The following is an 82,393-nucleotide window of genomic DNA, read 5'->3' as shown; positions in this document are numbered from 1 at the left end:
GTGTTAGTACTTTTTGAGCGGTGCAACCTAAACCATTAAGAATTATGAATATATTATAAGTTAAAAAGTTATAATCCTCCTCCTTAATAAACATCATTCTTTTCTTTACCTGTAAATTTTTTTCATCCATCAGTCAAAAGCTAAATAACAACTATCAATAAACTCGACAAATAACTCTAAAATTATAGTATTTCTTTTAATTCCATAGTCAAAATCTTTTTTCAATTCTTTAAACTGTTCAACACATTCTTTATCTATAGCAGAAATAATTATGTTTATTTCTGCTTCAGTAAAAGTAGATTTTCCATCAATCATATCAAGTAATGCATTTGCACAATAATCATATACCCTATATTTTAAAGCTAAATATTTGGGTGAGTTTCTAAGCTTATTTTCCTCAATTTTTGCTATTGATGCTTTCCTTTCCAAATTTTTAAGCTTCTTAGAATTATAACTCGGACATACAGCAAGTATTTTCTCGCCTAAATTTCTAAAATCATCTGGCTTTTCAATAGTTGTCCATAGTAGATATACATCATCTTGAGTTAAATTTTGGTTTTCTAACTCAGAATAACTGAATTGAAGTTTAATATCTGATTTATTAACAAGTCTAAAAACATAATCCTCCTTTATAGATTTTTGTTCTATTACTTCAAGTAACTTTGCCTTAATATCTTCTTCTTTTCCATGATGAAATTTGCTATAGTACCTACAGTTTTTAATTTTTTCAATCAAACTTTTATTAATTTCTTCGACAGATTTATATCCAAATATCCATTTTATTTGACTTAAAAACCCATTCCAAGAATCAAGATCCATTGAATCTAAAACATTTAAAGTAGACGTTTCGTCTATAAAATTCTTTTGATAGTAATCAGTAACAATAGATTTGACAAAACAAGACACTTCCTTAATCTTCTCATCATTACCTGTAGCCAATACTTCCAGTATCTTTTCTGATGGAAAATTTATCTTTAAATTACGAGATCTTTCCGTTTGCCTTTCTTTAGCAATAGAATTAGTACTTAAAAAACAAAACGAAATATTTGTAGAGAGTTGATTATAAACCCATACATCCAAGAAGCTACAAAATGATTTAAGTATTTCTTCGCTATTAAGAGAAAATTTTGAAGATGGATCATAATTTTTATTTTGTTCAAACATTTCACTTTTTTCCTTTCGAACATATACATCCTCCAAAATTTCAATGGCAACAGCAATATCACTTTCTCCTTTATCTTCTAGGTGATCTAACAAATATTCTAGGGCTCTTAACTTTTGAAGCCTAATTGCTTCAATTAAATCTTTTGCTTCTCTATTTATCATAGATTTTGTTCATATTATCAAAGTATATTTAAATCAAAAAATACTTGATTATAAATATTTTAAAAAAATGGGTGGGGTAACAATATGACAATGTAGGCTTACAATTAACAAGAATATTCTTAATAAAAAAAATTTAATTTCATTTATGCGCCTATACTATTAATTACTAATTAATTAGTCAAAAATTAATAAATACAAATCAACTAGTTTTTACCAATTCTTTCTCTACTCTATAGAATGTCGCTTTACTCAATGTTGCTTTTTTACAGGCTTGATCTATTGGTATATTTAAATTATCATAAAGATGTTTCGCATATTGATATTTTTCAACAGTTTCTTTTTTTGGACCTTTCGGTCTACCTAAAAGTTTCTTTCGCTTTCTAGCATTGTTTAAACCTATTTTAGTTCTTTCACTAATAAGGTTTCGTTCAAATTCTGCAACTGCCGCAAAAATTTGTAAAAGAAACTTTCCATTTGCAGAAGTTGTATCGAACTCTGGTTCACTAAGGCTTTTAAAATGAACACCCTTTTCATTGAAGGTATCTATAAGGTCAATCATATTTTTTAATGATCTAAAGATCCTATCATTTTTATAAGTGTAAACTATATCACCCTTTCTGAGATATTCTATCATCTCATTCAGTCCAGACCGATCTTCTCTAACTCCACTGGCAATGTCAGTATAAATTTTTTCACACCCAGCTTCCTCAAGTAAATCTATTTGTGATTCTATTTTTTGATCAGGTGTTGATACTCTTGCATATCCAACAATCATAATTGTCTCATAAAAGGTTATTTAACAAAACTACTAAAAAAGACCGAAAATGTTACTAATTATAATATTTCTGTCAGGGTGTCAGAGATGTCTCATAAAACGACCGTTTTATAGTACTACTTATCTGTAGGAATTAATTTTAATCTTACTATTATTTAATAACTTTGATGTATGAGTAAAATATTTTTTACATCGGATCATCATTTTGGTCATGCAAATATTATCAAATTTTCCAATCGCCCTTTTACACACGTGGAAGAGATGAATGAAGTCTTAATCGAAAAGTGGAATAAAAAAGTTGGAAAAAAAGATCAAGTATATCATTTAGGTGATATTGGTTTAACTAACCCTAAAAATCTTGAAAAAATATTAGAAAAATTGAATGGTAGAATATATCTAATTAAGGGTAATCATGAAAAATCAGGAGAAGCTTGTAAGGAAAGGTTTGAATGGATAAAGGATTACTATGAATTAACGGTTCAAGACACTGATTTTGAGAGAGGAAAACAATTACTAGTGCTTTTTCATTACGGATTGAGAGTATGGAATGCTTCTCACCACGGCACTTATCATTTATATGGACATTCTCACGGAACGCTTCCGGATAACCCAAATTCATTATCACTTGATATAGGAGTAGACTGCCATAATTTCTGCCCTCTGTCTTATGATGAAGTAAAAGTTATTATGAAAACTAAAAAATGGAAACCTCCATTTAAAACCAGAAAAAATAATGTTATCTGAACTTTCTAAACAAGAACTTATCGATAAAGTCATTTCATTATCGAATATACGTAAAAGTCAGGCTTCTAAATTAAAAGAACTTGAAGATGCTCTAATAATCCGTAATATAAAAGTACAATCACAAGAATCGATTATAAATTCATTACAAAACGAAAAAAAGAATAATGTCCTAGATCATTATGAAAATTTATTACGGGACTATCGATTAGAAATAAGTGATCTAAGGGAAGAAATTGAATCTTGGAAACTACGATATATCAATAAGAATATTAAAAAAAAATGATTACAAGTTAATTAGTAAAATTTTGCCCAAGTTTGGTATGAATCTATCTAAACCTTTATAAATGAAGCAGATTAATTTCCTTAAAGATTCGGAAATCCAAAAATTTGATTTACCTCCAGAACTAACGGATGAAGAAAGACAATTAGTTTTTACCACAAGAGATATTTTGGATCATAACCTATCTTTCAGAAAAACTATAACAAAAATTGGTTTCATTCTTCAAATGGGCTATTTCACTTTAAAAAGGAAATTTTTCTTGCCTTATCAATTTCATAAAGACGACATCAATTTTGTAATAAGATTATTGGATATAAAACATTCTATTTCTATTTCAGAGTATAAAAAAGTAGCCTATAATTTGCATCGTAAATTAATTTTAGAACTTAATGGATATAGGAAATTTAGTGAATTCAAAAAGAGTTTCATACAAGAAGCAGAGTCTTTGGTTAAAACTTCTTTAAAACCAAAAGATATATTTTATTCTCTTCTAGATTATCTAGAAGAAAGAAAAGTTGAAATACCCAAGTACTATGTCTTTTCTAATGTTGTAAGTGAAGCCCTTAATTCTTTTGAATCTATTCTTGTTAAGCAAATCGATAAGGCCTTGACAAAATCTCAAAAAGAGACATTAGATAGTCTAATGATTTTACCATCTAATCCTGATAAACTTTCTTCCAATAACCCATATTTAATAACTAGTTTAAAAAAACCAGAACAGGGTATTACACCAAAAAAAATAAGAGAAAGCCTTGAAGATTTTTATATTATTCAAGATTTACATTTCACTTTCTTACCGGCTATCACTACTACTGATATTTCTAAAGAATTATTAAACTATTATGCTGTTTGGTTAATTAAAGCTGAGCACATTCAGTTTGAAAGTATTAGTAACATAGAAATTAAAAGGCTATATCTAATTGCTTTCATTGTATATCAATTTAGGCTTAGACAAGATTTATTTACTGAAATTGTTTTACAATGTGTTCCAAAATATTTTAATGACACTGAAAAAATTGTAGCAACTCAGTTTTTAAATCAAACTATTGATCAAAATTCACAAAAGAAAAGTAGATTTTCAAATATTCGAAATATTATTCTTTCGTCTAAACAACAAATGACAAAAGTTAAAGAAATAATTATATCCAATAATTATCAGGATACTGAAAAAGTAGAAAAAATAACTCAACTTCTTTTTAAAAAAGAAAACTCATTTCAGGATAAGTTGTTAGAAGAATTATCCAAAATTGATCCATTCAATATAAAAGGGATTAAAGATCAACTGTTTTTCACTCAACTGTCTAAGGGTTTTAGAAAAATCCAAAATAGGGTTGGTAATATTATCCAAATTCTTGAATTTAATCCTAACACATCAAATTTGGAAATAATTTCAGCGATTAATTATTATAAGGATAAAAAGGGAAAAATAACAAATTATGCACCAACCGAATTTGTATCTGAAAAAGACAATAAGTGGCTATTTGATGAGAAAGGTGAACTAGATAAGAGTCTCTATAAAGTTATTTTGTATAGGGAAATCTCTAATCATATCAAAGCAGGATCCCTTAACTTAAAATATTCTGATAAATATAAATCTATTGATGAATATCTAATTAGTTCCGAAAAATGGAATTCCAGTAAATCCGAACTAATTGAGAGAGCTAATTTAAAAGAATTTAAATGTGTCAAAGGCTTTCTAACCAATTTTAAGAATATTTTGTCCGATCAGTATTTAAAGACTAATCAAGGAATTGGGGATAATACCAATTTAAAAATTGGTAAAGATGGAAAACCTAGAATTACCACCCCAAAACTGAATGATGTGGATACAAATAATGGTTGTATTGAAGTTTTAGGTTCAGACCAATATTTACCACTAATTAATATTTTATCTGAGATAAGGCATACGACCAAAATAGGAGATGTCTTTGTACACTATAGTAGAAAAACTTTTAAGAACAACTTGTCAGATGATGTCTTGTATGCCGCTATTATTGGATTAGGGTGTAATATAGGAATAAGAAAAATGGGTAAGATTTCGAAGGGAATAGGAGCGGATAAATTGGAATATGCGGTTAGATGGTATTTCAGTAAAGAAAATTTAGATGAAGCTAATAGAAGGATACTAGCGCTAATAAATAACCTTTCACTACCCAAAATATTTTCAAAAGATAAATTACATACCTCTAGTGATGGCCAAAAATTTAATGTGAGTATTCCATCACTACACGCTAGATATTCTTATAAGTATTTCGGATTTGGTAAAGGGGTTTCTGCATATAGTTTCATCGATGATCAAAGTAAATTGTTTTACAATACCATTATTAGTACATCAGAACGTGAAGCAGGATATGTTTTGGATGGATTAATGCATAATGATGAAATCGAAAGTAATATTCATTCAACTGATACACATGGATACAGTGAAATAGTTTTTGGAATATGTAATTCACTAGGTATTTTTTTTGCTCCTAGGATAAAAAACCATAAAAATCAACTTTTATATACTTTCAAAAGCCACCCAAGAAAGAATTATCAACAGAAAGGTTATCAAATTCTACCAGCAAAAGGAATGCAAATTGATGAAACTATTTTAGATACACAGTGGGATAATGTAATAAGGCTTTTATGTACGATAAAATTGAAAGAGGTAAGGGCATCAGAAATACTAAGTAGATTAAGTTCTTATTCTAAACAACATCCATTATATAAAGCTCTAAAAGAATTAGGCAGAATTTATAAAACAATTTTTCTCTTAAGATATTATTCTGAAACGCCATTAAGACAAGCGATAGAGAAGCAGTTGAATAAAGTTGAGTTATCTCATTTATTTGCTAAAGCGGTCTTTTTTGGTAATAATCAAGAATTCAAAGTAAGTACAAAAGAAGAACAAGAAATAGCTCTTTCTTGTAGACATTTAATACAAAACTCCATAATTCTATGGAATTATTTATTTATCTCTGAAAAGCTTTCAAAAATTGAAAGTAAACAAGAGTATGATAGGATAATCGATATATTAAAACAAAGTTCAGTTATGACCTGGCAGCATATAAACATGCACGGTGAATATGATTTTGAAATTTCTAATAAAGAATCAAAATTTGATTTAAAAAGTATTTTAGAATTTCAGATATAAAAATAAGTTATTGACTATTAGTGTTTTATGTGTTTTAGCACACATTTTTCATATTTTTGGTATAAAGCCTAAACTGATCATATCGGCTTTTTTATGTCAATTTGTTGTAGGTTTTACCGTTATTAATGAGCTATTTTTATTGAATAATTTCTGTACATTCTTTATTGTTTCAGCACATATTTTGGGAATCTATATATTCATGAAGTTTTTGGTAGAACAAGATCCTACCACAATACAAGATTCTATTAAAAAACACTTATTATAATCTATTGTGTAGTGACTGTAGCTGTACTTTTTTCTGATAGTTTAGATACGTTTCCTCTATAGTTAATGGTAGTTCGATAATTACTATTAACACTAATGTCACTCTTTAAATTAGCGTATAACCGTATAATAATTCTATAGGATTCCTGAATATCGTTAACATTAAATTTGATCAAATACAGTTGTTTTTTCTCGTCATATTCTACCATATAATTATCATATGCTCCTTTTAACTTTATACCAGCATCTGTGCTGTATCTAGCCGATAGTCTACGCTCCCCAAAATATGGTAAATATACATCAACACTATCTCCATCCATTCTAAAATGATTACCGTTGCCTATCAAACTGATATTGTTTACCGTGCTTCCCGGAGGAAGTAATCCACTATTGGCTACGGCATTAACACTTGTCGTAGTAAGCGGTGAAGCCCAATCAGAGATAATCTCATACTTCTTTTGAGTTACTATTTCATCTAATGCTTTACGCTGTGCTTCAGTAACCTCAATATTTTGAGAACTTCCACAACTCACTAATAAGCCACCAATAAGTATTAAAAAAAGAGTTTTCATTTTATCTGGATTTATATGCTACATCTATCAATTTTCGTACCAAATATACGGTTTTTAAGCGTGACTTGTGACTCTAAAACACAGTAAACCAAGGATTAACTCTTAATTAAAACTTAAACTTACCTTTTACCGAAAACATATTGGGATTACTAAATGGCGCCAAAGTTGTAGTATTAAAATTTAAATCTTGTTTTACTTCTAAAGAAAAATTAGCATTTACATCATACCCAACCCCGTTAATCATTTTAAAAATCGGTGGAATTGGTTCTGCACCATAATTAAAGGATCTGGTAAACTCTACTTCTCCTCCTGTAAAAAGATACAGCCTATCAGACACGTATTGTTTGGTACTAATAGGAACAATAAAAGAAACAATAAAAACATCCATTAAATCATAGAGATAGTAATGACCTTCTATCTCGGCATGAAAGTTAGTACTAAACTCATAGTTAACAGTAAAACTAGATTGTTTTCCCGGACTAAAATGAGTAATCAGACTCGGTCGACCAACATAAGAAACTCCGTCGATGGTTAGTCTACTTTTTCTTCTGGCAGGTACAGAAGTATAGCTTTCATTTTGTGCCATTATAGTATCTCCAAAAAAAACAGCAGCACATACCATTGCAGTAGTTATAATGTAATTTTTATTTTTTCTAGATATGAATGATAATACTAAAAAGAAGTTGTTTTTCATCATGTTGGTTAATACAGTTTTATAAAATAACTATAAAAAAATATACACGTTACAAATCCTAAATAATTATAACATTACTTTATCATTTAACAATAGTAAAACGGCTACTTTTGCGGGATGTTAAAAAAGAAGCTCGCTCAGTTCGAATTTGTAACACTCATGGCATCCTTAATGTCAATTGTTGCTTTGGCCATAGATGCTCTTCTACCTGCATTAGATATTATCGGAGTTACTATTGGTGTCACACAAATCGCAGATAATCAATTATTAATTACCATGATCTTTTTGGGACTTGGTATTGGCCCACTCTTTTTTGGGCCTATATCTGATAGTTTTGGTAGAAAACCTGTAGTCTATATGGGATTTTTACTCTTTATCATTGCAAGTTTTATATGCATTTTTGCTACAAGTATAGAAATGATGGTGGTAGGAAGGATTTTACAAGGAATCGGACTTTCTGCACCCAGAACGATCGCAATAGCAATGATTAGAGATATCTATAGTGGTGATTATATGGCACGTATTATGTCATTTGTTACCGTAGTATTTCTTCTCGTACCTATTATTGCTCCTGCTTTGGGTAAATTTGTATTAGACCACTATAATTGGCAAGCTATTTTCTACATACAATTGATTTTTGGTCTGTTGGTCTCTTTTTGGTTCTGGAAACGACAAGCAGAAACCCTCGACGTTTCAAAACGTATAAAATTTACTTCTAATATTTTCTTGGACGGGCTAAAAGAACTACTAAAATATAAAACAACAATGGGATATACGCTCATCTCTGGTTTTATAGTAGGTTCGTTTATGGTATATTTAAGTACTTCGCAACAGATTTTTGAGCAACAGTATAACCTAAAAGAAGAATTTCCATATATATTTGGCCTTTTGGCTATAGCTATTGGATCTGCTATTTTCCTTAATGGGACACTGGTATTAAAGTACGGAATGGAAAAATTGGTAACCACTTCCCTATTTGCTTTTTTTGTTATTTCTCTTCTATATATCGTTTTGTTTTATAATTCACCAAACCCTAATGTTGTTATTCTATTGATTTTCTTCGGAATACAATTTTTTGCGATTGGATTTTTATTTGGAAACTTAAGAGCTCTTGCTATGGAACCTATCGGTCATATTGCAGGAATAGGTGCCGCTATAACAGGATTTATATCTACTATAATGGCGGTTCCTATTAGCACCTATATCGGAAGGTTTGTTATAACCTCTACTCTACCTCTATTTATAGGCTTTTTAGTCTGTTCGATATTATCTATTGTAATCCTTATGTATTTAAAAGTATCTGCAAAAAAAAATGATAAACGCATAATCTAGTTTAACCATTTTGGTAGAAAACGTCCTGTACGCTTCTTGTATGAGGTATACTGTAAAAACATCTTTACTAAACGTTCTTCTTCATATACAGATTTAAAATAAAAAAGAACATAGAGTACAATAGTCACTAATATCTTAAAAAGAGATCCTATATATATCCCATAGCCAAAAGTGATCAATAGAATTGCGGTATAAATTGGATGCCTTATATAACGATAAACCCCATTTTGTATCAAGTTAGCGCCTGATTTTGGGCTAGGAAACGGAGATAGGTTTGTATTGAGTTGTATTGTAGCAATGAGTATAAGGAATCCACCCAAAATGGCTATAGATATACCTATAATTCGTATAAAATGTAATACATCAAAATTTAAAAAATCGCTATCAAACAGATAGATGATAAATAAACAAAACTGTATAACTACAAAACCAATGTCTTTAGTTTTTAATTTCATATCCTTAACGTATGAAAATAAATATATCGGTTACTAAAATATTAAAGCTGTCAAAAAAGTATACTCCTCTATCCAATTGAATTCTGAAATCCAGAAAAACAAAACATTTTGACAAATGTGTTTTGATAAAATTCAATCTGACAATGTCGAAGTTTGAGCCTTTTATGACAGCTTCCCAAATTACTTAGTTTCTTTTTTAGCAATTAAATTCCCTAAGAACTATAAGTACAAATATATTCTGAAAAAAAATAAAATACTGTGACAAATGTTACATGTATTTACTCAAAAACCATAACAACAACAATATCAATTACATACACAACCCCACATGAATAATTCTATTGTAATTTATTTTCCAAGCGATCCAATCGTTCTTCAATTTTTATTAATTTTTGAAGGATCAGAATATGAGTTTTTTTAGCATCAATCCCTACAGGACTAGTATCACTATGAATTTCTTTGGCAATACTCTCATATTGTTCTTTGTCTATCATTTTTTTAAGTTTTATAGTATTCTTAATAGTTATTGATTGCTCCATGCCTTATATCCTCCTTTAAAATCAAAGATTTTTTTAAACCCCATTGCAGCCAGCTTCTTACTAGCACGATTGCTTCTACCACCAGAGTAACAATATATATAGATTGGCTTTTCTTTATCTAATTTTTGAAACGCTATAGAAAATTGTTGAGCATCATAACTATTAATATTGATAGCATCATCTATAAAACCAGCCTTATATTCTCTTGGAGTACGAATATCAATGAGTTGTACATCTTTGCCTATAACTGCACTTTTGAAGGTTTCAATATCTATAATTTTAATTATATCTTCTTTTTGATAGCTAAAAGAACCATATGAAAATATGGTCCATAGAATAATTAATATTTTCATGTATTTGACACGTATAATGGCAGCTTACAATATAAAAGAAGTAACGATTTATTATCACTACGCAGGTGATTAGCAGTTAGAGCAACTAGAGGTTAAAAATATTTATGACTCTATCCCATAACATTATACTATTGTTCCTTCTCTATCAAATAGCTTTTCATATAATTTTAGACAAAGGTACAATACCTTATTTTTTTATGAAGTAACAAAAGTCACAAACGAAGTATTTATCACACCAAAAAAAGGTGTGTTCATGATCTCAAGATGTTATATTAGGAATTCTGAGATTTATTATTTTGTTCATCATCCTCTGGAGCAAATAACTCCCCATTTCCTGCGATGGCAAACTGATCTCTTTTTGATCCATATCCAAAATTTGAAGATCTACGATATTTTGTCTGGAAATCTGCAAAGCGTCTTTTTTTTCTAGATTTTTCTTTACTCATAATTCAACTTTTTAGGTTCATGAATTGGCTAACGATCAATGGTCTTTCTAATTTATTACTTTTTTTACTTTTAATCTATTCATTTGTATCACTTTATATTTATTTTAAGAGCTCTTGTAATCCAAAATCCTACAAACTCATATGTTTCTATGGTTAGCCCGTAATTTTTAACATAATTCTTTGTAATACCCTTTTATCAAAACTATGTTGTTCAATCCCAAGATGAAAGAGGCAAAACACCTAATATCAACTAGTGAATTTCCCCCGACAAGCAATATCTAAATTTGATAAGCCTTGGAATGATTCTTGATTCTTGTTATCTTTAAAAATAATTATCATACTCCCATGAAAGCTTTAATAAGTATTTTACTCACTGTTCTTATCTCACAAGGATTTGCTCAAACTGATTTTCCAAATGAAATCAATATATCTAATAATACCAGCGAATATGCTTTGATTAATGATTATCGAGGATTGACCATTGACAAGGAAAAATCAAGGATTTCTTTTGATTTTGTTTCGGAAGAAACATCCGGGACTATTTCTGGCCTAGATTTTAAAATAGATTTTAATCCTTCTGATCCCGACAATGCATCTTTTAGCGGTACTGCGTTAATTAAAACATTAGATACCGATAATTTTTTAAGAGACGGACATCTCATGTGGGAAAAATTCTTTTACAAGAAAAAATATCCTAAAATCAAATTTGAAAGCACACAAGTTGTTCCTTTTGATACGAACACCTATAAAGTTATTGGTATGCTTACCATTAAAGAAACCAAGAAAGAAGTGATCATCACCTTTTCTCTTGATGATAAAAAATTATTAGGTAAAACCACAATTTACACCAGCGATTTTGGAGTTAACATACACGATGAGCGAGAAAAAAACAAGCTAGATGTTCGCTTTTACTTTCCTGTTATTCAATAAATAATTCAGGCTCTTTTATAAAATTTCTACCAGTTATGAAAATAACTCCTTTTATCATTTTGCTTACATTAAGCTCTATATTCACCACATCGTATGGTCAAAATCCAACGCGATATACTTCTTTTAAAGATGCTCTAACTACAACTAACGAGGTAGTATGGTTAGACTTGAATAAAGAAAATCTGGTTGATTTTGAGAAGCAGATCATTAAACTGCCAAAAATAAAGGTATTATTCTTAACCAATTGTGAGCTAACCGCTCTTCCTAATGGCATAGAGAAATTGAATACATTAGAACTATTAAAACTCTCTAAAAATGCATTGACATCACTCCCTATGAATCTTAAAAATTTAGATCATATCGATGTTATTAATCTAAGAGAGAACCAATTTAAAAAACTACCCGAAGTTATACTGCAATGGCCTAAACTAAGAGAAATTGATCTAGGATATAATTTAGAGTTACAGCTCCCAAAAGTAATCACTACTTTAACTAAAGTTAAAAAACTAGACAAACTCGTATTAGATGGGAATAAAATACAAAGACTTCCTGAAAACATAAAAAACCTTAATACTTTGCAAGAGTTTAGTCTCGCTAATAACCCTAACTTAGATTTGCCGTATACATTTAAGATTATTGCTCAAATGAAATCTCTAAGTATATTAGATTTGAAGCATAATAACCTGCAATCTGTCCCTGCAGAAATTGCTTTAGCGAAAAATTTGAAAGGTTTGGTATTAGATAAAAATCCAGAACTACACATGGCAGAAGTTGTAAAGAATATTGATCAATCAGAAAGTCTAAAAGTCCTCTTATTAAGAAACAACGAGTTTACATCACTGCCAAAAGACCTAAAAGGGTTTTCAAAATTAGAAGTATTAGAATTAAGCAATAATCATTTCTCTGAGGAAGAACAAGCCAGAATCAAAACAGCTTTACCCAATACAAAAGTGATTTTCTAAATCCTGATTTATATATTCTTTATTCTAGCCCTATAACAAACGCTGAATATTGGCCATGGTGTGTTATGGAAATTGGAATGTCTTCTGCTTTTTGATCTATACGTGCCATAGGGATTCCATTACCATTTTTCTTAATTGTAACTATAGACGAATCTATCTTATAGTTTTCAGCAATCTTTTGTAATAACAAGGGATGCATTCTTAGTGTTTCATCAAAAATCTGAGTATCATACTCGATATTAGATACTTTTGCTATGGTATAAATGTATCTTTCTGTAATCATTGTAGAGGTTTTATAGACACACTTGTCAATCGTTACCTCCCCTCCTAACGTACAATTAAAATCTTTTGGATTATACTTTGGCAGATGTCCAAATCGCCTTTGATGGGCTTTATAAACGGCCTCTTTCATGCTCCAAAACTTCCAAACTTGTATTTCAGGATGATCAGCTTCAAAAATATAGTGTTGTTCTATCGCAGTAAATATCTTTTGCACCCATCCTTTTCTTTTCCAATTGCTTTCTGTTCTGGAAAGTGCAAGATCTACAATATCATTACCAATCACTTTACAGCAAGTTTATGTTCTATTACTTCTATTGAAGCCTTCACCGTTAACATTTTTTCCATCGCTTCATTATCAATTTCAATATCAAACTCATCTTCTACATCCAGCACTACATCAACCAAATTTGCAGAATTAATCTCCAGATCTTTTATAAAGTCAGTGTTCTCAGTAAGGTTTTTAAGCCCTTCCTGATTTTGAACGTACGGAGTTATGATAATCTTCAATTTAGATAATAATTCTTCTTTAGTCATAAATCATTTTTGTTATTAGTACTATTATGTCAATTCTTATGTAAAACGAAATTCAACATAATTATTAATATTTTTTAAAGATAACACAGGCATTTACATCTCCAAATCCAAAACTGGCTTTTGCTATTATATTTGCTGAAAAATCAAGTGTTTTTGTAGGTATCTTATCTCTATCTACCAAAGACTCGATGTCTGGATGCAAATCTTCACAATTAATATTTCCGAAAATAAACTTTTCTTTTAATTGTAATACTGTAGCTACACTTTCGATACTTCCAGAAGCCGCGAGGCAATGTCCAACAAGGCTTTTTAATGAATTAATATAAGGAAAATCAGCTCCTTTTCTGCCTAATGCTTCACACCAATTTTGTATTTCTGCACTATCCTTTGTAGTCGCGGTAAGGTGTCCATTAATTGCATCAACTTCATCCGCTGTTATCCCTGATTTCTCTACCGCTCTCTTTATACATTGCTGTACTGCTTCACTATTGGGTGCGGTCATACTTCCTCCGCTACGTTGCCCACCACTATTTACATGTCCGCCTAAAATTTCTGCATAAATGGTCGCTCCTCTTTTTTGAGCACTATCCAGGCTCTCGATGACAAGAGCCCCTGCTCCACTACCTGGCACAAAACCACTAGCACTTGCACTCATAGGTCGAGAGGCTTCTGCAGGGGTATCATTATATTTATATGGGAGAATACGCATAGCATCAAACCCTCCCCATATATATGGCCCGCTATCACTAGTGCTTCCTGCAAGTATGATTTCTGCTGAACCCCTTGTTATTCGATCATAGGCCATTAAAATTGCTTCTGTACCCGTACTACACGCAGAGGAATTTGTAGTGACAACATTACCACACCCTAACATACCTCCCAAAAATGCGCTAATACCACTAGCCATAGTTTGGATAACGGTTGTACTACCAAGACGTCTTACATTTCCTTCATCAACCTTATAAATTGCTTCTCTAAATTTATCAACTCCTAATATTCCTGTACCAAAAATAACTCCGGCATCCCATAACGGAGTATCAGTATCATTAATCGATAATCCAGCATCTTTCCAAGCATCTATACCCGAAATCACACCGTATTCCATCCCTGAAGCTTGTAATCCTCTAAGCTGAATTGAATTAAAGTAATTATTTAGGTAATCTTTTTTATAATTCGGCAAACCAGCTATTTGGCATGAAAATTTAAGTTCTTTTAATATTTCAATCAAACGTATACCACTTGTACCATTTTGAATAGCTTTACTAAAAACTGAAACGTTCGTTCCATTAGGAGCTACTACACCCAAACCTGTAATCACTACACGCCGTTTACTTATCATTTATAACCGAATTAATAATGGTTATTATTTTTTGCAATCCAACTTTTGCTTCGGGCATTATTGGCAAAATAGGCCAAACATGAGGCATTCCTTTTCCCACAATAACATCGATCTCTCCCTTGTTTTGTTTCACTTTTTCGACAAATAACTCCTGATCAGGTGTAAGTATATCATCTGTAGCCATAAAAAGATGTATTGGGGGCAGATTACTACACTCTCCGTATAAAGGCGAAATCAAAGGATCTTTTAACGACAGAGATCCAGCGCACATAGTATTTGCAGACCTTACTCCTTTAAGACTAAGAATAATATCTTTTACATCAACTTCTGGTATTTTGGCATTTGTTACACTTGCATCTACCAGTGGTGAAATAGGAATCAAACAGTTAGGAGTATTTTTTTGCTCTCTTTGTAATCGCTGAGCTAATGTAAGTATCAGGCTTCCACCTGCAGAATCCCCTAATAAAATAATCTTTGAGGCATTATATACTTTAGTTGCCTCTATATATGCCTGGTATACATTATCTGTAATTACATCTATAGTGTGCTCTGGTGCTTTAGGATAATCTATCATACATGCTCTAGCCCCTGTCTCTTTAGCTATTTTTGCTAATGCTTTCCAATTTTCTTGTGTTGGTCCATAGACAAAAGCTCCTCCGTGACAATACATTAACAGGATATCTGTTTTGATATTTTTAGGAGTGATATATGTTATTTTACTTTGAAGATGTTCTTTGGTCTCATATGAACTACCCAAAAACAGTCTTCTATTTGGCACATGAACATCTTGCCTTCTTTTTTTGATATAGTCAATCGGATCCTGAGACCATGTTTTTTTCTCCCCTTTTAACTTAAGTACTAATTTTACTAAAGAATATCCTAAACTCATGTGATTATTTTACTTTTTAAATGCTATACCCGCTACAACACCTTTTGCCACCAAAATATCATCTGCATTGTACATAGCTACATTGCATTTTAGTTTATTAAACCTAAAATACACCTTATCTGCAATCACTATTACTTTTTCTCCTGGAAAAACGGGTTTGTTAAAATTCATTTCACTACTAGTCATTGCTACACTCCATTCTCCCTCATCCCATTTACCTTTTAAAAGGTAAATTCCAAAACAGGCCATTCCTATTTGGGCCATACACTCTGTAAGGATAACCCCCGGAGTAATAGGATTATCTTTAAAATGACCTTCATAAAAATATTCGTCATTCAGAAATGTATATCCCCCTTTGATATGATCATCGTCAATCTCAATAATCTCATCTACAAACAAAAAAGGTTTGCTATAGGGTAGTTTTTGTATGATATCCTCTTTCTTCAATGTATATTCATTTTAAAATGCACAGCCATCAGGAAGTGGTTGTGCTGTTTCTAATTCGGCTGCAAAAGTTTTATCCAAAGTACCTTCTGCAAATCCTTGACTCACATTGCCTTTAAAGACTTTTGTCCCATATCCACTAGTATTCATATGTGCTCGGACATACACTATCTGATCTTTTGAAATAGCAACAGAACCTCCAGATCTAACAAAAGGCTGCTCATTGACATGACTATGAGCCAAAATTCTACGATACAACAATTTACCATCTTCAGAAATAACTTCCCACCAATCTGCATATTGATTACATCCTGTATCAGGGCTTTTGATTCCTACATTAAAAGAATAGCTGTTTTCATCTCCAGAGACTACTACACTTACAATCTCTGCGGAAGCATTTGCATCAATATCTGGCGTCATATCAGAAGCTCTATCATCATCATTTTTACATGACATTGTTGTATTTGCCAATAACGGTAAACATAACAGAATAAATATATATTTCATTGTGTCTTTACTTGATTTATTAATACTATATTTTAATATAAATATTTAACAAAGTGATTATTTATATAGTGTTATATCATATTATTACGAAAGATGCTCTCCTCCATTTACAGGAATAACACATCCATTAATCCAAAAGGCTTCATCTTTACACAACAAATACACTGCATTAGCTACATCATCAGGTTCTGTAAGCCTATTATAAGGATTACGCAACAGACTGTGTTTAATGATTTGTTCATGACCAGGTATCATCCTCAAAGATTGTGTATCAACCGCACCTGGCTGTAAACAATTAGCTTTGATCCCATAAGGAGCAAATTCTAGAGCAATACTTCTTGTAATTGCCTCAAGAGCTACTTTTGCAGCAGAAACTGCTGCATAATTCTTCCATGCTTTTGTATTTCCTTCACTGGTAAAAGAAATCACCCTTGTATCTTTTCCAAATAATTGTGCTTTAAAAATAGCAGTTACCCAATCATAAAGACTAATAGCCATTGCCTCTATGGTAAGATGAAAATCATCATTCTTCAGTAATTGATCAGTATTTACCATTGGTTTCAAATTTCCTTTGGCAACACTATGTATTAATGCTTTTATACTCCCTTGACCTATATGATTCTTAATTTCGGTTATTACTAGATTTCGTTTTTCAGGATGTAACAAATCGACATTAAAAGAAAGTAAATCCACTCCTAGGTTCCTAATACCTTCAAAACTTTCCTCAATCTGACTGATTTCACTTTTACGATTTCGATGTATTATAATAACATTCATACCATGAGATGCCAGTTTTTGAGCTGATGCAAGTCCAAGACCTGTACTTCCTCCTAATATGAGTACCCATTCATTTTTATTTGTAAACTCCTTATTCATAGTAAAGATTTCCTTAGGTGGAAATAAAAATAATGTATTATTACCATTCTAATAGTATTCTTTGTGCTGAAAACCCGGGACCAAAACTTAACATAAGCCCTATCTCTCCTGGTGATGGCTTTTTCTCTATAAATCGTTCTAAAACGTATAAAACAGTAGCACTGCTCATATTACCGTATTCTAATAGAACCGCCTTAGTATCTTCTATATTTTTACCAAGATGTCCAAAAAGTTCTTCTACGGTCTGCACTATTTTCTTTCCTCCAGGATGAAAAACAAGATGATCAACATCCTCAATTGTCTTATTATATTTTTTTAAAAAAGGATGAATCACATTAGGAAAATGCTCAGCAATAGTTTCAGGAACTTTAGGATCTAATATCATTTGTAACCCACCATTCGTTAATTTAAAACCCATCATGGTTGTTGCATCGTAAAAATGATACATTTCATCCCCCAGGATTTTAGGCCCTATAGCGTCCTCTTCTGAGGATAATAGTGTACATGCTGCTCCATCACCAAAAATTGCAGCACTCACCATATTTGTCATACTATAATCATCTAACTGAAATGTTGCTGTTGGCGATTCTATCGCAATTACTGCCGCACGCTTACCAGGATTTGCCTGAAGAAAATTACGAGCATAAATAATTCCTGAAACTCCGGCCGCGCATCCCATTTCTGTAACAGGTAAACGTACAATATCTTGTTTGAGATTAAGATCATTAATAATATAAGCATCTATAGACGGAATCATAATACCTGTACAACTTACAGTAATAATATAATCCAAAGTTTTAGGATCCCAATCTACTTTATCCAATGCTTTCTTTAATACAGACACGCCAAGTTTTTTGACTTCTCTAACATAGATGTCATTTTTGTCTTCAAAAGTAGTAGCACTAAAAACTTCCTCAATACTCATAATACCATAACGTCGATCTACCGCAGAATTCTCAAAGATTTTGATTACTTTTCGTTTGAAACGATCATTCTGTGTAGACAGCCACTCAGAAACAAAAGGTAAAATCTCTTTGGTTTCCTGCATGTATTGTGGTAATTGTTTTGCAACAGTAGCAATTTTTACATTCAATTTTTCTTACTTTTTTAGTGTTAACTTTCCTTTGTCATAATTACCCATCGGTATCTAAATGCCCATTTCCAATGGATATTATAGTGTTGCAGATTCATCGATATAGCATACTGCAGCAATTCTTTTTTTCTAAATCCTCTTTTTATAGATATCAGTCCATCATTTTTTGCAATATGTCCTTTAATAAAAAAGAAACTAAATATCTTAAACAAATAATATGCTATACCACTACGGTGAAGATCATTTATTACCACACCCACCTTGGCTAGTTCTATCATTTTTTTCATCACATCTCTTATTTCATTGCACTTTAAATGATGTAATGTCAATGTACACAGAATGATATCATAAGAAAACTTTGAGGCTTCTAGGTTTAATATATTTTGTTTTTGATATGATATCTCTGGATAAGATACACTTAGTTTTCTAGCATAAGTCAAACATTTTTCGCTTAAATCGATTCCTATCAATTTTACATTCCTTTTTTTCTTTCTCAATGATTTTGCGATAGACCGTAACATTTCACCATCACCGCATCCTAAATCAAGAATAGTAAGCAGTTGCGAAGAATCTGTATCTTCAATCAACTTATGAACTGCTCTAATTGTAATACTATTGCCTCCTAATAATTTATTTACCCTCGAAATATCAGATAAAGCCGTTTCTAGGGCTTTATCTTCGACTTCTGGGTCATCCATAAGTTCTAACTCATTACTTCTATGTTGTAAATTGATTAGCATATCAAAGGTTCCCCATGGGTTTGTTTTATAATTTTTGGAACTATTGAAGGTATTACATTGGCTACTGCATACGATATCTGTTGTAAGTTACCATTTAGCAATATTTTTTGTAAAATTCTGCCTGCATATAATCTTTTGGAAAAAGTGTTATTCCATTTTTCAATATATAATCTCTCTATTTCTTTTCTTGACCCTGCAACTTCAGCATTATGGTTTTTAATTAATAATTCACACAACAACTGTGCACTTTGGATAGCCATAGCCATACCATTACCGCATAATGGATGAATAAGTCCAGCTGCATCACCGGTCATAAAAATATGATCTTCTACAGGGTTTTTCTTTTCAAAATTAATCTGACTTATAGTTATTGGTTTATCAAACAAAAGCTCTGAACTACTAAAAAAAGTATTCAGATAAGGATTTTGCCTCATGACTTCATCCTGAAAAACATTAATGTTTTTATGCTTTTTAAAACTATTATAGTTCACCAAATAGCATACATTTACTTTTTGATCCTCAACCATAGAAAGTCCACAATATCCGCCTTTAAAATTGTGTAATGAAACTGTATTGCTATCAAAATTTGCTTTATAATGAGCTTTTACCGCTAACCAGGGAGATTTTTTAAAGCTAAAATCTCGTTTCAAAGCTTTATCTAGTGTGGTCCTCTTGCCGTATGCTCCAATAACGTAATCACAAGTTTGAACTATGTTACTATTTGTCTTTACTGAAAAGGTATCGTTTTGATATTGTATATCTATAACTTGATCATTAATCAACCTGACTCCTACTTCTTTTGCTTTTTCCCATAGATAATAATCTAATGTATATCTGCTAATCCCAAAACCACCAAGGGGTAATGTACTTTGAATACGATCTCCTTTTTGAGTTGTTATAACAAAGTTTGAAATAGTAACAGGTTGTACTTTTTCAAGATTTATATCTAAAAATTCAAAGTAAGGAAGCACCTCATTCGATATGTATTCGCCACATACTTTGTGCTTTGGATACGTATCTTTTTCTATGAGCGTAACTAGCACACCGGCCTTTGCTAAATGAATAGCACTGGTTAATCCAGCTAGTCCTCCACCGATGATTAGTACATGTGAATTCTCATTCATTTATTGAAGATACATAAATTTTGAGCATAAAAAAATCCCGACTTAAATAGTCGAGATTTTTAACGATTTCTTACAAAATGAATTATTGTTTTACTTCGTTTTGCGCATCTCTCTTCATTTTTTCGTTAGCAACAATTCCAAGTTCAACTCTTCTATTCTTAGCTCTTCCTTCTGCAGTACCATTATCATATTTTGGAAGTGTTTCACCATGAGCATATGTTGTCAAACGGCTTTTACTTATTCCTTGAGATACCAAATAGTTTGTAACGGCATTCGCTCGTTTTTGAGATAATGACATATTATAACTATCATCTCCTGTACTATCAGTATGTCCTTCTACAATAATATTAGTATCAGGATATTCTTTAAAAATACCAGCTAGTTTATTAAGGTTTGTTTTAGATTTAGCATTAATAGTTGACTGATTCGTAGCAAAATAAACTCCACTATTCTCATCAAATACTACATCAATACCTTCTCCAACACGTGTAACTTCTGCTCCTGGTATTTCTGATTCGATTTTTTGAGCTTGTTTATCCATTTTTTTACCGATAACACCACCAGCAACACCACCAACTACGCCACCAATAACAGCACCAAGTGCAGAATTTTTCTTTTTCACATTGTTTCCGATAATACCTCCAAGAACAGCTCCGGCTGCAGTACCTATTACTGCACCTCTTTGTGTATTGTTTGAGTTTTTAACAGCTTCACAACTTGTCAAAAGTGCAACCGCTATTAAGGCAACTCCTATTTTTTTTAGATTTGTCTTCATTATGTAAAGATTTGATTTATTGTATTTTATTAAAATTCATTGTAATCACAAAAGGTTTCCCTTCTAGGCTTACCGTCATTGTCCAAGTCATTGTAGCATTATCAAGATGCTGTAAAAGCATTCTATAACCAGCATTATTGTTGGTGCTTTTTTTCTTTTCATTTATTGGTTTAAATAAAAAGCTATAATCTCCATTTCCTTCTGGCTTAGGGATTGTAAATCTAAAATTTCTTGCCCCCGTAGAAACACAACTACCTTGATTTACTTCATACTTTCCAGTATTATTATTAGGAATAAATTTCCAAATACTTCCTGTAAAGCATTCAGCCGAAGCATCATTATAAAGATTAACATCAAACACCCCCGAACGATCGTAAGAAATTTTATCTAAAGACCACTCTCCTTTAAGTGTTTTTTTTGCTGCAATAACAGTCTGTTGAGTGGTATTACAAGAGGCTAGTAGCACTACTACCAGCATAAACATAAGTTTTTTCATTATTGTGGGTTTTATTATATAAAAGTAGCTAATAACGTTAACGTATCCAATATTATTATATTTCAAAATTAATATAATAATATACAAATTAATAAGTCACTGAAACTAGATGAAATACATAAAAAAAGGATAAAAATATTCTTACCAACTAATTACTGAAATCATTAAATCTATCCAAGTAACCTCATAAACAGCATTACGAATTTTTTCTGGGTACTCTAAATAATAAGACAAGACCAACTACAAAAAATAAGATCAGGAATAGTATCGAATAACGAACACTCCCGGTTACTTGAGCTATAATTCCGTACGAGAACATCCCGATTACAATACCGATCTTCTCAGACACATCATAAAAACTAAAGTAAGAAGCTGTATCTATCGCATCTTCTGGTAAAAATTTTGAATATGTTGATCTCGATAAGGCCTGAATTCCTCCCATAACCAAACCAACAATTGAAGCAGTAATATAAAATTGCATTGGTGTAGTAATTGTATATGCAAATACACAAATCCCAATCCATATAAAATTAATCACGATCAAGGTATTTATATTTCCAAATTTAGAGGATGCCTTAGAAGTAAGATATGCTCCAAGTACGGCAACCAATTGAATCAATAAAATACTAATAATCAATCCTGTTGTAGCATTCTGTTCTCCCCAATCTAACTCTTCAATACCAAAATAAGTTGCGATAAGCATAATAGTCTGCACGGCCATACTATATACAAAAAATGCACTTAGATATCGACGAAGTTTTATGTCATTCTTAAGTGCTTTCCATATCATTTTTAGCTCCTTAAAACCATTAAAAACTACAGCTTTGGTTAACACATCTTTTTTATTTCCTTTTGGAAGATAATAATAGGTGTATTGACTAAACCCAATCCACCATACTCCGACCATAATAAAGGATAACCTAGTCGGTACTCCTTCATCTTCAAAACCAAACCAATCGTATTTTAAAATCATTACAAGATTGATAATCAATAGAATTACACTTCCTATGTAGCCTAGAGAATACCCTTTTGCACTAATAGCGTCTTGTTGTTCGGGAAAAGCAATATCTGGCAAATAAGAATTATAAAACACCAAACTTGCCCAAAAACCAATCAGTGCTAAGAAGTAACAAAGCAACCCGAACCATAAGTGTTCTAAGCTAAACCAATACAAACCTATACATGATATTGCACCTAAATAACAGAAGAATTTTAAAAAGTTTTTCTTATTTCCTACATAATCTGCAATACCAGAAAGTAATGGACTTATAAAAGAAACTACTAAAAAAGCTAATGCGGTTACATAACTTATAAGGGAATCGTTATTAAAATCAAAACCCAAAAACCGAACCGTATCATTTGTAATAACACCATTAACTTTTGTTATAGTTAATGCTCCCCAGAAAATTGGAAAAACCGCAGAAGAAATGGTTAAGTTATATACAGAATTGGCCCAGTCATAAAAAGCCCAGGCGTTCAACAGTTTCTTATGTCCTTTAGGTAATACTTTACTCATGTAGTGTGAAATTAAAAATAAATCCCTCCTGATACCGAAAAAAAACTTGTACAAAGCGAGATCGATGAAACTAAAAAAGCTGTTCTGATTTTTCTCAGAACAGCTTCTAAAATAAGTATAATCTTTTTAAGAATATAAACTTTACAATTATTTAAAGGTTGTAACCCCAAATTTCTTTGCTTCAGCTTTTGCTCCCGGAGCCCATGCTGTGAGATTTGCTATACGCGTATCACTTGATGGATGGGTGCTCATAAACTCTGGTGGTGCTTGTCCGCCACTATTTGCTTTCATACGTTTCCATAATTCGGCAGCTTCATCAGGATTATATCCAGCAATTGCCATTAACAATATTCCGATTTCGTCTGCTTCTGTTTCATGGCTTCTACTAAAAGGTAGCATTACACCAAATTGAGAACCAAGTCCAAACGCTGTTCCTACAATCTGTTGTGTTTGTTGATCTTTACCACTTATAGCTACTGCAGTAGCCGCTCCTGCTACTTGTTGTATTTTACCTGCACTCATTCTTTGCTGACCGTGATTAGCTAGTGCATGTGCAACTTCATGCCCCATAATAGCTGCAATTCCTGTCTCAGTTTTTGCTATTGGTAAAATTCCTGTATAAAAAACAATTTTTCCCCCTGGCATACACCATGCATTAACGGTCTCATCCTGTACAAGGTTATATTCCCATCTATAATCTTTAAGATAACCAGCATACCCTCTTGCATTTAAGTATCTTTCTGAAGCTTTTGCTATTTTCTGTCCTACTCGTTTAATCATTTCTGCATCAGAAGTTCCTTTTACAACCTTATTCTCTCCTAAGAATTGATTATACTGCTGAAAAGCCATGGGTAATATTTGCGAATTTGGCACTAACGACAACGTTTTTTTACCAGTAAATGGATTTGTTGCCCCACAAGACATAAGCAATAAGATGGATAATGAAGCTAAAATTTTTCTAATTTTCATGATAGATATACTATAATAATTATTGGTAAGTTAAAAATAGTCAAAAATCTCGGTTTATATAATTCATTTGACCTTTTTGTATTGGCTTTTTTTCGATGAAAGTATAATTTTTTCGATGATAGGCTCATTAAACCGAATCACTGTATCATAAAAGGGGTTTTTACCTTTTTATATTTGGGTGTTATTCCTTTTCAAAAAACAATAAATATCCTTATATTTATAATAGTGAAAAAGGGCACAACTATCTGATTATCAATATTTATAAAAAATCATTTTAACTACCCCATCCCCTATTTGCCAAATACCTTCTGTCATATTCACTACTAATGGTTTTTCTTAACTGCAATCGTTTTTGTTTAGCAATTAAAATAATATACGATTATGAACCTGTATGCATTACTTATTGGAATCAATGAATATCATATAAGCCCTTTGCGGCAATGTGTAAACGATGTGAACAAATTCGAAATCTATCTCAAAAATCTTGAAGCTGAAAAAATCTACGATACTATTTCAATTCAAAAACTTACAGATAAAACTGCCACCAAATCTAATATCGTTAAGAATATAAATACAGTTCTCAACAAAGCCAAGAATAAAGACACAGTCTTTCTTTATTATAGTGGTCATGGAGCGTTAGAAGAAAGTTCGGGTCGATTTAGTGACGCTCATTCTGGGACAATAGAATGTCTGGTTTGTTATGATAACGAAGGTGAAAACGAAAATAATTTTTTGTTAGCAGATAAAGAATTGCGGTATTTATTTTCAAAATTTAAAAATGACCCGCATATAATTACAGTTTTTGATTGTTGCCACTCTGGAGATATGGTTAGAGCATTTAACCCTCAAAAAGATAATGGTTCCAGACAAAGAAGACTAAATGGTATATTTCCTTCAAGAAAATATAGTGATTTTATCTTTTCACAAGAGATCGATGAAGATCAAATCAAATCACAAAAGCTTGCTTCATTAATTCCGTATAAAAACTCAGTAAACATTTCTGCTTGCCTTGCATCTGAATCTTCATGGGAAGATGCTAAAGGTGGTGTTTTTACCAGATATTTATTACAACTTCTTAAAACAAAAAATAACAAAATAAACTATCTTGATATTACAAAATGGGCAAAAATAAGTCTTAAGGGAATAACTAATAAAAAACAAACACCAACTATTAGTGTACAGGGTCAAGGAAAAAACAATCACTATTCCGCGTGGTTGAACCTATATCCCAAACAAACTCAAATTGATCAAGGCGAGATATTCTTTAATAATAAAAATGGTTGGTATTATAACAAAGGATTTCTTTTTGGAATAAAAGAAGGATCTGAAATTACGGTTAACGTAAATAAACACACAACATTTACTGCAAAAATCAAAAAGGTTACTCTTGAGGATTCTCTAATTCAAGACCCTATGGAACATGGGGTTTTACTAGATTACAAAAAATCATATCCTGTCTCTTCAGAAACAATTTATGAATCTCTTGGTATTTTTATTTCAAATCTTGATCATGATAAATATGCAGAAAATGATATAAAACTAATTGTAGAAGACATACCAAATATTAACCTCTGTAGCGCTGATCAGGCTTCTTTTTTTGTTACAATATTCAACCAAACTGTTTATATCAACTTACCAAATGAGCAATACAGACCTCTAGCGGTACAAATAGATCTATTAGATACTCAATTAGATCAAGTAAAAAAAATGCTTTCTCATCAATTGAATACTTTAATTAAATGGAATTATTATCGTACCCTTGAAAATCCAGATGGAGGTTTTTCAAAAATCCCACTTAAAGTTGAAATTCGATTAGAAAAGGATCAACAATGGTTAGACATAACCAATACCGAATCTAATTTAACTACGCTTACGGACCAATTAACACGTAATGATGAATTTTATCAAAAATATCAGATAAAAGTTTCCAATACTTCAAAGGAAACTATTTTTGTTACCACATTACTATTGGGATCTGATTTGGCAATTTCTTCTGATCCTTTTGATCATAAAACCAAAAGGCTTAGACCCAAAGAATCTATTATGTTTTATGAGCATACTAGTTCTGCCTATGCTGGTTGGTCATTTGATACTTATAAAGAAATTTATAATTGGAAACATGATTGGCTACATTATAAGTTTATCGTTAATAACAAAGAAGATATTACTTCGTCAATACCCAATATGACTCAGATAGGAATTCAACCTCCAATAACTCACCTTGGTAATTTAATGGGGCATGGCGCAATTTCTGACTTTTTACCAGAAAAAACGAAATGGGGAGTATACACATCCACATTAAACCTTATTAATCCCTCATATAATATTGTTAGTAAAAAATTAATTGATCATTGGGATTGGTATTGTAATCATGAAATTTTGGCTCCGTTTATTAATTCTCTATACACAGAAAAAAAACAAAATGGATTTGCAATAGAAACAAAAATGAATACAGCTAATGTTCTGGGAGATAAAGATATCAACAGTAAAAATTTATCTGGTTTTACGATAGACATAGCTAACTATCTAGATGATAAGCGCAGATATCGAAAATTTAAGAAATCAAAACGATTATTACCAGAATTACCTGTGATTGTTGCAGAAGGAGACTCCTGGTTTTTGTTCCCTTTTTTGGTAAAAGATACTCTGGATTATGTTATGGAAAAATATCCTTTACGCAGTATAGCTGCTGCCGGTGATGAATTACAAAATTATAGAACAAGTAGACAACTTCTTAAAGAAATAGAAAAAGAACGCCCCAAATATGTACTAATAAGTGGTGGTGGAAACGATATCATAGGCCCGGAAATTGTAACTATTCTCAAAAAAGGAATGCCATCTGGTTTAACGCCATCTGCATATCTAAATGATTTTTATGATACAAAAACCAAAGATATAGAAGCAACCTACAACTATTTTTTTAATCGAATTCATGACTTTGATTTTGTCGAACAAGTATTCGTACATGGATACGATTATGTTCGTGCAGATCATAATGTCAAAACCATTAAAAAAGGTTGGGTAAATAAATATTTAATCCAAAAAGGAATTACACTACAAGAAGATAGAACCAATGTGATTAAGTATTTAATTGACAAGTTTAATGACTTGCTAAAAGAAGTAACCCATAAACATAAAAATGCCACATATATTGATATGAGACATTTGGTAAAAAAAGATGAATGGTATGATGAAATTCATCCTAATGATGTTGGATTTGCCAAAGTCGGTAGAAAATTTATAGAAGCTATTAACCAATTAGAATATGTATATCATGAGAATATGTAAAAACAATATTACTGATCAAATAAGAGATCTTTTTGATGCAAACCCACTTAGAGTTCCAGAAGCTAGAATACAGCCATTATGCATGTTAGAAGTACATAATAAAAAACAAAAATATTTAGGTGAATTCAAATTTTTGGTAAAAGATGGGTTTAAACATTCGATTCACATAAAAACTGCACCTGTATCAGAAGTCTCAAATGTAAAAACCAAAAAAATTGATTTCAAAATAGGGTTTGATATTCTAGGCAATTTTATTAAAGCTTTTGGTCTAGATCCGGCTGCGATAGGAGCTTCTGTAAAAGGTTCGGGGAAAATGGCATTTTCTTTCGGAAATGTGATTAGAAAATATATAGACACATTAGAATTAGGGCATATTTTGGTATCTAACGAAATCAAAGGTGACTCTGATAATATTTTTATCGCAGACATTACAAGTAAAAAAGATGTACAATTAGCTTTAATTACAGATGTCTTGATCAGTACTGATTTCTCTTTATCAACATATAAGAGCAATGAAACTCATGCCGAAATAAATATTCCTTTAATACAAGAATATTTATCAAATATTGATACTAAACTTACCATTGAAAAAGTATCAGAAAATGAAGTTAAATTTAAAGGAGACACTCCCCTAACCTATGCTTTTACCTGCGTAGAGATTAATATTGATCCTGAAACCGGAAAATTTTCGAGAGGTCAATGGCTAGATAATATACGATCCTTTAATGGTACTTCTGTATCGGGTACAGAGCAAATCAAAATACCAAAATTCATGCTTGATGATAACCAGGCAAATCCATTATTAATTGACTTTTAGGTCTAAAAAATACACAAACAATGAATGAATATTTTGTTGGAGTATTTGAAAATGATGATCAAGCTCCATTACACAGTTTAGATGATGAGCGTAAAGCTATTGATGTTCTTTTACTAAAACATAAAAATATCTTTAGTAAAGAAATTATCCCTAATGAAGGTATCGATGGATTTATTAGTAAACTTCAATTACTTACTAATGATATGACCATATTTCATTTTAGCGGTCATCATGATGATGGTGATAAAGCGATCAAGTTAAGTGATGAAATATTCAATGATAAAGGATTAATAGAGATTTTAAATAATGCTCCTAAATTAAAAATGGTATTCATAAATGGCTGCTCTACTCATAAAATAGTAGAAGCTTTACATAATATACCCGTAGTCATAGGTACCAATACTCCTGTATATGATCACTTTGCTTATACCTTATCTACCAAATTTTATGAACTATTATTAAATCATAAAGATAACATCAATGAAAGTGAAAAAATAGATGACGTTTTTAAGCAAGCAAAGGGATTTTTACAAGGTCATTATAAAGCTCCTAATGACACAGAAAGAGGTTCGGGAGCAGCAGAAACTATTGAGCAAAAAGTAAATAACTATTACTTCAAAATCAATAAAGAGATCGAACAATGGCATACTGATCCAGATACTTTTCCTGTAAAAAAGAACTTTCAAGAGTTAATAGATGAGATCAGACAGGAAGAAAACCTAGAAGAAGAGTTATATAAATATTACCCTTATTTTTTGTGTATACATCTAGAAATATTATCAGATTTTAATGATATCAACAACAGTGTTTATCAGGAATTAACCAAAGAGCGTTATTGGGTTATTAGAAGTATGTTTAAAGAATTTCTCAATTTTCTTAAATTTTCTGCATACTCCATAATCTGGTCAATATCAAAAGATAAACCAAAATTTAGAACCAAATTAAGCTCACAATTAAAAGAAACGCTCAGAGACAATTTAGAACTTGGATGGGAATCAAATGTTCAATACAAGATTTCTGAAGACCTTGTTTACATTTATAACAATATTCCGGACGAATATTTGGATAAAAATCCGCTTTGGAAAGAATTAAAGACTTGTGTCCTGGAGAATCAACAGGTATTCAAAGAAGTATCAGATTTTTTCTCTACTCATCTGGAGCATAATAAAAATAGTAAACAAGATTATATAAGAACAGAACAATATCTGGAAAAGTTTATTCGAAATTTTAAATTCCTTAGAAACCTTGGTATTGAATCTATTTATGATGTTTTTTATAATCAATTTAAATATGATAATCAACGTTCTTATGTGATTAATAGATCTTATTACCCTGTTAGTAATAGACCAACAGCCTTAGACAATAAGAAAAGTGTGGTATTTGAGGTAACTGATGAGGAATCAACTCTAGATATAGATGTACATTCTGTCTATATATGCACTACAAAAAACGGTACAGGAAAACCAAAAAGAGAACTCAATTTATCTCCTTTCTATTTGGATGTAAATTCTACATCTGTTGCCAAAGATAAAATAAAACTATACTACCTTGATCGGTACTCAGAAGCTACTGATAAATTAATATATAAAGAGGTCATTAATGCAAGAGTAGATAGAGATAACACTTCAAAAAAGAAAAAACTTGGAGAAGAAATTGAAGTTCCATTAAATCAAGACATGATTCTTGGTTTATATAAAGATGGTAAAAAAGATATTATTGAGATAGAAGAGAAGAAAAAAATACGAGATCACTTTGAATACATAAAGAATCTAATCTCTAATTCCTAGCTATGCCACACAGAAAAGTAATATCTCCCTTTAAATTTCTCGATTCTTATAAAAAAGATGATTTTCAAAGTTATTTTGGCAGAGATAAAGAAAGTATGGATTTTTTTGAATTGTATAAAGATTCATCCATTATGATCTTACATGGGCCTTCTGGGTCTGGCAAAACCAGTCTCATCTATTGTGGATTACTTAATAGAATTAAAAGAGAGAAAAAAGTACTGAGTATTCGAAGAGATGAGGATCTTATTGAAGCCATCAAGAAAAAACTTTTTATACATCAAGGTTTTGAAAGTAAGATCGTAAATAATCAATCAAAATTAATTGATGACTTTTTTTTAGCACAATCAGATTTAAACAAAGTATTAGTATCTATTAAGCATATTGAAGGAATGATGCTAAGTGTGGAAGAAAAAATCATTAAGCTAAAACGAAAAGATAAGATCGTACCTACTTCGACTCAACCATCTGATAATACTTCTGTAGATGATTCATTGAGCACCCAGGAATTGATTGCAAAATACAAAGAGCGATTACAAAAATTCATTACCGAAAGAAAAGGTTTATTAGAACAATTAAGAGAAGATAACAAACAAGTAACCACTATATCTAATGAAATCTATGATTACTTCATGGGTAATAGAGCAAAGAACTCGCAAACACCTTTTACACCACTAATTATATTTGACCAATTTGAAGAGCTTTTTGTTTATGGAACCGAAGAGGAAATTAATAAGTTTGGATTATTCTTAAAACTTATTTTTGAGTATAAAATCCCATTTAATATTATCATATCCTTACGAGAAGAATATTTTGGGCATCTGGATCAATTACAGTCTTATGTTCCGCATATATTTTATAAAAAAATACGATTAGCGCATCCGAATAAGGACGTTATTAAAAATATTATAAAAAAATCCTTTCAAGAATTTAATATCAATCAATACAAAGATCACACAAAAGAAACGTTATCTGATACAGAGAAAGATAGTAGAATAGAATTAATTCTTAATCAAATTAAAATTAAGGATAATGAATCCACTAGTTACCACCTCCCCTTTTTGCAGGTATATCTGGATAGTTTATATAAGGTGGATTATTATAGGACTTATGGAGATAAATCATCACAAAACAACAAAGAACATTTACCCCTAGAATTTAAAGAAGAAGAGATTAAAGAATTTGGATCTATCGAGCAGGTTTTAGAAAACTACATAAGAGAGGTTAATAATAAAATTATAAAAAACACTAGTAACAAACTAAATGATAGAGTTGAACACAAAGATAGTGTGATAAAGTTTTTAAGACATTTTAAAACTAAAGACGATCTTAAAAAAAGAATACCTATACAAGTCGAAAAAGACAATTATTATGTCATAAGCAATCGGAAAATATTAGATAAAATTCAAAAAGATATTTGGGGTGAAACTAATGATCTTGAATACAATGGAACCATATCTGAAATCATTAATAAGTTAAAAGAGAAAGGTATTTTAAAAGTAAGTACAGACCAAAATCTTGGGGCAGATTATACAGAGTTAAGCCATGATATTATTGCTAAAGTAATTAGTAAAATAAGAACGGAAGATGACTTTATGTTGTTGATTAAAAAAGATTTTATCTCTTCTTTTGATATATATCAGGACACTAAGGACAAAGGAGATTTACTATCTACTAAACAGATAGAACGAATGAATCAATGTATGGAGTATATCATGACCGATGACAATGCAGATCGTCTCCTACTTAAAAAACAATTCCTTAAAGAAAGTATTGAAGAAACTCAAAAAGAAGAATTAGAGCAAAAAAGACTAGAAAAAAGATTAAAAAGGTTTGTGTATTATCCATTTATTATGACCTGCTTGCTTTTTATTTTGGCAGCTTTAGCGTACTCTTTAATACGATTGGAGGAAGAAAATACAATTAACAAATTATCGATGAAAATCCATGAAAAGATGGGGTATGCTCTGCGAGATTATAATATAGATAGAACAAGTTCATTTAATCATATTTTAGAGTCAGAAAAAATTCTTAAAAAGGAAGGTGAAAATAAGAAATGGTGGCATTTGATTACTAATTTTATGGATAATGAATCAACTTCAAATTTTTCAGAAAATGATTCAATATTTAATATTGTAAAAGATTTCAAAAATGATTTTTACAAAGAATACAACAAAATCCCTTTCTATCATAATAGTGTCGCTTTGGGAGGTGATACCTTATTAGCTACAAAAACCCGAGTACAAGACGATAAGTTGTATATATTTACTTTAACGTCTGATTCATTAATCCTAAAATCTATATCATTTAAAGAAAAGAACGCTCAAAACAATACAATTTTTGAAAAAACGGAAAAGCTACTTGGTTTTGAACCATTTAAACCTTTTGGCAGTAGTGAATTAATGACATTGATTGCCAAAAACGCAGCTAATGAAGATGACAAAATAATAGTACAACTCCTTAACCAAAAAGGAGAAGAACAGGTTCTAGATAAAAATAAAAATGTTGAAATTGTTATCTGGGATGCAAAAAAACTAAATGATATTGAGCATCAAAAAGGATATTCTTTTTTAATAGGAATCGATAATAAGCTTATACAACTAGAATTAGATTTACCAAATAACACTTATAAAATAAGTGTCGTTAAAGAATTTAATGGAGAAGTAAGAAAAATAAAGACCTTTAAAAACAATCCAGAACATTATTTAGTCTTGTATGGGATTAACAAATTATATTTTAGTAATTGGAGTCGACTAAAAAACAATATTGTAAAAAGTAACCTCAAATTAGAAGAAAATGATCGCATCCATACCTTCAAAATAAGTAACAAAGATACCGCAACTACTGTATTATTAGGATTGAAAGGACGAATTAAAACGCTTAATTTAAAAACGTTAAAAGCAAAAAACAACTATGTACATGATGAGCAAATCAATACCATTGATGTTAATCAAAAAGGTGAAATGCTTTTGGGTAGTCGAGATAATGGAGCTAATTTATTAAGTACAAACAACATGTTACTGAAACAATTTATGGGGCATTCGAAACCAATTCAAAATGTCTCTTTTGTGAAAGAGAACCCAAACTATATAACTACAAGTAGTGACGACAAAACTCTTAAAATATGGAACATTACCCCTATTGCTGATACTATAAATGCACTTCCCGAACGAGATCATTTAAAACCAACTAATAATGATGTATCATCGCTTAACGAAAAGAAAGCTCACTTGCTAAATTCTTTAAGTAAAGAAACACAGAGCACTCTACAAAAACACATTGATTATCTATATGATATAGATTACTCAAAAGATAAAAAGTATGCCATTTCAGGAAGCGCAGATAATACTGCAATTATTTGGATGAAGACAACATCAAAATATACAGTGTTACAAAATCTAAGATCTCATACAGGTGACATTGTAGATGTAGATTTTTATAATAACGATTTAGTACTTACAGCAAGTAGCGATAATACGGTTCAAATTTATCAAAAACTAGACGATAAAAATCAGTTCATTCAAATCCCTAGCTTAATTCGACACGAATACAGTATAACATCTGCAGCTTTTTTTGATAATACAAGCATTATATCAAAGGATAAAAAAGGACATATCAAAGAATGGAATTTTCCTTCTTTTGATTCACTTGTTAAATCAAGAGCTTATCAAAACCCTAACGAATCTTTAAAAACTAAGCTACTATATGAAGCTCAGTAAAATCTTTAGGTACTACTAATACATTATTTTTTACATTAAAATCTATACTGTCAAAAGAAACCACCACATTATCTATTTCAATTTCTTTAATCTCAAAAGGCAAACCAATTAATTCAATTTGCATAGTTTCATATTCAGTAACATACGTTCCGTCTTTATGTTGTTGAATAATAATTTCATTTTCTTTACCAGTAAATGAGAAACTTCTTAAACTAAATCTTCCTTTGGCGTAATCATAACCATCTTGAGCATCCTCATACACCTTAGAAACTTCTTTATTTCCTAATTTATAGTAGACTTCAAGTTTCAACTCTTCGATCTTCTTTTCACCCACATATTGCTGAATCGGATACTTTGGGATAATAGCGCCTTCTTTTACGAATAATGGTATGACATCTAAATCGGCATCTACCCACTGCTCCATTCCGCCTTTTACATATTCTCTAGTCCAGTAATTATACCAATTTCCTCTAGGGATATACATTCTTCTTCCTTTTGCATTAGGTTCTAATACCGGGCACACCAAAATCTGGTTTCCAAAAATAAATTCATCTGTTCGATAGTGTGTTTGTAAATCATCCTGATCATAAAGGACCAAAGATTTTAACATCGGAATCCCTGCTTCTGCATATTCCCAAAACATAGAATATAAATAAGGTAATAATTGATATCGTAACTCTACATATTTCCTGGTTACATCTACAACTTCTTCTCCAAAAGTCCATGGTTCCTGATTACCATGATCTCCAGAAGAATGGGTACGGCAAAACGGATGAAAAACTCCTAATTGGATCCATCTGGCATAGAGTTCACCTGTTGGATGCTCTGCGAAACCACCAATATCACTACCTGTAAAAGACATCCCGCTCATACTCATACGCTGCGCCTGAATGTTAGCAATCCATAAATGTTCCCAGGTTGCAATATTATCCCCTGTCCAGGAAGATGTATAACGTTGTGCTCCAGAATATGCGGATCTGGTAATGATGAAAGGGCGTTTTGGATAAGCAAATCGCTTTACTCCTTCATACGTTGCCCTGGCCATCTGAGTACCATATATATTGTGTGCTTTTCTATGACTACAGTAGTTACCATCATAACTATGACGTACATCATCAGGGAATGTTTTACCAGGAACCTCCATAACAGCAGGCTCATTCATATCATTCCAGACTCCTTTTACCCCGATCTCGTCTATAATCTCTTTAAACAATCCTGCCCACCATTCTCTTACTTCTGGTTTGGTAAAATCTGGGAAATAACATTCTCCAGGCCATACTTTTCCTCTCATATAGGGTCCGTCTGCTCGCTTACAGAAATAATCATTATCCATAGCCTCTTGATAAACACTATACTTATCATCGATTTTGATTCCCGGATCAATAATGACAACAGTTTTAAATCCATCCTCTGCCAGTTCAGCAACCATACGTTTTGGATCAGGAAAATACTCTTTATTCCAGGTGAAGCATCTAAACCCATCCATATAATCAATATCCAAATAAATAGCGTCACATGGAATTTGAAGTTCTCTAAACTTACTGGTAACTTCTTTTACTTTACTTTCTGGATAATAACTCCATTTACATTGATGATATCCTAAAGCCCATAAAGGGGGTAATTCTGGTTTACCGGTAAGGTCTGTATATCGAGTAACCACCTCTTGCATATCAGGACCATAAAAGAAATAATAGTTCATTTCTCCTCCTTGTGCCCAGAAACTGGTTACATTTCGTCGTTCATGACAAAAATCAAAAAAAGTTCTAAAGGTATTATCGAAAAAGATTCCGTATGCTCTTTCTTCATACAAACCAATATAAAAGGGAACACTTTTATATAAAGGGTCTTGATCCTTACCAAAAGCATATTGGTCAGTCGCCCAATTCTCGACACGTTTTCCTTTTAGATTAAGGTGCATTGGTTTATCTCCTAAACCATAATAGCATTCACCTTGAGGTGCAGATTTACTCATTTTGACGATGTTACCACCGTATTCATAACTCTGTTCCCAATGAAACCCCCAATCGTCTTTACAAATCACATTTCCGTCTTTATCAAAGATAGTGACATGAATATTTGCCTTAGCAATTCTGATTTCAATTTTTGAAGTTATTATAGTATATGCTTCATCATTTTCTTCAACTTCTAATATACTATATCCTCTAGCTCCGGTTTCACTTATTGCATATGAGAAATCATTTTCAAAATTGTTATCGGTAGCATACCTAAATCGGATTACACTTCCTCTTAGAATAGTAATCTGTAGAATTACACCATTTTCTGTAGTAAAGTTTAATTTATCTACATTTTGTGAAAAAGAAATAATCTTTCCTGGAAACAAATTTCCTTTTTGCTCAAGTTCTGTGCTAACAATCATATGGATCTATTTTTCGTTAGATGTTGGGATAGTAAAAGAACAATTTCTAAGTCATATTTGGAATCATTTTTACTACTATTTATTAAGAAAAAATCACGAAAACGTTTGAAATAACTCTTAATTAACAATTGTTTAATTATTACTCTTTTTAAGGATTGTTTATATGACCTAATCCCATTTAAAAAGTATAAAAACTAAGTTATTAGATACAGTATTCTTTTATCTTTTTTCCAATTGATTTTATAATTTCTGAATGATCCTGTATTACTTTTTCTTTGTCCAAAGTTCCTCCTAAAATTATCATTTCTTTCTTATTAAATCTTTTTCCAAGCCTATCATTAATCATCACATTTTTCATACTTTCAGCAATTCCAATTTCTTCTAAAAATTGATTTGGGTGTCCAGCAGTACAAATAACTAATCCATATTTTATAGTTTTCATTTTAGCCTCAGGTTTTGATTCCTCATTCCCATAAGCATAACCAACAGAATAAACCCGATCAAACCAACCTTTTAATTTTGCAGGGCAATCACTCCACCAAACTGGATAAACAAAAATTATGCAATCTGCCTTGTTTATCTTTTGATGCTCTTCTTTTACGTCATTCGGAATGGGTAATTCAATTTTTGCAAACCCTTCTCTTTCATATTCATCTTCATTCATATCAGTTATAAAATTCATCTCATACAAATCTGAAATTTCGAATTCTAAATGTTCTTTTTCAAGACTAGACTTCAATTGTTCTAAAATTTCATAGGTATAAGATTTTTCACTTGGATGACAATATATGATTTGAATTTTCATTCCTATACAGCTTTATCTAATCGTCTTTTTATTATTCTATACTAAAAACAACAGCACCTAATGGTGGAATAGTAATCTCTACAGAATATGATCTATAATGCCAATCTTTTTGTTCAATTACAAGTTCTTTTTCTGTACTCATACCACTACCTCCATATTTTGAATCATCACTACTAAACAATTCAACTAATTTTCCTTGCCTAGGTAATCCTATACGATAATTGGTTCTGGGAACCGGTGTAAAATTACAAGCTACAATCAATGGGTTTTCGTCTTTGTTTCCTTTTCGTATATAAGCAATGACAGAATTATCATGATCATCATAACTAATCCATTCAAAACCAGAATTACTAAATTGTTGCTCGTATAATGCAGGATTATTTTTATATAAAATATTGAGATCGGTAATTATTTCTTTAATTCCTTTATGATAATCATATTGAAGTAAATGCCAATCCAGGCTTTTTTGAAAATCCCATTCATCATGCTGTCCGAATTCTGCCCCCATAAAAAGAAGGTTAGTCCCAGGATGAGTGAACATATAACTATATAACAATCTTAGGTTAGCAAACCGCTGCCATTCGTCTCCTGGCATCCGACCAATGATACTACGTTTACCATACACTACTTCATCATGTGATAGGGGTAGCATAAAATTTTCGGTAAAAGCATAAGTCATACTAAATGTAAGATCATTTTGGTGATGTCTTCTATAGATGGGTTCTTTAGCAAAATATTGTAATGTATCATGCATCCATCCCATCATCCATTTCATTCCAAATCCTAATCCACCAGAATATGTAGGTTTAGAAACCATAGGAAAAGATGTAGATTCTTCTGCAATAGTCTGTACATCTGGAAAACTGCTATACACTTCAATATTCAGTTCTTTCATAAATGCAATAGCTGCAAGATTTTCTCTACCCCCATATATATTAGGTTCCCATTCTCCTTCATCTCTAGAATAATCAAGAAAAAGCATAGAGGCTACAGCATCTACACGTAATCCATCTGCATGATATTGATCTAACCAAAAAATAGCATTACTAATCAGAAAACTTTTTACTTCATTACGTTCATAGTTAAAGATCAGGCTCTTCCAATCGGGATGATATCCTTTTCTTTTATCAGGATGCTCATATAAACAGGTACCATCAAAAAAACCAAGTCCATGCGCATCTTCAGGAAAATGTGATGGCACCCAATCCAAAATAATCCCAATATCATTTTGATGTAGTTTATCTACGAGTAATTTAAACTCTTCTGGATAACCAAAACGTGATGTAGGAGCAAAATACCCTGTTAACTGATACCCCCAGGAAGGATCATAAGGATACTCCATAATTGGCATCAGCTCTACATGAGTAAACTGCATCTCTTTTACATATGCAACTAATTCATCAGATAATTCTGTATAAGAAAGAGAACGATTTTCTTCTATCCTTTTCTTCCAGGATCCCAAGTGTACTTCATATACCGAGTAAGGTGCATCACTGGCATTATGTCTTTTGCGTTTTTGCATCCATTCCTTATCCTCCCAAGCATAATCATCATCCCAAACTACTGAAGCTGTTTTAGGAGGATGCTCGCATCGTCTCGCATAAGGATCTGCTTTTTCAGTTTTAATATCATTCTCATTAGAATGAATTTTATATTTATATACATTTCCTTTTCCAACTCCAGGTATAAAACCTTCCCATATACCCGATTTATCCCATCGCACATTCAATTGATGTTCTCCTTCAACCCAGAAATTGAAATCACCAATTACAGAGACAGATTTTGCTGCTGGTGCCCAAACAGCAAAATATGTACCTTCTATTCCATCTACTGTTGTAATATGTGATCCAAATTTCTCATATAACCGATAATGATTACCTCCTTTAAAAAGATTGATATCAAATTCTGAAAAGAAGCTAAAGGGAGTTACTCCACCCATATACAATTAGTATTATATTTTAAAATTATCTGGAATAATGCAACGACTTTTAATCACTACTACTCCGTCTTTTATTGCATATGCATCTTGTTCTGTATCTTCTAAATGCGAACCTCCTTCTATACTCACATCATTACCTATTCTGGCTCCTTTATCAATTATAGTATTCTTAATATAACATCTATCTCCTACTCCTACATGAGGCAATCCATTCTGTTTATCTTCTTCTAATTCACTAATATCCTGATATAAATTACTACCAATCATATAGGTGTTTTTTATGACCGTATCTTTTCCTATTCTAGAACGAATACCAATTACAGAACGATCTATTTCTTTGGCATTAATAATACAACCTTCTGCAATCATCGATTTATTGAGTAATGTTCCAGAAATTTTAGAAGGAGGTAATATACGGGGTCTTGTCAATACACTATTGCTCTTATTAAACAAATCAAACTGAGGTATGTCATCTGTTAAGTTAATATTTGCTTCAAAAAAAGCTGAAACATTTCCTATATCTGTCCAATAGCCTTCGTATTGATAAGCCAAAACTTTATTTTTATTAATTGATTGTGGAATAATCTCTTTACCAAAATCAACAGTATCTGGATTTGATAAAATATCGATTAAGAGTTGTTTATTAAATATATATATCCCCATAGAAGCAAGATAATTTCTATCTTCATTTTTCATTTCTTCACTCACTTCTGATTCCCAACCTGGTAATTTATCTAAACTTGGTTTTTCAGTAAAAGAAGAAATAAAACTTTCATCATCGGTTTTAAGAATCCCAAATTGTGTAGCTTCTTTGGGTTTAACAGGAATAGTAGCTACAGAAATATCTGCTCCTTTTTCAATATGCGAATCTAGCATTTCATTAAAATCCATTTGATATAATTGATCTCCAGAAAGAATTAATGCATATTCGAATTCGTGATTTAATAGATGATGCATCGATTGTCTTACTGCATCAGCTGTTCCTTGATACCATGTTTTATTATCAGGAGTTTGTTCTGCCGCCAGAATATCAACAAAAGCATCACTAAAACTACTAAAAACATATGTGTTCTTAATATGTCTATTTAAGGAAGCAGAGTTAAATTGCGTAAGGACAAACATCCTCTTTATATCACAATGAATACAATTTGAAATTGGAATATCAACTAATCTATATTTTCCTGCAATAGAAACTGCAGGTTTAGATCGTTGATCTGTAAGAGGTGATAATCGAGTGCCCTGGCCTCCGCCCAAAATAATAGCGAGAACTTTTTTGTTGATCATTTGCGTTGTATTAGTGATTCATATATATATTTATATTGATTTGCCGATCGATCCCAAGAATGATCGATCTTCATAATTTTTTTCTGAATAGCCTTGTATTTTTTTTGATCATTATAGAGTGTTACTGCTCGTTGGATAGAATAACAAACATCCCATACCAAAGCACTATCATGGCAGATTCCAAAACCTCCATCTCCGATATCAATTACGGTATCTTTGAGTCCTCCTGTTCTTCTAACAATTGGAATTAGTCCATATCGCAATGCATACATTTGATTAAGTCCACAAGGCTCTACTCTTGATGGCATTAATAAAAAATCTGCACCTGCATAAATGATATGAGATAGTTTTTCATCATAACCAATAAATGTATTATATGTGCCTTCGAATTCTTTACACAATGATTGTAATTGCTCTTCTACTTCTGGAATTCCAGAACCTAAAATCAAAACGTTTACTTCATTCTTTTGTAGAACTTCTTTACTAATCTCTGGTAATAAATCAGCACCTTTCTCTCCCACAAGTCTTCCGATAAATGCAAAAAGAGGTTTTTCTATATCTAAATTAAAATGATCACAAATCCACTTCTTATTTTCTTTTCTTCCAGAAACAACATTTGTCATTTTATAATTCTTCACTACCATTGGGTCTGTCTCAGGGTCCCATGTACTAGTATCTATACCGTTAAGAACTCCTGTACATTTTTTATTTTCACTTCGTAACAAAGCTTCTAAACCATTGGCTTGTTTTTGAAGTTCTTTCATATAATTAGGAGATACTGTAGTTACTTTCCATGCACATTTAATTCCAGATGCAAGTGGATTAATACAATTATCCCAATCCAAAAGACCTATCTGTGTTTTATCAAATGGTGGGAGATATTCTAATCTATCATATGATAGTTGCCCTTGATATTGCGCATTATGAATCGTTAATATAGAAGGTACTCTCCTAAGTGCTTCATAAGGCTCTGCATGACTCATTAAAAAAGGAATCAATGCAGTGTGGTGATCATGACAATGTATTATATCAGGAATACTTTGAGTTGTGACTACCCAATCCATCACTGCTAATTGAAAAGCTATTGATCGTTCTGCTTCATCATTATATCCATATATATTAGCTCTATCTAATACTCTTGGGATATGAAGAAGTGAGACCATAAACCCTAAATCGGGAGAAACAATATTTTGTATTGAATATTGATGAATTTCTTCTCCTAAATGAATGGTTCCGCTATGAACTTTTTTTAATTCTGCTTCTTGTGTAAATTTATTATCCGGAAACGGCATTACTACAGTTGCATTTATGCCTAAATCGTTTTGATATTTGGGCAAAGCACCTACAACATCTGCAAGTCCGCCAACTTTTGCAATAGGATAACATTCAAAACTTGTGTGGAGAATATTCATGAATAAAACAGCCTTTTTTTAACCTTCTACCTCTATTTTTAAGATCTGTTAAAGCTATAAAAAAGCAGATAAAATTCCCCTATTATTATCCCAAAAAGAAGCAGGGATAATAATTATTTAATAAAAAAATAACTAAAAAAATTCATATTTGATACTATTATCTCAATATCACATGAAATATTCTAAATAAATAGTTGCTGTATTATTTATGAATTGTACGTAATGCTTTTTTAAGAATATAGAGGGATTCTTTTGTGGGAGATTCTTCTTTCCATTGATCACATATCCTTTTAACCCAATCAGGTCTTGTTTTACTAGCATCATTTAACCAGTTTCCTACAGAATCTCTTACATACTTAGATGAATCTGATTTAAGAGGATTTAGTAAAATAATTCCTTTTTCGGGATTTTCCTTGAGTTCGTCAATTTTCTTAGTCCATACACCTATGGGCCTGGTAACTTCTGCAACATATCTTCTAATATTTTCATCTGTACTCGAGGTCCATTTTGATAATATGGCAATAGCAGTATCCAAATCTTCTATAATGGCTTCTTTAGTGGCAAATATTGCTACTTCTCTAACTCCAAAATGTAAATCAGCAGCATATGGTTTAATAGCCTTTAAACGTTTTGTGATATCTACTTCCTTTATGCCGGCCCAATATGCAGCCCAACATCTTGGAACATCAGAGTTATGCTTAGAAAGATATGCTAATATGTTTTGATCATTAGTCAATTGTAAGAAAGTTACTCCTATAATCTTGGTATTGGCATTTGCAGATGGCTTTTTTTGAGCAGACACGGCTTGATAAAAACTATCATACCACTCAGGTTTACCAAGAGTATCAAGGATACCTTTTAACAATACTAATTGATCAACAGCCAACCATTCCATAAGATTGGCGGTTTCTATCAACCCTTTATTTAAATACTCTATTACTTCTGGATCAAGATCTTTTAAGCTGCGCGCTCCTTTTCTATTAAGAATATGTTCTGGAATCATATGTTAAGATAAAAATGCTATCAAATCTATTAAAAATGATAGCATTAAAATTATATTTACTATTAAAAAGTTATTCCTCAAATTGATTAAATGCATCAAAATGATACATTTGAACAGATTCAGGTTTTATAACACTAAAAGTCTCGAGGGCCTTTTCATTTTTCATGATTTCGGTAGACGCCTCTTTAGCAGATTTCATATCACTCCAGTACACAATATCTGCATATTTACCTTCTCCATTACTGGCTGTGGTTCTCTCTATAAATCCATAATATAATTTTAATACATCATTAAGAGAAGCCAATGCTGTTTCTGCATCTTTCTTTGAATATCCTGGATTTACTTCAAATAATACGAGTTCTACTACTCCTGGTTTGGTTTTCACTGACATAGGATTGTGATTAAGTTTTGTTGAACAATTAAACAATAGGTTGATCATGATAATGAGAATTAACCTTTTTGTGGTTTATAATTTTCATCAAAACTAAATTGGGTATATGACAACCCTATGTCAGGAGTGTTTTTACAGATAAACAATTTTTAAAAATCTACTTGATAATCGCAGGAGTCACTGGTTTTCTTTAGGCAATGAATGCTCATAATCAGAGTGTTCGGAAGTAATCCAATCCTCATATCTAAGTTTATAATATTCTTCTAATGTAAAATGTTTTGGAGGAAATAATTCTTGTGTTTCAATAAGGTTTATAATACGATCAGTTCTAAATTCTCGATAATCTTTTCTCAATCGACAATGTGCAATCATAATCCAGGTATTATTCGTAAAATACACTCCTAAAGGTTCTACTAATCTTTTACTAAATTCCTTTGATGCTTTAGTGTATTGAATTTCGAGAACTCTAAAATCTGTAATTGCCTGTTGGATTACAGATAAAGAAGTACTTGGATTAATTTTGGTTCTATTATACGTAAAAACCCGTTGTTCTAAAATTTCGAGCTTTTTCTTTTGTGTAGTTTTGAGTACTGCAATAACTTTTTCTACAGCTTCCTGATATTCATCGATTAGCGATTGATCATTATTAGTACTTATGATTTTAGAAGCTGTTAATAAAGCATTGGCTTCTTTTTCTGTAAACATCACTGGTGGCAGAGAATATCCATCTACGAGATAATACCCTGTACCTGCTTCTGCACCAACAGGCACTCCTGCATCTGTTAATGCCTGCATATCCCTATATATGGTACGTAAACTTACCTCAAACTTGTCTGCTAGTTCTGCTGCTTGAACAATTTTCTTGGATTGCAATTTTACTAATATTGCAGTTAATCGATGTAAACGTTTCATTATTCAGTTTCATATTCATCTGATGCTTCTGCATCATCAATTTCACTTAAGTCTGTTGTATTATTAATGAAGTATTCTGTTTCTTCTACACCTTCTTCTAACTCTTCATTTGCTTCTTCTACAGGGGTAGGATTTCGTTTTTTATCACGTATCATTCCCCATGTCATAATTAAACTAGTTCCAATAATCACAAATAATAATATTCCCGGTTCAAATCCCTCTATAGCAGCTTCTGCCGGAATAGCATAAAAAAGAAGTACGGTGATCAATCCTCGTGGAGCTATAAATAACTGTGGCGAAATATCTTTTCCCATAAAGAGACGTAATAACCCATATCGAATTGCATAAATCGAGATTAATATTAAAACACTAATTAAGGTAACTTTGAGACTTAATAATGATGATAACACAATTGTGATTCCGAAAATCACAAAGAATAGCGTGCGCACAACAAACGCTGTTTCTGCGGTAATTACATGTAGTTCATGATATATAGATTTTGCTTTCTCAAAATCCAAATACCCCCTAAGTTTCCCCTGGAAAAACAACTTCATATTTGCAATTACTAACCCAAAGATCAGAATAATAATTAAAGAGGATAAATGCATCTTTTTCCCTAAACCATACAATAGTAATAACACAGCGATAAGCAAAAATAGTTTTACCTGACTTTTAATTTTCTGGAAAATTAGGATAATAGCATAACTCGCTACAAGCGAAATTACTATGGTAAGAATTAGATTTAGAAAAAAACCACCAACTCCTGCATCTTCTGCAGGATTTAATCTTCCGGTTAAGAAATAAAATAGCATGATACCCAATATATCAGAAAACGTACTTTCATAAACATGAAATTCTTTTTTAGCTTCTGATAATCCACTTACACTAGGGATAATAATAGCACTTGATAATATCGATAATGGAGTTGCATATAACCAAGCTGATTGCATGGTCATGCCTTCAACCAAAGCTTTTAGTATTACTGCCGCAATAAATGTTGAAGCTACTAAACCAATTAATGCGATTGCCATTGATTTGAGAATAGGCATTAATTTATCACTCTTTAACTTCAATTCGAGAGCTGCTTCTAGTACAATCATAATCAAACCTACAATACCTAATACTTCGAGCATTGGGAAAAAATCAATAGAATCTCCTCCGAAAGCTTTAAGTACATACTGTAAAATGATTCCTAAAATAATTAATAAAAGTACCGCTGGTACACTAGTTTTTTTGGCAACACCGTTAAAAATAAAAGATAAAATAATGATTAGTGAAATTCCAATAATGACATTATAAGAAGAAAAAATTTCCATGAGTAGGTTTAAGGTTGATTGGTATTAGTTGTTCGTATTTAAAAACGAATGAAAAGATAGTAAATTATTTTAAAGTAAAAGAGCTACCAAATTCAATATACATAGTCTTTGCACATTATAATTTGTAAACCATTATATTGAGTAGAATATTGTATTCTCGGTTAATATTTTTTTAACATAATTCGTATGTAAATACCATATCTTTAAATGCAGTATCAAAACTTCTTTATCTATGTCAAATCAAGGGTTAATTATTGAAGAACGAAGTCGGGACATTGGTGATTTCTTAGTAGGAAGACTTATTCCTTTTAGAAAAAAGAGAATGGTAGGCCCATTTATTTTTATTGATCATATGGGACCAACCGAAATCAAAGAAGGTCATTATATGGATGTCGATCAACATCCTCATATTGGATTATCTACTCTGACATATATGCTCGAAGGAGAAATTATGCATCAAGATAGTATTGGTACTAACCAAAGAATTTCTCCCGGATCTGTAAATTTGATGGTTGCCGGCAAAGGGGTCACTCATACAGAACGTACTCCACAAGACCTTAGAAATAATGGAGTATTTACTGCTCATGGGTATCAAATATGGATTGCATTACCTAAAGACTTTGAAGAGATTGATCCAGAATTTTATCATTTTGATGCCAAAGATTTACCTGTATGGCAGAATGGAGGAGCAGAATTTCGTTTAATCGCAGGAAAAGGTTACGGTTATACTTCTCCTGTTCCTGTATATTCTGAATTATTCATGATTGATGTTAAATCAAAACACTTACATGAATTACATATTAAAGGAGAATTGAAAGGTGAAATTGGTATTTGTATTGTAAAAGGAGCAATCAAGGCTTGTGAAGATCATATCCCGGAAGGAAATATGCTGGTTTCTAAAACTGAAGATAGCTGTAGTATCACTTTACTACCAGATACTCATGTCATACTGTTTGGAGGAGAGGCTTTTGAAGAAGAACGACACATCTACTGGAATTTTGTATCTACTAGTAAAGAAAAAATAGAAGCTGCAAAAATGCGTTGGAAGGAACGCGATTTCCCCACAGTTCCTAACGACAACTCGTATGTTCCTTTACCAGAATTATAAGAGATTTCAAACACGCTCCAGAGAGATACAATAATTTATATTTTGTATTACACCAATTCCCTTCTCAACTCATTCAAAGAAATATTACTATTAATGAGCCTGGTAACTACTTCCTCTCTAAACTCATCCAAATCATCATAGTCATAGTATTTTGCCCATTTATAGGTTTCAAGAAGGTTTTTAATTTGTTTAATTAACTTTCGAGTAGCATCTGCAGAACGTAATACTGCTACTTGATCATAATTTGGGTTATCCTTATGCATATAGCCAACCTTTTTGGTTTCAAAATCAACCGAAATATAATATGCATCAACATCGGGATCCAGATTTTCTCTAAAATCTCCCCATTCAGCAAATCCTAACCTTAAATCATCAATTTCAGCAGGAAAATCAGATACCAGTCGCCATTGACATTTTGCCGCTCTACCCCAGTGGTTAGACATTCGATACACTCCATGTTTTGTATAATAGTAAGTACTTCCAGATTCACTCCTATAATTGGGTTTCCTTTTTCTGATTTCTCTTAGCGGTACTCCCCTAAATACACAATAGGTTTTATTAAAAAAGTTATAGCGCGTGTATACCTTTATATTCTCTTTTTCCTGATTTTCCAATATTTCTTTTTTTCCCGATGGCAAAGAAATCACATTTTTTTCAAAAACTAAAAACAAGTTTTTAACATATTTTACCACTCCCTAATTTATGATCTAATAATTTGTAATATCCAAATCACTCCTTCTATCAAACAGAAAAAATATTACATCACATTAATCAGGAACTTAACCCTAAAATCCTACCGTGAAACCACTTGTTCAAAAAAGGGGAATCAACCAATGTTAATGAGTTATTAAACTATTTTACAAATAGTTATGGATAGATAGTTTTGAGAATTCAACAAATTAATCTTAAAACTTTTTACAACATGGGGTTTATTCTTAAAGGAAATCTTGCAGGGGAATTATGCAAAGATTGTAAAGAACCATTATTTGGTTCTATAGTACGTTTTTATCGCGTAGAAAATTTTGATCTTAGTATCATTACAAATGTAGCCGCAGATCCAAAAAACACTTTACAAATTTTAGATGAAAAACAAATCAAAGCCAAAGCCAAATTACTAATTGCCGAAGCTGAAATTGATGAGCAAGGAAACTATAAAACAGAACTAAAAGGAAAATATTAACAGTATGATGGTCCTTTGATGATCGATGTTGTAACAAAACGTGTATTTAATCAAAAAAGCAAGGATCGTGATCCAATACAATTTAATATCACTACACTACAGCCAAGATGGCGACAAATTAACGATGACATTGTATTTTACTGGAAATATTGTATTAACCAACGTTTCTGGTGCAGAATGCGTGAATTATTTGATGCCTGGGTTATCTGCGGACGGCTGTTAAATTGTAATAATGACCAAATTCCTCTTCCCGGAGTAAAAGTAATTGCAATGGATGATGATTGGTTTCAAGATGATGAACTGGGTTCTGCCATTACAGATAGCACAGGGCATTTTAGAATTGATTATACAAGTAACGATTTTAAGCAAACGTTTCTTTCTCCCCTCATCAATGTAGAAACACCATTCCCTCCATTTAATAGTGGGCCCGATGTATATTTTGAATTAGAATTTGATGGAACTCCTATAGTATTTGAAAAACCATCTGATAAAAGAAATAATGTAGGTCCATGTTTGTGTGTTACACTTTGTTTTGAAGGTGAAATTATTATTCCAGAAATTTCACTTCCGGCTACATTTACACATTTTGGAAAAGCTAAATATATACATATACAAGATGATATCGATAGTATAACCGGTAAAACAAATCCTGGTGATTTTGCATTTTATAGTACTATTAATCTGGTAGGTAGTCTTAGCAAAAAATTAAACGGGCAACCCATGGAATACATGTTTGAATATCAAATAGTATCCTCTCCATCATCACCGTTAACTGGAACATGGACACCTGTAAACTCTAATGCTGTACCAACAACAATGATAGGTAATTTTTTAATAGAGACTTTCAATCCTATAAATCCCTGGATAAAAGATCCTGTTTATATTAATCATCCAGATCCATTAAGTAATAATGTGGATATCATTGATAATTGGATACGGGTACCACAACAAGCTAACTTTGAAGCACATCAGGATGCAGAAATTCTTAAACTAGCAACTACACAAATATTTAGTACTACTTTTTTAGATATGACTGCTTTACCATCTACAATAGGCACAGCTACTATACCTACGGTAGCTCAAGAATTTAATAAATACGTTGCAGTACGAATGAAACAACGAGAAGTAGGCACTGTTAGTCCTGGAATTGTCGCCGGTACTTCTAAACCAATCGCTGTATTCAATACTAGATATAATAATGTAAACAAACATGGTAGCTGGGCTCCCGATACTGAAGATAATCAAATAGCAGCAGTATCAGTAAATATTCAAGAAATTATAACTGTAGGTGAAACGCCTGATGAGTGTGTTAAGATCATAGATGCATTACATGTAAATTATCATGGTAGAAATGAAAATCTAGGTTCATTAGCACTTAAAATCACTGGACCAAATAAACCTGGACAAAGTTTTAGTTTTCCTCCAATTTCGTTAATGGCATCTCCAGAAACTTTTGGTACAACACAATTGCAGTTTACGCCAAGTACGCAAACTGTTAATGATCTTCGATCATGTGCATTCACTATTGAGTTGACAGCATCAGTGTTACTTACCAATGGAGAATCTGGACCTGGACCTATAAGAGATTTTATATCATTCTGTAAGGCGTAATATTTGAATTAGCCAAATTCAAAAAAAACACCTTGTTCTTGGCAAGGTGCTTTTTTATTAAATTTTCTTCTATAAAACAGAAAACATCTTCTTTAATTCAAAACAAAAAAGATGAAGATATCTTGATTAGTTGTTCTGATTCATTTTATAGGTCAGAGCACCTGAAGGACAATTTGATATTTGATTTTTCAAAGCTTCAGTGGTTGCATTTTCTGGTTGTATCCAAGGTTTATCCTTTGGATGATATACTTTAGGTAATGTATGAACACAAATTCCAGAATGGGTACATTTCCCCGGTTTCCAGATAATTGTAATTTCTCCGTTTGTGTATTCTTTTCTAATTTCATTAGTTGCCATAGCATATTGATTTTAAGTGTGATATGATACTTTTTATCCTTTTAAAGATACTAGTTTTATCACTCTAAGAAAACAATATCAGTCTTTCTTTTTATTTAGGTGAAAACGATACGTAGCACCTACTCTAACAAACAGATTTCCTGTCATTTCTGGATTAAGTAAATTACGATCATCTCCAAACTCTATAGCAGAAAGGCGAATTGGCAAGGTATCTCCTTCCTGAAACACTTCATAAGATACACTTGAGTACCCAGCTTGTAAACGTACCAATACACTTTTTTCTAAAAAACTATGTTGTACATAAGGTCCTGCCTCTATACTAGATACCTGAGTATATAAATCAGGAATATTATCTTCTCGTTTAAGACTATAAGAGCGCACCGGTGCCTGGAAACCAAACCCCACAGCTACAGCAGTATTAAAACGATAATTAATATCAGCATTGATTGGTAAATTAGCAGTAACCTCCCATGTTTCACTCTCGTTTAGGTAATATAATCCTATAACAGGAGTCATAATTACACCAAACCCTTCGCTACTGGCATACGCTCCAATGCGATACTGCATACGTTTACTTTTTTGATATTTAAGTAGAGCCAACCCTCCAAAAAAGAATTGATCTCCATCTGTATGTAACTCCTGACTTGCTATTTTGGGCAAAAAGAGATAGGTTCCTGACCATTTTTCACTATGCTTAATAGCAACACCGGCTTTTAAAGTAATATTATTTAAGGTTACTCCTTCTCCATTTGGTATTAAATCTAAGCCGTGCTGATTATAATCTACACCAGTAATTACAGCAAGTTTTTCGGAAACTACTATGGGATATGTAACTGCAATATCAAGTAAATTAACATTGGTATCTGCACTATTATTATTCTCAAAACCTGCACCAAATACTGTCGCATAGTCAGCCTTTATTATATCTACATAATCTTGAGCAGATAATAGTTGCGTAAAAATTATAGTTATTGATAATACCAATATTCTATTTATCATAATGCTATACTATTTTCTTAATTGTTAAAAAGAGCAAGTATACGAGATAATTTTTTAATAATCTAAATGCCCATTCGGCCCCTCGTTCACATCATAATATTGGTATTCTTTCTATTTTCCTTTCTATTACCCCGGTATTGATTAAACTTCTTTCTAAAGATGCGCAGAAATGTACCAAAGAATCGTTCAAATCATCCTCAAGTATATACATTTCTTTGATAGCAGTTTTATATTCACTTCCCTCAGAATGAAGTCGTATTGCTTTTTTATAATATTTCTTAACTTCATTTTTTAATAACCCTATATCTTTAAAATCCCATTTACTGTAAGTTTCCTCAAATGGTTCCTGGGATTGTAATTGAACAACTAACCTTGTCCATTTAATTAAATTATAATATAAACTTCCCATATAAGAATAACTCATTATATAATTAAAACCATACGTTTTTATTATATTAATTAAGTTCTTCGAACAAAAATTAACTTCTTTAAAACTGGCATTAAGCTTTCTTACTACAATTTCATTATGTATATCAACAGTGACATTATTAGTTAAGAAATCAAACTGCTCATAAAAGCAACAATCAATTTTATGTTTCAAAAATTGTATCCTAGCAAATATACTTTGGATTTCAGGTTCTCTTTTATATCTAGATAAGATACAAGATGGATGAAATTTAAGATTAATCTTTTCATATATTCGGCTTATTTCTTTCTCATCTTCAGAAATTAAATCAAATTCCTTTTCTCTGACCTCATTTCCCTTAACACTTTGTATGATATCATCATACAATGAATTATGTTTTGTTATCCACAATGTATAATTCGTTAAAACTTTATTGGATTCCTTAACGAGATATTGCACAAAATTTTTAACAAATATTATTATTTCCTTATCAATATCTCGAGTTCTAACTAGATGTGCATTTATGATATACATACATTTCTTAATATAAAATAAAGCATCATGATATTTCCCTGCTTGATAATACAACCTATAACTAATAATATTAAAATAGAATACACTCCTTATGGAAAATAAATCATTAAAAGATAAACGTTCTTTACTTCCCTTTCGTTCCAACCCCCATGACTTCGCAGTAAGATTTTTTAATGTTAAATCATGTAACTTCTGTGAACCTAATGCCCCCTTTAATCTGGATATTTTAATTTCATTATTTCCTAAGCATGATAAAATAGTATCTGCTAATTTCCCTAAAACTAAACCAAGGAACTGTTTCTGTTTCCCATTAAGAATATGTTTGCTTCTGGTCTCAAAGATTAACTTCTCCAGTATTATGATTTGATCTTTAGGTCTTAAGTCTTTAAGTCCAAAAATGGACTTTATATTTTCAAGATATGGGCTTATAAGGTGTCCTAAAGAAGTTGTATAATAAAAGAAAGCACTAAATGAGGGATAATAATGTTTGGATTCCTGTTTTCCAAAGTGTATTCTAACGTTATCCAAACTGGAATAATTCTTTGGGTTTTCTACTTCTACCCCATTAATGACTATCTTTCTATTCTTCATACTTCCCTTGCTCAATCCACCAACTTTTAAAAATTCATTTAAGATACCTTCACACCCTTTTTCATAAAGCGATTTATAATTTCTATTTTTATAGTACAGTATAGTTCCTACGCTTTGATAATAATCTGCAAGTAATGTTTGTGTTCTTTTATGGTCTCCTGTAGTATTTTTTTCAAAGAAGTCGTAATATGTAAGTCCGGAAATAAAACTCTTAAAAGGGAACAAATCGATTACTCCCATAAACTTGGTATATTCTTGAATATTTCTCTCTAAATTACTTTCTGTAATACCGTCTGATCTATCTTTTTCGAGTACCATTAATAATGCAAGATGAGGTCTTAAAAATAATTGCATTCGTTTATAAGGGCTTTCCCATTCTTTATAATCCCAATACTTTAATGTAGTATCCTCATTAGAATCGAACACCCATTCTTTTGTATCTAAAGTAATACTGCGTAATATCGAATATGTAGAATCATATCTCTTCGACTTTTCAAGACACAAACTTAGTAACAATCTATTCCTGGTATAAAGCATCATTTGATGTTGATGAAGATCCTTTGTACCTCTTAATGGCTGAATAGCATCTGCATAATAGCGTATGGCAGCATCATAATCTTCATCATAAAAATGAATATCAGCAATAGTAGAGTTCAAATAACTTAATGTATTAATAAAAGATGAATCTATATTTGATGATGTAGCATCTTTATAGAACTCCATCTTTTGTTTTAATTTTCTTTTAAAGAATGATTTGATATGATACGATTCATCCAAGGTAAAATTAAATGCAGCCTCACTTTCGTCTGATATTTTGGATATATATTTTAACTCCATCGCAGATCGACTACGAAACTTAAATTGAAACATCGCATTCGTTGTTCTTCTAATATGTTTTATTGACAAGTATGATATCAGGTTTTTAAGTGTCTCTCTTAAATGAGGCCCTTTACTTCCAATAATAATGTCTGGCATTAATTCTAACTCTCTCCATGAAAATGCTGATTTATGAAATTTTAAAATATGATCCATTAAGAAAGCAGATAGATATAAGTTTTTATCATTAAGTTCTTTAAGGTACTTTTCATTCTCTATCATATACGGGTAAAAAATAGATGATAGCACCCCAATTTTATGCTGTTCTTTATAGCTGATGGATAAAAATAAATTACTACGGGAATCTTTCCTTCTTAGTAAAATCAGATTTCTTTCTTCATCCTTCTTCTCATCTGTTAAAGGTGCCATGTAATTTTCTACAAGTTCTTTAAGTTTCTTCGGGCTACCATTGCTTCTATAAGTAAGATAAACGATAAATTGATGTATTTGATAAAAGATTCTATCTCTATGATCTATACCTTCTAATTTTTGGTATAACAATGTCAAATAGTTTACTGAAGCTACGTCATCTTTCATCATTTCATCTACCATAAAATTCCCCAAAATAATTCGTGCTAAGTAGTTTTCTACCATTTGAGTAATTCTTGTCTTACTTTTTTCAAAATCCTTAAAAAAACTATTGACATAGATTACCTCATGAAAAATACTACTATAAAAAGACTCACGATCTGCCACATCAGCTAAGCTGGCATCATACATTTCTGCACCACCAATAAAAATAAACTTAGCATCAGCACTGTGAATAAAGCTTTTTAGGTTAGCAAGAAGCTTTGATAGTGTTTCCTTTCTTAAATCTGTTCTGGATTTTCCTAATTCAAAATAATCATTTTCCCCTTCTACAAATTCTGCTTCTAATTTATCTAATTCATCAATTATAAAAAGTATACATCCTTTTTCCCTACCCTTTCTTACATTTTTATACAACCTCAGTACTTCTTTAATCTCAAATTCGAGTTCTTTTGTTGTAAATCTATTAAACGATTGCTTATAAGGTCTTTCTCCAATATCCTGGATAAGTGCAGTCACCTTATTTAAAAGAGAACTTTCATTAACCAAACCGGAGAAAGCAGTATTGTTTGTGGTTTTATTTTCTACTTCTAAATCTGAATTTATCCTTTTCTTAACTTGACCAATTCTTGAATATAAATCAATTTTTTTCTTATGAATTTTTCGATAAGCAAATGTTAAAGCGATATTAACCAACACAAATAAAATAATGAATATCAATGAAAAAAATAAAATAACCAGAGTCTGGTTCTGGGTAATCAATGTTTGATGATCACTATTTATAATCCCTAATTTTACTCCATATAGAAGGGAATAGATTATAAGAAAACTTAATAAAAAAGAGATAATACCCGCTATAACTCTCAATATACTCTTATTGAACGGTTCTCTCTTTGAAATGATTTTATCGACCATTTGTATAAAGACCTGTCGTAATAAGTCATAATCCCTCAGTTCTCCTTGAGAAAGGAATATTTTTACTGGTATAATTAAAGATTCATTATTATCTATAGATGAATTTATCTTATTTAATTCTGAATCTTGTTCATTTTTATTGATATCTCTAATCACATTATCTACCATAGTGGACTTTCCCATCCCTCTATATCCTGCAACCAAATAAGCACCTCTATAATCTTTATTTTTCCCCCGTGGATCTATTCTTCTTCTTAATTTTCTCTGTGCCTGCTCTCTCCCTATAAATATTGAATTCTCGTCACAGTGATGGTTTGAAAAGTCATATTCCTCAATCGGAATATGAATATTTTTTACTATTACACTCATTACTACTTTAATTAGCTAGATTATTAAGTACTTACTAAGTGGGGTTTATTAATTATAACACAGTCTCACATACTATTTCATACATTATCTTTAATAGGGTAAACTAAGATAAAAACATGAATACTCTCATTTTTCAACTTTGAACATCTTATTCCAAAATTTTAAAACAATACAAGACCTATTTCTTAAAAAAACAGGTTAAATAATAAAAGGGGGAGGTTACATAAGACGAATGTGTAGTATTCTTGATTAAATTGTGTTACAATGCTTAAATATAATGCATTACAAAATAATCAGATACATTTGTTACATTTTTTTATAGTTGTCATTAAAACATTTCTTTACGGAAAAATGGAAATATAAATTTACAATGTAACATTTCTATCCATTCCTCTTCTAATACTATACGTTTCTGTGTTTATATCATGAAAAAAGAACTCTTCTCTGTAATTAAAGTATATCTAGTGACCTGGCTCATATCTATACTATTGATCTTGTCATTGTTACTATTTAGAGTAGAATTAAGTTTAGGTAGATCATTTCGGGAACTTTCTGAACTCCTTCTCAACTCTCAATTTTTAATAAGTTTACATGTACTCTTTGCTGTATTATATATACTCTTTTTGATTCTTAGGTATTTTATTAGGGTATATCGTATTCATGGTATAAAGACAATGAGTAAACGATTGGTACTAAGGGTAATCATTCCTGTTTTATTTCTCTTTCTTATTTTTAAATCCATCGTGTATGCAAACAGTTCAGAAAACTTTATATACGAATGGGATCATACTGTAGAAAATACTGGTAATATGATCAAAGACCACTATAAGATTGATAAAAAACACCGTGGAATGAGTGTTTTTGGTTGGAGTTCGGATAATGAAAAACCCATTATTGAATTGGTTAAAAATAACATAGAGTGGGTTGCTGTTATTCCTTTCATAGCCCAAAAAGATCAATATATTACTACAATGGGAACTCCTGAAATCATAGGAAAATGGTCACGTCGAGATTCTGTATTTATAAAAACTATAAGGCAACTTAAAGCAAAAGGCATCCATGTTCAGTTAAAACCTCATATATGGGTTAATGATGGGTGGCGTTCTGATATTGCATTAAAATCCAAAAATGAGTGGAATGTATGGTTTGATTCTTATCGAGATAATCTAATACACTATGCAAAAATGGCTGAAGAAACAGGTGTAGAATTATTATGCGTAGGTACGGAGTTGAGAACTTCATTAAAACACATGCCTGATCGCTGGACATCTTTAATCAAAGAAATCAAAACTATATATCATGGGCAACTTACTTATGCGGCTAATTGGGATGGAGAGTTCGAACTTATTGACTTCTGGGAAGAATTAGATTATATAGGAATTCAGGCATATTTTCCTATCACTAAAACATCAAAACCAGATCTCGAAACCTTAAAAAGAGGTTGGGATAAGCATATCATACAATTAGAATCCCTGTCAAAAGCCCATAATAAACCTATACTTTTTACTGAAATTGGTTACAAAAGTGAAGTTTCAGCAACTATACGACCATGGGAATGGGGATCTTTTCTTGGTATTTTATATCAGAAAAAATCAGATCAAACACAGCATCTTGCTTATGAAGCCTTGTTTAAACAGCTTTGGAATAAAAAATGGTTTGCAGGGACATATATCTGGCAATGGGACACAAGAACTCCAGAAGATAGTGCTCCAACAAGTTTAGGTTTTTCTCCTCGATATAAACCTGCACAAAATACTATTGCAAAATGGTATGCTAAATTGTAATATTACCTATCTAATTAAATCAATTCACCTGCTTTTTTAACTTTTTTACCTGCTATATTTCCCAGTCCATCATAACTTGCATATTTATATAAATCATGCAATGTAGGGTAATTAAATACTGTAGCGATTAAATGATCTAAAGTTTTTTGTTCCCGTACTAGTTGCATCCCATAATGAATCAATTCAGTTGCAAAATGCCCTATAATGTGCACTCCTAAAACAATTTTTGTTTTTTTTTCAAAAATTAATTTCAAATATCCACTATCTGTGTCTCCCATAATCATACCTCTAGCAGTATCACGATAATAGCTATATCCAACACCGTAATCAATCTTTGTTTCTATGGCTTGCTCTTCTGTGATGCCTACCATAGAAACTTCGGGAACTGTATAAATACCATATGGAAAAATATCTGCAAGAGACTCCAGGTCGGCTGTATTAAACATATGTGTAACAGCAATACGTCCTTGCTCCATACTCGTACTCGCAAGAGCTGGAAACCCTATTACATCTCCTACTGCAAAGATATTCAGGATGTTAGTTTGAAATTTTTCATTTACAACAACGGTTTCTCTATTACCTGTTTTAACACCTATTCCTTCGCAATTCAAGCCTTTTATTTGACCACTACGACCTGCGGCAAACAAAAACATATCAACGTTAAGAGTTTCTCCTGATTTAAGACGGAGTCTAAGTGGTTTGTCATCATCATCTGGTAATTCAAAATCAATAACAGAATTATTAAACAAAATCTTTATATCATTCTTCTTCATCTGATCTACCAGCCCTTCAGAGATTTTGCTATCCAAAAAACCGAGAATTTTATCTCTATCGTTAACTATATAGGTTTTTACTCCCATAGCACCAAATATGGTAGCATATTCACAACCGATTACACCTGCTCCTAACACACATATTGACTTAGGAAACTTGGTTATACTCAAAATCGAATCAGAGTCCAATACTCTTTTATGGTCAAAGGGGATATACTCTGGATGATATGGATAGGAACCGGTAGCAATAAGGGTGTATTTACTTTCTATAATTTGCTCTAAATCTCCAGATATTTTTAGATGATGTTTATCTATAAAGCTGGCAAATCCCTCGTACAAATCAACGCCATGTTTTTCTAGGTTATATTTTACGATTTTATTCATATGGTTAGTCACCACATTTTTTCGGTATAAGAAGTCATGAACTCCAGTTGCTCTTCCAATCTCTTTATCTACTCCAAAAACACCTTTTTGATAAATTCCTGATAGATACAGTGCGGTTTCTTTTAGTGTTTTTGAAGGCAAAGTACCTGTTTGCACCCCTGCCCCACCAAATTTGTGTTCTTTTTCTATTAAGGCTACTTTATATCCAAAGTATGCTGCTTTTACCGCTGCCTTTTCGCCAGCTGGTCCTGAACCTATTACAACAAGATCATATTTTTTCACAGATTGTATTTTTAATTATTTAGTAATCATATTGGTTATATCATCCCAAGAAGATGCTTTCTGTTCTATATAATTATGACACCTATCCAAAAAGATTTTTATTGCTTTATCTCCTGGATATTTTTTACGAAGCTTAGTAAAAATTGTAGTTGCCTTTACGATCTCTTCATTTTTTATATGTTTTACCGCAGTGTTGTAGCTTTTTAAATAGGTTAGTTTTATATGCTCGCGAGATGATAAAAATTCATAAACCGAAAGTGTTTTAGATTTACCCTTTACTTTGACTTTATCCAAAAACCTATAGTTAAAAGAATGCTTATTTTTTAGTTTTGATAAAGTTGCCTCTGTAGCGATAATCTTGGATTGATAATACTTTGTTAACCCTTCTACTCGTGATGATGTATTTACCGCATCAGAGATCACTGTAGTTTCTAGCCTGTGATCATGTCCAATAGTACCTAAGATTAAGTTTCCTGTGTGAATACCAGTACCAACTTCTATCGGCAAACGGTTTTTTTCTATAAGTTTACGATTAAAAATTTCAAGAAAATCCTCAAATTCAAAAACAGTTTGTATCGCTGCATCAGGGTTTTCAGGAAAGAGTGCCATTACAGAATCTCCAATAAATTTATCTATAAATCCTCCGTTTCGTTTTATAATAGGGACTATACCACTAAGATATTCATTAATAAAATCAAAATTTTCCTGTGGACTCAAGGATTCAGAGATCTTTGTAAACTCACGAATATCAGAAAAAATCACAGTCATTTCCCGTTCAACCTGATCTCCTAATTGCACTTCTTCTATACTTTCTCTCCCTAGATTATGCAAAAATTCTTGTGGTACAAAACGACTATTGGCTTTACTAAGACGAAGTAGTTTTTTATTAGCATTTGCTAGTTCTGTAGTACGTTCATCTACTTTTTGTTTAAAAAACTTTAAACGCGAAATGACTTCATCTTTCAAAAAAGAAAAATTTCTAGTCAAACTCCCAATTTCGTCTTGTGTGCGAACTACAGGGTGCTCTGTTTCTAATGTGAAATTGCTATCTACAAATCTGGTGATGTGTAATGTAAGTTCTGTAAGTGGTTTTGTTATTTTTCTAGAAATTAATGAACTTATCCATACACTTACTATCATGAGTAAAAATGAAATGATTCCAAAAGTGATTGTAAGTTGTTTAAATTCTGCATTGGCCCATTCTTTTGCATAAACAACAATATCACTAAAATCGGCTTCACAAATAGTGATTCGTTGATCCAGTTTTTGTTTCAATCCAGAGTTATCTCTAATCCCAATTCGTTGATCTAGTTCTACTAATTGCAAAAATTTATTACGATACCCTAATAGATAAGACAGTATTTCACTTTTTCGGGCTTTGGTTATCTTCTTATTTGCCACAGTTTCTTGAGCAAGCTTATCTACTAGCCGAGTAAGTTGGGTAATATAAATGGGTTCATTTCGCATGATATAATCCTTCTCATGTCTTCTGAGAAAAAGAATATCTTCTAAAGCAATTTCGTCTATATTTTCAAGCCAGTGCACATCTTTTCTCATTGTCCCTTCCAAGTTAAAATTCTTATACCCACGTGCCTGGATTTGGACAATCAGTTCTAAGAAAACTGCATCAATTTCTGTAATATCAGATTTAATAAAATCTATCCCACCAACCAATGCTCCTTCATCTTTAAAATCTACATGCATAAGATAAGATCTTGTGCTATCTAGCAATTTGAGATATTGATCTAGGTATTTATTGTCTCCTGTCTTAAAAAATTGTTGATCTTTGGTTGCATAACTGAAGAAATCTTGTTGTGCTTTTACGCTTTTTAAAAGCATAACATGCGATTGTTCTATAGCTTCTGTTCGTTTTAAAATATGTTCCCGCTTTTTAAGGTACGCAATAGAAAGCATGATAATCACAAAGCTAAAACTAATGAAAACCAAAAACCAGAATAGCAATCTATGGCGGAACGTACGAAACATCTGATAGTATTAAAATTAGATATATATTTATTGCACAATAGTGTGCAGATATTATATCAAAAAGTGTAGATTTCTAACGATTTGATTCAAAAACACGTTTCTACTACAATATACTTAAGTTTACCGTTTCTTTTTGCATTTTGGATTACTATTATAAAAACTTTATGTTAACAATTAGGTTATAACCTACTGAATTAATACCTTTTATGTATGATCTTTACGTGGATTCTATTAGCACATTGGGTGGGAGATTTTCTTCTTCAAACTTCAAAAATGGCATTAGGAAAAAGCCAGAATTTCAAATGGCTCTTTATACATGTCATCACTTATACTGCTGTGCTTCTAGTATGTGGTTTGTTATTATTTCCTATAGAAACTGCTATTACCTATGTATTGCTTAATTGCATTTTACATGGTGTTACTGATTTTTTCACTAGTAAACTGGCTGCTAAATACCAGGAAAAACCTCGTATTTTTTTCCCTATTCTTGGCTTTGATCAATTCATCCACATAGTTACTTTGTATATCACTTATCTAAATAGAGATAGCATATTTTTGTTCTAGATTAAGCGTATTAAAGAATCAATATTTTGCAAAAATCACTTAAACTTACAGTATAAACATAGTATTATAAAAAATTAAAAATCAAGTATTTACAAAAATCAACTCTCTAACATTAACACAACACCTTTTTCTTCTATACCCTGTACAAGTCGTTGATTATCAGGCTTACTTTCTAACCCTATAATCTTTTTCAAATTTGGTAAAAACTCTAGATCATCAATAGCTGTATTAGAAATCGGAATAATCTCATCGCCTACTCCCGGATCCCAAAATGGCCATAATTGATAATACACTTGTGCTCCTCCACCAAAACCATCATCCATATACAACTCTGTCACTTGGTTAAGCAATTCTTGTGGAATATCTAAGTTTTGAAAATATGCTTTTATCTCTGGAATAATATTATAACCATCACTTTCTATATCAATTTGTCTTTTTTCATGTTCCTTTACAAATTCTGCAATATCAAATTTTGGTGTTAATAGATTCTGATTATACATTAGTTCTTCAATCACCCATAGTTTTAAGGCAAAATCTTTAAAAATGACTTTGGGGCTTTGAGATAAGGTATACTTTTTAGGTTCGTTTTTATATGAGTTACTATCACAGATTAGTAAAGTGAGATAGTTAATTTTAGGATTTCCTGTAAAAGCGCGAATAACCAATCGTATAGATTCAGACGTAGTTTTACTTACAGCTATTCGTTGTACGGCATCATTCCATCTTTTTTCTTTAATAGCTTCAAAATGGTCTTCAATATTCTTTTTTTCTTTTTTATAATGTTTAACACCTTGATGTATTCCTATAGATTTTAGTTCTTCTATCTTTTCATTAACTTCTTGTAGTTGCTCTTCTTTTGTATTCAGTTTTATATCAAAGCAGTTAAAGAAAAAAGTATCAATAAAAAAGCTTTTTACATCCTCAGTCCAGGAGTCACTTTTATCAAGTATAGCTTTGATAATTTTTACTGCATTTTTATGTTCAAAATCTTCTCTATCAGCATTTAAACCAAACATCTTCAGAGCTATACCAGTCAAAATTCCTTTAGTATTTTTCTGTGTTATATAAAACATAATGAGTTCTGCATAATTATCAATCGCATTAGGATGATATCGTAATAATGCAGTAATCAAAGTATTCTTATTCTCGGGAAACGCTTTATAGAGCGGTAGTATATATTGAGAAATTTCACTTCTATATTTTTCATCTAAGTAAGATGTATGATAAAAATACAAAGCAAATATTTTTTGGATCAAATCACCAAGATTTCCTTTGTTATAAGTTTTTACATTGACTTCTATAATTTGGAAATCAGGAATTTCTAACAATTTCTTTATATGACGAATCAATTCTTCATTGTTTTTAGAAATAGCATGTTTTGTTTTTTCTCCACTAAGAGATATATAATCGCTTGATGAAAATATAGTCAGAAATTTATATAAGTTCTTTGTTTCTTCAGAGGCTTCTCCATCAAAATTTTCTAGTTTATGAATCAATACGTTATAGAGCTGATATACAAAAGAAACATCTTTATTGATACACTCTTTCCATTGTCTACAAATCTTATCCCGAGTAGATTTATCATTATATGGAGCCTTTTCAATCAATTCTAAATGCTTAAGAATTAATGGGCTTACAATGAGTTTTGATTTCTTTTTACGAAAAAAGTAATTACGAAATTTCATGACCTATATCACTTTTATTATTTAAGACTTAGAATATAAATACATTAGTAACTTTCATATTCATATCAAAAATATCACATCTAACTATCAGTCAACACCCTATATTCCGTGAAAACGTCTCCTTGTTTATAGGGACTTTTATGGATCCAGAATAGTTTTTTTGATGTTTATTATGTTTTTTTTTGTTTACAAACTAAGGAGTTCTATTTTTATATATTGAAGCTATTTCTATAGCACCCCACTGAATCTAAAAATTCTAAATGTTCATTTTTGAATTGAATGATCAATAGTCGTCACATTGTAAATAATACTATAAAAGAGATATACTATATCATATAATCATATAGTCATAAAAAGACTATTGGACATCACCAAACACCAACGAATTTAGGCTACACTATGATTGAAAATATAAATAAAGGTAATTTCTACGAAATTAGTTTGGGGTCTGTGCCCACAGATGCTGATATTGCTTTTACTACAGTAAGTACAGAAGCTACTGCGGGTCTTCTTAATCGCTTGGTTATAAAATCATATGGATACAATCTTAGCATTCTTAAGAACCTTGATCTTGAAAAGGGTTTCGATTTGGTCGAAGACAACAGAGGACTTAAATCTATTCTATTTATAGTCACTGTAGAAAAAAAGAGAGAAGTAGAAGATGCTCTAAAAGAAAACCTTGCTAAAAGTATACAATACTATTTAAAATCGTTATCCAATAAAAAAATATGGTTACCCCTTATGGGAACCGGTAAAGGGGGATTAAGCTTTTCTAAAAGCCTCCAAATTACACGTGATGTACTTCTTAACTATTCAAATCATTTATCACAAGCAAATGTTAGTTTTATTATCTCAATTCCTATTAGCGAAGAAGGTAAAGCGTTGTTTAATTCCTTAGAGCAAACAAAAACAATTGATACTGATTTTTATAAACAAAAAAAACAGACGCCTCCTGTAGAGCAAACAAAAAATGTTCAAAAAGCACCGCTTAAAAAGCAAAAAACAACTAAAAAAGCCCCCTTGTCAGAAGGAGACGATTTTATTGAGGATTTCTCTGGTAAGTTCTATCTAGTTGGGTCTTCCTGGGGCAAACAAGACAAAAAAGAACTCTTCTTTAGAAACAATACCTGGGAGAATCCATATGATGAGAAATATATTGATCTTGTAAACAATGTTCGTCCCGGAGATATTCTAATCATGAAATCTACCTTTGCAAAGAAAAATGGTAAGTCATACATTCGAATAAAAGGATTCGGAACGGTAATGGGGAATAACAATAATGGTAAACACCTTACTGTGGATTGGTCAATTAAGGATTTACAAACCGATATTGAGGGGCTTGGATCCTATAGAGCTATCATTTCTGAACCTAAAAAAGAACATCTACTTACTATACTTTCTCAATTAGACACTGATCAACGTTCAGGTCTTAGTCAGTCCAATACAGAAGTACCATCAATCACTACAGTAACTAAAATTACAACGATTGCTGGTTTGGTTAGCGATATCGATTCTGGAACAGATCATCTTAATATATCCAAAGACGTCTCTGCATTTGCACGGGTCATTGCTGCAAAAAGCTTTACTCCTCCTCTGGCAATTGCATTATTTGGAAAATGGGGTTCTGGGAAAAGTTTTTTTATGAAAAAACTAAAAGAACGTATTGAACTGTTGTCTTATGCTAATCCAGAAAAAGGATTTTGTGAAGGTATAGCTCATGTACATTTTAATGCATGGTCTTATATGGATGCCAATCTTTGGGCAGGTATCATTACCAAAATTTTTGAAGGGTTACAACAGTACATTAGCAATAATTCTCCCACCGATGCTTATAAAAAGGAAATCGAAGAAATGCTTACCAGTGAGTTACATATCACCAATGATGAGTTAGCAAAGCTGAAAAAAGAAGAAAGTGATATAAATATTCAACTGGAAACTTTAGTAGCACAGAAAGATAACATCGAAGAGGAGTTACAACAAAAAATAGATGAAATTGAAAATCTTACGATTACCAAAGTCATAGAAAAGGTAAATAATGATTTTCAGGTAGAAACACGAATTAAAGATGCTGTTCACCAAAACCCCTCCATAATTAAAAGTAAAGAAGAATTGGCAAAAGTAATCCCAAGAGAATATTGGAAAAACCCTGATGAACTTTACCAACAAACAAGATCAACGCAAACCTTCTTAAAAATATTCTTCAAAACCGGAGAATTATGGAAAAACCTACTCTGGCTTACAGGCATTATACTTATAGTCGTCTTGGTTCCACTGGCTTTAGAACTTATCGTTAGCGCCATAGGTTTTACAGATTTTAATTTCTCCAAAGATACTATACTCGAACCTGATTATAGTTTCACCACCAAAATGCTATCTCTTTTCACTATTTTGGGTGGATTGTATACTCGTGGAATTGTTGTCTATAAAAAACTGCAACCCCTCATTGCCTCCTTTTGGAATATCAAAAAAGAATATGAGATTAAAAAAGAAGATGCTATATTTTCCTTTAAACAAAAAGAAAAAGCATTACAACTCGAGATTGAAAAAATCAAAGACAAAATTGTAGATATCAATCAACAAATTAACATCACAACAAAACAAAAAACAGAGATTGAGTTTAGGCTAAATAACACCTTATCTACTGAGGCACTACATACTTTTATCGAAAAAAGATCGGCAAGTAAAGAGTATGAAGAACATTTAGGGATTATATCTATTATTAGAAAAGATTTCGAAATCTTGAGTAATCTGTTTACCGATCATCACGAAGAACTCGAAAACAGTAAGAAAATCGAAGATTTTAGAGAAAAATTCGAACGCCCTTTACAACGTATTGTTCTCTACATTGATGATCTGGATCGATGTCCAGAAGAACGTGTTGTTGAAGTCTTAGAAGCTGTTAATCTTCTTATGGCATATCCACTGTTTGTTGTAGTAGTAGGTGTCGATCCACGATGGGTAAAGAATGCGTTAATAAAAAAGCATCAGTTACAATTTGTAAAGAATGAAAAAAGTCCGGAGATAGAAATGATTGATCCTTCAAGTTATCTCGAAAAGATATTCCAGGTCCCTTTTAATTTAAAGGCTCCAGCAGATAGTAGTGTAAAACATATGCTTAAGACTTTGGCCGAGATAAACCCCATAATTAGCGATGAAGTTACAGATATCGAGCAAGAAGAACATGTTAGTATTGATGATAGTAGTTATACCGATGTCGAACAAATAGAAAGCACTATTCCTACACCAGAATATCCGATAAAAACTACAGAAGAAAACATCAAAGATATAGAACATATCGAAACCAAGGAGACTATAGAGTCCTTACAATTCTCTGAGCAAGAAATAAAACTTCTACAAGATATGTCCATTGTTATTGGATCAAGTCCAAGAGCAATAAAACGTTTTATAAACATCTACAGAATTGTAAAAGCTCATGAAAATTTTGGGTATACCAACGCCAGTGATGATATCGAAATTTTATCTGTGCTCTTTCTATTAGCACTCCCTATTGGTAAATACAAACACTTAACTACTTCTCTATTTGGATATTTTGTTGATGAATCCAAAGAAGCACAGCAGTTACAAAGTTATTTTCATGCACCCATTGATCAAATACATAAAAAAGCACATCCATTACAAGAAGAACTCCTCGAGAAAATGTCAAATTCTGAAGTAAGAGTATTGTTAGATCAAAAAACCGAACGATTTACAAAACATCTATACTTTTTAAAGCGATTTGTGTTTAGTGGAATGTAATACTTAGATGCTGTTTCAATACTAGACTTGTAATCTCACCCATCGGATCTGCATGCTTATTTTGGCTGTATTGAAGGTTGAGGCTCTCGAAACTGGGAACTATTGCCACCAAGGTTCGGTATATCACTGAAGGTTGAGGCTCTCGAAACCTGAGTATCTTATATACAAACTATACAGAACAATACATTACTTATACTACACCGACATATACCCAATATCCATGTTCTTTGATAAACTTAGAATGTTCGTAAATCATTTGTATACCTGTATCATCATAATAAAATGCCTTAAACTCCACTGTGCCTTTAGTATCTTGTGGTGCTCCTTTAGAAGTTTGTAATACTTCTAGTTTAACCCAATTCACAGATTTAGCCCAACGTACTATTGATTTTTTTTCTTTGAGTGATGGTCTTGTACTACTATGATGACTTTTTATGAGATAATCTCCTTTTGCTACAACAAAGGCGCTATATCGTGAACGCATCAAATCTTCTGCAGTTAATGCAGTTGTAATATCTTGATGAATTTTTCCACAGCAAGAAGTATAAGTCATTGGCCTACCACAATGGCAATTATTCATGAGAAGTTTCTTTATCGTTTTGTTGATTTATTTTTTGAGTCAAAGCTTTTAATCGTTCTGCTCTGGCTTCTTTCTCTTTTCTGAGTTTATTCTTTTTACGATTCATCAACTTAGCATGTTTTGCCTTGTTTTGAGTATTCTTTTCTTTTCCTTTTTTTGGCATATACCTTATTTATGTTAGTGTCGAAACGAAATAAGATGAACCTTTACTTCTTCCATAGTTTCTTTAGTGAACATATAATCTTGTCCCATTAAATTAAGTTTACACTTGCCTTCTATTTCACACATCGCTGAAATGTGACTGGGATTAATATAATGCAAATTCCCTTTATTGTCTGTAATTTCCATAAATTCCATAACTAATGCTGTTTTTAAGGTTTGTATTTATTCATAAATAAGATACAAAATCCTTTTGAAAACCCCTTATTAGTTTGGGCAAGAAAATAATTATGATTTTTCATTACTTCCTCAATTTTTGTAATACAATAGTCATGGAATACAAATCTGAGCTAATTCTGTAGATTATGATAAGGCATTCTAACACTATGTTTTATGGAATAGTGTTATTAATTTTCTCATTTCTTATTCTGTAATCATTTTATGTTTCTTACACATTGGTAATATTCTTAAAGGTTCTGTACCTACAACTATATCATTAGCAAAAAAGGTAGTTCCTTTATCTAATTGTACAATAGTATAGGTTTGTTGTGATCCCAATACCTGATCTATATCAGTAATCAACTGTTTTCCTTTATTTGTTTTTAGGATCATACCAATTGCAAATTGATCCACAGTACTAAATTGATAATCCATTTGCGTTTTTTGTGGAGCATATGATAACCAGTTTCCATCAGCAGATAAAAACGGATGATCTTTTGTGCAGGTAATAGAAGTACCATCAGCTAAGGAAATCTTAATTAAATCCTCATGAATTGGGTTTGCTAGTTCTTCTATAGTAGCCGACGTGTTGGTATTGGTATCACGATCAAAAGAAAGTACCTTATCTCCTATTTTAAGATTTTCTATAGGCTCTTGATGACCATCAGCCATGGTGACTAAGGTTCCTTTTGCAAAACAGTGCACATCAATTCCATCAAAATAAATCTCAGAGATCACAGTGTCTTCATACTTATCTCCTGGATATACTTCTAAAATTTCGAACCTCATTTTCCACTGAGGAAGCTTTTTGGCAGCTATATAATCTATATTTCGATCTAAAAAACCAATAGTATCTACTTTAAAATGCTGAGCTGCACGCTGATCAGTCAAATTAAGGATTGCATAAGGCTCTCCTTTTATATACATTTTCAACTTTTTTACCCTACTATTGTTACGCCATGCTTTCTCACTTTTAACATGTCCATTGACAACAATAATTTCAGTTATCCTGGGGCTGGATTGATTAAATCCATACTCAATATATTCTCCTACTCCATATCCCGCAACACCTTCGACCCAAACATTTTTATAATTAAGGTCATGTATATTATCTACATTATAATCTACAGTTCCTTGAGAAGGTAATGTAGATGAAGCAGTCTCTGTAGTAGGACCACCCCCACAATACCAACTACATCCTTGTCCTTCTATATCCCAATAACTAGCCATCGTTTCATCTACCATTTCTAATTCTGCTTTCTCTGCTGCTGTAAGATCTTCCATTTTAAGCCCTTTTTCCATCCGTTCCCAAATCTCCTCACATGCTTTCTTATTACGATTAAATTCTTTTTCGTCGGCAGGATTAAGATCTAAAATCTCAATACTCGGAGTTAATGTTATAATTTCTTGTGCTGTAGTGCTAAAAGTCATCGTCAACAGCATATAAAAAAGTACGTTCTTCATAGAATTATAAGTTATATCATCAAATGTACAATTTGTTTTGAGATTATTGATTGAGGTGCTCACCTTTCAACTACGTTCAGGGTTCGAGAGCCTCACCCTTCAGGAGTACTTCTCAATATTACCCTTCGGCTACGCTCAGGGTTCGGGTTGATTTTCCTCTCCCTGTCTCAGTGATCGTTAATTTCGTTCTCCTTCGAGGGCTGAGCGAAGCCGAAGTCCGGTTTTATTACTTTTCGAGAGCACTTCAACAAGTTCGGTATGACACCTCAGGGTTCGAGAGCTTCACCCTTCGGATTTACATTCTTCCCTTTGGTCGTATCGGGGACTGTACTTTGACTGACTCAGTAACCATCCTCTTGAAGCCTCTTGATATTTTTGACATGTTTACTCTCACTTCGACTACGCTCAGTGATCGTTAATTTCATTCTCATCCGAGGGCTGAGCGAAGCCGAAGTCCCGGAAACTGAAGCATAGAGCTTTAAAAACTAAGCTGTTATACAAAAAAAATAAATAAAAAGTAGGGAACTTTCCCGTTTATATGTTTTAGGTATAGAAAAGCACTGGATAGTATATTTTATCTGATGCTGATATAAATTAAACAAAACGATACGATATTATGAACCATCAGTTGAAACAATATAAACAGCTACTTTCACAGTCAGTATTTTTTTGGGCTATTGCTATGGGATTATATTCAATATTAAGGTATTACGGAATAGATGAAGAAGAAGACTTTTTGATTGTTAGAGAACATAATGGAATCTTCGGAGCGCTATGGTCCTTAATGAAACTAACCAGTATTGGCATTTTAATAGGTGTTCTTTATACTCATGTAGATCTTCTTTTTGACAAGTTTATGACTAACAGAATATCATTAGCCAATAATGTTATTACCAGAACAATTTTTCATTTTATAGCTACAATAGCTGTATTCACTATAGTTACTGATGTTTTTTCTAATTTGAATAACACGAATCCAAATACAGATTCTGGTTGGTGGGCACAAAACAAACCTTTTTGGTCCGCTATTTTATATATTGTATTAGCTTCTTTTGTGTTTTCATTTATTAAAATTGCTAATGAAAAATTCGGAAAAGGTACGTTTCTTAAAATATTGATAGGAAAGTATAAAACTCCGCAGGAGGAGAAAAGAATATTTATGTTCTTAGATTTAAAAGACTCTACCAGTATCGCAGAAAATCTAGGACACTATAAATACAGTCAGTTTATACAAGATTGTTTTTATGATCTTAATGCTGTGGTTCCAAAATTTAATGCTGAAATTTATCAATATGTTGGTGACGAAGTTGTCCTAAGTTGGCCGTATAAAAAAGGGTTAACTAATAATAATTGTATCGATCTATTTTTTGCTTTCCAGGAGAAAAAACGAAATAAATCTGATTATTACCTAAATAAGTACGGTGTTGTTCCAGAATTTAAAGCAGGACTCCACGGTGGTAAATTAATGGTAACTGAAGTTGGGGTCATTAAAAAAGAAATTGCATATCATGGTGATGTAATTAATACTTCTGCCAGAATACAAGATGAATGTAATACATATAAGGTTCCTTTTTTAATTTCAGAAAAGTTAATGCAGGATTTAAAAATGAGTGCGCATTTAACATCTCAATTTTTAGGGAGTGTACTACTAAAAGGAAAGCAGGAAAAAGTCGGAATTCATACGATACATCAAGTAACATGAGGGATGCTCATGATCACCCTTCGGCTTCGTGTTCCCTGAGTCAAGTCGAAGGGCTCAGGGTTCGGGTTTGTATTATTGTTTTTGGCTGTATCGTAGGTTGAGGCTCTCTAGAACATACTCTCACTTCGACTACGCTCAGTGATCGGTATTTTCGTTATCTTTCGAGGGCTGAGTGAAGCCTAGAATACTCACCCTTCGAGAGCCTCAGGGTTCGGGATGTCACCGGGGGCTGAGGCTCTCGAAGCCCCATGCTTATCTCTATATGCAATTGATAAACCTGGTAACCCCTCCAAATCCCCTCGTATCAATGCTTCTTTTTTGGCTCTTGACCATCCTTGTACTTGTTTCTCTCTATAGAAAGCAGTATCGATACGATCATATTTTTCGTAATAAAGCAAGGTAACAGGTAATCGTTTTTTGGTATGATTCGCTCCTTCTCCGTTTTGATGTTGCGCCAATCTCATATTCATATCTTTGGTGCTACCTGTATATCAATACCACTTCTCATATAAAATAACCGTATAAAATTGTCTCTTTAGATCCCATGTTGCGTTACAAAATTGATCGATAGTACGACTTGGTAGTTTCATTTTTTAACACTGAAAATTGATATACAAGGGTACTTGTATAGGTGGGTACTCCCACTTATACAAGTGGTTTGTCTTGCCTTTTTAGGAAGACGCACTTCTATCTGAGCATAGTGACACTTCCCTTTTATGTATGTGGCACTTCCCTTTTGGATACCCATCACTTCCGTTTGAAGTACCCCATACCTAGGTTCGAGACAAGTGACCCCACTACTATAAGTACCCCTAACACATGCATAGCCATAACGACCCCTACTTATATAAGTACCCTCCCCCACTTAGATAAGTGGGTTTTGGGGGTTTTGACTTGTTATCACTAGATTTTTAACTGTTTTTGTTAAAATTGATGTTGATTATTTTTTGAACGGTATATATCTTTAGCCCATTCATGATTACATTTTCTGCAACGATAATAATTACGAAAAATATGTTTTTTAGGATTGGCAAAATCATTGCCCAAATAGTCCTCTTTTGTCTTAGTTATACTAAAGTAGTTTGCTTTGCACTTAGGGCATTTACTAGATTGATTCCCTTTTATTATTAGATATAAAATAACTAACATTATACCTATTGTTACTATAAATGTTTCTAGATTTCCTTTCATAGTTAATCAAACAATGTTTTATTCTTTATTTTGGGTAACATATAATCCATATATGCCAAAATCATCAATACTGTAGTAAGGATTCTATATTCTATAGTAATTAAATGATACAACAATATTGATGTTGTTTCTTTTGATATTCCGACATAGTATTTGTTTGTAAAACTAATTTGGGGTGTGGTAAGTAAACGTTGTGATGAAGATAGTAATATTTCTCTTACTGTAAAACCAAAAACCCACAAACCAAAACTGTTTGTGGGTCGTCTTTTGGTAAGACTATAATTGATGACTCTATCTTGATCGAGTATACAAAGAGCTCGCTCTTTTATTACAATTTTTTACTAATATTTATTGGCAACCCAACTTTAAAACCAAACCGCAAATCTTTATCATCTCCGTTAGGTGATTTGTTGAGATCTTGCCTATCCATAAACAATTGTAACGTTAAAATATTCTTTTCTTCGTCTTTTGATTTTAAGTTAAGTAATAAACCTAATCGCAATGGAAATTGTTCTATATCCTTTATCCCAGAATCCTCAGAAAACCCAAGTTTGTTATATCCTATATTTCCAAATACTCCTAAATACTTAATAAAATTGCTGTAATATAATTCTACATCATAGCTTTGTCTAAAGCCATAGGTATAAGCCGCATCCCCAATATATCCTTTTTTACTATTTGCTATGGTTATGGGTACTCCACCGATCACATCACCAGTTGGGACATCTACAGTGATAGTTTGTTGTTTAAACTGATTTATATTCGAGCTCCTAGATGCGGATACCAAACCCCTAAAGATTAAATACTTTTGTCCTTTTCTTTGCCATACATAATTATATGATACGGTGGCTCCATATACATCTCCTGTAATATCTTGAAACAATTTATTAAACTCAGTATTCTCTCTAAACTCGTATAAGGTTGTGCTCTCCCGTTGATAAAAAGGTGAAATCCCTAAAAAACTTATTTTTTTAGAGGTCCAAGATTCTTGGGCTATTGCTAATTCTTTATCCTTAGTATTTTCTACAATATCGTCTAATGCATCTTTTGCACTTTTATAATCTTCTAAAAGCTTCAACACGTTCATATCTCCTGGTAATTTTTGAACATAATCCTTCTTTTTGTAGTTCTCGTTTTCTTCTTTTTCATCAGTAACTGTTAAAACCCTATTAGCTGCTTTAGTAGTTAACCTGTATTTTGTATCATCTACTTTGATAGTTTTCTTATCATCAATTTTTATATAACCTTTATACGATTTTTGAATTGTATCGATCCTTTCTGCGTAATACAATTCTATATCAGAACATTCTTCATCTTTACAAATAATACTAGTTAGATCATTTTTCTTCATATACTCCACAAAACCTTTGAAACGATAAAAGTATGATGGCACAGAATCTACCAAATACAAATTCTTCTTTATAAAGGCTATACGAGTATTGTACTTTTTGCTTAAATATTGTTTCTTTTTATCATCATCAATTTTGGTGTCGATAGACTCATTACCACCATTCATAGAATAAAAGCTTCGTTTCGATTTATTCAGACCTATATACGTATTAAATGCAAACCGTGATTTTTTACTTCCTTCATTTTCGTCAAAAAAGTATACTCCATTATCTACTGTAAACTCTCCATCTATAGTAAAAAAGTAATTTTTTTTATTACCCAAATAACCACTGGCTTCTATTTCAGTATTATCATCATTTAACTCAAAAGCTAAACCCTGCTGTGGAGCAGCATCTCCCAAGATCATAAAATTTAGATCCTGAAAAACAAGTTTATTAAAAGCTCCTGAAGATACAAGATTATTACTTTTATCATTAATTTGAGAATTCACTAATGAGGAATACAATAGCATTAAAAAGATACTCAACTTAATTTTCTTCATGATTTATTATTTAGAGTTATTTAAAGTGTGAAAAATAAAAAACTGTATTGTGCAAAAACATACCCAGTGCCGAGTATTTTTTTAATTAAGTAGCGAATTAATTTTTATGTATTTGATACGTAATAGGTAGTAATACCCTTTTTCTATTGACCATAAAAACACCCCCAACAGTTGTGTCTAACTATTGGGGGTGTTTGATTAATATATTTGCAGAGTCTCTGAATTCGACCCTTCGAGTAACCTCACCCTTCGACTTCGCTCAGGGTTCAATTGCTTACGAGGGCTGTACTTCGACAGGCCTGTCCTGAGCTTGCCGAAGGGCTCAGCATCCGTCTAGTCGAAGCCCGGTACTATGATTGCCCAACATCAGATGAATCCGTTCCATTATCAGGATTCTGGTTTTGCTCTTCTTTTTCATTTTCTTCTGTTGTAGTACTTCCATTAGAAGAGAAACGTTCTTTTAATCTACTATGCAAAGCTTCTGCTCCCGGTACTCCACTATTAGCAGCAACACCAAACATTTTATACGCTAGTAATGAAGTACTATACGCTTCTGATCCGGCAAGAATTCTGGTATCATTTACTTTTTCTGATAACTCTGCTAATTCTAAAGCCAGTACCTTAAGATCATTATATAATGAATAATCTTTTTCTACTTCTCCCAGTTTAATAAAATTTGGCAGAATATCTCCGTTCTGTCGCATACTGTCTAGTGCATCTTCTACAAATACCTTATTACTTCTATTGATCTTTGGTAGGTTTCTACGCTCATCTTTGGTCAAACCTGTTAAAAAAGGCAATAGTGTACTGATTTCATCTATTTTGTTTTTTACTTCTGTAATCACTTGTGGATCTACGGTAACCGATAATCGGTTGTTTAATACATTACTCATACTTTTTTGTTTTAAATTCAACATTTGTTTGAGCTTATATAAAATCAATTTCAATACCGATTCTTTATCTTTTTAACATTTTTATTATTAATCTTGTGTTAATTTTAAATTATAATTACCTAATAACTAAGTGTTTGTTTTTATTTAATTCTTTTTTGATATCATAAAATACTATAATGACAGGCTGTCGTTATACTTAAAAACACTTTTTTATTGTGATGATAACGCTTACTCACCAAAGGATTACGTTTTATATTTTGCATTTTACGTATACTCAGTGAATATGTACTGACAGTTAGTATAATAGCATTTTATGCTTACTGGCGTTGTGGCAGGGAGTTCTAAGTTTTTATATATAATATGTATTACAAATCAACACTTTAACAGTAGTAAATACATCAATTTAGTTATAGTGAGGCATTATTTTCTTTTCTTGTATGCGTATTTGTACGTATCCAATACAGCGTTCGGGATCTTTTCTAAATGCATATTTACCTGTATCACGTATCTCATCTATAGCTTCTTTAAGATGTGTAAATGCTCGATCTCGTAAATCTTTGGCTTTAACATCATCTAAAGTATCGTCATTAGCTTTAAAAAGTAATTCTGCCAGATAATCAGACTTCTGCTCTGCAATATTAAATTTTCTAAGATCATATCTCATCTTTTCCAGTTCTGGTGCATTTGACTTACCCAACACACTAATATCCATTAGATCCTGGATGATATCATCATCACCTTCTGCCTGTGTAATCTTATCTAGTCGGTCCAATACCTCGGCATCTTTCCTAAACTTAAAATATAAATCAGCTAATACATCATTTTTAAATTCATATGCCTTAGAAGATTCTGTTCTCCATCTTTTTAGAATTTCTTTCTTGGTATAACGTTCTTTCATCCAAACAGCTTGTGCATATCGACATGCACCTATACGAACGGGCAAGTCTTCAAAATATGTATCCCAATCTAGTCCTTTACTCTCCAAAATAATTTTATCTTCATATGCCCACACAAATAAGTTTTCTGCCTCTTGTAAGGCAATATCAACCGGAATAGTTGGTGCTTTTACTTCTTCTAAAGATAATGCTTCTAAAGTCGTTAACTTTATATTATAATTTTCTCTTGACATTTGCTAATTATTTTAAGAATTAATACGCTCATAATAGTATGACTACTGCTACTACATATAGAGTGTCTTAAAAAAGCATTTTGTTACCTTCTGGATGTTTTATTAATAGTAAAAAACATACTTACTCCTTAAAAGAGTTGATTATCTACTACAAAACACCATGTCATCTTACACACTAAAAACCAATATTTTAGTGTAGTAATCAGAATATATTATCTACTCATTAACTTATTATTATAAATAGGTGAAATTTCCCCATAAAACGAATTAGTTTCTTTACATATTCTTAAAACATAAACATAAGATTATCAGACAGATAATTAGTTATTTAGTAGCAGTATTAACCAATAAATAATATAAAATGAAATTACACTCAAAAATCTTATCCGGTTTATTCGTATTCTTAGTATTGCTTACCTCTTGTGAAACTGATACAGAGGAACCAGAAGTTGTAAAAACTAACCCGTATTTGGAATTAGTGGGTACTGTAGAATATCGTCAGGCTACAAAAGAGGAATTAAGTAAATTAGTTCCTACGCAAGCTAAGGCTAATTGCACACTTCACGGGGATGAAGGATGTAGTGACAATGCTGCATCTGAGTTCGAGCGTTATGTAAAAGAATGTACTTCATACCCTCGTATATGGCCGCCAACAGGAGCTGTTTCTACACACTACAAAAGCATGATCTATTATGTTGATGGTGATAGTGACATTAATCTAGACCATTATCAAGATGATTTACAAGCGCATGTAGATCAATTAACCAGTTCTGCCGGAGCAGCCTTTATTAGTGCAGATATCATATTTTGGACATGCAATGATAGAGAGAATAATTCTTGTGTGATAGAATATACTGTATATAGATAAGAACTCTCATTATAAATAGATATAAAAAAAAGAGGCTGTCTAAAAAGTATAAAAACTCAAAATTGTCAGTCTGAACCTGTCGACGACATATTGAAAATCAAATTATTAAAAAATTCGGCAAGCTCAGTGTTTGACAAAAAGAATTGACTTTTTAGACGGTCTCTTTTTAATTTTATTATTATACTCCATTTTCAGAAGGTACGTTTCCAACGTCTTAGAATCTGGTCAATATCTGATCGTATATCTGTTCGGATTTCCTTTTTACGTTTTCCTTGACCAAACTGGTCATCATAATTAGTTTCGGTATGTCGTATATGTGCTTCTACCGCCAGATCAATCATTTTAACATCAAATTCCTTAGCATTTGCAGTACGTCCTACCCTACCGCTATATTTTTGACATGCGTGTTTTGCTATTTCAAATTCTCGTTTCACAGGGCAATTAGGATACCGTCTTCTAATAGCAATGGCAAACTTTATAATATACTCTCGGTCTTGTTGTTCTCTAACAATAGCAGCTTTTCTGTTTTTTTCTGCACGAATATTCTGATCATTCTGGCATTCTATTTTTGCTTTCTCTATAGCAATTTCTTCTACCAGTTGCCCTTGTCGTTCATAACGTTTACGACGTTGATTCCATGCCCATACTACTGCGCATAAGGTAGAATGTTTTTTAGATCTACGAGTCATTGCAGCATCTCCGGGTGGTAACAATACATATCCGCCAAACGGAGAACAACTAAAACAAGTTCCTTTATGTTTTTCACTTTCTGCAACAAATGATTTGCCAACAGGAATGCGTTTACCGCATTGAATACATCTAAGTTTTTCCTTCTTGGTTAGAAATATATTTTGAGAAGTTGTGGCCAAATAACAATCATTTATAAGGAAGCGAAAATACATTTTTAGTATTGAATTTATCCTAAAATATTACGTATCTTTATAAGATCATACTTCATTTATTATTTGAGATTATGATAAGAAAATACTAAATTAGTAGTATTCCCCCCACTAAAAAATGAAACTGTCTGAAAGTTAATGTTTCTGTTATCTCGAGCAAAGTCGAGAAAAATTATTCTTGATTATCGACTCTGCTCAATTTAACCGTTTGTTATACATGTACTTTCTAGACACTCATGATTTAGTGGGGATTTTTTTTACTCTAAACTGATATGTTGATAACCATACACACTAATACTCTTACTTATGAAACCTGCCAAAACTATACTAATGATGGTTCTTACCATCTCAATATTCATTTTATATTCTTCTTGTAAAAAAGACAACTACACTCCGATTAACGACAGAGATGTTCTTCCTGATTTATCTGCTGTAATGAAGTTTTTAAAAAAGGAAAATTATCCCGAAAACTCCTCCTGGCATTTATTTCCTGGTACAGAAATATCGCATGATTCTAATACCCTAAAAAGGTTAGGTTTACCAGTGCATGGACGTTGGGTAAGAACCTATGTGAATAATATAACACATGAATTTTTAACCCAGGCAGTTGATTCTACGATCACTCAACCTTTGGAGTTTCCTCCCGGATCATTTATTGTAAAACAAAATTATCGTTCTGATACCATTAGCAATCGAATTATTAGTTCTGATCATAGTACGTTAGCTGCCATTACCGTATTATACAAGCCAGATCCAAAGTATAACTATTGTGCAACAGCAAATTTAGCTTCTTACAACGGTGTTGATTGTTATGGAGGGAATTGGTTTTATGGTTTCTTCTTTCAAAAAGATATAGAAGATGGTAAAATTAGTGATAAATCAAAGGATATACAGGCTCATGTAAGTGCGTTCTGTGTGAATTGTCATGCTCCTGGGTTTAATACTGATTATGTAAGGTCACTAGATGATATTCGTAATCCTTTTGCAGAGTTTAGTACTACTCCGTATTGTGATCGTTTTAGACCTCAGCCTCCAAAAGAAGCAGCCTTACTTAGTGCAGAAGAACCAAAAGATATGGGACAGTTCTCTAATGAAATTGAGCAGTATATTATGGATACTCAAATCACATCTACCTTACCAAAAGATGTTCCTGCAGATCCTACAAAAGTATTTAAATTCTTGGGGCCAGAAATAGCACAATTAATGTTTGATAGTTATGCCTGGAAATCCTTTATTGCTTTAAACTGGCCTAATAAAAGTGTGAACCCTGATACCAAAAAACCACAAAGAGGCGAACCTGATACTCAACTCCCTTTTACAGCTAATAAAAATGATGCAATGGTTTGGGAAACTTATAAGCCTACATTCGAAGTATTTCAACCTGGAGATATAACATGGAATCCAACCAACCAACCTTGGAATCAGATTCCACCTGCTCCCAAAGGAAAAGACTGTGAGAATGAAGATCATGATTTTGTGATTACAATGCAATCCAAAACCAGGGATGTCCTTAATGAAACCGGACAAGCTTTTGCGGGTTCTTTTGGATACTTGGTAGATCAAGATAGCAGCCGAGTACGTTACGAAGTCTTATTTAATCGTACAGAATTCGAATATATTATCGGCAATGGTCGTGCAGCAAGCCTTAATCTCACACCCAGTGGGCCAAAAGGAGATGTTAACAAAGTAAATTTTCCTGACACTCGGGATGATACTACCTATAATGAAGGATCGATAGAAATCAAATCCGCTTGGAAAGAATTATGTCTAACAGCAGATTGTAATCATAGAGATGCAGAAAATCTTGAAGCTGCAAAAAAGAAATTCCTGGTTCGAAATGCATTGATCTATGAAGCCGAAGGTGATTCTGTATACTGTAGAAGAGCTCCTATGGCCTTGGTAGGTTTACATATCGCACGTAAGACATATTTTGCCCCACAATGGATCTGGATCACCTTTGAGCATAAAGATAATGTTCCTGATGTTGGACAACAAAACCCCACAGGGACTTTTTATAATCCTAAGTTAAAAGAATCTGATAACTGCTATCAACTCCCATTCTTGAGTAGAGATAGTATTGTAAAAGGTTGCCCTAATGTAGATCTTAATCGCCTGGCAAAAGAATTTACAAACCAACCTAATCAACTTACTCGTATTGTACCTATTGATAATGCAGCACAGAAAATGAACCTGGCATTTCAGGAAGAACTTAAAAAAATTGATTCTCCTTTTGCCAACTATATATTAGTGGACACCCAATGGGCTCTAAATAGCAGGCAACAAAATGGACAAGTTAGCAAGCTTAATTGTAAGGATAATGGTATCGGAAATGATTGTTTTACAATGGTACCCCGTTTTTTACGTAATAGTGTTATTGAATCATTTATGTCGACGTACTGCACCGTAAACGGAAAAACAGAACAACACAGTAACCGAAGCTGTATGAGTTGTCATGGTAGTGCCGGTGCTGATCTTAGTTATATCTGGTTGGATGCCGTTTCACAACGCGTAGAGTTAAGTGAGTAAAAGTTTGTGAAATAACTTAAATGCTATTATGTGTTGAAGGCATTAATCCATAGGTAATATTTCTATTAGGGATATCAATGTTCTATACTCAACAGTTGTGTGTAATTACCACTCAAACCAAAAAGTATACAACATTCGAAAATCCGTATAAGGAAACAAGTACTCTTCTATCCGACCTTTGTCTTATAGTTTTTAACACTAATTACTTAGACAAAAATGGAAACAAATCAATTTGGGAACAAAGGTTGGACACCTGATAGAATCGAAAATTTGAAAGGCAAAATATATATCCTAACAGGGACTACAAGCGGAACAGGATTTGAAGCAGCGAAAATATTGCTATCAAAGGGAGCAAAAGTGGTAATGCTTAATCGAAACCCAAAGAAAGCAGAAGACACCATTAAAACTTTAAAACAAGAAGTTGGTAGCCACATAGACGTTTTAGCTTTAAAAATGGATTTAGCTGTACAAGCTTCCGTAAAAAAAGCAGCTGAACAGGTTCTTAAAACAGTTCCTCAAATCGATGCGCTAATTTGCAATGCTGCAATAGCCCAAGTACCAAAACAGAAGCTTACTGTAGATGGTTGGGAAAGTCAGATGGGAACGAACCACTTCGGAAATTTCACGTTTCAAGCTTTATTATTTCCTCTGATAGAAAAATCTAAAGGGAGAATAGTAACCGTTGGTAGTATGGGTTATAATTTAGGGATCAAATCCATACAATTTGACGATTTGAATTGGGATAAAAACTACAGTCCAAATGGCATATATAGCCAAAGTAAATTAGCACAAATCATGTGTGTTTATGAATTGCAAGACCGCTTAAAACAAGCAGGAAAATCTGATGTGAAGGCTTATGCTTGTCATCCAGGCGCTTCCAAAACTTCATTAATTAAAACCAGTGGTAGTTTAATGACTCGATTTGTTTGGCAACTAATGAAATTATCACCGTTAGTACAATCGGCTGAAAAAGGTGCTTATCCACAATTAATGTGTGCTACAGAATCAAACCTTGACCAAAGTGGATTTTATGGACCAACAAAAAGAATGAATACTGTAGGTCCTGTAGGAGAGCATAAATTAGAGCCACACGCCAAAGATAAAGTAGTTGCTAAAAAACTATGGGAACTTTCAGAAAAGGAAACAGGTATAAAATGGAATATCTAAATTTGTAGTATGCAACATTTTAAAACATTATCATCGTATTTAGATTATTTAGAACTACCTCGACCAGAGCATCCTATGTTGAGCGTGTTCAACTCAAAAGGCGATGGCTACTTACCTTGTCCAAGAGAGAGTTCGCCACCAATTACCAATGATTGCTATACCATTAGTTTTAAAAAATATGTAGAGGGAGATTTAAACTACGGACGAACAAAATATGATTTCACTAATGGAGCTTTGATTTTCATTGCACCAAGACAAGTCTTGCAATGGGATAATAGTGTAGTTTTTGAGCGAAAAGGATTTTCAATAAACTTTCACGAAGATTTTTTGAAAGGAACGGAATTAGCTCTACAAATAAAAAAATACGGTTTCTTTTCATATTCTGTAAATGAAGCATTACACCTTTCACCAAAAGAAGAAAAGCAAATAGAATCGATAGTAGAAAATATTGAAATTGAATATCAAAATAATCAAGATGTCTTTAGTAGAGAAATTATTATTTCTCAATTAAGCACATTATTCAAATATGCCAACCGATTCTATGAAAGACAGTTTTTTAACCGAAAAGAAATAACGAACGATTTATTAGAACAATTCAATCAGTATTTAACTGAACATTTTGAATCTGGGCAATTGCAAGAAAAAGGCATTCCAAGTATAGAACAAATCGCAGATAAAATGTCAGTTTCACAACGTTACTTAAGCGATACTTTGAAAAAAGAAACGGGTAAAACTACCACCGAACATTTACACTTACGTTTAATTGATGAAGCAAAGAATGTTTTATTGAAACCGAATAAAAATATTTCGGAAGTAGCTTATGAGTTAGGATTTGAATATCCTCAATATTTTTCAAGATTATTCAAAAAGAAGGAAGGTATAAGCCCAAAGGAATTCAGAGAAAAATATAAAATGAATTAAAACTATGGATGTATTAAAAACAGCAATAAATTGGGCAAAAGCCGAATTATTTTCAACCCCATTTTTCATTCTCTTCGGACTCGCGTTTATGGCAGCAAGTTTAGGTTTTTGGCAGTTAGGAAAAACGGAAATGGCTAAAGCGTACATAATTCCTAACTTGGTGGCAGGTATTCTACTTTTAACAATTGGACTTGGATTATTTTTCACCAACAAGTCAAGGGTTACACAATTTGAGACTGCTTACAATAAGGATGCTTCAGCATTCATAGAATCAGAAATCACTCGTGCTGAAGCCACTCTGAAAGAATATAATACAATCGTTTTTAAAGTTATTCCGATTATAATCATTGTGGCAGCCTTGTTAATTATTTTTATTAATACACCAACTTGGCGTGCAATTAGTATAACAACGATTGCTATGCTAATAGTTATCTTATTAGTAGATGGAACTGCTTATGGAAGAATTGATAATTATCATAAAGAGTTGAAATTAGTTCATTTAGAAAATGAAATTAAAAAATAACTACACACAACAAAGAACTGAGTTAAAAAGCAAGTCTTTTTAGTTTAATCTTGAAATATAATTTTCATCATAAGGCAATCCACTTTTTGCTATTGCAAAAGCCTGTTTCAATAACTTATTTGATACTGCAATTA

69 protein-coding genes are annotated in these 82,393 nt (G+C 32.0%); 22 read left to right on the top strand and 47 right to left on the bottom strand.

What is annotated here, in order from left to right; translation table 11 throughout:
• Window positions 1-129: 129 nt before the first annotated feature.
• Window positions 130-1,326: a hypothetical protein gene (locus DK442_RS25010; protein WP_109438657.1), complete on the bottom strand. Its 1,197-nt coding sequence runs from the start codon at window positions 1,324-1,326 to the stop codon at window positions 130-132.
• 199 nt (window positions 1,327-1,525) lie between these two features.
• A complete protein-coding gene (locus DK442_RS25005) occupies window positions 1,526-2,101 on the bottom strand; it encodes a recombinase family protein (RefSeq protein ID WP_109438656.1) in 576 nt (191 codons plus the stop codon).
• 171 nt (window positions 2,102-2,272) lie between these two features.
• Here DK442_RS25005 and DK442_RS25000 point away from each other — a divergent pair, with 171 nt between their 5' ends.
• From DK442_RS25000 to DK442_RS24990, 3 genes are all read left to right on the top strand, one after another.
• Entirely contained in the window at window positions 2,273-2,845 is a 573-nt protein-coding gene (locus DK442_RS25000; protein WP_109438655.1) for a metallophosphoesterase family protein, read from the top strand.
• A complete protein-coding gene (locus DK442_RS24995) occupies window positions 2,835-3,128 on the top strand; it encodes a hypothetical protein (protein ID WP_109438654.1) in 294 nt (97 codons plus the stop codon). The genes DK442_RS25000 and DK442_RS24995 overlap by 11 nt, the downstream gene beginning before the upstream one ends.
• Before the next feature lie 61 nt (window positions 3,129-3,189).
• Window positions 3,190-6,261: a Tn3 family transposase gene (locus tag DK442_RS24990; protein ID WP_109438653.1), complete on the top strand. Its 3,072-nt coding sequence runs from the start codon at window positions 3,190-3,192 to the stop codon at window positions 6,259-6,261.
• Between the two features lie 266 nt (window positions 6,262-6,527).
• On the opposite strand, the gene DK442_RS24985 is transcribed toward DK442_RS24990, so the two are convergent.
• Both DK442_RS24985 and DK442_RS24980 read right to left on the bottom strand, forming a co-directional pair.
• A complete protein-coding gene (locus DK442_RS24985; RefSeq protein WP_109438652.1) occupies window positions 6,528-7,097 on the bottom strand; it encodes a DUF4251 domain-containing protein in 570 nt (189 codons plus the stop codon).
• A gap of 106 nt (window positions 7,098-7,203) precedes the next feature.
• A complete protein-coding gene (locus tag DK442_RS24980; RefSeq protein WP_109438651.1) occupies window positions 7,204-7,794 on the bottom strand; it encodes a hypothetical protein in 591 nt (196 codons plus the stop codon).
• A gap of 114 nt (window positions 7,795-7,908) precedes the next feature.
• Between DK442_RS24980 and DK442_RS24975 the strand changes: the two genes are divergently transcribed.
• Complete coding sequence (locus tag DK442_RS24975) at window positions 7,909-9,123, top strand: multidrug effflux MFS transporter (protein ID WP_109438650.1); 1,215 nt, start codon at window positions 7,909-7,911, stop codon at window positions 9,121-9,123.
• Here DK442_RS24975 and DK442_RS24970 read toward each other — a convergent pair.
• The 4 genes from DK442_RS24970 to DK442_RS28390 all read right to left on the bottom strand — a co-directional run bounded on the left by DK442_RS24970 (window position 9,120) and on the right by DK442_RS28390 (window position 10,916).
• On the bottom strand, window positions 9,120-9,578 hold the full coding sequence (locus tag DK442_RS24970) for an isoprenylcysteine carboxylmethyltransferase family protein (protein WP_109438649.1): 459 nt from the start codon (window positions 9,576-9,578) through the stop codon (window positions 9,120-9,122). The two genes, DK442_RS24975 and DK442_RS24970, sit on opposite strands and share 4 nt — an antisense overlap.
• Window positions 9,579-9,916: 338 nt before the next feature.
• Window positions 9,917-10,072: a hypothetical protein gene (locus tag DK442_RS28560; protein WP_167571994.1), complete on the bottom strand. Its 156-nt coding sequence runs from the start codon at window positions 10,070-10,072 to the stop codon at window positions 9,917-9,919.
• Between the two features lie 29 nt (window positions 10,073-10,101).
• Window positions 10,102-10,470 carry a rhodanese-like domain-containing protein gene (locus DK442_RS24960; RefSeq protein ID WP_109438647.1) on the bottom strand — a complete coding sequence of 123 codons (369 nt, stop codon included), beginning with the start codon at window positions 10,468-10,470 and terminating at the stop codon, window positions 10,102-10,104.
• A 272-nt stretch (window positions 10,471-10,742) separates the two neighbouring features.
• Complete coding sequence (locus DK442_RS28390; RefSeq protein ID WP_160114348.1) at window positions 10,743-10,916, bottom strand: hypothetical protein; 174 nt, start codon at window positions 10,914-10,916, stop codon at window positions 10,743-10,745.
• A 345-nt stretch (window positions 10,917-11,261) separates the two neighbouring features.
• Here DK442_RS28390 and DK442_RS24955 point away from each other — a divergent pair, with 345 nt between their 5' ends.
• Together DK442_RS24955 and DK442_RS24950 are read left to right on the top strand one after the other, a co-directional pair.
• Window positions 11,262-11,846 carry a YceI family protein gene (locus DK442_RS24955; protein ID WP_109438646.1) on the top strand — a complete coding sequence of 195 codons (585 nt, stop codon included), beginning with the start codon at window positions 11,262-11,264 and terminating at the stop codon, window positions 11,844-11,846.
• Between the two features lie 35 nt (window positions 11,847-11,881).
• Window positions 11,882-12,808: a leucine-rich repeat domain-containing protein gene (locus tag DK442_RS24950; protein WP_109438645.1), complete on the top strand. Its 927-nt coding sequence runs from the start codon at window positions 11,882-11,884 to the stop codon at window positions 12,806-12,808.
• Between the two features lie 19 nt (window positions 12,809-12,827).
• Here the strand turns inward: DK442_RS24950 and DK442_RS24945 are convergent, their stop codons facing one another.
• The 14 genes from DK442_RS24945 to DK442_RS24880 all read right to left on the bottom strand — a co-directional run bounded on the left by DK442_RS24945 (window position 12,828) and on the right by DK442_RS24880 (window position 24,392).
• Window positions 12,828-13,373 carry a 4'-phosphopantetheinyl transferase superfamily protein gene (locus DK442_RS24945; protein ID WP_109438644.1) on the bottom strand — a complete coding sequence of 182 codons (546 nt, stop codon included), beginning with the start codon at window positions 13,371-13,373 and terminating at the stop codon, window positions 12,828-12,830.
• Window positions 13,370-13,624, bottom strand: a complete 255-nt coding sequence (locus DK442_RS24940) for a phosphopantetheine-binding protein (RefSeq protein ID WP_109438643.1) — start codon at window positions 13,622-13,624, stop codon at window positions 13,370-13,372. Before DK442_RS24940 ends, DK442_RS24945 begins: the two co-directional genes overlap by 4 nt.
• Window positions 13,625-13,688: 64 nt before the next feature.
• Complete coding sequence (locus DK442_RS24935; protein ID WP_109438642.1) at window positions 13,689-14,963, bottom strand: beta-ketoacyl synthase; 1,275 nt, start codon at window positions 14,961-14,963, stop codon at window positions 13,689-13,691.
• A complete protein-coding gene (locus DK442_RS24930; protein ID WP_109438641.1) occupies window positions 14,953-15,852 on the bottom strand; it encodes an alpha/beta hydrolase fold domain-containing protein in 900 nt (299 codons plus the stop codon). Before DK442_RS24930 ends, DK442_RS24935 begins: the two co-directional genes overlap by 11 nt.
• A 9-nt stretch (window positions 15,853-15,861) precedes the next feature.
• Entirely contained in the window at window positions 15,862-16,299 is a 438-nt protein-coding gene (locus DK442_RS24925) for a 3-hydroxyacyl-ACP dehydratase FabZ family protein (RefSeq protein ID WP_109438640.1), read from the bottom strand.
• A 12-nt stretch (window positions 16,300-16,311) separates the two neighbouring features.
• Entirely contained in the window at window positions 16,312-16,803 is a 492-nt protein-coding gene (locus DK442_RS24920; protein WP_109438639.1) for a hypothetical protein, read from the bottom strand.
• Window positions 16,804-16,887: 84 nt separating this feature from the next.
• The gene (locus DK442_RS24915; RefSeq protein WP_109438638.1) at window positions 16,888-17,679 is read right to left on the bottom strand and encodes an SDR family oxidoreductase; all 792 of its coding nucleotides are present in this window, start codon (window positions 17,677-17,679) and stop codon (window positions 16,888-16,890) included.
• A gap of 40 nt (window positions 17,680-17,719) precedes the next feature.
• The gene (locus DK442_RS24910) at window positions 17,720-18,772 is read right to left on the bottom strand and encodes a type III polyketide synthase (protein WP_109438637.1); all 1,053 of its coding nucleotides are present in this window, start codon (window positions 18,770-18,772) and stop codon (window positions 17,720-17,722) included.
• Window positions 18,773-18,792: 20 nt separating this feature from the next.
• On the bottom strand, window positions 18,793-19,512 hold the full coding sequence (locus tag DK442_RS24905; protein ID WP_109438636.1) for a methyltransferase domain-containing protein: 720 nt from the start codon (window positions 19,510-19,512) through the stop codon (window positions 18,793-18,795).
• Complete coding sequence (locus DK442_RS24900; protein WP_109438635.1) at window positions 19,506-20,636, bottom strand: NAD(P)/FAD-dependent oxidoreductase; 1,131 nt, start codon at window positions 20,634-20,636, stop codon at window positions 19,506-19,508. Before DK442_RS24900 ends, DK442_RS24905 begins: the two co-directional genes overlap by 7 nt.
• 82 nt (window positions 20,637-20,718) lie before the next feature.
• The gene (locus DK442_RS24895; RefSeq protein WP_109438634.1) at window positions 20,719-21,411 is read right to left on the bottom strand and encodes an OmpA family protein; all 693 of its coding nucleotides are present in this window, start codon (window positions 21,409-21,411) and stop codon (window positions 20,719-20,721) included.
• A 16-nt stretch (window positions 21,412-21,427) separates the two neighbouring features.
• Window positions 21,428-21,907: a lipocalin family protein gene (locus DK442_RS24890; protein WP_109438633.1), complete on the bottom strand. Its 480-nt coding sequence runs from the start codon at window positions 21,905-21,907 to the stop codon at window positions 21,428-21,430.
• Window positions 21,908-22,103: 196 nt separating this feature from the next.
• Window positions 22,104-23,423 (bottom strand): MFS transporter, encoded by a 1,320-nt coding sequence (locus tag DK442_RS24885; RefSeq protein WP_109438632.1) that lies wholly within the window; start codon window positions 23,421-23,423, stop codon window positions 22,104-22,106.
• A 147-nt stretch (window positions 23,424-23,570) separates the two neighbouring features.
• Window positions 23,571-24,392 carry a M48 family metallopeptidase gene (locus DK442_RS24880; RefSeq protein ID WP_200825172.1) on the bottom strand — a complete coding sequence of 274 codons (822 nt, stop codon included), beginning with the start codon at window positions 24,390-24,392 and terminating at the stop codon, window positions 23,571-23,573.
• 381 nt (window positions 24,393-24,773) lie between these two features.
• Here DK442_RS24880 and DK442_RS24875 point away from each other — a divergent pair, with 381 nt between their 5' ends.
• Genes DK442_RS24875 through DK442_RS24860 form a run of 4 tightly spaced genes read left to right on the top strand, consistent with a single transcriptional unit; the run spans window position 24,774 to window position 34,000 of the window.
• Window positions 24,774-27,680 (top strand): caspase family protein, encoded by a 2,907-nt coding sequence (locus tag DK442_RS24875; protein ID WP_109438631.1) that lies wholly within the window; start codon window positions 24,774-24,776, stop codon window positions 27,678-27,680.
• Window positions 27,667-28,497, top strand: a complete 831-nt coding sequence (locus tag DK442_RS24870) for a hypothetical protein (RefSeq protein WP_109438630.1) — start codon at window positions 27,667-27,669, stop codon at window positions 28,495-28,497. The genes DK442_RS24875 and DK442_RS24870 overlap by 14 nt, the downstream gene beginning before the upstream one ends.
• Before the next feature lie 20 nt (window positions 28,498-28,517).
• On the top strand, window positions 28,518-30,284 hold the full coding sequence (locus DK442_RS24865) for a hypothetical protein (RefSeq protein WP_109438629.1): 1,767 nt from the start codon (window positions 28,518-28,520) through the stop codon (window positions 30,282-30,284).
• 2 nt (window positions 30,285-30,286) lie between these two features.
• The gene (locus DK442_RS24860) at window positions 30,287-34,000 is read left to right on the top strand and encodes a hypothetical protein (RefSeq protein WP_109438628.1); all 3,714 of its coding nucleotides are present in this window, start codon (window positions 30,287-30,289) and stop codon (window positions 33,998-34,000) included.
• Here DK442_RS24860 and DK442_RS24855 read toward each other — a convergent pair.
• The 9 genes from DK442_RS24855 to DK442_RS24815 all read right to left on the bottom strand — a co-directional run bounded on the left by DK442_RS24855 (window position 33,975) and on the right by DK442_RS24815 (window position 45,439).
• Window positions 33,975-36,377, bottom strand: a complete 2,403-nt coding sequence (locus DK442_RS24855; protein WP_109438627.1) for a glycoside hydrolase family 31 protein — start codon at window positions 36,375-36,377, stop codon at window positions 33,975-33,977. The two genes, DK442_RS24860 and DK442_RS24855, sit on opposite strands and share 26 nt — an antisense overlap.
• A gap of 202 nt (window positions 36,378-36,579) precedes the next feature.
• Complete coding sequence (locus tag DK442_RS24850) at window positions 36,580-37,182, bottom strand: NAD(P)H-dependent oxidoreductase (RefSeq protein WP_109438626.1); 603 nt, start codon at window positions 37,180-37,182, stop codon at window positions 36,580-36,582.
• A gap of 31 nt (window positions 37,183-37,213) precedes the next feature.
• Window positions 37,214-39,121 (bottom strand): 1,4-alpha-glucan branching protein GlgB, encoded by a 1,908-nt coding sequence (gene glgB, locus DK442_RS24845; RefSeq protein ID WP_109438625.1) that lies wholly within the window; start codon window positions 39,119-39,121, stop codon window positions 37,214-37,216.
• A 12-nt stretch (window positions 39,122-39,133) separates the two neighbouring features.
• On the bottom strand, window positions 39,134-40,405 hold the full coding sequence (locus DK442_RS24840; RefSeq protein ID WP_109438624.1) for a glucose-1-phosphate adenylyltransferase: 1,272 nt from the start codon (window positions 40,403-40,405) through the stop codon (window positions 39,134-39,136).
• Window positions 40,402-41,817, bottom strand: a complete 1,416-nt coding sequence (locus tag DK442_RS24835; protein WP_109438623.1) for a glycogen synthase — start codon at window positions 41,815-41,817, stop codon at window positions 40,402-40,404. Before DK442_RS24835 ends, DK442_RS24840 begins: the two co-directional genes overlap by 4 nt.
• A 202-nt stretch (window positions 41,818-42,019) precedes the next feature.
• The gene (locus DK442_RS24830; protein WP_109438622.1) at window positions 42,020-42,820 is read right to left on the bottom strand and encodes a DNA alkylation repair protein; all 801 of its coding nucleotides are present in this window, start codon (window positions 42,818-42,820) and stop codon (window positions 42,020-42,022) included.
• Between the two features lie 70 nt (window positions 42,821-42,890).
• A complete protein-coding gene (locus DK442_RS24825; RefSeq protein ID WP_109438621.1) occupies window positions 42,891-43,211 on the bottom strand; it encodes a hypothetical protein in 321 nt (106 codons plus the stop codon).
• Window positions 43,212-43,388: 177 nt separating this feature from the next.
• On the bottom strand, window positions 43,389-44,123 hold the full coding sequence (locus DK442_RS24820) for a YafY family protein (RefSeq protein WP_109438620.1): 735 nt from the start codon (window positions 44,121-44,123) through the stop codon (window positions 43,389-43,391).
• On the bottom strand, window positions 44,123-45,439 hold the full coding sequence (locus DK442_RS24815; protein ID WP_109438619.1) for a cation:proton antiporter: 1,317 nt from the start codon (window positions 45,437-45,439) through the stop codon (window positions 44,123-44,125). Before DK442_RS24815 ends, DK442_RS24820 begins: the two co-directional genes overlap by 1 nt.
• Before the next feature lie 232 nt (window positions 45,440-45,671).
• Here DK442_RS24815 and DK442_RS24810 point away from each other — a divergent pair, with 232 nt between their 5' ends.
• On the top strand, window positions 45,672-46,547 hold the full coding sequence (locus DK442_RS24810; RefSeq protein ID WP_109438618.1) for a pirin family protein: 876 nt from the start codon (window positions 45,672-45,674) through the stop codon (window positions 46,545-46,547).
• 47 nt (window positions 46,548-46,594) lie between these two features.
• On the opposite strand, the gene DK442_RS24805 is transcribed toward DK442_RS24810, so the two are convergent.
• Window positions 46,595-47,185 carry a hypothetical protein gene (locus DK442_RS24805; RefSeq protein WP_143917725.1) on the bottom strand — a complete coding sequence of 197 codons (591 nt, stop codon included), beginning with the start codon at window positions 47,183-47,185 and terminating at the stop codon, window positions 46,595-46,597.
• 284 nt (window positions 47,186-47,469) lie between these two features.
• Between DK442_RS24805 and DK442_RS24800 the strand changes: the two genes are divergently transcribed.
• Together DK442_RS24800 and DK442_RS24795 are read left to right on the top strand one after the other, a co-directional pair.
• The gene (locus DK442_RS24800) at window positions 47,470-47,727 is read left to right on the top strand and encodes a hypothetical protein (RefSeq protein ID WP_109438616.1); all 258 of its coding nucleotides are present in this window, start codon (window positions 47,470-47,472) and stop codon (window positions 47,725-47,727) included.
• An 18-nt stretch (window positions 47,728-47,745) separates the two neighbouring features.
• Window positions 47,746-49,338 (top strand): hypothetical protein, encoded by a 1,593-nt coding sequence (locus DK442_RS24795; RefSeq protein ID WP_109438615.1) that lies wholly within the window; start codon window positions 47,746-47,748, stop codon window positions 49,336-49,338.
• A 126-nt stretch (window positions 49,339-49,464) separates the two neighbouring features.
• On the opposite strand, the gene DK442_RS24790 is transcribed toward DK442_RS24795, so the two are convergent.
• The 3 genes from DK442_RS24790 to DK442_RS24780 form a co-directional block, all read right to left on the bottom strand.
• The gene (locus DK442_RS24790; protein WP_109438614.1) at window positions 49,465-49,695 is read right to left on the bottom strand and encodes a (4Fe-4S)-binding protein; all 231 of its coding nucleotides are present in this window, start codon (window positions 49,693-49,695) and stop codon (window positions 49,465-49,467) included.
• A gap of 78 nt (window positions 49,696-49,773) precedes the next feature.
• On the bottom strand, window positions 49,774-50,694 hold the full coding sequence (locus DK442_RS24785) for a DUF6268 family outer membrane beta-barrel protein (RefSeq protein ID WP_109438613.1): 921 nt from the start codon (window positions 50,692-50,694) through the stop codon (window positions 49,774-49,776).
• A gap of 91 nt (window positions 50,695-50,785) precedes the next feature.
• Window positions 50,786-54,913 (bottom strand): ATP-binding protein, encoded by a 4,128-nt coding sequence (locus DK442_RS24780; protein WP_109438612.1) that lies wholly within the window; start codon window positions 54,911-54,913, stop codon window positions 50,786-50,788.
• Between the two features lie 425 nt (window positions 54,914-55,338).
• Here DK442_RS24780 and DK442_RS24775 point away from each other — a divergent pair, with 425 nt between their 5' ends.
• Window positions 55,339-56,697: a hypothetical protein gene (locus DK442_RS24775; RefSeq protein ID WP_160114347.1), complete on the top strand. Its 1,359-nt coding sequence runs from the start codon at window positions 55,339-55,341 to the stop codon at window positions 56,695-56,697.
• 14 nt (window positions 56,698-56,711) lie between these two features.
• On the opposite strand, the gene sthA is transcribed toward DK442_RS24775, so the two are convergent.
• Complete coding sequence (gene sthA / locus DK442_RS24770) at window positions 56,712-58,136, bottom strand: Si-specific NAD(P)(+) transhydrogenase (protein ID WP_160114346.1); 1,425 nt, start codon at window positions 58,134-58,136, stop codon at window positions 56,712-56,714.
• Between the two features lie 15 nt (window positions 58,137-58,151).
• The gene (locus tag DK442_RS24765; RefSeq protein WP_109438609.1) at window positions 58,152-60,122 is read right to left on the bottom strand and encodes an adenylate/guanylate cyclase domain-containing protein; all 1,971 of its coding nucleotides are present in this window, start codon (window positions 60,120-60,122) and stop codon (window positions 58,152-58,154) included.
• Window positions 60,123-60,332: 210 nt separating this feature from the next.
• On the opposite strand from DK442_RS24765, the gene DK442_RS24760 reads away from it, so the two are divergent.
• Window positions 60,333-60,686, top strand: coding sequence for a DUF3307 domain-containing protein (locus tag DK442_RS24760; RefSeq protein ID WP_109438608.1), 354 nt, complete (start codon window positions 60,333-60,335; stop codon window positions 60,684-60,686).
• Between the two features lie 98 nt (window positions 60,687-60,784).
• On the opposite strand, the gene DK442_RS24755 is transcribed toward DK442_RS24760, so the two are convergent.
• Window positions 60,785-62,371: a hypothetical protein gene (locus tag DK442_RS24755; RefSeq protein ID WP_109438607.1), complete on the bottom strand. Its 1,587-nt coding sequence runs from the start codon at window positions 62,369-62,371 to the stop codon at window positions 60,785-60,787.
• Window positions 62,372-62,770: 399 nt separating this feature from the next.
• Between DK442_RS24755 and DK442_RS24750 the strand changes: the two genes are divergently transcribed.
• A complete protein-coding gene (locus DK442_RS24750; RefSeq protein WP_109438606.1) occupies window positions 62,771-66,127 on the top strand; it encodes a P-loop NTPase fold protein in 3,357 nt (1,118 codons plus the stop codon).
• A gap of 190 nt (window positions 66,128-66,317) precedes the next feature.
• On the opposite strand, the gene DK442_RS24745 is transcribed toward DK442_RS24750, so the two are convergent.
• The 3 genes from DK442_RS24745 to DK442_RS24735 form a co-directional block, all read right to left on the bottom strand.
• Window positions 66,318-66,707: a YchJ family protein gene (locus tag DK442_RS24745; protein WP_109438605.1), complete on the bottom strand. Its 390-nt coding sequence runs from the start codon at window positions 66,705-66,707 to the stop codon at window positions 66,318-66,320.
• On the bottom strand, window positions 66,700-66,870 hold the full coding sequence (locus tag DK442_RS28555) for a hypothetical protein (protein WP_200825171.1): 171 nt from the start codon (window positions 66,868-66,870) through the stop codon (window positions 66,700-66,702). The genes DK442_RS24745 and DK442_RS28555 overlap by 8 nt, the downstream gene beginning before the upstream one ends.
• Before the next feature lie 419 nt (window positions 66,871-67,289).
• A complete protein-coding gene (locus tag DK442_RS24735; RefSeq protein ID WP_109438603.1) occupies window positions 67,290-68,549 on the bottom strand; it encodes a hypothetical protein in 1,260 nt (419 codons plus the stop codon).
• A 616-nt stretch (window positions 68,550-69,165) separates the two neighbouring features.
• On the opposite strand from DK442_RS24735, the gene DK442_RS24730 reads away from it, so the two are divergent.
• On the top strand, window positions 69,166-70,251 hold the full coding sequence (locus tag DK442_RS24730) for an adenylate/guanylate cyclase domain-containing protein (protein ID WP_109438602.1): 1,086 nt from the start codon (window positions 69,166-69,168) through the stop codon (window positions 70,249-70,251).
• Between the two features lie 188 nt (window positions 70,252-70,439).
• On the opposite strand, the gene DK442_RS24725 is transcribed toward DK442_RS24730, so the two are convergent.
• The 5 genes from DK442_RS24725 to DK442_RS24700 all read right to left on the bottom strand — a co-directional run bounded on the left by DK442_RS24725 (window position 70,440) and on the right by DK442_RS24700 (window position 75,355).
• The gene (locus DK442_RS24725) at window positions 70,440-70,715 is read right to left on the bottom strand and encodes a GIY-YIG nuclease family protein (protein ID WP_235011029.1); all 276 of its coding nucleotides are present in this window, start codon (window positions 70,713-70,715) and stop codon (window positions 70,440-70,442) included.
• A 460-nt stretch (window positions 70,716-71,175) separates the two neighbouring features.
• Window positions 71,176-71,400, bottom strand: a complete 225-nt coding sequence (locus DK442_RS28885) for a DUF6671 family protein (RefSeq protein WP_370444683.1) — start codon at window positions 71,398-71,400, stop codon at window positions 71,176-71,178.
• A gap of 370 nt (window positions 71,401-71,770) precedes the next feature.
• Complete coding sequence (locus tag DK442_RS24710) at window positions 71,771-73,333, bottom strand: hypothetical protein (RefSeq protein ID WP_160114345.1); 1,563 nt, start codon at window positions 73,331-73,333, stop codon at window positions 71,771-71,773.
• 350 nt (window positions 73,334-73,683) lie between these two features.
• A complete protein-coding gene (locus tag DK442_RS24705) occupies window positions 73,684-74,226 on the bottom strand; it encodes a hypothetical protein (protein ID WP_160114344.1) in 543 nt (180 codons plus the stop codon).
• A 403-nt stretch (window positions 74,227-74,629) separates the two neighbouring features.
• On the bottom strand, window positions 74,630-75,355 hold the full coding sequence (locus DK442_RS24700; protein ID WP_109438597.1) for a hypothetical protein: 726 nt from the start codon (window positions 75,353-75,355) through the stop codon (window positions 74,630-74,632).
• 361 nt (window positions 75,356-75,716) lie between these two features.
• On the opposite strand from DK442_RS24700, the gene DK442_RS24695 reads away from it, so the two are divergent.
• On the top strand, window positions 75,717-76,223 hold the full coding sequence (locus DK442_RS24695) for a hypothetical protein (RefSeq protein ID WP_109438596.1): 507 nt from the start codon (window positions 75,717-75,719) through the stop codon (window positions 76,221-76,223).
• Window positions 76,224-76,414: 191 nt separating this feature from the next.
• Here DK442_RS24695 and DK442_RS24690 read toward each other — a convergent pair whose 3' ends face one another.
• Window positions 76,415-77,092: a DUF2293 domain-containing protein gene (locus tag DK442_RS24690; protein WP_160114343.1), complete on the bottom strand. Its 678-nt coding sequence runs from the start codon at window positions 77,090-77,092 to the stop codon at window positions 76,415-76,417.
• Window positions 77,093-77,428: 336 nt separating this feature from the next.
• On the opposite strand from DK442_RS24690, the gene DK442_RS24685 reads away from it, so the two are divergent.
• From DK442_RS24685 to DK442_RS24670, 4 genes are all read left to right on the top strand, one after another.
• On the top strand, window positions 77,429-79,648 hold the full coding sequence (locus tag DK442_RS24685; protein WP_109438594.1) for a hypothetical protein: 2,220 nt from the start codon (window positions 77,429-77,431) through the stop codon (window positions 79,646-79,648).
• A 270-nt stretch (window positions 79,649-79,918) separates the two neighbouring features.
• Complete coding sequence (locus DK442_RS24680) at window positions 79,919-80,815, top strand: SDR family oxidoreductase (RefSeq protein ID WP_370444682.1); 897 nt, start codon at window positions 79,919-79,921, stop codon at window positions 80,813-80,815.
• A gap of 9 nt (window positions 80,816-80,824) precedes the next feature.
• Entirely contained in the window at window positions 80,825-81,736 is a 912-nt protein-coding gene (locus DK442_RS24675) for an AraC family transcriptional regulator (RefSeq protein WP_109438592.1), read from the top strand.
• 4 nt (window positions 81,737-81,740) lie between these two features.
• The gene (locus DK442_RS24670) at window positions 81,741-82,259 is read left to right on the top strand and encodes a hypothetical protein (protein ID WP_109438591.1); all 519 of its coding nucleotides are present in this window, start codon (window positions 81,741-81,743) and stop codon (window positions 82,257-82,259) included.
• The last annotated feature ends 134 nt before the right edge of the window (window positions 82,260-82,393 follow it).

The organism is Aquimarina sp. AU119, from assembly GCF_900312735.1.
Lineage (GTDB): Bacteria > Bacteroidota > Bacteroidia > Flavobacteriales > Flavobacteriaceae > Aquimarina > Aquimarina algiphila.
This window is presented reverse-complemented; position numbering and strand designations above follow the sequence as displayed.

What these genes read in the sequence shown, in the direction of transcription:
- DK442_RS24975 (WP_109438650.1), top strand. Translation starts at nt 7,909, where the DNA reads ATGTTAAAAAAGAAGCTCGCTCAGTTCGAATTTGTAACACTCATGGCA.
- DK442_RS24765 (WP_109438609.1), bottom strand. Translation starts at nt 60,122, where the DNA reads ATGTTTCGTACGTTCCGCCATAGATTGCTATTCTGGTTTTTGGTTTTC.
- DK442_RS24790 (WP_109438614.1), bottom strand. Translation starts at nt 49,695, where the DNA reads ATGGCAACTAATGAAATTAGAAAAGAATACACAAACGGAGAAATTACA.
- DK442_RS24795 (WP_109438615.1), top strand. Translation starts at nt 47,746, where the DNA reads ATGATCGATGTTGTAACAAAACGTGTATTTAATCAAAAAAGCAAGGAT.
- DK442_RS24745 (WP_109438605.1), bottom strand. Translation starts at nt 66,707, where the DNA reads ATGAATAATTGCCATTGTGGTAGGCCAATGACTTATACTTCTTGCTGT.
- DK442_RS24670 (WP_109438591.1), top strand. Translation starts at nt 81,741, where the DNA reads ATGGATGTATTAAAAACAGCAATAAATTGGGCAAAAGCCGAATTATTT.
- DK442_RS24775 (WP_160114347.1), top strand. Translation starts at nt 55,339, where the DNA reads ATGAAAAAAGAACTCTTCTCTGTAATTAAAGTATATCTAGTGACCTGG.
- DK442_RS28560 (WP_167571994.1), bottom strand. Translation starts at nt 10,072, where the DNA reads ATGATAGACAAAGAACAATATGAGAGTATTGCCAAAGAAATTCATAGT.
- DK442_RS24875 (WP_109438631.1), top strand. Translation starts at nt 24,774, where the DNA reads ATGAACCTGTATGCATTACTTATTGGAATCAATGAATATCATATAAGC.
- DK442_RS24755 (WP_109438607.1), bottom strand. Translation starts at nt 62,371, where the DNA reads ATGAAATTTCGTAATTACTTTTTTCGTAAAAAGAAATCAAAACTCATT.
- DK442_RS24695 (WP_109438596.1), top strand. Translation starts at nt 75,717, where the DNA reads ATGAAATTACACTCAAAAATCTTATCCGGTTTATTCGTATTCTTAGTA.
- DK442_RS24980 (WP_109438651.1), bottom strand. Translation starts at nt 7,794, where the DNA reads ATGATGAAAAACAACTTCTTTTTAGTATTATCATTCATATCTAGAAAA.
- DK442_RS24865 (WP_109438629.1), top strand. Translation starts at nt 28,518, where the DNA reads ATGAATGAATATTTTGTTGGAGTATTTGAAAATGATGATCAAGCTCCA.
- DK442_RS24835 (WP_109438623.1), bottom strand. Translation starts at nt 41,817, where the DNA reads ATGAATATTCTCCACACAAGTTTTGAATGTTATCCTATTGCAAAAGTT.
- DK442_RS28390 (WP_160114348.1), bottom strand. Translation starts at nt 10,916, where the DNA reads ATGAGTAAAGAAAAATCTAGAAAAAAAAGACGCTTTGCAGATTTCCAG.
- DK442_RS24675 (WP_109438592.1), top strand. Translation starts at nt 80,825, where the DNA reads ATGCAACATTTTAAAACATTATCATCGTATTTAGATTATTTAGAACTA.
- DK442_RS24830 (WP_109438622.1), bottom strand. Translation starts at nt 42,820, where the DNA reads ATGATTCCAGAACATATTCTTAATAGAAAAGGAGCGCGCAGCTTAAAA.
- DK442_RS24785 (WP_109438613.1), bottom strand. Translation starts at nt 50,694, where the DNA reads ATGATAAATAGAATATTGGTATTATCAATAACTATAATTTTTACGCAA.
- DK442_RS24710 (WP_160114345.1), bottom strand. Translation starts at nt 73,333, where the DNA reads ATGAAGAAAATTAAGTTGAGTATCTTTTTAATGCTATTGTATTCCTCA.
- DK442_RS24940 (WP_109438643.1), bottom strand. Translation starts at nt 13,624, where the DNA reads ATGACTAAAGAAGAATTATTATCTAAATTGAAGATTATCATAACTCCG.
- DK442_RS24915 (WP_109438638.1), bottom strand. Translation starts at nt 17,679, where the DNA reads ATGAATAAGGAGTTTACAAATAAAAATGAATGGGTACTCATATTAGGA.
- DK442_RS24885 (WP_109438632.1), bottom strand. Translation starts at nt 23,423, where the DNA reads ATGAGTAAAGTATTACCTAAAGGACATAAGAAACTGTTGAACGCCTGG.
- DK442_RS24815 (WP_109438619.1), bottom strand. Translation starts at nt 45,439, where the DNA reads ATGGAAATTTTTTCTTCTTATAATGTCATTATTGGAATTTCACTAATC.
- DK442_RS24990 (WP_109438653.1), top strand. Translation starts at nt 3,190, where the DNA reads ATGAAGCAGATTAATTTCCTTAAAGATTCGGAAATCCAAAAATTTGAT.
- DK442_RS28885 (WP_370444683.1), bottom strand. Translation starts at nt 71,400, where the DNA reads ATGTTAGTTATTTTATATCTAATAATAAAAGGGAATCAATCTAGTAAA.
- DK442_RS24960 (WP_109438647.1), bottom strand. Translation starts at nt 10,470, where the DNA reads ATGAAAATATTAATTATTCTATGGACCATATTTTCATATGGTTCTTTT.
- DK442_RS25005 (WP_109438656.1), bottom strand. Translation starts at nt 2,101, where the DNA reads ATGATTGTTGGATATGCAAGAGTATCAACACCTGATCAAAAAATAGAA.
- DK442_RS24855 (WP_109438627.1), bottom strand. Translation starts at nt 36,377, where the DNA reads ATGATTGTTAGCACAGAACTTGAGCAAAAAGGAAATTTGTTTCCAGGA.
- DK442_RS24700 (WP_109438597.1), bottom strand. Translation starts at nt 75,355, where the DNA reads ATGTCAAGAGAAAATTATAATATAAAGTTAACGACTTTAGAAGCATTA.
- DK442_RS24900 (WP_109438635.1), bottom strand. Translation starts at nt 20,636, where the DNA reads ATGAATGAGAATTCACATGTACTAATCATCGGTGGAGGACTAGCTGGA.
- DK442_RS24880 (WP_200825172.1), bottom strand. Translation starts at nt 24,392, where the DNA reads ATGAAAATTAGAAAAATTTTAGCTTCATTATCCATCTTATTGCTTATG.
- DK442_RS24760 (WP_109438608.1), top strand. Translation starts at nt 60,333, where the DNA reads ATGATCTTTACGTGGATTCTATTAGCACATTGGGTGGGAGATTTTCTT.
- DK442_RS24780 (WP_109438612.1), bottom strand. Translation starts at nt 54,913, where the DNA reads ATGAGTGTAATAGTAAAAAATATTCATATTCCGATTGAGGAATATGAC.
- DK442_RS24920 (WP_109438639.1), bottom strand. Translation starts at nt 16,803, where the DNA reads ATGAAATATATATTTATTCTGTTATGTTTACCGTTATTGGCAAATACA.
- DK442_RS24725 (WP_235011029.1), bottom strand. Translation starts at nt 70,715, where the DNA reads ATGAGATTGGCGCAACATCAAAACGGAGAAGGAGCGAATCATACCAAA.
- DK442_RS24890 (WP_109438633.1), bottom strand. Translation starts at nt 21,907, where the DNA reads ATGAAAAAACTTATGTTTATGCTGGTAGTAGTGCTACTAGCCTCTTGT.
- DK442_RS24750 (WP_109438606.1), top strand. Translation starts at nt 62,771, where the DNA reads ATGATTGAAAATATAAATAAAGGTAATTTCTACGAAATTAGTTTGGGG.
- DK442_RS24935 (WP_109438642.1), bottom strand. Translation starts at nt 14,963, where the DNA reads ATGATAAGTAAACGGCGTGTAGTGATTACAGGTTTGGGTGTAGTAGCT.
- DK442_RS24705 (WP_160114344.1), bottom strand. Translation starts at nt 74,226, where the DNA reads ATGAGTAATGTATTAAACAACCGATTATCGGTTACCGTAGATCCACAA.
- DK442_RS24955 (WP_109438646.1), top strand. Translation starts at nt 11,262, where the DNA reads ATGAAAGCTTTAATAAGTATTTTACTCACTGTTCTTATCTCACAAGGA.
- DK442_RS24850 (WP_109438626.1), bottom strand. Translation starts at nt 37,182, where the DNA reads ATGAAAATTCAAATCATATATTGTCATCCAAGTGAAAAATCTTATACC.
- DK442_RS24985 (WP_109438652.1), bottom strand. Translation starts at nt 7,097, where the DNA reads ATGAAAACTCTTTTTTTAATACTTATTGGTGGCTTATTAGTGAGTTGT.
- DK442_RS24800 (WP_109438616.1), top strand. Translation starts at nt 47,470, where the DNA reads ATGGGGTTTATTCTTAAAGGAAATCTTGCAGGGGAATTATGCAAAGAT.
- glgB (WP_109438625.1), bottom strand. Translation starts at nt 39,121, where the DNA reads ATGGGTGGAGTAACTCCCTTTAGCTTCTTTTCAGAATTTGATATCAAT.
- DK442_RS25000 (WP_109438655.1), top strand. Translation starts at nt 2,273, where the DNA reads ATGAGTAAAATATTTTTTACATCGGATCATCATTTTGGTCATGCAAAT.
- DK442_RS24685 (WP_109438594.1), top strand. Translation starts at nt 77,429, where the DNA reads ATGAAACCTGCCAAAACTATACTAATGATGGTTCTTACCATCTCAATA.
- DK442_RS24730 (WP_109438602.1), top strand. Translation starts at nt 69,166, where the DNA reads ATGAACCATCAGTTGAAACAATATAAACAGCTACTTTCACAGTCAGTA.
- DK442_RS25010 (WP_109438657.1), bottom strand. Translation starts at nt 1,326, where the DNA reads ATGATAAATAGAGAAGCAAAAGATTTAATTGAAGCAATTAGGCTTCAA.
- DK442_RS24820 (WP_109438620.1), bottom strand. Translation starts at nt 44,123, where the DNA reads ATGAAACGTTTACATCGATTAACTGCAATATTAGTAAAATTGCAATCC.
- DK442_RS24895 (WP_109438634.1), bottom strand. Translation starts at nt 21,411, where the DNA reads ATGAAGACAAATCTAAAAAAAATAGGAGTTGCCTTAATAGCGGTTGCA.
- DK442_RS24950 (WP_109438645.1), top strand. Translation starts at nt 11,882, where the DNA reads ATGAAAATAACTCCTTTTATCATTTTGCTTACATTAAGCTCTATATTC.
- DK442_RS24870 (WP_109438630.1), top strand. Translation starts at nt 27,667, where the DNA reads ATGAGAATATGTAAAAACAATATTACTGATCAAATAAGAGATCTTTTT.
- DK442_RS24905 (WP_109438636.1), bottom strand. Translation starts at nt 19,512, where the DNA reads ATGCTAATCAATTTACAACATAGAAGTAATGAGTTAGAACTTATGGAT.
- DK442_RS24930 (WP_109438641.1), bottom strand. Translation starts at nt 15,852, where the DNA reads ATGAGTTTAGGATATTCTTTAGTAAAATTAGTACTTAAGTTAAAAGGG.
- DK442_RS24860 (WP_109438628.1), top strand. Translation starts at nt 30,287, where the DNA reads ATGCCACACAGAAAAGTAATATCTCCCTTTAAATTTCTCGATTCTTAT.
- DK442_RS24840 (WP_109438624.1), bottom strand. Translation starts at nt 40,405, where the DNA reads ATGATCAACAAAAAAGTTCTCGCTATTATTTTGGGCGGAGGCCAGGGC.
- DK442_RS24825 (WP_109438621.1), bottom strand. Translation starts at nt 43,211, where the DNA reads ATGTCAGTGAAAACCAAACCAGGAGTAGTAGAACTCGTATTATTTGAA.
- DK442_RS24810 (WP_109438618.1), top strand. Translation starts at nt 45,672, where the DNA reads ATGTCAAATCAAGGGTTAATTATTGAAGAACGAAGTCGGGACATTGGT.
- DK442_RS24970 (WP_109438649.1), bottom strand. Translation starts at nt 9,578, where the DNA reads ATGAAATTAAAAACTAAAGACATTGGTTTTGTAGTTATACAGTTTTGT.
- DK442_RS24995 (WP_109438654.1), top strand. Translation starts at nt 2,835, where the DNA reads ATGTTATCTGAACTTTCTAAACAAGAACTTATCGATAAAGTCATTTCA.
- DK442_RS24735 (WP_109438603.1), bottom strand. Translation starts at nt 68,549, where the DNA reads ATGAAGAACGTACTTTTTTATATGCTGTTGACGATGACTTTTAGCACT.
- DK442_RS28555 (WP_200825171.1), bottom strand. Translation starts at nt 66,870, where the DNA reads ATGCCAAAAAAAGGAAAAGAAAAGAATACTCAAAACAAGGCAAAACAT.